112 protein-coding genes and 1 other RNA gene (2 of these 113 running past the window's edge) are annotated in these 111,120 nt (G+C 62.7%); 77 read left to right on the forward strand and 36 right to left on the reverse strand.

Annotation, left to right across the window (positions count from 1 at the left end):
* The 6 genes from dxs to LSO07_RS05270 all read left to right on the forward strand — a co-directional run.
* Positions 1-588 carry the final stretch of a 1-deoxy-D-xylulose-5-phosphate synthase gene (dxs, locus tag LSO07_RS05245; RefSeq protein ID WP_034784823.1) on the forward strand. It extends 1,284 nt beyond the left edge of the window, so 588 of the gene's 1,872 nt are visible here — the last part of the coding sequence; the start codon falls outside the window, past its left edge; it ends in the stop codon at positions 586-588.
* A 123-nt stretch (positions 589-711) separates the two neighbouring features.
* Positions 712-2,829: an FUSC family protein gene (locus tag LSO07_RS05250; protein ID WP_318526550.1), complete on the forward strand. Its 2,118-nt coding sequence runs from the start codon at positions 712-714 to the stop codon at positions 2,827-2,829.
* 301 nt (positions 2,830-3,130) lie between these two features.
* Positions 3,131-3,316 carry a hypothetical protein gene (locus tag LSO07_RS05255; protein ID WP_034784824.1) on the forward strand — a complete coding sequence of 62 codons (186 nt, stop codon included), beginning with the start codon at positions 3,131-3,133 and terminating at the stop codon, positions 3,314-3,316.
* Positions 3,317-3,397: 81 nt separating this feature from the next.
* The gene (locus LSO07_RS05260) at positions 3,398-3,778 is read left to right on the forward strand and encodes a glutaredoxin family protein (RefSeq protein WP_034784825.1); all 381 of its coding nucleotides are present in this window, start codon (positions 3,398-3,400) and stop codon (positions 3,776-3,778) included.
* 31 nt (positions 3,779-3,809) lie between these two features.
* Entirely contained in the window at positions 3,810-4,001 is a 192-nt protein-coding gene (locus LSO07_RS05265) for a hypothetical protein (protein ID WP_070278226.1), read from the forward strand.
* Between the two features lie 86 nt (positions 4,002-4,087).
* Positions 4,088-4,276, forward strand: coding sequence for a hypothetical protein (locus tag LSO07_RS05270; RefSeq protein ID WP_034749095.1), 189 nt, complete (start codon positions 4,088-4,090; stop codon positions 4,274-4,276).
* A 63-nt stretch (positions 4,277-4,339) separates the two neighbouring features.
* Here the strand turns inward: LSO07_RS05270 and LSO07_RS05275 are convergent, their stop codons facing one another.
* Positions 4,340-4,894, reverse strand: a complete 555-nt coding sequence (locus LSO07_RS05275) for a cob(I)yrinic acid a,c-diamide adenosyltransferase (RefSeq protein ID WP_034784827.1) — start codon at positions 4,892-4,894, stop codon at positions 4,340-4,342.
* Positions 4,895-5,045: 151 nt separating this feature from the next.
* Between LSO07_RS05275 and LSO07_RS05280 the strand changes: the two genes are divergently transcribed.
* Genes LSO07_RS05280 through glcF form a run of 3 tightly spaced genes read left to right on the forward strand, consistent with a single transcriptional unit; the run spans position 5,046 to position 8,868 of the window.
* Entirely contained in the window at positions 5,046-6,536 is a 1,491-nt protein-coding gene (locus tag LSO07_RS05280) for an FAD-linked oxidase C-terminal domain-containing protein (RefSeq protein WP_151092672.1), read from the forward strand.
* 16 nt (positions 6,537-6,552) lie between these two features.
* Positions 6,553-7,623: a glycolate oxidase subunit GlcE gene (gene glcE / locus LSO07_RS05285; RefSeq protein WP_151092674.1), complete on the forward strand. Its 1,071-nt coding sequence runs from the start codon at positions 6,553-6,555 to the stop codon at positions 7,621-7,623.
* 6 nt (positions 7,624-7,629) lie between these two features.
* Complete coding sequence (gene glcF / locus LSO07_RS05290) at positions 7,630-8,868, forward strand: glycolate oxidase subunit GlcF (RefSeq protein ID WP_151092676.1); 1,239 nt, start codon at positions 7,630-7,632, stop codon at positions 8,866-8,868.
* On the opposite strand, the gene LSO07_RS05295 is transcribed toward glcF, so the two are convergent.
* From LSO07_RS05295 to LSO07_RS05310, 4 genes are all read right to left on the reverse strand, one after another.
* Positions 8,861-10,972: a putative bifunctional diguanylate cyclase/phosphodiesterase gene (locus LSO07_RS05295; RefSeq protein WP_092612856.1), complete on the reverse strand. Its 2,112-nt coding sequence runs from the start codon at positions 10,970-10,972 to the stop codon at positions 8,861-8,863. The genes glcF and LSO07_RS05295 overlap by 8 nt on opposite strands.
* A 186-nt stretch (positions 10,973-11,158) precedes the next feature.
* On the reverse strand, positions 11,159-11,644 hold the full coding sequence (locus tag LSO07_RS05300) for a glutathione peroxidase (protein ID WP_151092678.1): 486 nt from the start codon (positions 11,642-11,644) through the stop codon (positions 11,159-11,161).
* 1 nt (position 11,645) lies between these two features.
* Positions 11,646-12,785 (reverse strand): PilT/PilU family type 4a pilus ATPase, encoded by a 1,140-nt coding sequence (locus tag LSO07_RS05305; protein ID WP_191909587.1) that lies wholly within the window; start codon positions 12,783-12,785, stop codon positions 11,646-11,648.
* Positions 12,786-12,788: 3 nt separating this feature from the next.
* Entirely contained in the window at positions 12,789-13,832 is a 1,044-nt protein-coding gene (locus LSO07_RS05310; RefSeq protein ID WP_070258779.1) for a type IV pilus twitching motility protein PilT, read from the reverse strand.
* A gap of 70 nt (positions 13,833-13,902) precedes the next feature.
* Here LSO07_RS05310 and LSO07_RS05315 point away from each other — a divergent pair, with 70 nt between their 5' ends.
* On the forward strand, positions 13,903-14,604 hold the full coding sequence (locus LSO07_RS05315; RefSeq protein ID WP_151092680.1) for a YggS family pyridoxal phosphate-dependent enzyme: 702 nt from the start codon (positions 13,903-13,905) through the stop codon (positions 14,602-14,604).
* 22 nt (positions 14,605-14,626) lie between these two features.
* Positions 14,627-15,457, forward strand: coding sequence for a pyrroline-5-carboxylate reductase (proC, locus tag LSO07_RS05320; protein WP_151092682.1), 831 nt, complete (start codon positions 14,627-14,629; stop codon positions 15,455-15,457).
* Here the strand turns inward: proC and LSO07_RS05325 are convergent, their stop codons facing one another.
* The 8 genes from LSO07_RS05325 to LSO07_RS05360 form a co-directional block, all read right to left on the reverse strand.
* On the reverse strand, positions 15,458-16,174 hold the full coding sequence (locus LSO07_RS05325; RefSeq protein ID WP_151092684.1) for an anti-sigma factor: 717 nt from the start codon (positions 16,172-16,174) through the stop codon (positions 15,458-15,460).
* Positions 16,171-16,728 carry a sigma-70 family RNA polymerase sigma factor gene (locus tag LSO07_RS05330; protein WP_034785367.1) on the reverse strand — a complete coding sequence of 186 codons (558 nt, stop codon included), beginning with the start codon at positions 16,726-16,728 and terminating at the stop codon, positions 16,171-16,173. Before LSO07_RS05330 ends, LSO07_RS05325 begins: the two co-directional genes overlap by 4 nt.
* A gap of 216 nt (positions 16,729-16,944) precedes the next feature.
* The gene (locus LSO07_RS05335) at positions 16,945-17,502 is read right to left on the reverse strand and encodes a DUF3455 domain-containing protein (RefSeq protein WP_034784851.1); all 558 of its coding nucleotides are present in this window, start codon (positions 17,500-17,502) and stop codon (positions 16,945-16,947) included.
* Positions 17,503-17,716: 214 nt separating this feature from the next.
* Positions 17,717-18,064, reverse strand: a complete 348-nt coding sequence (locus tag LSO07_RS05340) for a hypothetical protein (RefSeq protein WP_151092686.1) — start codon at positions 18,062-18,064, stop codon at positions 17,717-17,719.
* The gene (locus tag LSO07_RS05345) at positions 18,061-18,447 is read right to left on the reverse strand and encodes a phage holin family protein (RefSeq protein ID WP_034784855.1); all 387 of its coding nucleotides are present in this window, start codon (positions 18,445-18,447) and stop codon (positions 18,061-18,063) included. The genes LSO07_RS05340 and LSO07_RS05345 overlap by 4 nt, the downstream gene beginning before the upstream one ends.
* A 67-nt stretch (positions 18,448-18,514) precedes the next feature.
* Positions 18,515-18,871: a DUF883 family protein gene (locus LSO07_RS05350; RefSeq protein WP_034784857.1), complete on the reverse strand. Its 357-nt coding sequence runs from the start codon at positions 18,869-18,871 to the stop codon at positions 18,515-18,517.
* Positions 18,872-18,979: 108 nt separating this feature from the next.
* Positions 18,980-19,834: a 4-hydroxybenzoate octaprenyltransferase gene (gene ubiA, locus LSO07_RS05355; RefSeq protein WP_034784859.1), complete on the reverse strand. Its 855-nt coding sequence runs from the start codon at positions 19,832-19,834 to the stop codon at positions 18,980-18,982.
* 77 nt (positions 19,835-19,911) lie between these two features.
* Positions 19,912-20,850 (reverse strand): hydrogen peroxide-inducible genes activator, encoded by a 939-nt coding sequence (locus tag LSO07_RS05360; protein WP_034784860.1) that lies wholly within the window; start codon positions 20,848-20,850, stop codon positions 19,912-19,914.
* Between the two features lie 134 nt (positions 20,851-20,984).
* On the opposite strand from LSO07_RS05360, the gene LSO07_RS05365 reads away from it, so the two are divergent.
* The 8 genes from LSO07_RS05365 (at position 20,985) to LSO07_RS05400 (ending at position 31,105) form a co-directional block, all read left to right on the forward strand.
* Entirely contained in the window at positions 20,985-21,224 is a 240-nt protein-coding gene (locus LSO07_RS05365; RefSeq protein WP_034785368.1) for a DUF3717 domain-containing protein, read from the forward strand.
* A gap of 44 nt (positions 21,225-21,268) precedes the next feature.
* The gene (locus LSO07_RS05370; protein WP_034784861.1) at positions 21,269-21,751 is read left to right on the forward strand and encodes an adenylyltransferase/cytidyltransferase family protein; all 483 of its coding nucleotides are present in this window, start codon (positions 21,269-21,271) and stop codon (positions 21,749-21,751) included.
* A 126-nt stretch (positions 21,752-21,877) separates the two neighbouring features.
* Complete coding sequence (locus LSO07_RS05375) at positions 21,878-23,362, forward strand: hypothetical protein (RefSeq protein WP_143450426.1); 1,485 nt, start codon at positions 21,878-21,880, stop codon at positions 23,360-23,362.
* The gene (locus LSO07_RS05380; RefSeq protein ID WP_151092688.1) at positions 23,359-24,840 is read left to right on the forward strand and encodes a hypothetical protein; all 1,482 of its coding nucleotides are present in this window, start codon (positions 23,359-23,361) and stop codon (positions 24,838-24,840) included. Before LSO07_RS05375 ends, LSO07_RS05380 begins: the two co-directional genes overlap by 4 nt.
* Before the next feature lie 47 nt (positions 24,841-24,887).
* Positions 24,888-25,340, forward strand: a complete 453-nt coding sequence (locus tag LSO07_RS05385) for a hypothetical protein (RefSeq protein WP_092612888.1) — start codon at positions 24,888-24,890, stop codon at positions 25,338-25,340.
* A 36-nt stretch (positions 25,341-25,376) separates the two neighbouring features.
* Positions 25,377-29,072: a tubulin-like doman-containing protein gene (locus LSO07_RS05390; RefSeq protein WP_151092690.1), complete on the forward strand. Its 3,696-nt coding sequence runs from the start codon at positions 25,377-25,379 to the stop codon at positions 29,070-29,072.
* 33 nt (positions 29,073-29,105) lie between these two features.
* Positions 29,106-30,338 (forward strand): hypothetical protein, encoded by a 1,233-nt coding sequence (locus tag LSO07_RS05395; RefSeq protein WP_191909588.1) that lies wholly within the window; start codon positions 29,106-29,108, stop codon positions 30,336-30,338.
* A gap of 17 nt (positions 30,339-30,355) precedes the next feature.
* Positions 30,356-31,105 carry a hypothetical protein gene (locus tag LSO07_RS05400; protein ID WP_052140369.1) on the forward strand — a complete coding sequence of 250 codons (750 nt, stop codon included), beginning with the start codon at positions 30,356-30,358 and terminating at the stop codon, positions 31,103-31,105.
* A gap of 113 nt (positions 31,106-31,218) precedes the next feature.
* Here LSO07_RS05400 and trmL read toward each other — a convergent pair whose 3' ends face one another.
* The gene (trmL, locus tag LSO07_RS05405; protein ID WP_034784868.1) at positions 31,219-31,689 is read right to left on the reverse strand and encodes a tRNA (uridine(34)/cytosine(34)/5-carboxymethylaminomethyluridine(34)-2'-O)-methyltransferase TrmL; all 471 of its coding nucleotides are present in this window, start codon (positions 31,687-31,689) and stop codon (positions 31,219-31,221) included.
* A gap of 42 nt (positions 31,690-31,731) precedes the next feature.
* Positions 31,732-32,481: a ComF family protein gene (locus tag LSO07_RS05410; RefSeq protein ID WP_151092694.1), complete on the reverse strand. Its 750-nt coding sequence runs from the start codon at positions 32,479-32,481 to the stop codon at positions 31,732-31,734.
* A gap of 84 nt (positions 32,482-32,565) precedes the next feature.
* On the opposite strand from LSO07_RS05410, the gene LSO07_RS05415 reads away from it, so the two are divergent.
* The 7 genes from LSO07_RS05415 (at position 32,566) to LSO07_RS05445 (ending at position 38,600) form a co-directional block, all read left to right on the forward strand.
* Positions 32,566-33,462, forward strand: coding sequence for a methyltransferase domain-containing protein (locus tag LSO07_RS05415; RefSeq protein ID WP_052140371.1), 897 nt, complete (start codon positions 32,566-32,568; stop codon positions 33,460-33,462).
* A 464-nt stretch (positions 33,463-33,926) separates the two neighbouring features.
* A complete protein-coding gene (gene coxB / locus LSO07_RS05420; protein WP_034784872.1) occupies positions 33,927-35,135 on the forward strand; it encodes a cytochrome c oxidase subunit II in 1,209 nt (402 codons plus the stop codon).
* A 13-nt stretch (positions 35,136-35,148) separates the two neighbouring features.
* Positions 35,149-36,753 carry a cytochrome c oxidase subunit I gene (gene ctaD / locus LSO07_RS05425; RefSeq protein ID WP_034784874.1) on the forward strand — a complete coding sequence of 535 codons (1,605 nt, stop codon included), beginning with the start codon at positions 35,149-35,151 and terminating at the stop codon, positions 36,751-36,753.
* A 51-nt stretch (positions 36,754-36,804) separates the two neighbouring features.
* Complete coding sequence (locus LSO07_RS05430; RefSeq protein ID WP_211551746.1) at positions 36,805-36,909, forward strand: cytochrome oxidase small assembly protein; 105 nt, start codon at positions 36,805-36,807, stop codon at positions 36,907-36,909.
* 46 nt (positions 36,910-36,955) lie between these two features.
* Positions 36,956-37,483 (forward strand): cytochrome c oxidase assembly protein, encoded by a 528-nt coding sequence (locus LSO07_RS05435; protein WP_051959653.1) that lies wholly within the window; start codon positions 36,956-36,958, stop codon positions 37,481-37,483.
* 9 nt (positions 37,484-37,492) lie between these two features.
* Positions 37,493-37,699, forward strand: a complete 207-nt coding sequence (locus LSO07_RS05440; protein ID WP_034749002.1) for a DUF2970 domain-containing protein — start codon at positions 37,493-37,495, stop codon at positions 37,697-37,699.
* A gap of 40 nt (positions 37,700-37,739) precedes the next feature.
* Positions 37,740-38,600, forward strand: a complete 861-nt coding sequence (locus LSO07_RS05445) for a cytochrome c oxidase subunit 3 (RefSeq protein ID WP_034784877.1) — start codon at positions 37,740-37,742, stop codon at positions 38,598-38,600.
* A 119-nt stretch (positions 38,601-38,719) separates the two neighbouring features.
* On the opposite strand, the gene LSO07_RS05450 is transcribed toward LSO07_RS05445, so the two are convergent.
* Positions 38,720-38,920: a twin transmembrane helix small protein gene (locus LSO07_RS05450; protein WP_034748996.1), complete on the reverse strand. Its 201-nt coding sequence runs from the start codon at positions 38,918-38,920 to the stop codon at positions 38,720-38,722.
* 36 nt (positions 38,921-38,956) lie between these two features.
* Here LSO07_RS05450 and LSO07_RS05455 point away from each other — a divergent pair, with 36 nt between their 5' ends.
* The 6 genes from LSO07_RS05455 to LSO07_RS05480 are packed head-to-tail and all read left to right on the forward strand — an operon-like array spanning position 38,957 to position 44,122.
* Positions 38,957-39,715, forward strand: a complete 759-nt coding sequence (locus LSO07_RS05455; RefSeq protein WP_151092696.1) for an SURF1 family protein — start codon at positions 38,957-38,959, stop codon at positions 39,713-39,715.
* Complete coding sequence (locus tag LSO07_RS05460; RefSeq protein WP_070258801.1) at positions 39,696-40,325, forward strand: SCO family protein; 630 nt, start codon at positions 39,696-39,698, stop codon at positions 40,323-40,325. Before LSO07_RS05455 ends, LSO07_RS05460 begins: the two co-directional genes overlap by 20 nt.
* 18 nt (positions 40,326-40,343) lie before the next feature.
* Positions 40,344-41,513: a COX15/CtaA family protein gene (locus tag LSO07_RS05465; protein ID WP_070258803.1), complete on the forward strand. Its 1,170-nt coding sequence runs from the start codon at positions 40,344-40,346 to the stop codon at positions 41,511-41,513.
* A complete protein-coding gene (cyoE, locus tag LSO07_RS05470; RefSeq protein WP_070258805.1) occupies positions 41,514-42,413 on the forward strand; it encodes a heme o synthase in 900 nt (299 codons plus the stop codon).
* Positions 42,410-43,003 carry an SCO family protein gene (locus LSO07_RS05475; RefSeq protein WP_034784885.1) on the forward strand — a complete coding sequence of 198 codons (594 nt, stop codon included), beginning with the start codon at positions 42,410-42,412 and terminating at the stop codon, positions 43,001-43,003. The genes cyoE and LSO07_RS05475 overlap by 4 nt, the downstream gene beginning before the upstream one ends.
* A gap of 42 nt (positions 43,004-43,045) precedes the next feature.
* Positions 43,046-44,122 (forward strand): AI-2E family transporter, encoded by a 1,077-nt coding sequence (locus LSO07_RS05480; protein ID WP_034784887.1) that lies wholly within the window; start codon positions 43,046-43,048, stop codon positions 44,120-44,122.
* On the opposite strand, the gene LSO07_RS05485 is transcribed toward LSO07_RS05480, so the two are convergent.
* Both LSO07_RS05485 and LSO07_RS05490 read right to left on the reverse strand, forming a co-directional pair.
* Positions 44,123-45,463 carry a hemolysin family protein gene (locus tag LSO07_RS05485; RefSeq protein ID WP_034785374.1) on the reverse strand — a complete coding sequence of 447 codons (1,341 nt, stop codon included), beginning with the start codon at positions 45,461-45,463 and terminating at the stop codon, positions 44,123-44,125. It abuts the gene before it with no gap.
* A gap of 120 nt (positions 45,464-45,583) precedes the next feature.
* Positions 45,584-46,918: an MFS transporter gene (locus tag LSO07_RS05490; RefSeq protein ID WP_151092698.1), complete on the reverse strand. Its 1,335-nt coding sequence runs from the start codon at positions 46,916-46,918 to the stop codon at positions 45,584-45,586.
* A gap of 181 nt (positions 46,919-47,099) precedes the next feature.
* Here LSO07_RS05490 and LSO07_RS05495 point away from each other — a divergent pair, with 181 nt between their 5' ends.
* Positions 47,100-48,119 carry a serine hydrolase domain-containing protein gene (locus LSO07_RS05495; RefSeq protein WP_151092700.1) on the forward strand — a complete coding sequence of 340 codons (1,020 nt, stop codon included), beginning with the start codon at positions 47,100-47,102 and terminating at the stop codon, positions 48,117-48,119.
* An 11-nt stretch (positions 48,120-48,130) separates the two neighbouring features.
* On the opposite strand, the gene nhaR is transcribed toward LSO07_RS05495, so the two are convergent.
* On the reverse strand, positions 48,131-49,033 hold the full coding sequence (gene nhaR, locus LSO07_RS05500; protein WP_151092702.1) for a transcriptional activator NhaR: 903 nt from the start codon (positions 49,031-49,033) through the stop codon (positions 48,131-48,133).
* A 115-nt stretch (positions 49,034-49,148) separates the two neighbouring features.
* Here nhaR and LSO07_RS05505 point away from each other — a divergent pair, with 115 nt between their 5' ends.
* The 5 genes from LSO07_RS05505 (at position 49,149) to LSO07_RS05525 (ending at position 52,735) form a co-directional block, all read left to right on the forward strand.
* A complete protein-coding gene (locus LSO07_RS05505) occupies positions 49,149-50,228 on the forward strand; it encodes a DUF475 domain-containing protein (RefSeq protein WP_070278187.1) in 1,080 nt (359 codons plus the stop codon).
* A gap of 131 nt (positions 50,229-50,359) precedes the next feature.
* Positions 50,360-50,935 (forward strand): TerD family protein, encoded by a 576-nt coding sequence (locus LSO07_RS05510; protein WP_034784897.1) that lies wholly within the window; start codon positions 50,360-50,362, stop codon positions 50,933-50,935.
* A 185-nt stretch (positions 50,936-51,120) separates the two neighbouring features.
* Positions 51,121-51,816, forward strand: a complete 696-nt coding sequence (locus LSO07_RS05515) for a TIGR00266 family protein (protein ID WP_070258816.1) — start codon at positions 51,121-51,123, stop codon at positions 51,814-51,816.
* 38 nt (positions 51,817-51,854) lie between these two features.
* Positions 51,855-52,436 (forward strand): TerD family protein, encoded by a 582-nt coding sequence (locus LSO07_RS05520; RefSeq protein WP_034784902.1) that lies wholly within the window; start codon positions 51,855-51,857, stop codon positions 52,434-52,436.
* 80 nt (positions 52,437-52,516) lie between these two features.
* Entirely contained in the window at positions 52,517-52,735 is a 219-nt protein-coding gene (locus tag LSO07_RS05525) for a YqaE/Pmp3 family membrane protein (protein WP_151094033.1), read from the forward strand.
* 70 nt (positions 52,736-52,805) lie between these two features.
* On the opposite strand, the gene LSO07_RS05530 is transcribed toward LSO07_RS05525, so the two are convergent.
* The 5 genes from LSO07_RS05530 to LSO07_RS05550 form a co-directional block, all read right to left on the reverse strand.
* Entirely contained in the window at positions 52,806-54,458 is a 1,653-nt protein-coding gene (locus LSO07_RS05530) for a patatin-like phospholipase family protein (RefSeq protein WP_191909589.1), read from the reverse strand.
* 72 nt (positions 54,459-54,530) lie between these two features.
* Complete coding sequence (locus LSO07_RS05535) at positions 54,531-56,852, reverse strand: type II CAAX endopeptidase family protein (protein ID WP_151092706.1); 2,322 nt, start codon at positions 56,850-56,852, stop codon at positions 54,531-54,533.
* On the reverse strand, positions 56,849-57,580 hold the full coding sequence (locus tag LSO07_RS05540) for an ABC transporter ATP-binding protein (RefSeq protein WP_151092708.1): 732 nt from the start codon (positions 57,578-57,580) through the stop codon (positions 56,849-56,851). Before LSO07_RS05540 ends, LSO07_RS05535 begins: the two co-directional genes overlap by 4 nt.
* 76 nt (positions 57,581-57,656) lie before the next feature.
* Entirely contained in the window at positions 57,657-58,511 is an 855-nt protein-coding gene (locus LSO07_RS05545) for a DUF3667 domain-containing protein (protein ID WP_225317264.1), read from the reverse strand.
* 140 nt (positions 58,512-58,651) lie between these two features.
* A complete protein-coding gene (locus tag LSO07_RS05550) occupies positions 58,652-59,350 on the reverse strand; it encodes an ArsR/SmtB family transcription factor (protein WP_151092710.1) in 699 nt (232 codons plus the stop codon).
* Between the two features lie 76 nt (positions 59,351-59,426).
* Here LSO07_RS05550 and LSO07_RS05555 point away from each other — a divergent pair, with 76 nt between their 5' ends.
* Both LSO07_RS05555 and LSO07_RS05560 read left to right on the forward strand, forming a co-directional pair.
* Entirely contained in the window at positions 59,427-60,554 is a 1,128-nt protein-coding gene (locus LSO07_RS05555) for a cytochrome P450 (protein ID WP_151092712.1), read from the forward strand.
* Positions 60,551-60,898, forward strand: a complete 348-nt coding sequence (locus tag LSO07_RS05560; protein ID WP_151092714.1) for an antibiotic biosynthesis monooxygenase family protein — start codon at positions 60,551-60,553, stop codon at positions 60,896-60,898. Before LSO07_RS05555 ends, LSO07_RS05560 begins: the two co-directional genes overlap by 4 nt.
* On the opposite strand, the gene LSO07_RS05565 is transcribed toward LSO07_RS05560, so the two are convergent.
* The gene (locus LSO07_RS05565) at positions 60,895-61,347 is read right to left on the reverse strand and encodes a hypothetical protein (RefSeq protein WP_092612939.1); all 453 of its coding nucleotides are present in this window, start codon (positions 61,345-61,347) and stop codon (positions 60,895-60,897) included. The two genes, LSO07_RS05560 and LSO07_RS05565, sit on opposite strands and share 4 nt — an antisense overlap.
* Before the next feature lie 179 nt (positions 61,348-61,526).
* On the opposite strand from LSO07_RS05565, the gene LSO07_RS05570 reads away from it, so the two are divergent.
* Positions 61,527-61,793, forward strand: coding sequence for a hypothetical protein (locus LSO07_RS05570; protein ID WP_034784922.1), 267 nt, complete (start codon positions 61,527-61,529; stop codon positions 61,791-61,793).
* Positions 61,794-61,883: 90 nt separating this feature from the next.
* On the opposite strand, the gene rpoH is transcribed toward LSO07_RS05570, so the two are convergent.
* From rpoH to LSO07_RS05595, 5 genes are all read right to left on the reverse strand, one after another.
* A complete protein-coding gene (gene rpoH / locus LSO07_RS05575) occupies positions 61,884-62,777 on the reverse strand; it encodes an RNA polymerase sigma factor RpoH (protein WP_034784924.1) in 894 nt (297 codons plus the stop codon).
* A gap of 421 nt (positions 62,778-63,198) precedes the next feature.
* Positions 63,199-64,119 carry a permease-like cell division protein FtsX gene (gene ftsX, locus LSO07_RS05580; RefSeq protein ID WP_092612941.1) on the reverse strand — a complete coding sequence of 307 codons (921 nt, stop codon included), beginning with the start codon at positions 64,117-64,119 and terminating at the stop codon, positions 63,199-63,201.
* Entirely contained in the window at positions 64,116-64,859 is a 744-nt protein-coding gene (locus tag LSO07_RS05585; protein WP_151092716.1) for a cell division ATP-binding protein FtsE, read from the reverse strand. Before LSO07_RS05585 ends, ftsX begins: the two co-directional genes overlap by 4 nt.
* 8 nt (positions 64,860-64,867) lie before the next feature.
* Positions 64,868-65,926 (reverse strand): signal recognition particle-docking protein FtsY, encoded by a 1,059-nt coding sequence (gene ftsY, locus LSO07_RS05590; RefSeq protein ID WP_034784937.1) that lies wholly within the window; start codon positions 65,924-65,926, stop codon positions 64,868-64,870.
* Positions 65,927-66,090: 164 nt separating this feature from the next.
* Positions 66,091-67,032: a MerR family transcriptional regulator gene (locus LSO07_RS05595; RefSeq protein WP_070278163.1), complete on the reverse strand. Its 942-nt coding sequence runs from the start codon at positions 67,030-67,032 to the stop codon at positions 66,091-66,093.
* A 204-nt stretch (positions 67,033-67,236) separates the two neighbouring features.
* On the opposite strand from LSO07_RS05595, the gene LSO07_RS05600 reads away from it, so the two are divergent.
* The 10 genes from LSO07_RS05600 (at position 67,237) to LSO07_RS05645 (ending at position 76,900) form a co-directional block, all read left to right on the forward strand.
* A complete protein-coding gene (locus LSO07_RS05600) occupies positions 67,237-68,547 on the forward strand; it encodes an NAD(P)/FAD-dependent oxidoreductase (protein WP_151092718.1) in 1,311 nt (436 codons plus the stop codon).
* Positions 68,537-69,334: a DUF1365 domain-containing protein gene (locus tag LSO07_RS05605; RefSeq protein WP_151092720.1), complete on the forward strand. Its 798-nt coding sequence runs from the start codon at positions 68,537-68,539 to the stop codon at positions 69,332-69,334. The genes LSO07_RS05600 and LSO07_RS05605 overlap by 11 nt, the downstream gene beginning before the upstream one ends.
* The gene (locus tag LSO07_RS05610; RefSeq protein ID WP_404811477.1) at positions 69,331-70,572 is read left to right on the forward strand and encodes a class I SAM-dependent methyltransferase; all 1,242 of its coding nucleotides are present in this window, start codon (positions 69,331-69,333) and stop codon (positions 70,570-70,572) included. The genes LSO07_RS05605 and LSO07_RS05610 overlap by 4 nt, the downstream gene beginning before the upstream one ends.
* Positions 70,573-70,574: 2 nt before the next feature.
* Positions 70,575-71,123, forward strand: coding sequence for a chalcone isomerase family protein (locus LSO07_RS05615; protein ID WP_151092722.1), 549 nt, complete (start codon positions 70,575-70,577; stop codon positions 71,121-71,123).
* A complete protein-coding gene (locus LSO07_RS05620; RefSeq protein ID WP_151092724.1) occupies positions 71,120-72,400 on the forward strand; it encodes an MFS transporter in 1,281 nt (426 codons plus the stop codon). The genes LSO07_RS05615 and LSO07_RS05620 overlap by 4 nt, the downstream gene beginning before the upstream one ends.
* Entirely contained in the window at positions 72,388-72,948 is a 561-nt protein-coding gene (locus tag LSO07_RS05625) for a DUF3833 domain-containing protein (RefSeq protein ID WP_318526551.1), read from the forward strand. The genes LSO07_RS05620 and LSO07_RS05625 overlap by 13 nt, the downstream gene beginning before the upstream one ends.
* On the forward strand, positions 72,945-73,712 hold the full coding sequence (locus LSO07_RS05630) for an SDR family NAD(P)-dependent oxidoreductase (RefSeq protein ID WP_151092726.1): 768 nt from the start codon (positions 72,945-72,947) through the stop codon (positions 73,710-73,712). Before LSO07_RS05625 ends, LSO07_RS05630 begins: the two co-directional genes overlap by 4 nt.
* Positions 73,709-74,164, forward strand: coding sequence for a nuclear transport factor 2 family protein (locus tag LSO07_RS05635; RefSeq protein WP_151092728.1), 456 nt, complete (start codon positions 73,709-73,711; stop codon positions 74,162-74,164). The genes LSO07_RS05630 and LSO07_RS05635 overlap by 4 nt, the downstream gene beginning before the upstream one ends.
* Positions 74,165-75,140: 976 nt before the next feature.
* Positions 75,141-76,205, forward strand: coding sequence for a porin (locus LSO07_RS05640; protein ID WP_034784960.1), 1,065 nt, complete (start codon positions 75,141-75,143; stop codon positions 76,203-76,205).
* A gap of 152 nt (positions 76,206-76,357) precedes the next feature.
* On the forward strand, positions 76,358-76,900 hold the full coding sequence (locus tag LSO07_RS05645; RefSeq protein WP_070278148.1) for a hypothetical protein: 543 nt from the start codon (positions 76,358-76,360) through the stop codon (positions 76,898-76,900).
* Positions 76,901-76,973: 73 nt separating this feature from the next.
* Here the strand turns inward: LSO07_RS05645 and LSO07_RS05650 are convergent, their stop codons facing one another.
* On the reverse strand, positions 76,974-78,677 hold the full coding sequence (locus LSO07_RS05650) for a thiamine pyrophosphate-binding protein (protein WP_151092730.1): 1,704 nt from the start codon (positions 78,675-78,677) through the stop codon (positions 76,974-76,976).
* A gap of 235 nt (positions 78,678-78,912) precedes the next feature.
* Here LSO07_RS05650 and rnpB point away from each other — a divergent pair.
* The 17 genes from rnpB to LSO07_RS05735 all read left to right on the forward strand — a co-directional run bounded on the left by rnpB (position 78,913) and on the right by LSO07_RS05735 (position 98,037).
* An RNA gene (rnpB, locus tag LSO07_RS05655) (RNase P RNA component class A) lies at positions 78,913-79,252 on the forward strand.
* Positions 79,253-79,913: 661 nt separating this feature from the next.
* Positions 79,914-80,342, forward strand: a complete 429-nt coding sequence (gene mraZ, locus LSO07_RS05660; protein ID WP_034748899.1) for a division/cell wall cluster transcriptional repressor MraZ — start codon at positions 79,914-79,916, stop codon at positions 80,340-80,342.
* 9 nt (positions 80,343-80,351) lie between these two features.
* Positions 80,352-81,323 (forward strand): 16S rRNA (cytosine(1402)-N(4))-methyltransferase RsmH, encoded by a 972-nt coding sequence (rsmH, locus tag LSO07_RS05665; RefSeq protein WP_070258850.1) that lies wholly within the window; start codon positions 80,352-80,354, stop codon positions 81,321-81,323.
* Positions 81,320-81,589 carry a cell division protein FtsL gene (gene ftsL, locus LSO07_RS05670; RefSeq protein WP_034748894.1) on the forward strand — a complete coding sequence of 90 codons (270 nt, stop codon included), beginning with the start codon at positions 81,320-81,322 and terminating at the stop codon, positions 81,587-81,589. Before rsmH ends, ftsL begins: the two co-directional genes overlap by 4 nt.
* On the forward strand, positions 81,589-83,367 hold the full coding sequence (locus LSO07_RS05675; protein WP_034748891.1) for a peptidoglycan D,D-transpeptidase FtsI family protein: 1,779 nt from the start codon (positions 81,589-81,591) through the stop codon (positions 83,365-83,367). The genes ftsL and LSO07_RS05675 overlap by 1 nt, the downstream gene beginning before the upstream one ends.
* A gap of 8 nt (positions 83,368-83,375) precedes the next feature.
* Entirely contained in the window at positions 83,376-84,884 is a 1,509-nt protein-coding gene (locus LSO07_RS05680; protein WP_151092732.1) for a UDP-N-acetylmuramoyl-L-alanyl-D-glutamate--2,6-diaminopimelate ligase, read from the forward strand.
* Positions 84,885-84,895: 11 nt separating this feature from the next.
* A complete protein-coding gene (locus LSO07_RS05685; protein WP_151094039.1) occupies positions 84,896-86,326 on the forward strand; it encodes a UDP-N-acetylmuramoyl-tripeptide--D-alanyl-D-alanine ligase in 1,431 nt (476 codons plus the stop codon).
* Between the two features lie 2 nt (positions 86,327-86,328).
* Positions 86,329-87,504 carry a phospho-N-acetylmuramoyl-pentapeptide-transferase gene (gene mraY, locus LSO07_RS05690; RefSeq protein ID WP_034784967.1) on the forward strand — a complete coding sequence of 392 codons (1,176 nt, stop codon included), beginning with the start codon at positions 86,329-86,331 and terminating at the stop codon, positions 87,502-87,504.
* Entirely contained in the window at positions 87,504-89,060 is a 1,557-nt protein-coding gene (gene murD, locus LSO07_RS05695; protein ID WP_151092734.1) for a UDP-N-acetylmuramoyl-L-alanine--D-glutamate ligase, read from the forward strand. The genes mraY and murD overlap by 1 nt, the downstream gene beginning before the upstream one ends.
* A complete protein-coding gene (gene ftsW / locus LSO07_RS05700) occupies positions 89,060-90,271 on the forward strand; it encodes a putative lipid II flippase FtsW (RefSeq protein WP_034784970.1) in 1,212 nt (403 codons plus the stop codon). The genes murD and ftsW overlap by 1 nt, the downstream gene beginning before the upstream one ends.
* Complete coding sequence (gene murG, locus LSO07_RS05705) at positions 90,268-91,362, forward strand: undecaprenyldiphospho-muramoylpentapeptide beta-N-acetylglucosaminyltransferase (RefSeq protein WP_071653277.1); 1,095 nt, start codon at positions 90,268-90,270, stop codon at positions 91,360-91,362. The genes ftsW and murG overlap by 4 nt, the downstream gene beginning before the upstream one ends.
* Positions 91,363-91,372: 10 nt before the next feature.
* Positions 91,373-92,776, forward strand: a complete 1,404-nt coding sequence (gene murC / locus LSO07_RS05710; protein WP_034784971.1) for a UDP-N-acetylmuramate--L-alanine ligase — start codon at positions 91,373-91,375, stop codon at positions 92,774-92,776.
* Between the two features lies 1 nt (position 92,777).
* Entirely contained in the window at positions 92,778-93,746 is a 969-nt protein-coding gene (locus tag LSO07_RS05715) for a D-alanine--D-alanine ligase (RefSeq protein WP_052140373.1), read from the forward strand.
* 1 nt (position 93,747) lies between these two features.
* Positions 93,748-94,560 carry a cell division protein FtsQ/DivIB gene (locus tag LSO07_RS05720; protein WP_034784973.1) on the forward strand — a complete coding sequence of 271 codons (813 nt, stop codon included), beginning with the start codon at positions 93,748-93,750 and terminating at the stop codon, positions 94,558-94,560.
* Between the two features lie 42 nt (positions 94,561-94,602).
* The gene (gene ftsA / locus LSO07_RS05725) at positions 94,603-95,835 is read left to right on the forward strand and encodes a cell division protein FtsA (protein WP_010394955.1); all 1,233 of its coding nucleotides are present in this window, start codon (positions 94,603-94,605) and stop codon (positions 95,833-95,835) included.
* A gap of 154 nt (positions 95,836-95,989) precedes the next feature.
* Entirely contained in the window at positions 95,990-97,198 is a 1,209-nt protein-coding gene (gene ftsZ / locus LSO07_RS05730; protein WP_034784974.1) for a cell division protein FtsZ, read from the forward strand.
* Positions 97,199-97,530: 332 nt separating this feature from the next.
* A complete protein-coding gene (locus tag LSO07_RS05735) occupies positions 97,531-98,037 on the forward strand; it encodes a peroxiredoxin (RefSeq protein WP_034784976.1) in 507 nt (168 codons plus the stop codon).
* Between the two features lie 48 nt (positions 98,038-98,085).
* On the opposite strand, the gene LSO07_RS05740 is transcribed toward LSO07_RS05735, so the two are convergent.
* Positions 98,086-98,853, reverse strand: coding sequence for a class I SAM-dependent methyltransferase (locus tag LSO07_RS05740; RefSeq protein ID WP_151092736.1), 768 nt, complete (start codon positions 98,851-98,853; stop codon positions 98,086-98,088).
* A 104-nt stretch (positions 98,854-98,957) separates the two neighbouring features.
* Between LSO07_RS05740 and LSO07_RS05745 the strand changes: the two genes are divergently transcribed.
* From LSO07_RS05745 to lpxC, 3 genes are all read left to right on the forward strand, one after another.
* Positions 98,958-99,731: a helix-turn-helix transcriptional regulator gene (locus LSO07_RS05745; protein WP_151092738.1), complete on the forward strand. Its 774-nt coding sequence runs from the start codon at positions 98,958-98,960 to the stop codon at positions 99,729-99,731.
* A gap of 160 nt (positions 99,732-99,891) precedes the next feature.
* Positions 99,892-100,734, forward strand: a complete 843-nt coding sequence (locus LSO07_RS05750) for a DMT family transporter (protein WP_070258932.1) — start codon at positions 99,892-99,894, stop codon at positions 100,732-100,734.
* Positions 100,735-100,809: 75 nt separating this feature from the next.
* Positions 100,810-101,745, forward strand: coding sequence for a UDP-3-O-acyl-N-acetylglucosamine deacetylase (gene lpxC, locus LSO07_RS05755; protein WP_070258868.1), 936 nt, complete (start codon positions 100,810-100,812; stop codon positions 101,743-101,745).
* Positions 101,746-101,891: 146 nt separating this feature from the next.
* Here the strand turns inward: lpxC and LSO07_RS05760 are convergent, their stop codons facing one another.
* Entirely contained in the window at positions 101,892-102,401 is a 510-nt protein-coding gene (locus LSO07_RS05760; protein ID WP_034784985.1) for a DciA family protein, read from the reverse strand.
* 279 nt (positions 102,402-102,680) lie between these two features.
* Between LSO07_RS05760 and secA the strand changes: the two genes are divergently transcribed.
* Complete coding sequence (gene secA / locus LSO07_RS05765) at positions 102,681-105,449, forward strand: preprotein translocase subunit SecA (protein WP_151092740.1); 2,769 nt, start codon at positions 102,681-102,683, stop codon at positions 105,447-105,449.
* 80 nt (positions 105,450-105,529) lie between these two features.
* Here secA and LSO07_RS05770 read toward each other — a convergent pair whose 3' ends face one another.
* A complete protein-coding gene (locus tag LSO07_RS05770; protein WP_191909590.1) occupies positions 105,530-106,609 on the reverse strand; it encodes an alpha/beta hydrolase in 1,080 nt (359 codons plus the stop codon).
* A 505-nt stretch (positions 106,610-107,114) separates the two neighbouring features.
* On the opposite strand from LSO07_RS05770, the gene argJ reads away from it, so the two are divergent.
* The 5 genes from argJ to LSO07_RS05795 all read left to right on the forward strand — a co-directional run bounded on the left by argJ (position 107,115) and on the right by LSO07_RS05795 (position 110,400).
* Positions 107,115-108,353, forward strand: a complete 1,239-nt coding sequence (gene argJ / locus LSO07_RS05775; RefSeq protein ID WP_034784989.1) for a bifunctional glutamate N-acetyltransferase/amino-acid acetyltransferase ArgJ — start codon at positions 107,115-107,117, stop codon at positions 108,351-108,353.
* Positions 108,350-109,231 (forward strand): ATP-binding protein, encoded by an 882-nt coding sequence (locus tag LSO07_RS05780; RefSeq protein WP_151092744.1) that lies wholly within the window; start codon positions 108,350-108,352, stop codon positions 109,229-109,231. Before argJ ends, LSO07_RS05780 begins: the two co-directional genes overlap by 4 nt.
* Positions 109,228-109,650, forward strand: a complete 423-nt coding sequence (locus LSO07_RS05785) for an NUDIX domain-containing protein (protein WP_070258873.1) — start codon at positions 109,228-109,230, stop codon at positions 109,648-109,650. The genes LSO07_RS05780 and LSO07_RS05785 overlap by 4 nt, the downstream gene beginning before the upstream one ends.
* 120 nt (positions 109,651-109,770) lie before the next feature.
* A complete protein-coding gene (locus tag LSO07_RS05790; RefSeq protein ID WP_151092746.1) occupies positions 109,771-109,980 on the forward strand; it encodes a FitA-like ribbon-helix-helix domain-containing protein in 210 nt (69 codons plus the stop codon).
* Positions 109,981-109,983: 3 nt separating this feature from the next.
* Positions 109,984-110,400, forward strand: coding sequence for a type II toxin-antitoxin system VapC family toxin (locus LSO07_RS05795; protein WP_151092748.1), 417 nt, complete (start codon positions 109,984-109,986; stop codon positions 110,398-110,400).
* A gap of 3 nt (positions 110,401-110,403) precedes the next feature.
* Here the strand turns inward: LSO07_RS05795 and yacG are convergent, their stop codons facing one another.
* Both yacG and zapD read right to left on the reverse strand, forming a co-directional pair.
* The gene (gene yacG, locus LSO07_RS05800) at positions 110,404-110,595 is read right to left on the reverse strand and encodes a DNA gyrase inhibitor YacG (RefSeq protein ID WP_034785391.1); all 192 of its coding nucleotides are present in this window, start codon (positions 110,593-110,595) and stop codon (positions 110,404-110,406) included.
* Positions 110,596-110,613: 18 nt separating this feature from the next.
* Positions 110,614-111,120 carry the 3' portion of a cell division protein ZapD gene (zapD, locus tag LSO07_RS05805; RefSeq protein WP_034748811.1) on the reverse strand. 249 nt of this gene lie beyond the right edge of the window, so only the last 507 of its 756 coding nucleotides appear in the window; the start codon falls outside the window, past its right edge; its stop codon occupies positions 110,614-110,616.

The raw sequence follows: 111,120 nt of genomic DNA on the forward strand, positions 1-111,120 counted from the left end.
ATGGCATTCCTGCGCTGCATCCCGAACATGGTCATCATGGCCGCGTCCGACGAAAACGAATGCCGGCAAATGCTGACGACGGGCTACCATTATCCTGGCCCGGCCGCGATCCGCTATCCGCGCGGCGCCGGCGCCGGCGTGGCCATCGTGCCGGAACTGACGAGCATTGAAATTGGCAAGGGCGAGATCAAGCGCCAAGGCAAGCGCATCGCCATCCTGGCCTTCGGTTCCATGGTGGCGCCTAGCGTGGCGGCGGGCGAGAAGCTCGACGCGACGGTGGCGAACATGCGCTTCGTCAAGCCGCTCGACGTGGCATTGGTGAAACAGCTTGCCGCCGAGCACGATTACCTGGTGACGGTGGAAGAGGGCTGCATCATGGGCGGCGCCGGTTCGGCCGTGGCCGAGGCGCTGGCAGCGGAAGGCATCGTCAAGCCGATCCTGATGCTGGGCCTGCCCGACACCTTCATCGACCATGGCGACCCCGTGCAGCTGCTGAAAAGCGTGGGCCTGGACGCCACCGGCATTGCCGCCTCGATCGAGCAGCGCTTTGGCGGCACGCAGCCGCCGCGCCTGGCAGCTGTCAGCTAAGCTGGCTTGCATACGGGAAAGCGACATCGCGGTGTCGCTTCGTCTGCTGTCATTTACGTTGCACTGCAACATTTTTCGCTTGAGAATGCTACGATGACGCTTTGATACCTTTCAAAGCCGATCTTGCATTTCAGGAAACTTCACCGCCGTTCGCGCGCGCTGGCCAGCCGCTGGCTGACGGGCATGCACGCCTATACCGATACCCTGGCGCAGCGCCGCCCCCTGTGGATGGTCAGCCTGGCCATCGACGAAACGAACCTGTCCGAGGGCTTGCGGGCCGCCTGCGCTTCGAGCGCCATGCTGCTGCTGGGCCTGCTGTTCGACCACCCCGATTTTTCCTGGGCCGCCATCGGCGCCTTCTGGACTTGCCTGGCAGACGCGGCGGGCACGCGGCGCATGCGCTTCGTCTCGATGGTGGGCTTCGGCTTGCTGTCGACCGTGGCCGGCGGCCTGACGGCGCTGGCGGCCGGCCATGGCGTGGCGGCGGCGGCCGTTGCCGTGCTGCTGTTTTCCTGGGCCGGCGCGCTGGCGCGCATCTGGGGCGCGGCCACGGCGCAGGTGGCCATCCTGGCCGCCACGGCGTGCGTGGTGATGGTCACGCATCCGCTGGAATCGATGACGCAGACGGCGCCTTTCCTGGGCCTGTACATGTTCGGCTGCCTGTTCGCCACCGTGCTCAGTTTTACCATCTGGCGCATCCACCCGTTCAGCCCTGCCAGGCGCGCCATTCGCGCCGCGTATTCGCGCCTGGCCGGCATCGCGCGCGACAATGCGCGCTTTCTCGCACATGATGCCGCGCAGGCGGACGCGGCCGCGCATGGCGCCAGCTACCGTTCGCAGGCGCGCGCCGCGCTGGAAGCGGCGCGGGTGGCGCTGGCTGCCGTGCCGCCCGCGCGCGCGGGCCGCAGCGCCCTGTACGACAACCTGCTGCTGGCGCTCAGCGACGCCGAGCGCATCTTCGCCTATCTGATCGCCGTCACGCATACGTGCGAGCGCGAGCAGCAGCGCCTGCGCCAGGACCCGCGCGCGCGGCGCAGCCTGGAAGTGATGGCCGTGCTGCTGCGCCGCCTGGGGCAAGCCGTGCAGCGCCAGCCGGAAACGCCGCCGCTGGCCTTGCAGCGCCGCCTGGCCGGCTGCGGACGGCGCCTGGAAGCGGCGCTGGGCGCCTTGCTGCCGCTGCGCCTGAACGTGGACTTCATGGAGCTGGGCTTGCCGCGCGCGGCGCAGCTGCCGTGGCGCGAGGCGGCCTTCCTAGCGCTGGGGCAGGCGTGGCAGACGGCAAAAGTCAACGCCACGCCGCAGTCGCTGAGCTGGCGCCATGCGGCGCGCGTGTCGCTGGCGACGACGGCCGGCTTCCTGCTGGTCGAGGCCTTGCATATTCCGTTCGGCTACTGGGCCACCATGGCGACCTTGCTGATACTGCAGCCGTCCGTGTCGACCACCTGGCCGCGCGGCATCGAGCGGGTCGCGGGCAGCGTGCTGGGCGCCGTGCTGGCCGTGCTGATCGGTCTGGTCATTTACACGCCGCTGGGCATCTCGCTGGTGGTGTTTCCCCTGATCGTCGCCACCATGGCCTTGCGCCGCGTCAGCTACAGCCTGCACGTGCTGTTCATGACGCCGGCCTTCGTGCTGGTGGCCGATTATGCGGCGCCAGCCAGCGAGATGGTGTATGCGATGAGCCGCCTGGGCAACAATGTGCTGGGCTGCGTGCTGGCCCTGCTGGCCACATTTTTCCTGTGGCCGGACCGCGAGGCGGACGACCTGGACCAGCGCCTGGCGAAAGCCGTGTCGGCCAACCTGAAATACCTGCTGGCCGTGCTGGCGGCGGGTGGACGCTGGGATAGCGCCATCGCGCGCCTGCGCCGCGAGGCGGGACTGGCCAGCAATAACGCGGAACAGGTCTTGCAGCGCTTGCGCATCGAGCGCCGCCTGGACCGCAGCAGCGGCGTGGGTCTGGCGGCGCTGCGCACCCTGCCGCTGCTGCGCCGCGTGGCGGGCAGCACGGCGCGCATCAGTCTGAGTCCCCAGGCCGAGCCTGCGCCGCCCGAATTGCAACGGTGGATTGCCGCCGTCAGCGGGGAAATCGATGCCTTGCTGCGTGGTGAAGCCGATGCCGGCGCGCCTGCTCCGTGCATTGCCGAGGGATTGACGGCCCTGCAGGCCGATGCCGTGGCCCAGGTGCAGCTGCTGCGCGGCTTGCTGCGCGAGCATGTGCAGGCGCTGGCTGGCGGCGCGCGGTGACGCCATCGTGCTGACGCGTTTTTTCGGCGTCGTGTAGCCGCTCGGCCGGCTGCGCCCGCAACCGGCCTTTACTGATTGCGGCGCCAATATTGTATAGACGTTTGGCGCCTTCCAATCTCTCCAAATTCCACATTTCATGGGCTGTCCCGATATATTTTCCAAACTGGAAATTTATCGAAAGGAAACGTTGACTCTAAAATAAGTGCGGTCTATATTCGATTTTGTAGCAAGCAAAGATGAAATTTCTTACGACTGGTCTGACGCGATTGCCTGGTGCAATAGCTCACATGGAGAGTAGTAAATGAAAAAGATTGCCGCATTTATTTTTACCGTGGGATTGAGTGCTTCCTATGCCATTGCTTCGGATATCGGCTGCTCCAGCTGCGAAGAGGAATTGCGGGAATGCACGATGATGAACGGCGACAGATCCCCCTTTTGCATAGGCAGTTACAAAGCCTGCCTGAAAGTCTGCCAAATCGGCGCCTGATATCCATGTTGCATTGCGAGGCGGCCGGCAAGCGCACGCTGCGCCAGCCGCCCTCGATCATTGACGCCTCTGACAATACTTATGATGCAGAAAAAAATTAAAACCATCGCCATGTATGGCTTGATCCTGGCCGCCGGCCTGGGCAGCGGGTATGGCCTGTCCTTGTTGCCCGGTTTGCTCAAGCCGAATTACACCGAGGGTAATTACGCCGCATATTTCCCGAATGCCCAGGCGAAGGTGGTGTTGTACGGTACGGATTGGTGCGGCTATTGCGCCAAGACGCGCGCGTATTTCAAGGAAAACAAGATCGAATTCGTCGATCTCGATATCGAGAAATCACCGGAAGCGAGAAAAGCCCATGAAGAACTCGGCGGCGGCGGCGTACCCGTGGTCTTGATCGGCAACCGCAAGATCCAGGGTTTCAATACTGGCGCGCTGGAAGCGGCGCTGAAGAAAATCTGACGTTTCAACTTGTTAACCTGAAAGGCTCCCCATGTTCAAAAAGATTGCCGCTTTCCTGTTTGCCGCCGGTGCTGCGCTGTCCTTCAGTGTCCATGCCGGTGGCCCTGACTGCACCTTTGTCTGCGAACGCAACCTGCTCGATTGCGTGGAATTCGGCCAGCCGGCCTGCATGGAAAATTATCAGGCTTGCCAGAAGGAATGCCTGCGCCCGCCGCATAACTGACGCGCGGAGGCACTTATGGATGACGCGTAAGGGACGGCGCGCCATGGATGTTGCTCATCGTCTGACATTTCCACAAAGGAGTACCAATGTTTAAAAAACTGGGTTTCTTTTTGTTTGCCATGGGCGTGAGCGCCTCGTATGCGATGGCCAGTAGTACCGCCGACATTTCCGAATGCCAGTCCGAGTGCTATATGGCGCTCGATGCCTGTGTCATGGAGTTCAGTGTTCCTTCATGCGTCCGCGCCAATAAAGTGTGTCTTCAGGCCTGCGGCTGAGTAACAACCTGGCAGCTGGTAAAGCACGGCGATGCGGTTTGACAGGCATCGCCGTTTTTTATGTCATCCCCGCGTGCGGTCATGCCGCCACAGCACATCGCTGCCGCCGGCAAAGCGGTTGAGTACGCGCGACAGCACGAACAGCAGGTCCGACAGACGGTTCACGTACTGGCGCGGATGCTCGTGGAGGGGTTCCGCATTGGCCAGCGCGACGATGCTGCGCTCGGCGCGGCGGCACACGGTACGGCACACATGCGCCAGCGAAGCGGCGCGCGAGCCGGCCGGCAGGATGAATTCACTCAAGGCCGGCAAGTCCGCATTGTATTTCGCCAGCAGGTCGTCGAGGCGCAGCACGTGCTCTTCCTTGATCAACTGGTAGCCGGGGATGCAGATTTCTCCGCCCAGGTCGAACAGATCGTGCTGGATGGCCACCAGCTCGTCGCGCAAGGCGTCGGGCATGGCTTCGCACAGCAGCAGTCCCAGATTCGAATTGAGTTCGTCCACGTCGCCCATGGCGTGGATGCGGGCGCTGTCCTTGCTGGTGCGGCTGCCGTCGCCCAGGCCGGTGCTGCCATTGTCGCCCGTGCGCGTGGCGATTTTCGAAAGTCGGTTGCCCATGATGTCGATCCTGTAAAGAAGAATGGGGGCAGCATACGACACCGCGCGCCGCCTGGCCCCGGATTTGCGGGCAAATCGGACAAAAAATGCGGCGCGCGCCACTTTTGTGCTTACAATCGTTGCACGCCCATGCCCATTTGCCCTCCATCTTATGCTCAATGCTGCCCCTGAATCCGGATTGACCGCCGCGCGCCAGCAAGCCGTCGTCGCGGCCCTGCTGGCCGTGCTGCCGGCCCGCTGCGTGCTGTCCGACGCGGAAGATACGCGCCCGTATGAATGCGATGGCCTGGCCGCCTACCGCCAGCTGCCGATGGTGGTGACCTTGCCGGACACGGAAGAACAGGTCATCGCCATCCTCGGCATCTGCCGTGCATTGAAAGTGCCGATCGTGCCGCGCGGCGCCGGCACGGGCTTGTCGGGCGGCGCCTTGCCGATCGCCGATGGCGTGGTGCTGTCGACGGCGCGTTTGAACCGCATCGTGCGCGTCGATGCGTATGCGCGCACGGCCGTGGTGCAGCCGGGCGTGCGCAATCTGGCCATTTCCGAAGCGGCGGCGCCCCACGCGCTGTATTACGCGCCCGATCCTTCCTCGCAGATCGCCTGCAGCATCGGCGGCAACGTGGCGGAAAACTCGGGCGGCGTGCATTGCCTCAAATACGGCTTGACCGTGCACAATGTGCTGCGCGTACGCATCGTCACCATCGATGGCGACGTGCTGGAACTGGGCGGCGAATGCCTGGACGCTCCGGGCCTCGATCTGCTGGCCGTCTTCATCGGTTCCGAAGGCATGCTGGGCATCGTCACGGAAGTGACCGTGAAACTGATACCGAAACCGGCCACGGCCAGGGTCATCATGGCATCGTTCGACGACGTCGTCACGGGCGGCAATGCGGTTGCCAACGTGATCGCGGCCGGCATTATCCCGGCCGGGCTGGAAATGATGGACCGGACCTCCTCGCGCATGGTCGAACCATTCGTCAAGGCCGGCTATGACATCGACGCGGCCGCCATTTTGCTGTGCGAAGCGGACGGCACGCACGAGGAAGTGGAAGAGGAAATCGCCCGCATGACGGCCGTGCTGGAAGGGGCGGGCGCCAGCGCCATCGCCGTCTCGCAGTCGGAAGCGGAGCGCATGAAATTCTGGTCCGGCCGCAAGAACGCCTTTCCCGCCGCCGGGCGCATCTCGCCCGACTACTATTGCATGGACGGCACCATCCCGCGCAAGCGCCTGGCGGAAGTGCTGACGGGTATCGCCGGCATGGAAACGACGCATGGCTTGCGCTGCGCGAACGTGTTCCACGCGGGCGACGGCAATCTGCATCCCCTGATCCTGTTCGACGCCAACATGCCCGGCGAATTCGAGCGCGCCGAAGCGTTTGGCGCGGACATCCTGGCCCTGTGCGTGGCCGTGGGCGGTACCATCACGGGCGAACATGGCGTGGGCATGGAAAAGATCAATTCCATGTGCGTGCAGTTTACGCGCGCCGAACTCGATGCCTTCTTTGCCGTCAAGCGCGCCTTCGATCCCCATACCTTGCTGAACCCGGACAAGGCGATTCCCACCTTGAACCGCTGCGCCGAATTCGGCAAGATGCATGTGACGGCGGGGCGGCTGCCGTTCGCCAACCTGCCCCGTTTTTAATTTTCCGGAGACACCTTTGCAAGCGATAGCGGAACAATTCAGGCAGCGGATACTGGCGGCCAGCGCGGCGGGCAGTCCCTTGCGCCTGCGCGGCGGCGGCACGAAAGACTGGTATGGCCAGCAGTTCGAAGGCGAGGTGCTCGATACGCGCGCGTATGCGGGCATCATCGACTATGAACCGACGGAGCTGGTGATCACGGCCCGCTGCGGCACGCCGCTGGCGGAAATCGAGGCGGCGCTGGCCGCGCGCAACCAGATGCTGGCATTCGAGCCGCCGCACTTCGGCCAGGACGCCACGGTGGGCGGCGTCGTCGCCAGCGCCTTGTCCGGCCCGCGCCGGGCCAGCGCAGGAGCCTTGCGTGACTTTGTGCTGGGCGCCATGCTGATGGATGGCCATGGCGAGCGCCTGGCGTTTGGCGGGCAAGTCATGAAGAACGTGGCCGGCTACGATGTCTCGCGTCTGCTGGCGGGGTCCCTGGGCACCCTGGGCCTGATCCTGGAAGTGTCGCTGAAAGTGCTGCCCTTGCCGCTGCGCGAAGCGACGTTTCGCGTCGCCTGTGCGGAAATCGCCGCCTTGCGCATGCTCAATGAATGGGCTGGCAAACCGCTGCCGATATCGGCCAGCTGCTGGCATGACGGCGTGTTGACGGTGCGCCTGTCCGGTGCCGAGGCGGCCGTGTCTGCGGCCCTGCAATCCTTGAAAGGCGAGCTGCTGGCAGCCGATGACGCGGCCGCCTTCTGGCTGTCCGTGCGCGAGCAAACGCACGATTTCTTTACTGGCGCGGGCAGCCTGTGGCGCTTGTCGTTGCCGCCGCACGCCAGCGCCATGATTCTAAAGGGGCGCCAGCTGATCGAGTGGGGCGGGGCGCAGCGCTGGCTGAAGCTCGATGGCGATGCCGATGCCGACGGCGCCCGGCACATCCGCCAGGCCGTGGCGGCCGCCGGCGGCCACGCCACCCTGTTCCGCGGCGGCGACAAGGCCGTGGGCGTGTTCCACCCGCTGGCGCCGGCCGTGGCCACCATCCACCAGCGCCTGCGGCAGGCTTTCGACCCGGCCGGCATCTTCAACCCGCACAGAATGTATTGAGCGCGCATGCAAACCAATCTCGCCGATTTCATCAAGAATACGCCGGCAGGCGACGAAGCCGAAGCCATTTTGCGCGCCTGCGTGCATTGCGGCTTTTGCACGGCCACCTGTCCCACCTACCAGCTGCTGGGCGACGAACTCGATGGCCCGCGCGGGCGCATCTATCTGATCAAGCAAGTGCTCGAAGGCGCGCCCGTCACCGCCAAGACGCAGACGCACCTGGACCGCTGCCTGACCTGCCGCAACTGCGAGTCCACCTGTCCGTCCGGGGTGCAGTACGGTCGCCTGGTCGACATCGGGCGCAGCGTCGTCGAGCAGCGCGTGCAGCGGCCCTTGCGCGAACGGGCCTTGCGCTTCGCCCTGAGGGAAGCCTTGCCGCGCCGCTGGCTGTTTACGCCCGTGTACAAGGCGGGGCAGGCGCTGCGGCCGCTGCTGTCGAAAAGCTTGCAGGATAAATTGCGACCCGGCGCCGCCGCTGGCGCATGGCCGGCGCGCCGGCACGCGCGCACCATGCTGCTGCTCGACGGCTGCGTGCAGCCGGCCATGTCGCCCAACATCAACGCGGCCACGGCGCGCGTGCTCGACGCGCTCGGCGTGCAGCTGATCGTCGCGCCGAAGGCGGGCTGCTGCGGCGCGCTGCGCCATCACCTGAACGACCAGGAAGCGGCGCTGGACGACATGCGCCGCAATATCGACGCCTGGTGGCCCTACGTAGACTGCGCGGACAGCGCGGAAGCCATCGTCATGACGGCGTCCGGCTGCGGCGCCACGGTGAAGGAATATGGCCACCTGCTGGCGCACGATGCGCAGTATGCGGAGAAGGCGCGGCGCATCGCCGCACTGACGCGCGATTTGTCCGAGATCATGCCGGCCTTCGAAGCGGAACTGGCGGCGCTGCTGAAAGGACGCATCGGGAAACGCGTGGCGTACCACCCGCCATGCACCCTGCAGCATGGCCAGCAGGTGCGCGGCAAGGTGGAGCAGGTCTTGCGCGCCGTCGGCGTCGACGTGCACCTGTGCGCGGATAGCCATCTGTGCTGCGGTTCGGCGGGCACGTATTCGATCCTGCAGCCGGCACTGTCGCAGCAGCTGCGCGACAACAAGGTGGCGAACCTGGAAGCGTGCGAGCCGGAGATGATCGTGTCGGCGAATATCGGCTGCCTGAGCCACCTGCAGTCGGGCACGGAGACCCCCGTGCGGCACTGGATCGAATTGATCGACTCCGCCTTGACCCCGGTCAAATAGGCACTTCGTTGTATTGCGCGATGCGCCATTGCGGCGCAGGGATGAAATTGTTGGCCCACTCCAGCACGGCGTCGGCCGGCATGGGGCGGGCGATGCCGTAGCCTTGCGCCAGGTCGCAGCCCAGCTGGATCAGGCGCGCGCCATGCTCGACGCTTTCCACGCCTTCGGCGATCACCGTCAAGCTGAAGGAACGGGCCAGGCCGATGACGGCGCGCACCAGGTGCAGGTCGTCGCGGTCGTTGAGCATGTTGCGCACGAAGCTCTGGTCGATCTTGACGATATTCGCCGGCAGGCGTTTCAGATACGACATCGACGAGTAGCCGGTGCCGAAATCGTCGAGCGCGAACGTGATGCCCAGCGCCTGGCAGGCGCGGATGATGCGGCGCACGTCTTCGATGTCGTGCAGGGCCGACGATTCGAGGATTTCCAGTTCCAGCATGCTGGCGCGTACGCCGGGAAATTCGCCGAGAATGGTTTCCAGGCGCGAGACGAAGTCCGGTTGCTGGAAGTGGCGCGCCGCGATATTCACGCTGACCACCCAGTGCTTGCCGCAAGCGACCCAGCGCTGCATTTGCCACAGGGCCTGGCGCAGCACCCATTCGCCGATGTCGATGATCAAATCCGTCTGTTCCACCAGCGGCAGGAACTGCGCGGGCGCCAGCACGCCGCGGCGCGGATGCTGCCAGCGCAGCAGCGCTTCCATGCCCACCACCGTGCCGGCCCGCATATTCACCTTGGGCTGGTAGTACAGCCGCAGTTCGCCATTGATCAGGGCCTGGCGCACTTCCGTGCGCTGGTTGTGGTGGGTACGCACTTCCTCATCGAGATTGGTATCGAAGAAGTGATACTGGTTGCGCCCCGTCAGCTTGGCCTGGTAGACGGCGTGGTCGGCATGGCGCAGCAGGCTTTCCGTATTCAGGTCCTTGCCCGCGTAGACGGCGATGCCGACGCTGGCCGTCATGTGCAGCGCCTGCTGGTCGCAATGATAGGGGCGGCTCAGTTCCTGCATCAATTGGGTGATGTTCTGTTCGATGCTGGCGATGCTGGCCTGGCCGCACAGCAGCAGGACGAATTCATCACCGCCCAGGCGCGCCGCGTAATGGATCTGGCCCGTAAAGGCGTGCAGGCGCCCGGCCACCTGCTTGAGGATTTCATCGCCCGCTTCTGCGCCGTAGCGGTCATTGATGGCCTGGAAATGGTCGAGGTCGAACAGGCAGACGGCCAGCAGGCGCTGGCGTTCGCGCGCCAGGAACAGTTCCTGCTCGAAGCGGGCGGCCAGCGCGGCACGGTTGGGTAGACCCGTCAGCACATCATTGTAGTTTTGCCAGGACAGCTTTTGCAGCGCCTGCTGCATGTGCACGGTTTCGTTCAGTTGTTCGCCCAGCTGGCGCTGGCTGGTTTTCAGCGAGGTCAGCAGTTCTTCGATATCGCCGGCCATGCCGTTGAACGACTGCGACACGGCTTGCGCCTCGGGCGTGGCGCCAGCCGCCAGGCGCACGGCGAAGTTGCCATCGCGAAAGCGGTCCGTCGCTTGCACGAGCCGCGCCAGCAGCTTGCGGTGCGACGCCAGGATCAAGCCCAGCAGGAGGAAGACGAGGACGATATTGATGGTGCTGAGCACGGCCTGCTCGCGCACCCTTTGCCACACCTGGGCCAGGGGCCGGCCGGGCGTGTAGTGCAGGTCGAGGATGCCGTCGCCGCCGTCCGGCAGCGCCACCGTCAGGCGGCTGCGGATGGCCGCCATGCCCGCCAGGCGCGCAAACCACGCCGGCACGCCGTCGGCCAGCGCATCGCTCAGCTTGTTGTCAGCCAGCACTTCGACATGCCCGCCAGCCGTATCCCAGCGCACGGAGGCGAGGCTGCGGTTCAGTGGCAGGGCGCTGCGCAGCGCTTGCTGCACGCTGTCGTGCATCGCATGCCGGTCCGTATGCACGGCCAGCGGCAGCACGCTATTGGCCAGGAACAGGTCGAGTTGCCGGGCGTCGCTCTGGTAGCGCGCATTGGCCAGCGCCGTTTCCGTACCCAGCAGGGCGTGATAGCGTACAGCGGAAACGGCGAGTATCAGGAAGGTAATAGGGATGAAGAGGCGGGAATAACTACCCATCCGCATCCATGAAGATAATATTTTCCCAAAGACTGGCATCGTTTTTTGATCGATATCTGCGAATAATTATGTAAACATTATCACCGATATTTGCTATTTGAAACACAATATTGATATCAGGCATGAAATAAATACGGTTTTATAGATTTCGCATGATTGTTGTCTTAAATCAAAGTATTGCATTTTTCACTCCTGTAGCAATTGCCGTATGTCGGCTGCCAGACTGGCCGGTTTGCTGGCCGTCGCATAGCGGCGAAAGACGCTGCCATCCTTGCGCACCAAAAACTTGGTGAAATTCCATTTGATCGACTGCGTGCCCAATATGCCGGGCGCCGCCTGTTTTAATTGCGCAAACAGGGGATGGGTATGCGGGCCATTCACGTCGACCTTGCCAAACAGGGGGAAGGTGACGCCGAAGTTTTTCTCGCAAAAGGCGCCGATCTCCGCATTCGACCCCGGTTCCTGCTGGCGGAATTGATTGCAGGGAAAACCCAGCACGACCAGGCCCTGGTCGTGAAATTCGCGGTACAGCGTTTCGAGCCCCTGGTACTGCGGCGTGAAGCCGCAGGCGCTGGCCGTATTGACGATCAGCAGCACCTTGCCCTTGTATTGCGCCAGGTCGATCGGCGTGCCGTCCAGCGCCTCGGCCTGGAAATCGTGGATGCTGGTCATGTCAGAGGAGTCCCAGTTTGGTGGCGCCCGTTTGCGGGGGCGGTTCCGGCGCCGTCGCGCCCTTGAGTTTGATCGTCAGGCGCAGGTCGTTGACGGAGTCCGCATTGCGCAGCGCGTCTTCATAGCTGATGGCGCCCCCTTCGTGCAGGTCGAACAGGGCCTGGTCGAAGGTTTGCATGCCATGCTCGCGCGATTTTTTCATCAGTTCCTTGATCTCGTGCACCTGGCCCTTGAAGATCAGGTCGCTCATCAGCGGTGAGTTGAGCAGGATTTCCAGCGCCGCCTTGCGCCCGCCGCCTTCCTTGCTGGGAATCAAGCGCTGCGAAATCATGCCCTTCAAATTCAGCGACAGGTCCATCAGCAATTGCTGGCGCCGCTCTTCGGGGAAAAAATTGATGATGCGGTCCAGCGCCTGGTTGGCGTTGTTCGCGTGCAAGGTCGCCAGGCACAGATGGCCCGTTTCGGCAAACGCGATGGCGTGGTCCATGGTGTCGCGGTCGCGTATTTCTCCGATCTGTATCACGTCGGGCGCCTGGCGCAGGGTGTTTTTCAGGGCCGTGGCCCAGTCATCCGTATCGACGCCCACTTCGCGTTGGGTGACGATGCAGTTGCCGTGCGGATGGATGAATTCCACGGGGTCTTCGATGGTGATGATGTGGCCGTGGCTGTGCGCGTTGCGGTGGCCCACCATGGCCGCCAGCGTGGTCGACTTGCCGCAGCCCGTGGCGCCCACCATGATGACGAGGCCCCGCTTGCTCATCACGATGTCTTGCAGGATGGAGGGCAAACCCAGCCCATCGAGTGTGGGAATGGCGGTATTGATCAAGCGCAAGACCATGCCTGCCTGGCCCATCTGCACGAAGGCGGATACGCGGAAACGTCCGAGCCCCTCCGGGCTGATGGCGAAATTGGCTTCGCGGCTGGACGCGAACTCGGCCGCCTGGCGTTCGTTCATGACGGCGCGCACGTAGCCGGCCGCCTGTGCCGCGTCAAGCGCGCCGCCAGCCAGCGGCGTCAGCTTGCCGTCGAGCTTGATGGCGGGCGGAAAGCCGGCCGTGATGAACAGGTCCGAGCCGCCCCGTGCGCGCATCTGCGCCAGCAGCGCGTGCATGGCGCCATAGTGTTCGTGCGTCGTCTGCATGGCTTATCCGGGGAAGTTTTCGGGGGCCTTGGCGGCCGAGCGGGCTGTTTCCGCCGAGATCGTGCCGCGCCGCACCAGGTCGGTGAGGCACTGGTCCAGGGTCTGCATGCCCACATTGCTGCCCGTCTGGATGGCCGAATACATTTGCGCCACTTTCGCTTCGCGGATCAGGTTGCGCACGGCCGGCGTGGCCAGCATGATTTCATGCGCGGCCACGCGGCCCGCGCCATCCTTGGTTTTCAGCAAGTTCTGCGAAATGACGGCTTGCAAGGATTCGGACAGCATGGCACGCACCATTTCCTTTTCCTCGGCCGGGAAGACGTCGATGATGCGGTCGATCGATTTCGCCGCCGACGAGGTGTGCAGCGTGCCGAACACGAGGTGGCCCGTCTCGGCCGCCGTCAGCGCCAGGCGGATGGTTTCCAGGTCGCGCAATTCGCCCACTAAAATCACGTCGGGGTCTTCGCGCAGGGCCGAGCGCAGGGCATTGCTGAACGAATGCGTGTGCGAGCCCACTTCGCGCTGGTTGATCAGGCATTTCTTCGGTTCATGCACGAATTCGATCGGGTCTTCGATGGTCAATATATGGTGGTTCAGGCGCTCGTTGACGTGGTTCACCATGGCCGCCAGGGTGGTCGACTTGCCGGAGCCCGTCGGTCCCGTCACCAGCACGAGGCCCCGCGGACGCATGGCCAGTTCGCCGAAGATGCGCGGGGCGTTGAGTTCTTCCAGGGTCAGCACCTTCGACGGAATCGTGCGCAGCACGGCAGAGGCGCCCCGTTCCTGGTTGTAGGCGTTGACGCGGAAGCGGGCCAGGCCGGGAATCTCGAACGAGAAATCGCATTCCAGCGCTTCTTCATACGCCTTGCGCTGGCTGTCGTTCATGATGTCGTAGATCATGCTGTGCACTTCCTTGTGCTCGAGCGGCGCCACGTTCAGGCGGCGCACGTCGCCGTTGACCCGTATCATCGGCGGCAGGCCGGAAGACAGGTGCAAGTCGGAAGCCTTGTTGCTGACGGAGAAAGCGAGTAGTTCGGAGATGTCCATTTATAATCCCTGTGCCTGCATTGATGGGCTGGCGCACTGTGCCGCCGCCCCTATACACTAGAAAATGATTATGTCCACAATCGAACAGAACTTGCAAGCCGTGCGCGACAGTATTGCGCAGGCCGCCGCTGACGCGCAGCGCGCGCCGGCCGACGTGACCCTGCTGGCCGTCTCGAAGACCTTCGGCGCGGATGCCGTGCTGGCAGCCATGCGCGCGGGCCAGGCGGCGTTTGGCGAAAACTATCTGCAGGAAGCGCTCGACAAGATTGCCTTTGTGAAGGAAGCCGCACCGCAGCAAGCCCCGGCCTGGCATTTCATCGGCCCCATCCAGAGCAACAAGACGCGCCCCATCGCCGAGCATTTCGACTGGGTGCACACGGTGGAACGGGAAAAGATCGCCGCGCGCCTGTCCGAACAGCGCCCGGCCGGCTTGCCGGACCTGAATATCTGCCTGCAAGTCAATATCAGCGGCGAGGCCAGCAAGAGCGGCGTGACGCCGGCCGAATTGCCGGCCCTGGCGTGCGCCGTGGCGCAGCTGCCGCGCTTGCGTTTGCGCGGCCTGATGACCATCCCCGAGCCGGAAACGGAGCTCCAGCTTCAGCGCGCTGCCTTTGCGCAATTGCGCGCGCTGTACGAACAATTGAATGCCGAAGGGCTGGCGCTCGATACCCTGTCGATGGGCATGTCGGCCGACTTGCGCGCCGCCGTGCTCGAGGGTGCCACCATCGTGCGCGTGGGCAGCGCCATCTTCGGCTCCCGCAACTATTCCTAACTGATTGACAGAAAGCATAACCATGACGACAGAATTGAATATCGCCTTTGTAGGCGGCGGCAACATGGCGGCCGCCCTGATCGCGGGCCTGGCGGGCAAATTGACCCTGGGCGGCAATATCCACGTGATCGATCCGCACGCGCCGGCGCTGGAAAAACTGCAGGCGCAATTCGGCGTCACGACGGCGGCTTCCGCGGGCGAGGCATTGCGCGGCGTGGATGTGATCGTGCTGGCCGTGAAACCGCAAAGCATGCGCGAAGTGGCGGCCCAGTTGCTGCCTTTCCTCGACGGGGATAGGGCGCCGTTGATCCTGTCGATCGCGGCCGGCATCCGCGCGGCCGACCTGTCGCGCTGGCTCGGCGACTACTCCGCCATCGTGCGCTGCATGCCGAACACGCCGGCCCTGATCGGCATGGGCATCACGGGCATGGTGGCCAGCAGCGGCGTGAGCGAGGAACAGAAGAAGATGGCGGACGCCATCCTGCGCGCCGTCGGCCAGACCGTCTGGCTCGATGACGAAGCCAAGATCGACCCGGTCACGGCCGTGTCGGGCAGCGGTCCCGCCTATGTGTTTTACTTTATCGAAGCGATGCAGCAGGCGGCCGCCGAACTGGGCTTGACGCCGGAGCAGGGCACGCAGCTGGCGATTGCCACCTTTACGGGCGCCGCGCAACTGGCGGCGAACTCCAGCGAGCCCGTGTCCTTGCTGCGCGAGCGGGTCACGTCGAAGGGCGGCACGACGTATGCGGCACTCACCAGCATGGAAGAGAGCGGCGTGAAAGCGGCCATCGTCAAGGGCATCAAGGCGGCCGCGCAACGGGGGCGCGAGATGGGTGACGAGCTGTCGAAGTAATTAGATCACCTTGACGGCGCGGCCTATGTATAAAATCGGTCCTGTCGGCCGCCCCGTTGGCGAGCCCGCTTCCGGCTCCAGGGTGATTTCAAAAAGTTGATCGGCTTGCAGCGGCGGCAGCTTGTCCAGGGTCAGCTTGAGGCTTTGCCCCGGCTTGACGAGGCCCAGCGAGACAGGCGCGCCCCAATCCTTGCCCTTGGTCCAGAATTGCAGGGCTTTTTGCTGCGGCACGTTTGTCGGGCCCAGCGGGATCAGGTTCAGGTCGCGGTTCTTGCCGCCGCGTCCGCCCGCCTGCACGATCCAGCCCGGCGATTTATCCTGCGGCGCCACCAGCACCACCAGATAACCGGGTCCGCCCGGCGCTTGCAGTTGCACGCTGACCAGCACGGCCAGCATAGCTGTCGCCACCAGGCCGCCGCCAGCCAGCAGTCTCCAGAAGGCCAGGCTGTTCCACCACGCTTGCCAGCCGCCCGCCTGCCGCACGGCTTTCGGCGTGAACAGGCTGGCGCTGATGCGCGGCCACAGTTGCGCCGAGGGCGTTTCGGGCGGCGCCAGGGTGGTCAATGGCAGCAAGCGCTGTTCCCAGGCATCGACGGCGTTGCGCAAGGCGGCATCGCGCGGCAAGCGCTGTTCCACTTCCGCGCGTTCGGCCAGTTCCAGGGTGCCCAGCACATATTCGCTGGCCAGCCTGTGCAATTCCTCGTCGCTGTTGATCATCCCATGCACTCCCGCAAGGCGGCCAGGCCCCGCTTGACCCAGGCTTTGACGGTCCCCAGCGGCGCTTGCAGGCGCTGCGCGATTTCGCTGTGGGAACAGCCATCGACGTAGGCGTACAGGATGCTATTGCGCTTGGCTTCATCCAGGTGGCCGAGGCAATCGTGCAGCTTGCCCAGATCCGCCTGGTCGGCATAGGCCTCGCCCGCGTCGTGGCCTTGGCGTTGGTGCAGCAGGGTTTCCACGGTATCCTCGTCGGCTGACAGTTCATGGGCGCGGGCGCGCGCCATGTCCAGCGCCTGGTGCCGCACCACCACATAGATCCAGCCCTTGCCGCTGCCGCGCGTGGCGTCGAAACTGCCGGCGCGGCGCCAGATATTCAGGAAGGCGTCGTGCAGCACGTCTTCGGCCAGGGACCGCTGGCGCACGATGCGCAGGGCCACGCCCAGAAGGTAGCGGCTTTCCTGCTGGTACAGACCGTGCAATGCCTGCTGCTCGCCTCTGGCGCAGGCGCGCAGGGCGGCATCGTAATCGTAAGGGGCGGCTAGCGTTGGCAAGGTTGGCGCAATCGTCAAGAGTAAACGGTTAGCAAGTTTTTAATGCCGAGTATAGGCCAGAAACCCGCTTTTCTACCGTTGTTTTCCTGTTTCACAACGCCTAACAAAACCGTCGCGAGCGGAAGGGAGAGGTGGCTAAGAAGCGCAACCGTACTCTAGTACGGTGAGCATCGCAGGCCGCCTATCCCGACGCGCAGCAGGTTTTGATAGGTGTCGTTACGCGGCTTTCCAGAAGATATAGTCGGCTTGATAGGGCACCCATTGTTTGGCGCCGATGCTTTCCATGCCGCAGGGGCTGCTTGGCGCCACGCCACCGCTGGTGGCCACGCGCTGGATGTAGCTGACGCCCTGCATGGCGCCGCTGCCCGTGGCCGGGTTGGCTTTCACCAACTGATACGGGATGTTGCCGGCGCCGGCCGGCGCCACGGCCACTTGCGTCGCCGTCACTTTCGAGCCATCCAGGTTGGCCCAGGTGGCGGGTGGGCCGACATACGTGCCGACCTGCATCCCGCTGCGGTCGTTCAGGGCCGCGTCCGGGCCCACGAAAACCCATTCATGGCCCGTCATGTCTTTCTTGGCCTTGCATTCGTAGGCGATCTTGCCCACGCCCACGGTTTGCATGGCTACCTGGTGGCCATCGGGTACCTTGACGGCATTCGGTAATTGTTCCTGCGAATAGCGGGCACTCATGGGGGCACAGGCGGCCACGAGCAGGGCGGCGCACAGCACGGTGAGCGAAGGGGCGGTATGGCGTGGGGCGATGGTGGCAAGCATGGCGAACTCCTGGTAGTTGGCTCAACCGGCTGGTTGATACCATTACTACGCATGGGCTGGCCATTTGGATGCAGCCAGGAAAAAATATTCTAGAACGCCTATCAAAACCTACTGCGCGTCGTAATTTGCGGCCTGCGATGCTCACTGTACCTTCGTACAGTTGCGCTTCTCGACCACAACTTCCTTCCGCTCGCTACGGTTTTGTTAGGCGTTGTTAGTCTGGCGTGTCTTTCTTGCTGAACCGCCGCGCCAGCGCCAGCACGACGGGCATGGCGGTGGTGGCGTGCTTGAGCAGCGCGCCGCTGGCCCGTAGCAGCGGCAGGAAACGGCGCGGGCGCACGAGCAGCAAACCCAGCACGGCGCCCCCTATCATCAGGGGAATTTTAAAGCGCGTGGCCAGGGTGTGGCGCAGATTGCCGCCCGTTAAAGGCTCCAGTAATTGGCGCGTCTGCACGTCCAGGGCCAGGCGCTGCAGCGCGCATTCGGCCAGCAGCGCGTCGCGCCGCTGCGCCAGGCTGGCGGCCGTGTGCACATGCGATAACTTGGTGGGATGCGTGGTCATGGCCGCTCCGATCCCCGGCGCGCCAGCAGTTGCAGCTCGTCCAGGTCTTTGTTCAGTTCGGAAAGTGTAAAAGAAAGCAGTTTCGGCTTGCTGCGGAAACTGGCGCGCACGCCCAGCAGGGTGGCGATGGCGGCGCCGATGAAGACGGCGGCCGTGATGGCGATGGCGGCGATGCGGTGCGTATCCCAGAACAGCACGATGACGAGGAACACGATCAAGACCAGGCCTACAAACAGGCACAGCAGTGCCAGCATGGCCAGCGCCAGATAGGACAGGAAGCGCAGCGACTCTTCTTCCATTTCCACGGCCGCCAGGGCCAGACGGGTCTGGACGATGGCGGCGAGGGTCGCTGCGACTTGGGCGACATGGTGCAAGATAGCCATATGCTGCCTTTCGCGTCAGGAGACGGCCTGCGCCGTCGGTGCTGCGTCGGTACTGCGTCGTTACTATCTAGCGGCGTGACGAGGAGAGCAACAGGCCGAACAGCACGCCGATGACGGCGCCCGCGCCCACGGCTTTCCATGGATTGTCCTGCACGTATTCATCGGTGGCCTTGGCCGCCTGCTTGGTACGTTCGAGCAAATCTTCTTCCAGCTTGATCAAGTCTTTCTTGGCCGTTTCCAGGGTGGCGATGAACTTGTCCTTGACGGCTTTGACATTCTCGCCCGTCTGATCCTTGGCGCCATCGAGCCAGCCTTCCGCTTCATTGATGACGGTTTTCAGGTCGCCGACCAGTTTGTCGCGGGCTTTGTCGGCGTCGGCGAGGATGCTGTCGCTGCTGGATTTTCCGGTATGTATCGAGCTCATGTATTACCTCATGGAAGTGAAACTGCACAGTGAAATACCAGTGTAGGCAGCTGCGGCCAGGCCTGTCTTGCGCCGCCTCAAGGGCTGCCGCGGCGCAAGGGTTTTTGCTTAGCGGAAAGCAAAGTCCAGTACCACGCCCGCAAACACCGCCGCTCCTAGCCAGTTATTATGCCGGAATGCCGCAAAACACGGCATACGCTCGCGTGCACGTATCAGGGTGTAGTGGTAAACGGCGCAGCCGGCCGCCACCAGCAAGCCCGCCACGAACCAGTAACGCAAGCCCAGGTACCAGCCGCATGCCAGCCACAGCAGCAGGAAAACGGCATAGCAGGCCATGACGATGGCCACGTCGTAGCGGCCAAAGGTGATGGCCGAGGTCTTGATGCCGATCTTCAGATCGTCGTCGCGGTCGACCATCGCGTATTCCGTATCGTAGGCCACGGCCCAGAAGACATTACCCAGCAGCAGCAGCCAGGCGACGGCGGGCACGGCATCCGTGATGGCGGCAAAGCCCATGGGGATGCCGAAGCCGAAGGCGATGCCCAGATACGCTTGCGGGATGGCAAAGAAACGCTTGAAGTAGGGGTAGGTGCCGGCGATGATGACGGCGGCCACCGACAACTGCTTGGTCAGCGCGTTGAGGGGCAGGATCAGGCAAAAGGCCAGCACGGTGAGCACGCCAGCCACGGCCAGCGCTTCCTTGCCGCTGATGCGTCCGCTGGTGATGGGACGCTCGGCCGTGCGCTTGACGAATTTGTCGATATCCTGGTCGGCGTAGTCATTGATGGCGCAGCCTGCCGAGCGCATCAGGAAAGTGCCGAGGGTAAAGATGAGCAGCAGCCGCCAGTCCGGCACGCCCTGCTGCGCCAGCCACAGCGCGCACAGGGTAGGCCACAGCAGCAATACGGTACCGATAGGCTTGTCCAGCCGTATCAGGCGGAAATACAGCGCCAGCTTGTTCATGGAAGACTCGATCTTGTTGAAGAGAAAGGTCGATTATCGCAAATAGTATGTAAATGTACTATTTTGCGCCTGGGGCGCTAGTCTTCGTCCTCGCAGAGCGGCGTAATGCCTGGCAAGTTGCAGCTGGCGATGGCTGCGCACAGGGCGTCGATGGCGGCCTTGCGCGTAAAGCTCTTGCGCCACAGCATCACCACCCGGCGCGATGGCACGGGGGCGGCGAAGGGCCGGTATTCGAGCATGCCGTCGGTGGCGTGCATATTCGCAACGGAGGCGCGCGGCAAGACCGTCAGGCCGATGCCGCTGGCCACCATGTGGCGGATGGTTTCCAGCGAGGAACCCTCAAACGTGCGCTGCATGCCATTGCCGGGCGAGGAAAAACGCGCCATTTCGGGGCACACTTCCAGTACCTGGTCGCGGAAACAGTGGCCATTGCCCAGCAGCAGCATGGTTTCCGATTTCAAGTCTTGCGCGGCGATTTTGTCGCGCGCCGTCCATGGATGCTGGCGCGGCATGGCGACGACGAACGGTTCGTCATACAGTTCCTGCATGGCCATGCCGTGGTCGGGCAGGGGCAGGGCCATGATGGCCACGTCCAGTTCGCCCTGGCGCAGCAATTCGAGCAGGCGAACCGTGAAGTTTTCCTGCAAGATCAAGGGCATCTGCGGTACCTGGTCTATCATGGCCTTGACCAGCGGCGGCAGCAGGTAGGGGCCGATCGTGTAGATCACGCCCAGGCGCAGGGGGCCGGCCAGCGGGTCCTTGTTTTGCTTGGCGAGTTCCTTGATGGCGGCCGTCTGTTCCAGCACGCGCTCGGCTTGCGCAATGATCTGCGCGCCCAGTGGCGTGACGGAGATTTCCGCGCCGCCCCGTTCGAACAGGACCACGCCCAATTCGTCTTCGAGTTTTTTGATGGCCACTGACAGGGTGGGCTGGGCAACGAAGCAAGCTTCGGCGGCATGGCCGAAGTGCTTCGCTCGCGCGACTGCAACGATATATTTCAGTTCAGTCAGTGTCATAGGTTGATTGAAACACAGGAAGTGCTTACTTGCAATGAATGAAAGGTGGCGCAAACGTGAAACTGTGGCGCCGATGGCGTATTGTAGCGGATCGCCCCCTATAATGCGGGACCGGGCAGCGAAGGGAGATGGCGATGGAATTGCACCTGCAGGCGCTGGAAGCGGCAATCAATTACTGGCGTGCCAGGCAACCGGCGCGCGGCAATGAATATGCGCTGTCGCCGTCCGTCAGCCGCCTGGCCGGCGTGTATGCGCTGATGATTTACTACCGGCAAGATCGCATCGCCGAAGAAGGGCTGGACCCGGCAGTCGTGGCCTTGATCGATGCCTGGCGCCGGGATGCCGGCGGCATCCAAGGCGATAGTCACGCCTGAGCGTGACCGTATCGTCACCCTATTTAACCCAACAAGAGATATCCATGCCTGATTTTGAAAACAAACTGTGCGGCCGTGACGAACTGCGCGCCCGCGCCGCGGCCTTGCCGAAACCGGTGGTGGTGACGAACGGCGTGTTCGACATTTTGCACCGTGGCCACGTAACGTATCTGGCACAGGCGCGTGCGCTGGGCGCCTCGCTGATCGTTGCCGTGAATACCGATGCTTCAGTGAAACGCCTGGGCAAGGGCGATGACCGTCCCCTGAATAGCTGCGAAGACCGCATGGCCGTGCTGGCTGCGCTGGAAGCGGTGAGCCTGGTCGTGCCGTTCTCTGAAGACAGCGCCCTGGAAGTGGTGCTGGACATCGAACCGGAAATCTATGCCAAGGGCGGCGACTACGACATGGCGGCCATTCCGGAAGGCAAGGCCGTGCTGGCGTATGGCGGCCAGGCCGTGGCCATCGATTTCGAGCACGACCGTTCGACCACCAAGCTGTTGACGAAAGTGCGGACGCAGCAGGGCTGAGGAAGCTCGTCAATGTTTCCATACAGATAAAAAGACGTTACTATGAGAACTGCCAGGGCTGCGACCTCGTTTCGTCAGCCCCAGCACGTTACACCGTCTGAATGCATTGCTTGTCATAGAAAATAAATGGATCATAAAACTTCTGGGGATTGGCCACTGCCCTCCGGCGCCTGGCACGTGGATGACGATGGCGCGTGGAGCATGCAGCGCAGCGCGGACGGCCAGAACGTCTCGCCCTTGGTGAGCCATGCCGATATCGGCAAGCTGATGCTCGCGCGGCGCCTGCCCGCAGCCGCCGGCGCGCCCGTGCGGCAATTTCCGCCCGAATTTTCGTTCGACCCCGCCTCGGGCGCGGCCTTGCAAGTGCCGCCCGACACGGCCGCCACGCCGCCCTGGGTGCCGCCCTACGGCGCATATCCCGTCAGCGACGTGCCGCCAGCGGGCCCGGCCGGCTTGCGCCAGGCCAGCGTGCCCCTGAAACTGGCCGACCAGCGCGCCCGCGAAGAGCATGCGCAAGCCGATGCCTCGCTGCCCATGCCGCCGCCCGGCGAATACGAATTCTTTTCCGCGCAGTTCGGTACCAGCGCGCCTGCGCTGCTGGCGCTCGACCCGCGCAAGGCCGTCTTGCACGCCTGGCTGCCCGCCTCGAAACGCTGGCTGGCGCTGGACCCTGACTATGGCAGCTTGCTGGCCGAATCGGACCTGGCCCACGGCGCCTGGCGCGCCGAGCTGGTACCTGAGTTCAACAGCGTGCTGGTCTTGCCGACCAGCCATGGCCTCGCCTGCATCCGCCCCGACGTGCCTTCGCTCACCTACGTGGTCGAGCATGTGGGCGGCGCGCCGTGCGCGGCCGCGCCCGTCTGGTTCCAGAACCGTTTGTGGGCGCCGCTGCGCGACGACGATGGCCGTATCCGCTTTGTCAACCTTGATGCGGCGCAAAAGCCGGGCAGCGATGTGCTGCTCGACGGCGTGGTCGAGCTGGGTACCGTCAGCGCGCCCGTGGCCTACAACCGCATGGCCGTGTGGCCCTGCGCCAACGGCCAGCTGCGCCTGCAATTGCAGCCGGACGGCAACGTGGCCGCTTCGTTTACGCCTTGGCCCGAAGGGCTGGTGCCGCATTTCGAATTTGGCAGCCCGTACGTGTCGCGCGACGGCGGCCTGTGGCAGCTGTGCTTCGAGCGTGGCCGCGGCACCTATGTCTACGTGAAACTGGGCGCGCAGTCCGAACGGGCCGATGCGCTGGCGCCGCGCCTGTGTTCGGGCAGCTTCAATTACCGCTTCGCCACCAAGCTGAAAACGGCGCCGTGGGAAGAGCCGGAACATGGCGACGATGGCGGCAAGAACCAGGCTGTCATGCCCTTGCTTGAGTCGGGGGCCGGCAGCAGCGTCTTTGGCGTGAAGTTTGCCACCAGCGCCGGCCTGTCGAGCGTGCTGCGTTCGAACGAGCGCCTGGCGGCCCAGCTGGTACAGGACGACGAGTTGCGCGAAACCGTGTTTCATACCTTTGCCGTCAGCGAGCCGTGGCGCGTGCGCCTGTTTGTCCATGAAGGCACCTTGTGGGCGTACCACCCGCTGCTGTCGCGCATCGATGGCTGGGCCTTGCAGGCATGAAAGCGCGCGTCCTGATCGCGGCCGGCGCCGCCTTCCTCTCCTTCGCCGTCGCCACCGCCAGCGTGCAGGCGGCCGGCATCCAGCAAGCGTTTCTCGTGCAAAACTCGGGCTGGATGGAGCCCTTTTACACGGATGAGCATTCGCAACTGAAAGCCCTGGTGGGCGCCGTGGCGCAGGCCGCGACGAGCCCGTCCGACAAGGTCTATACGCTGGCCTTCAGCCAGAGCAGCGGCGCGCACGTGTCGCCGTCGCTGCTGGGGCAAGGGCAGGGCGGCGCCGGCGTGGCGGGCCAGCTGGCCAATCTCGGCCTGGCGCGCAAGAGCGCCGGCGGCGCGCTGGCCGACACGGATTTCCAGGAAGCCGTGACAAAAACCATCACAGGGCCGTTCCAGTCCGCGTCCGGCATCGTGTGGATCTTTACGAATAACAAGAACAGCCCGAACAACGATAGCCAGACGGCCGAGCGCAACCGCGACTTTTACCGTTTGCTGCATCTGGAGCCGTCGATCACCAAGACGGTGGTGTTTCCACTGCGCATGCCCGTACAGGGCAAGCTGTACAGCGCCAAGGGCTTGATGGTGTATGCGCTGGCGTATGGCCAGCCGGCATCCGAGGCTTTGAACCGCATCCTGGCCGAAGGGCGGCTGTCGCAAGTGCTGACGCGCCCGCCCGCGCGCCTGAAACCGGTGGACCAGGATGCCGTGCGCATCGTGCCCCAGTCCGTCAAGAACAGTGCCAACGTACACGCCAGCCTGGGCCGCGACGGCCGCACCATCGTGCTCGACGTCGATGCGGCGAACCTGGTGCCGCAAGTGGTGCTGCAGGCGTCCTTGCAAAACATGTTTTTCCCGTACGTGATCGACAGCGCCAGGGTGCACGCCAGCCTGGCCGGGCAGAACGCGCCCTTGCACGTTGCGCCAGATCAAATCCGCCAGCTGCAGCCGGGCGCCAGCCAGTCCGTGCAGGTACAGTTCGCGTTGCCGATGGCGCAAATTCCGTCGCCGTGGTCGGCGCAGGCGATCGCCGCCATGGGCAAGCAGGTGATGCTGCCCATGCAGGCCCAGGTGGGCCTGTCGGAACAGCGGCTGGCGCTGGCGTCCAGCTTTGGCAAGGATTTGCAGGAATTGTTCCCGGGCGACCCGATATCCAGCATGTTTACGCCGCCCGACAGCGTGCGCGCGTCGCAGGCAACGATACCGTTGCTGGTGCGCATACAGTATCCGCTGCTGCCCGTGCTGGTGATACTGGGCGGCGTGCTGGCGCTCGTTCTGGGCTTGCTGGCGCTGGGCCTGGTCGGTACGCGCGCCACGCGCTACAAGGTGCTGGCCGACGGCGTGCAGCGGCAAGTGTTATTAAAACCGTTCAAGAGCGTGCAGATCCGCGATGATGACGGCCGCGACATTGGCGAACTCAAACGGGGCCTCGGCAAGCCGGCTGTCGTGCGCGTGGCCGAAGGCCATACCTTGACCCTGGCCTGAACACAGATTCCTTAAAAATTCCTTCCATTTTTTAACAGAGGCATACCATGGCGCAAGACACTCCAAAAGACAACGCAGGTTTTACCTTGCCGGCCCCGGTAACGGCTCCGGCGTCGGCGCCGCCGGCCACGGACGCACCTGCGGCCAGCGCAGCTACCACCACGGCCACCACGGAACCGGCGCCCGCGTTCGATGCGGCCGGGACGACCGATACCTCGTCGCGCGACACCCTGGTCGGCGGCGTGGTGCTGTTGCTGCTGTTTATCGCCTTTTTCTTTGCCAAGAATGCCTATGCGAATGGCCTGGTGGCCAAGCGCGTGCCGCCGAACAAGGCCAATGCCTCGGGCTGGTGGCTGTTCATCTTCCTGGCCAGCCTGGCGACCGGTGTCGTGCTGGCCGCCGTGAACGCGCATAAATTCCTTGCGCCTCTGTTCATGGGACCGCTGGTGCTGGTGGGCCTGGTTGCCCTGTTGCTGACATTTACCTCCAGCCGCCGCTAAGAACACGCCGTTGCACGCATCATCGAAGGAATCACCATGGCAGAGAACCTGAACCAAACCATCACCGGCGGCGCCAGCGAGCGCAAGCAGGACAAGATCATCGAACTGCGCCCGACCCTGTTCATCGGTATCGGCGGCACGGGCATGCAGGTGCTGATGCGCGTGCGCCGGCGCATCCTCAACACCTTGTGGGGCGGCGCGGGCAACCGCACGCGCATCGAGGGGCTGGCCGACTTTCCCATCGCGCAATTTATCCATTTCGACCTCGACAATGGCGCCGTGATCGAAAGCGGCGAGTCGCAGGCGAAGGACTTGCAGTTCGACCAGGTGAAGTTCACGGACGACGACAAGGTGGTCGAATCGTTCGACATGGACAAGTACAGCCGCGATGAAGACTCCCTGGAGAAGTATCCGCACATCAAGGAATGGCTGCCGCTGACGCCGCAGCGCATCCGCGAACTGCGTTTCGACATGAGCAGCGGCGCCGGCCAGATCCGCGCCGTCTCGCGCCTGTATTTCTTCGACAAGTATGCCAAGATCCGCGACAAGATCCGTTTGAAACTGAAAGCCCTGAAAGCGGGCCTGTCGCACGAGCGCCAGCTGGCCGAACTGGGTTTGCGCATGGAAACGAACCGTTTCCGTATCGTCATCGTCGGCTCCGTGGCGGGCGGCACGGGTTCCGGTTCCTTCCTCGACATGGGCTTGCTGGCGCGCTGGCTGGCGCGCAGCGAAGTGGGCGCGGCCGACGTCGAGCTGATGCTGTTCTTGCCGACCGGCTACACCAAGGCCAACAAGGACCGGGTCGAAGCCAACGGCTACGCGGCGCTGATGGAACTGGAATCGGCCATGATGGGCAACAAGGGCTATGTGGGCCGCTGGGATGCGTATGACCGCCCGGAACTGACGCGCGAGCCGTACAGCGAGGTTTACCTGATCGATTCGGGCAACCTGGCGCAGCAGCACACCAAGGATGTCAGCGACGTCTACCATATGGTGGCCGATTCGCTGTTCGAGGATTTCGCCTCGGCCGACTTCGCGCGCGCCAAGCGTTCGATCGCCGTCAACCAGGCGCAGCACAAGAACTCGCTGTACAACGCTCCCGTGCCGCAAGACCGTTTCGGCGACATGCGCCTGTATTTCTCGAAGCGCTTTTCCTCGTTCGGCATGGCCGTGCTCGATACGCGCCAGGAAGCGGCGCGCGACGAGCGGGCCCACCGCTGGGCCGGCGCCATGCTGCAGGCATTCTTTGGTGTGGGCGGCACGGATGCGGGCGCCAACCGGGCCACGGATACGCAACGCGATAATTTCCTCGCCGCTAATATGTTCCTGAAGGGCACGCCGTTCAGCGATTTCCCCGAGTTTTCCGACAAGAGCATCGAACTGAAGCGCTCCAGCGGCGACTTCATCGATTTCCGCGTCGTCGACGAATTGCTGGAAGACCGCCATGGCCACTTGCTGGCCGGCGTGGAAAACCGCGTCAATACGCGCATCAACGATATCCGCACGGGTTTCGACCGCAGCGAATGGCCGGCGCAGGTGCGCGACGCCATGAAGCACCTGGAACGCGACGCCGTGCGCGACCAGGATTCCACGGCCGACACGACGGAAGACCGCATCAGCAAGCGCCGCCGCGAAGTGCTGGAAGATGTCAAGAAAGTCGTGCGCGACCAGCTGTATGGCTACCTGGACAACAAGGAATTTGGCGGCCTCGAATACGTGCTGTCGCTGGTGGAACAGATCAAGGACCGTATCGAGGCGCCGGGCAGCGGCTTGACGGCGCAGATCGGCAACAATGCCGAGCGTTACCGTGAAATCAAGGAAGCCGTGCGCTCGCGCGAATACGAGCGCCTGCTGAACAACCTGGAGCAGACGCGCAGCACCTTCGGCTTCCTCAGCAATGGCGAAAAGCAGGCGGGCGTGGTGATGGACCATCTGCGCACGGAAATGGCGAATGCCCTGAAATTCCATTTGCGCGCCAAGGCGGCGGACGAGTCCGTGCTGCTGCTGGGCGAACTGTCGCGCTGGCTGGGCAACCGGGTCGGCGTCGATGCGCAAGGCCGCGCGCAGTGGAATGGCCTTGTGGGCGAGCTGCAAACGGGCCGCGAAGGCGTGCTGGCCATGCTGGCGGAATTGAAGACGGCCAATACCATCCTGCAAAAGGACCTGGACAAGGAACACGCGACCCTGATCGTCATTCCCGTCACGGAAAAAGACATCGCGCTGCCATCGGCGGCCACCTTGCGCCAGTGGGCCGATGAAGCGTTCAAGGACATGGGCGGCTCGAAAGCGCTGTTCCCCATGCTGGGCGAACCGGCGCAGCGGGGCTTGATCCTGGCCAAGGTCACGCGCATGGCCGAGAACATGATTGCCACGGCTGGCCTGGCCGAAGGGGCGACGAGTACGCCCGACCCGCTGTTCGACGCGCTGGAACAGATGGATGTGTCCGAACGCCTGGACCGTTTCCGCAAGCTGCTGGCCTGCTCCATGCCGTGGATCGACGCCAACATGGCGGGCGACTTCACGGTCGTGTCGGACCAGTTCAAGTGCGTGATCGGCGTGGCCAACGCGGCCGCCTTCAAGGCGAAGTTCGGCGCCGAGCTCGAATCGTGCGTGCCGACCCAGGTGGGCATCACGGTGAGCCAGCTGGAAATCGTCGAGACGGGCATCCGCGGGCGCGCCGTCTGCTATTGCGAACTGGCCGGCGTGCCGATGACGGTGCTGCGCGGCCTGGAAGGCTGGCGCACCAGTTACCGCAAGGAAGGCGACAACGACAAGGCGCCGACCCACACGCACATCGATCCGACGCAATTCACGCACCCGATCGCGCCGAACACGGACGAGATGAAGCGTCTGGCGGAAGACTTCGGCGAATTCCTGCAAGCGATCATGCTGGGCGTGCTGACACGCCACACGGGCCGGGTCGTGCCGCCGGGCCAGTACCAGTTTGCCGTCGAACCGGGCGATTTGCGCCGCATCGGCAATGAACGGGCCATCCGCCAGAACGGCATGCCTGCCTCGTACGAGAAAAATATCGCCCTGCGCATCGAAGAAAAATTGACGGCGCTTGATGCCGTGCAGACGGCGGCCATGGCCGCGCTGGCAAAATACTACGAGCGGGGCGTGTATGCGCCCAAGTTGGTGGCGCAAGCCGATGGCTCGCAGCTGCCGTACATCGGCTTTGGCAGCGCCATTTCCGCCGAAGTGGGCGCGCGCCTGCGCGAGTCGGCGCGCCGCAAGGGCATGTCCAGCGACGAGCTCGACCACACGGTGCAAGCCTTGCTGGGACGCCTGAAGGAGTGGGCGAACGTCATCGGCGACTCCGACAGCGATGCCTACGACTGGGAAGTGCGCGAGCCGGAAGCGGACGGCCAGCCCCGCCTGAAATATGCGATCAAGGCGGAAATGCTGGAAGCGGGGCGCCTCGAGCAATTGCTGCGCCCGGCAGGTGCGGCCGCTGCCCCTGCGGCAACCGCGTTCGGCATGCCGCCACCGCTGGGCGGCATGCCGCCGCCGCTGGTGGAATACCAGTATTTCCTGGGTATAAACGGCCAGCAGCAGGGACCGTTCACGGCCCAGCAGATCGTGCAGTACGTGCAGGCAGGGCAAGTCGCACCAAGCACCACCAAGGTGTGGCGCGCCGGCTTGCCGGCCTGGGTCGACCTGGCCCAGTTCCCCGAACTGGCGCCTTTGTTCCTCGGCGCGCCGCCACCGTTGATGCCGCCGCCTCTGTGAACGCTGGAATGACGTTGGAATGAAGGATTAGTTTTGGATATCTGCAACAAATGCAAGACGGGCCTGTGGACCGTTGTCAGCCATTGCCCGTACTGTGGTCACGCGGTGGCTGGCGCTGTCCGGGCAGCTGCGGCCGTGCCGCCGCCGCTGCCTGGGCCAGCGCCGGTACCAGCGCCCCCGCCGGTAGCGCCCAAGCCGCCGCCCGTGCCCGTGCCTGTGGCGCCTGTGCCGACGCCGAAACCGCCGCCGGTGCCGGTGTCCGCGCCGGCTGCCGTACCGCCGCCAGCGCAGCCGAAGCCGGCCCAGCCGAAAGCCGTGCCAAAGCCCGTGCCGGCAGCTCCACCTGCGTCAACCGAAGCACCGCCACCGCCACGCAAGTGGCTGCGCTGGCTGGGCGGTATTGCCGTGCTGGCAGCCGTCATCGTCTACATGAATGGCAAGCCGGGCGGAAAGAATGAGTCGGCCTGCAATGACGCCATCGACAGTGGCTTGCAACTGGTGGCGAATGGCAGCCTGGACGGCGCCCGCCAGAAGCTGGCGACGGCGAAGAATGTGTGTACGGGCAAGTCCAGCGCCAAGGCGGACGACTTGCAGGTGGCCATCGGCAAGGCGGGCGCCGCATCGGGCAGCTGCCAGCGGGGCGTGCGCGGCATTGAGCGCAACATTGATGGCCATCAATTGCAAAGCGCGGCCAGGGGCATTGCCGCGCTCGACGCCGATTGCGCGGGCGCTGCCAGCGTGGATTCCCTGCGCAAACAGCTGGCGCGCCAGCAGGCGGCAGCCGCGTCCGTGCTGGTGGGAGTGCGCCAGGCGCTGGACGGCAAGGATGCGACGGCGGCAAGGAATGGCATCGCCAGGCTGGAAGCGATCGACCGCGAAGCGCTGGAATTGCCGCAGTTGAAGGCCGACGTGCAGGCGCTGTCGGCGCCCGCGGAGCCTGCCCCGGCGCCGGTGGAAACGGCACCGGCCCGCGCCGTGCCAGCGGAACCTGCGCCCGCGCGCGCGGTCGAACGTTCAGCGGTGGCCGAACGCCGTCCGCCGGAAACGTCGCCCGTCGATAGCGGCGCGGCCATGCGCAACGAGATGGCGCAATCGTTCTTGCGCGATGCCGAGCGTTCTTTGCTGGAAGGGAAGTTCGATGCGGCCAAGACGTATCTGGAAAGCGCGCGCCGCGTCGATCCGGGCAATGCGCGCATCGACAATCTGTCGCGCCGCATCCGCGAGCGCGAACGGCAAGTGTTGCAGACGGAAACAACGATCAATTAGCTATCTGGGGAATCACCATGCTGAACCACACCACCTTGCGCGCAGCCGCTGCGCTGACCATTGCGGCCATGCTGACCGGCTGCGCCACGGCGCCGATGAACCCGAACGGCGTGCGCCAGGACAGTTCCTATCCGCAGGGTGGAAGCCAGGCGGCCACGGATGAGGACCCGTGCAGCATGGGCGCGACGGCGGCTGCTGGCGCGGCCGTGGGAGCGCTGCTGGGCGCGCTGGCGGGCGGCAAGAATAGCGCGCTGAAGGGCGCGGCCATCGGCGGCGGCCTGGCGGCGGCCGGTTGCCTGGCCATCAATGTCAATTCGCGCCAGACCAAGACGGCGGCGCAGGCGGACCGCGACTACATCCGCACGCGCGGCGCGCTGCCGCGCGAACCGCAAGTGGTGTCGTACACGCCGCAGCTGAGCGCATCGACAGTCAAGCGCGGCCAGCCGTTCAAGGTTAATTCGGTGGTGGAGTTGGTCAACGGCAGCGCGCAAAGCGTCAACGACGTGCGCGAAGAGCTGGTGGTGCTCGACCCGCAAGGCCAGCCATTCAAGTCCGGCTCGAAAGCCCTGGCCAGCAACAACAAGTCGGGCGGGCGCTTTGAAAACTCGTTCGAGCTGACCTTGCCGGCCGGCGTGTCGCAGGGCGTGTATGGCGTCAAGACGAATCTGTACGTGAACGGCAAGCTGGCCGCCACGCGCGACCTGCGCACGCAGCTGGTAATGCTGGATGTGGATACGGGCGTTGACGCGCAGCTGGCGCTGCGCTGATTGCCGTATGCAAACGCGTAGGTCGGATTAGCGGGGTAAAGCCCCGCGTAGTCCGACAACGCCACTAACGCCAACAATGTTGTCGGATTACGGCCCCTTGGGCCTAATCCGGCCTACGCGCCGCCCTGGTAGCCATGCTGGCGCCAGGCTTCGTAGACGACGACGGCCACCGTATTCGACAGATTCAAGCTGCGGTTGTCCGGGCGCATCGGCAGGCGGATACGTTGTTCGGCCGGAAAGCCGTCGCGCAGGGCCGGGTCCAGGCCTTTCGTCTCGGAACCAAACACGAACACGTCGCCCGGCAAGAAGGCCACGTCGCCGAACGGGCGCGAGCCGCGCGTCGTCATGGCGAACATGCGGGCCGGGTCGGGCTGGGTGTCGGCCAGGAACGCTGCCCAGTTCTTGTGCACCTTCATCTTGGCGTAATCGTGGTAATCGAGGCCGGCGCGTTTCATCTTGGCATCGTCGAGCGGAAAGCCCAGCGGTTCGACCAGGTGCAGCTGCGCGCCCGTGTTCGCGCACAGGCGGATGACGTTGCCCGTATTGGGCGGGATTTCAGGTTCTACCAAAACAACGTGAAACAAAATGCTCTCCTTGGGTCTGTCTGTATCTAATATATAGCGAATTCAATGCGGCGGTGTGCGCGCCACCACCAGTATGCTGACCCTGGCCGCGCCTTCGCTCTTGCAGGCGGCGGCCAGCGCGTTGACGGTGTGGCCGCTGCTCATCACGTCGTCGACGATGCCCACATGGCATCCTTGCAATAATGGCGCGTGTTCCGGCGCGATGGCGAACGCGTGCGCCAGGTTGGCTTGCCGTTCCTGCGGCGCCACGCCGCTTTGCGCCCGGGTTTCGCGCACCCGCAGCGCCAGGCGGGGCTGTAAATGCACGTGCAGCAGGCGCGCCAGCGGGCGGGCAATTTCCAGCGCCTGGTTAAAGCCCCGTTCGGCCAGTCGGGCCGGGCCCAGCGGCACCGGGCACAGCAACTGCGGCGCCTCCCAATTCGGATGTTGCTGAATGGCAACACGCAGCAATTCTGCCAACAGGGGCGCCAGCGCCAGGCGCGCGCCGAATTTCAGCTGCAGCAGCAACTGGTCGACGGGCGCCGCATAATCAAACGCCGTGACGGTGGCGTCATACGCGGGCCGCTGGCGCAAACAGCGTCCGCACAGCGTTGCCACATCGTCGAGCGGATTGGCGCACTGGCGGCAGCGGTGCCGCAGCAGTCCCAGGTACTGTGCGCGGCAGGGGGGGCACAGCACTTCCGGGCAGCCGATGCCGCACAGCGCGCACTGGGCCGGCAGCAAGGTGGCGCCCAGCCACAGCCGCAGCGCCTGCCACGCGGCATCAAGGCGGTGCTGGGTGGCGGTCCGCATCGCGATGGCGTCGTTCCATGTACACTGCCGACATTATCTCACCTCACCCGATTCAACATGCCAGTTCCCACCAGTCCGCCCAAAATGAGTGCGCCCATCGATGCGGTGCAAGTACGCGATTTCTTTTCCCGTCCGGCGCGCATCGCGCCATCGGACTTCCTGCGCCGCGAAGTGTCGGCACGCATGCACGAGCGCCTGGAGCTGGTGAAAATCACGCCGCACCGTGTGCTTGACGCCGGCTGCGGCCCCGGTGCGGACCTAGCGCAGTTGCAAAAGGATTATCCCGCAGCGCAGATTATCGGTCTCGATGCAGCGCAAGCGATGATGCAGGCGGCGCGCGCGCCCGCGTCGAAACTGGCCAGCCTGAACCAGTTCCTCAGCAAACTGCTGCCGGCCAAGGCGGGCGTGGATCTGCTGTGCGGCGACCTCGGCGACTTGCCGCTGGCGCAGGGCAGCATCGACCTCGTGTGGTCCAACCTGGCGCTGCACTGGCATGCCCAGCCCGACCGCGTGTTTGCCGAATGGCGGCGCGCGCTGCGCCTCGATGGCTTGCTGATGTTTTCCTGTTTCGGTCCCGACACCTTCCGCGAAGTGCGCGACGCCTTTGCCGAGGCCGATTTATATCCGCACGCCTTGCCCTTTGTCGACATGCACGACTTTGGCGACATGCTGGTCGAGACGGGTTTTTCCACGCCCGTGCTGGACATGGAGATCATCACCGTTACCTACGATACGGCGGAAAAACTGCTGGCGGACGTGCGCGCCTTCGGCGGCAATCCGCTGACCACGCGCCGGCGCGGCCTGATGGGCAAGGCGGCCTGGCAGCGCATGCTGGCCGCGCTGGAAAAGATGCGCCGTCCCGACGGCAAGCTGGGCCTGAGTTTCGAGGTGATCTATGGCCACGCCTTCCGTCCCGCGCCGCGCGTGACGCGCAATGGCGAGGCGATCATCCGCTTTGATTTGCCGAGAAAGCCCAAATAAAAGGCTAAAGAAACCGACACTTGGTCGCATTCGCGCATGGATGCAGCAGCAAGCGTTGCAAAGCGCGCGGCGGCCAGGAGAAGGGCGCGCACAAAGCCGATTATTGCTTGATGGATTCAAGTTTACTTGATTATAATCGTTGATTGTTTGTCAGCTTGCTAAGTAGAAAAAACAAGGGCTGCATACAAAATAAAAAAAACAAAGCAAGACTAATTCGAAGTTACTGCATTAGTATAGTAACCATCTTCCACACAAGGCCATTTCAGTGTGGAGAAGAAAAACAGGGTTCCAGCATGGTTGCGCGCCGCCGTTTTTGCTGCGGCAGCCAGCATGGAATTCGCTGGTGCTTGACGCACATGGCCGTATTCTGGCCGTGTTGCTTTCATGGAGGAGCGGCAGCGGTCCAGTACGGAGAAGTCCGCAGCCGTTTAAAATATCATTATTTTTGGGTGGTTGGGGAAAACATGACACATGCAAAGCGACTTCAATCGTTGCTGCTCGGGCTGTCTTTGACAGCGTTTGGCATCGGGCGATGGGCCACGGCGGCACCGGCTGCCGGCACCTATCCCGGCACCGGCGGTCCCGTGCCGTTCGAAATGAATCTGCAACCGCCGGCGACACAGATCGCCCATGAAATCTACGATTTGCACACCCTGATGATGATCATCTGCCTGGTGATCTTCGTAGCCGTGTTCGGCGTCATGTTTTATTCCATCTTCAAGCACCGCAAGTCCCTGGGCCACAAGCCGGCCACTTTCCACGAAAGCACCACCGTCGAGATCGCCTGGACCGTCGTGCCTTTCCTGATCGTCATCGGCATGGCCCTGCCTGCCACGCGCACCGTCGTCGGCATGAAGGACACTTCGAACGCCGACATCACCATCAAGGCCACCGGGATGCAGTGGAAATGGGGCTATGACTACCTGAAAGGCGAGGGCGAAGGCATTTCCTTCCTCTCCAACCTGGCCACGCCGCGCTCGCAAGTAGGCGCGCCAGGCGTGCCGCCGACGGAAAAGCGGGGCGAAAACTACCTGATCGAGGTCGATAACGAAGTTGTCGTGCCGGTCAACAAGAAGATCCGCGTGGTGCTGACGGCCAACGACGTCATCCACGCCTGGTCCGTACCCGCCTTCGGCGTCAAGCAGGATGCGATTCCCGGCTTCGTGCGCGACACCTGGTTCAAGGCCGACCATATCGGCACCTTCCGCGGCAATTGCGCCGAACTGTGCGGCAAGGAACATGCATTCATGCCCATCGTCGTCAAGGTCGTCTCGGCCGATGACTACAAGGCCTGGGTTGATGTAAAACAAAAGGAAATGGCGGCATTGGCTGATGATCCAAGCAAGGTGTGGACCATCGACGAGTTGAAGGTCAAGGGCGAGAAAGTGTATGCGGCCAACTGCGTGGTCTGCCACCAGGCGACAGGCAAGGGCGTGCCAGGTGCATTTGCGCCGCTGGACGGCTCGGCCGTGGTGAACGGTCCGAAAGCGGAACAGATCCATGTCTTGCTGAACGGGCAAAAGAGCGGCAAGTATCCGGCGGAAATGCCAGCCTGGAAACAGCTGTCCGACACGGAAATTGCCGCAGTGATCACTTACACGCGCAATACCTGGTCGAACAAGGCCGAAGAGAACATCGTTCAACCAGCCGAAATCGTGGCTGCACGCAAGTAATTAGGAGTCGCATATGAGTACTAGCACGAGCACTAGCACCTTGGACCACGCCGGTCACGATCACGACCATGCCCACGATCATCCCACTGGCTACCGCCGCTGGCTGTTTGCCACCAACCACAAGGATATCGGTACTTTGTACCTGTGGTTCTCGTTCATCATGCTGCTGTCGGGCGGCGTGCTGGCCCTGATGATCAGGACGGAACTGTTTCACCCAGGCTTGCAATTCTTTCACCCGGAATTTTTCAATCAACTGACCACCATGCACGGCCTGGTGATGGTGTTTGGCGCCATCATGCCGGCCTTCGTCGGCTACGCCAACTGGATGATCCCGCTGCAAGTGGGCGCGTCCGACATGGCCTTTGCCCGCATGAACAACTTCTCGTTCTGGCTGCTGCCGCCGGCCGCCATCCTGCTGGCCACGTCCTTCCTCGTGCCGGGCGGCGCCACGGCTGCCGGCTGGACCCTGTATGCGCCGCTGTCGACGCAGATGGGCCCCGGCATGGACATGGCCATTTTTGCCATGCACCTGATGGGCGCCTCGTCCATCATGGGTTCGATCAACATCATCGTCACCATCCTGAACATGCGCGCACCGGGCATGACCCTGATGAAAATGCCGATGTTCTGCTGGACCTGGCTGATTACCGCCTATCTGTTGATCGCCGTCATGCCCGTGCTGGCCGGCGCCATCACCATGACCCTGACGGACCGCCATTTCGGCACCTCCTTCTTTAACGCGGCAGGCGGCGGCGATCCCGTCATGTACCAGCACATCTTCTGGTTCTTCGGCCATCCCGAGGTCTACATCATGATTCTGCCGGCCTTCGGCATCGTCTCGCAGATCCTGCCCGCGTTTGCCCGCAAGCCCCTGTTCGGCTACGCATCGATGGTCTACGCTACCGCTTCCATCGCGATTCTGTCGTTTATCGTCTGGGCGCACCACATGTTTACCACCGGCATGCCGGTGACCAGCCAGCTGTTCTTCATGTACGCGACCATGCTGATCGCCGTGCCGACGGGCGTGAAAGTGTTCAACTGGATCGCCACGATGTGGAAAGGTTCCATGACGTTCGAAACGCCGATGCTGTTCTCGGTCGGCTTCATCTTCGTCTTCACCATGGGTGGCTTCACGGGCCTGATCCTGGCCGTCACGCCGATCGACATCCAGCTGCAGGATACCTATTATGTGGTGGCGCATTTCCACTACGTGCTGGTGGCCGGTTCGCTGTTTGCCCTGTTTGCCGGCTTCTACTACTGGTCGCCGAAATGGACGGGCCACATGTACAACGAGACGCGCGGCAAGATCCACTTCTGGCTGTCCCTGATCACGTTCAACGTGACCTTCTTCCCGATGCACTTCCTGGGCCTGGCCGGCATGCCGCGCCGCTACGCCGACTATCCGGCGCAGTTCACCGACTTCAACATGATCGCCTCGATCGGCGGCTTCGGTTTTGGCCTGATGCAGGTGTACTTCCTGTTCTTCGTGGTCTTGCCGACCATCCGCGGCGGCAAGGCTGCGCCAGCGAAACCATGGGAAGGCGCGGAAGGCCTGGAATGGACCGTGCCGAGCCCGGCGCCTTTCCACACGTTTGAAACGCCGCCGACAGTGAAATAAGGTATCCCGGGCCGGCGTGTTCCGCGGCCCGTCTTGAATAAAGTGCCTGTCATGACCGAACGTAAAAAACCGAACAACCTGCGTACCGGGCTGATACTGGGGGCCCTGGCGGCCTTCTTCTTCCTGTCCGTATTCGTCAAGCGCATGTGGCTCTGACGTGACGACGCCCGACCAACAGGAAACACGCGGCCTGAACCGCAAGATGCTGGGCAAGCTGCTCGTCATTGCCGTGCTGATGTTCGGCTTTGGCTATGCCCTGATTCCCGTCTACAAGCAGATTTGCGAAGTGATGGGCATCAACGTGCTGACGCAAAAAGATGGCACGGTAGCCTACGACAACAATACGCAGGTCGACACGACGCGCAGCATCACCGTCGAGTTCGACGGCAATGCGCAGGGGCCATGGCGCTTCCGCCCGACGGTGTCGAGCATGCAGGTGCATCCGGGCGAACTGGTGACCGTCATGTATGAAGTGGTCAACACGCAAAACCGCGTCGTCAACGCGCAAGCCATCCCCAGTTACGCGCCGCAGAGCGCCACGCCGCATTTCAAGAAGGTCGAGTGCTTCTGTTTCAAGCAGCAGACCTTGAAACCGAAGGAAGCGCGGCAGATGCCGGTGGTGTTCTTCCTCGATCCGGCCCTGCCGAAAGAGGTGAAAACCATCACCCTGTCGTACACGTTTTTCGAGATAGCCGGTCTGAGCCAGGCTCAGACGCCGGCCGTCCAATAGGAGAGTGGCATGGGCGAATCCAAGCAGCCTGAAAAAGCGTCGTTCCTGTATTCGCTGCGGGCCGTCGTGTGGTCATTCACGGGACTGCGCCGCAAGAGCGATTTCGACACGGATTCGGCCAAGCTCAACCCCGTGCACATCGTTATCGCCGGTTTCCTGGTGGTGGCTTGCCTGATCGGCATATTGATTTCGATTGTCAAATTCGTCGTTTTATAAATTATAAAAAACCACCCTATAAGTTTTTGAGGAGATGATGATGAGTTCCAACCACGCCGCCGTACCTTATTATTTTGTGCCCGGCCCGTCGCGCTGGCCCATGCTGGGCGGCGCCAGCCTGCTGCTGACCATGATCGGCGCCTCGGCCTGGGTCAACGACGTTTCCTGGGGCCCGTACCTGAATTACCTGGGCCTGGCCGGCATCCTGCTGGTGCTGTATTTCTGGTTCGGCGACGCCATCAGCGAATCGGAACAGGGCCTGTACAGCGAGCGCATCGACCACTCCTTCCGCTGGAGCATGAGCTGGTTCATCTTTTCGGAAGTCATGTTCTTCGCCGCCTTCTTCGGCGCCCTGTTCTACGCGCGCAGCATCTCCATGCCGTGGCTGGCCGACCTTGACCACAAGGTGATCTGGCCCGATTTCGCCGCCCACTGGGGCAATACGGGGCCAGCCGGCACGGTGCAGGAATTCACCACCATGACGCCGTTCTGGATTCCGACCATCAACACGGCCTTGCTGCTGCTGTCGGGCGTGACCCTGACCATTTCGCACCATGCGCTGCGCGCCGGCCATCGCGGCATGACGGCCCTGTTCCTGTTTGCCACGATCTTGCTGGGCGCCATCTTCATGGGCTTCCAGGTGTATGAATACATCCACGCTTACAGCGAACTGAACTTGAAATTGACGTCGGGCATCTACGGCGCCACCTTCTTCATGCTGACGGGTTTCCACGGCTTCCACGTGACCCTGGGCGCCATCATGCTGTCCGTCATCCTGTACCGCGTGCTGAAAGGCCACTTCACGCCCGAGCACCACTTCGGCTTCGAAGGCGCCGCCTGGTATTGGCACTTTGTCGACGTCGTCTGGCTGGGCCTGTACGTGGTCGTGTATTGGTTATAATGGCGGGGCAGGGCGCGCGTTGTTGAGGGGCGCGCCGGCACCATAAAAAAAGCCGTACCGGGACATCCTGGGTACGGCTTTTTTCTTAGTCTGAAGAATTTGCCAATCAGGCAAGAAGCTTAGTGTATGCCCGTCGGCTGGATATAGCCGAGCTTGTGCGCCAGCAGGATCAGCAAAAACAGGGTGATCGACAAGCCCACGCGCAGGGCCAGCGCTTGTACGGTGCGGTTGCTCTTGCCCTTGTCGCGCATGAGGAAGAACAGGGCCGAGCCCAGGCTGCCCAGAATCAGGATGAAGGCAATGGCAACGAGGATTTTCATGGATGGTAGCGCCTGGCTTGAGGAGGTTTCATTGTAATGCGTATCCGCTTCCATTTTAGATGGATTCCATTTGTTGTAATGCTGCTACTGGTGGCCCTGGGGTGCTCTTTGGCGCAATGGCAGCAGCGCCGTGGCGACGAGAAAGTCGGCCGCGCCGCCCGGCTCGAGGCGGGCAACCAGGCCGCACCGCTGGCATTGACGGCCGCGCCCCTGCTGCCGGCCGATGCGCAAGCGATCGAATACCGCCGGATCACCGTCACGGGCCATTTCGTGCCCGCCTGGACCGTGTACCTGGACAACCGCCCCTACAAGGGCCAGGCCGGTTTTCACGTGCTCACGCCATTCCAGATCGACGGTTCTGCCATGCACGTGCTGGTGGCGCAGGGCTGGTTGCCGCGCAACAATGCCGAGCGCACGCGCATTCCTGATTACGCCACGCCGGCCGGCACGGTGACGATTTCCGGCATCGCGCGGCTGAACGCGGGCCATGTGATGGAACTGGGCACGGCACCGGCCCTGGCGCCGCACGCCATCGTGCAAAATGCCGATATCGCCCAGCTGGCCCAGGCGAGCGGCCTGGCCTTGCAGCCATTTATTCTCGAACAAACGGCTGATTCAGTGGATCCTTCAGCGACGGCGCCAGCATCCGGCCAGCTTCCCGTGCGCGACTGGCCGGCGCCCGACCTGGGCGCCGACAAGCACCGCGGCTATGCATTCCAGTGGTATGCACTGGCACTGATGGCCTTTCTATTTTTTGTCTTTACAGGATTTCGACGTGCAAACAAACAGCCCTGACACAACGCAAGACAGCACCAATAAACAGGCACAAAATACGGGACGGTGGAAATTGCTGGCTGTCGTTGCCGTGTGCGCGTTTCCCATCATCGCCTCGTATTTCACGTATTACATCATCAAGCCCACGGGCCGCAACAATTACGGCGCCCTCATCGACCCGCGTTTGCATCCGATACCGGAAGCGCAATTGCAGGTGACGGAACTGGACGGCAAGGCGGCCCCGCTGGCGCAATTCAAGGGCAAGTGGGTGCTGCTGCAAACGGGACCATCCGATTGCCAGGAAGCATGCAAGAAGCAATTGTTTGACATGCAACAACTGCGCCTCATGCAGGGCAAGGAACGCGAACGCCTGGAACGGGTCTGGCTGGTGACGGATGCCCAGCCGCTCGACACCCTGGTGATGCGCGAATTCGACGGCACCAGCATGCTGCGCGTCAATAGCGACGCCTTGAAAGCGTGGCTGCCCGTGGAGCCGGGCGGCAAGACCAGCGACCATTTTTATTTGATCGATCCGCTGGGTAATCTGATGATGCGCTTCCCGAAAGACGCGGACCCGAACAAGATCAAGAAAGACATCGCCAAGCTGCTCAAAGCTTCGGCGATCGGTTGAGGAGTCTGCATGCCGACGATGCATCTCTCCGCGCTGGCACAGCTGGGCTTGACGGGTCTGCTGGTGGCGCTGCTGCCGCTGACCATGGTCTGGGTGTCCGCGGACGCCAATAAATACCGCAAGCTCGTATGGATCGCCGTCTTCCTGACGGTCGACCTGATCATGTTTGGCGGTTTTACGCGCCTGTCCGATTCCGGCCTGGGCTGCCCGGACTGGCCAGGCTGCTATGGCTCGGCCAATCCTTTCCTCGCGCACGAGCACATCGTGGCGGCGGAAACCCTGATGCCGACGGGGCCCGTCACGGTGGTCAAGGCATGGATTGAAATGACGCACCGCTACCTGGCCATGGCCATCGGCGTCTTGATCGTGGCGATGATGGTGCAGGCGTGGCGCCAGTGGAAGAAAAGCAAACGCGAGGAATTCGCCCCCGCGCTGCCGACGGCGCTGTTTTTGTTCGTCTGCCTGCAGGGCGCGTTCGGCGCCTGGACCGTCACACTGAAGCTGCAACCGGTGATCGTCACCATCCACTTGCTGCTGGGCATGGGCTTGCTGGCCATGCTGACGTGGCTGGGCGGACGCCAGGATCATGCCGTCAAACCTGTGCTGCGCGCCGATGCGGACGCTGCCGTGCTGCGCCCCGTGCGCGCGCTGGCGATTTTTTCGCTGGTGCTGTTGACCGTGCAGATCGCGCTGGGCGGCTGGGTGAGCACCAACTACGCCACGCTGGCCTGCACGGATTTCCCCCTGTGCGGCGGCAAGGTGATTCCGGAGATGGATTTCGAGCATGGTTTTCATCTGTGGCGCGAGCTGGGCAAGACGGCCGCCGGTCATTATCTGCCGTTTTCCGCACTGACGGCCATCCACTGGGTGCACCGCAATTTCGCCTTCATCGTGCTCGCTGGCATCGGCTACACGGTGTTTCGCGCGTGGAAGCTGCCGTCCTTGCGCGGCACGGCCCGCTGGGTGGCGCTGGTGCTGGCACTGCAGGCGGCCACGGGCCTGGCGACCATCTACCTGAGCTGGCCATTGTCGATTGCCGTCATGCATAACGGCGGGGCGGCGCTGCTCGTCTTATTGCTGACCATGTTAAACTACAAGGCTAAATTCCAACTCGATGTAGCGCGGAAATCTGCTTCCGCCGCCGCGCCAGTGCCCTCGGCACCAGCCAGTCCTTCCCGTATCGCATAAATGACTACTCAGACCATCAGCCGTAAACCATCCCCCCGCATCGCCCAGTATTGGGCGCTGACCAAGCCCCGCGTGACGCAACTGGCCGTGTTTTGCGCCGTCATCGGCATGTTCCTGGCCAGCGAGGAGTTGCCTGATTGGCATGCGGTGGTGTTCGGCACCATCGGCATCTGGCTGCTGGCGGGCGCCGCGTTTGCCGTCAATTGCCTGGCCGAGCGCGAAATCGACGCGCGCATGGCCCGCACGGCGCGCCGCCCGATGGCCATGGGCGACATCACGGTGAAACAGACGGTGGTATTCGCGCTGGTGATCGGCGGCCTGGGCATGGCGATCCTGTATCACCTGGTCAATCCGCTGACCATGTGGCTGACCTTTGTCACCTTTGTCGGCTACGCCCTGATCTACACCATGGTGCTCAAACCCGCGACGCCGCAAAACATCGTTATCGGCGGCCTGTCCGGCGCCATGCCGCCCGCGCTGGGCTGGGCCGCCGTCGCCAACGACGTGCCGATGCAGGCCTGGCTGCTGGTCCTGATCATCTTTGTGTGGACGCCGCCGCATTTCTGGGCCCTGGCCATGTACCGCCGCGACGATTACGCGCGCTCGGGCTTGCCCATGCTGCCCGTCACGCACGGCTTGAAATTCACGCAATTCCACGTCTGGCTGTACTCGATCGCGCTGGCCGCCACCACCTTGCTGCCGTATGCCGTGCGCATGAGCGGCCTGATCTACCTGGCTTCGGCCGTGGTGCTGAACGCCGGCTTCCTGTACTACGCGTGGAAGATGTACCGCCACTACACGGACTTGATCGCGCGCAAGGCCTTTACGTTTTCCATCATCTACCTGGCCTTGCTGTTCGCGGCTTTGCTGGTTGACCACTACATTCCTCTCGGCACATGAAAAAATACCTGACTCTGTTGCTGGCGGCCGCGCTGGTCGCCGTCCTGGCCGGCTGCGGCAAGCCTGCCGCGCCGAAGCTGGCCTTCAAGAACACGGACGTGACGGGCCTCGGCTACGCGCGCGAGTTTGCGCTGACGGACCATACGGGCCATCCGCGCACCCTGGCCGACTACAAGGGCAAGCTGGTGCTGATGTTCTTCGGCTACACGCAATGCCCGGACGTGTGTCCCACCACCATGGCCGACATGGCGCAGGTGATGCAGGAAATGGGCCCGCAGGCGGACCAGGTGCAAGTGCTGTTCGTCACCGTCGACCCCGAGCGCGACACGCAAGCCTTGCTGGCCGAATACGTGCCGGCCTTCGACAAGCGCTTCGTGGGACTGTATGGCGATGCGGCCGCGACGGCCAAGGTAGCCAAGGAATTCAAGGTGTATTACGCCAAGGTCGAGGGCGAGACGGACGAGAGCTACACGGTCGACCACACGGCCGGCACCTATGTCTTCGACCGCGAAGGCAAGATCCGCCTGTTCGTGCGCCACGGCGAAAAGCCTGCCGCCATCGCGCACGATCTTAAACTTCTGCTATCCTGACCTGATCGCGCCCCCGGGCGCCATCTTCAGGATACGCAGTACATGGATAAACGTTTCGAGCCGCACGCCCGCCTGGCAGCCATCATCTTCCTGTTGATCGGCTGCTTTTTCGTCTTGCGGCCCTTCCTCGCCGCCATGCTGTTTGCCGCCTGCGTTGGCATTTCCAGCTGGCCCCTGTATCTGCTGCTGCTCGAACGCCTGAAAGGCCGGCGCAATTGGGCGGCCGCCATCATGACCCTGTCCTTGATCCTGGTCATCGTGCTGCCGCTGGCCCTCGTCACCTACAACCTGGCCGACAATGTGTCGCGCATCTATGAACAGTTGCGCACGGCGCTGGAGTCGGGCGGCCTGCATCCGCCGGCCTGGCTGGCCAGCATTCCCGTGGTGGGCGAAACCATCGCTGGCTACGTGGAGCGCCTGCTCGCCGACCGCGAGGAATTACTGAATTTGGGCAAGACGATGCTGGAACCGGCGCGCCATTTCCTCGCTTCCGGCGGCATCCTGTTGGGCACTGGCCTGGCGCAGACCAGCCTGGCCGTGTTCGTCAGCTTCTTCCTCTACCGCGATGGCCAGCAGCTGAGCCGTGCCCTGATGACGGGCGCCGGCCGCATCATCGGTGACAGCGCGCCGGGCGTGGGCCTGACCATCAGCCGCACCGTGCGCGGCGTCATGTACGGCTTGCTGGGCACGGCGCTGGCGCAAGCCCTGGTGGCCGTGGTGGGTTTCCTGATTGCCGGCGTGCCGGCCGTGGCGCTGCTGGGCGTGGCCACCTTCATCTTTTCGCTGATTCCCGTGGGGCCGCCACTGATCTGGGGCGGCGCCGCCATCTGGCTGTTCAATGACGGCCAGACGGGCTGGGGCATCTTCATGCTGGTGTGGGGCGGTTTGCTGATCAGCGGCGTGGACAATGTGGTCAAGCCCATGCTGATCAGCCGCGGCAGCAGCCTGCCCTTCCTGCTGGTGCTGCTCGGCGTGCTGGGCGGCGTGCTGGCCTTCGGCTTCGTCGGCATTTTCATCGGCCCGACCCTGCTGGCGGTACTATACAGCTTGCTGCAAACGTGGACGGTGGGCGAGACCACCGTGCCGCAGGGAAAAGATACCCTGACGAGCAAGAAATAGTCAGTCGCGCAAGTCTGCGTCGAGGTCGCGTTCCTGCTTCGGGATCACCTTGATCAGCACGATGCGGGGTCCGTTCATCTTCTTGACGACGATGTCGAAGTCGACAAAGGTGATGCGCTGGCCCTGCTTCGGAATGTCGCCCAGCTTGACCATGATCAAGCCGCCCACCGATTCCACGTCGTCCAGCCCCAGCTCCTCGTTTTCGATATCGATGCCGAGGATGCGTTCGAGCGAGAAGATGGGCAGGCTGGCCTTGCCGATCAGGGTACCGTCGCTTTGCTTGAGCCAGTCGTTTTCATTGCGGCGGAATTCATCGCGGATTTCGCCGACCATGGCGCCGAGCAAGTTATCCAGGGTGATGAAACCCAGCGGGCGCTTGCCCTTTTCGCCGATCAGGGCGAAGTGGGGCGCGCCGTCGCGGAAGCGGCGGAACAGTTCCAGCGCCGGCGTGCGCGCGGAAATGATGTCGACGGGACGCAGAAACGGCGTGAGCGAGGTGATCGGTTTGCCTGCCTGCTGGGCAAAGAACAGGTCTTTCAAGTGCACCACGCCCAGCACGTCGTCTTCATTCATGTCGAAATACGGGTAGCGGCTGAAGCGGTTGCGCAGCACCGTGTCGAGGTTTTCTTCCAGGGTGTTTGAAGCGTGCAGGGCGATCACTTCATTGATCGGACGCATCAGGTCCGATACCGTCATCTGTTCGAAATCAAGCGATTGCGCCAGGATGTTGCGCTCGTCGCGCGTGAATTTCTCGCCCGGCTGGCTGGTGCGCAGGATCAGTTTCAGTTCTTCGGACGAATAATGGGCGTCGTGGCCGCCCTTGCCGGACAGGCCCGCCATGCGCAGCACCCAGTTGGCGCTGGCGTTGAGCAGGTAGATGGCCGGATACATGGCCCAGTAAAAACCGTACAGGGGAATCGCGCTCCACAGGCCGACGGCTTCCGGGTTGCGGATGGCCATCGATTTGGGCGCCAGTTCGCCCACGACGATATGCAGGAAGGAAATCACGCTGAAGGCAACGACAAACGAGACGCCGTGGATCAGCTCTTGCGAGGTGACGCCGATGGCGCCGAACAGCGGTTCGAGCAAGCCGGCAAACGCCGGTTCGCCGACCCAGCCCAGGCCCAGCGACGCGAGGGTGATGCCCAGCTGGCAGGCGGACAGGTAGGCGTCCAGCTGGCCATGCACCTTGGCCAGGATGCGGCCCCGCAATCCCTGTGTCTTGGCGATGGCGCGGATGCGTGTGCGCCGCAAGGTGACGATGCCAAATTCGGCGGCAACAAAAAAACCGTTCAGCGCGACCAGGAAGAGGGCGAGCAGGACTAGCAAGACATTGTGCATGGGGGCGCTGAAGATGGGCTGTAAAAACGACATCTTAAACGACGAAGGGCGCCATAGCCTAATTTAGCCGCGCTCGCCGCCCGTGCAGGCGGGCGGGCGCGGCAGGTTTTTCACGCTTGTTCAGCCTTTGGTCGCCGTTTGCGGCCCGCCGCGCATGGCAAAGACCATGACGGCCGAGACGATGGCGGGAATGGCGACGACCAGGAAAATCGTGCTGTTGGGCCAGTTCAGGCGGATCAGCTCGCCACCGAGCACGGGGCCGATGATGGAGCCGATGCGCCCGATGCCTAGGCTCCAGCCGATGCCCGTCGAACGCAGGGTGGTCGGATAGTAGCTGGCCGCCAGGGCGTTGACGGCCGGCTGGCCGCCCACCACGCAAAAACCGGCGATGAAGATCGTGATGAACAGGAAGGCGAGCGAGACGTCCGGACGGCCGATCAGGGCAATCGCCACGGCGGCGACGAGGAAGCATGGCAGCAGGATGCGGCGGAAGCTGGAGCGGTCGATCAGCTGGCCCATGACCAGGGTGCCGATGGTGCCGCCTACTTGCAGGGCCGTGCCGGCCAGCACGGCGTTGGCCGTGGACAAGCCCGCTTCCTTGGCAATCGTCGGCAACCAGTTGGACAGAAAATACAAGTTCAGCAAGTTCATGAAGTTGATGACCCACAGCAGGATCGTCATCTTTGCGCGGCCGCCCGTAAACAATTGCAGCACGGGCGCACCCTTGTGCTCTTTCTCGTGCACGAGGTATTGCGTGTCAGCCGTGATGGTGACCGTCGGGTCGATGCGTTTCAGCCACTTGGCGACTTTATCGAGCTTGCGTTTCTTGAGCACCAGGAATTGCATCGATTCCGGCAGCAGGAAGAACATCAGCACGCCGATGGCGAGCGGCACCACGCCGCCCACGTAAAACACGGATTGCCAGCCGAATGCGGGAATCAGCGCGGCGGACAATAAACCGCCCAGCACGGCGCCCAGGGTAAAGCCGCACGAGACCAGCATCATCAGGGTGACTTTCTTGCGCAGGGGGCTGTATTCGCCGGCCAGCGCCATGGCGTTCGGCATCACGGCGCCCAGGCCGAGGCCCGTGATGAAACGGATCAGTTGCAATTGCTCGATGGTGGTGGCCAGCGGCGTGACCAGCATGCACAGCGAAAAGAAGATGGTCGAGCCGATCAGCACGGGGCGGCGGCCGAACTTGTCGGCCGTGATGCTGAAGACGAGCGAGCCCACCAGCATGCCCAGGAGACCCGCGCCGAACACGGGGCCCAGGTTGGCCTTGCTCACATGCCAGTCGGCAATGATGGCGGGCGCCACATAGCCCATGGCCTGCACGTCGAAGCCATCCATGATGACGCACAGCCCGCACAGGATCAGCATGCCGATCTGGAAGGAGCCGATCTTGTTGTTATTGATGAGATCGGGAATATCGATCGTCGTGCCTGCCGTAGACATGGTGCCGCTCCTGTTTTTATGGTGATCGCACCCAGCCGGCGAGGGACGGGCGCGTGTTTGTCTCAGGCTTTATTACAATCGCTTTTGATTGATTATTCAAACGTTATTTTCGAATGGATTTATCGGATTAACTAATGAATATGGCGCAAAAGTAATCTTGCCTGCATGCTAAGATCGCGCCATGAAAAATCTGCTCAGCCACTTTCTTGCCTTGCAAGCCAGCCTGCCGGCGCACGGTCCCGGTTTCAGCGCGCTGATCCAGCGCGACGGCGAGACCTTATTGGAACTGCATCATGGCCTGGCGTGTCTGGAACTGGGCGTGCCCCTGACGGCGCAGTCGCGCTACTACCTGGCGTCGGAATCGAAGCAATTCACGGCCGCCTGCGTGCTCGACCTGGTGCGCGAGGGCGCCATCGGCCTCGACGACGACGTGGCGCCCCATCTGCCCGAAGTGCGCCAGTTCGGCGCCGTCATCACGGTGCGTCAATTGTTGAATCACACCAGCGGCATTCCCGATTATTTCGACTACCTGGCATGCCAGCTGGGCCGCCACGACAGCGATTATTTTGACAATGCGCTGCTGCTGCGCCTGATCGCGCGGATGGAGGATCTGACATTTCCGCCCGGTAGCGCGCATGCCTACAGCAATTGCAATTACATCTTGCTGGCCAAACTGGTGGAAGCGCTCGCCGGCCAGCCGCTGGCGGCGCAGGCGCGCGAACGCCTGTTCGCGCCGCTTGGCATGCACGCCACGGCCTTCGATGTCGACCGGCAAGCTGTCATGCCCCAGCGCGTGCGCAGCTATAGCGTTGATCCCGCGCAGGCGGGCGGCTATCGCCAGCATTTGGGCAATGCGAATACGGTCGGTGACGGCGGCGTGTATGCCTCGCTGCACGACCTGGCCCTGTGGGAGCGCGACTGGCAGCGCCAGTACCGCGATTCGTCCAGCCTGGTGCGCGCGCAGCTGGCGGAAACGCCGGGCCCCGATGGCCTGAGCTGGTCCTATCGCTACGGGCTGGAGCAAATCGGGCATGGCGGACGCACGGTGGTGTTCCACGACGGCGGACTGTGGGGTTTCCGGGCCTTGCTGCTGCGCGTGCCCGAGGCGGGCCTGTCCGTGATCCAGCTGGCGAATGTGGACAGTTGCGAGCCGGACCAGGCGGCCTGGCTGGCGGCCATCGCTGTCGACCTGGGCGACTGATCAGTGCCGGCTCAGTGCACGGCGCGGCCGGGCACGGCTGCCAGGATGACATCGAGCGCCGGGTGCATGATCTTGCGCTCGTTCGAGATGACGTAAAACTGCTCGCGCAGGGACGAGGCGTCGCCGACCAGCACGGCGCCAAATTGCTCCTCGATGTCGGCGGCCAGGCTGGCGGACGCGAAGAACAGGCCCAGGCCCTTGCGGCCAAACGCGTTGAGCATGGCGTTATCCTCGAATTCGCCGACCACATCGGGGCGCACGCCTTGCTGCACCATCCATTCGTCGATGCGCCCGCGCAGGGCGTTATTGCGCGCCGGCAGCAGGAAGGGGGCGCCGCTCAGGCGGTGCGGGAAATCCTCGCGGTAGCGCTCGGCCAGCGCGGGGATGGCGAACAGCTTCATGGCGCTCTCGCCCCACAAATGGCTCGAGACGCGCAGGCTGGCGCCGGCCGGCACGGCACGGTCCGTCAAGACCAGGTCCAGCTTGTGCAGGGCCAGGTCGGCCAGCAGGGATTCGAATTCGTCTTCCAGGCACACCAGCTTGACGGGCTTGTCCAGGCTGCGCGTGGCGTCGAGCATGCGATACGCCATCAGTTTCGGCAGCGAGTCGGAAATGCCTACCGTCAGGCGCATCTTTTCCGCGTCGGTGTCGGCCAGCGCTTCCTGCATCTGTTCGCCCAGCAGGAAAATCTGGTCCGCGTAGCCGAGCGCCAGGCGGCCCGCTTCCGTCGGCACCAGGCGCCGTCCCTGCGGCTGCAGCAGCGACTTGCCCAGTTCCTTTTCCAGCAAGGCCAGCTGCGTGCTGATGGTTTGCACGGCCAGTCCCAGCCGTTCGGCCGCGCGCGTCACGCCGCCTTCCTTGGCGACCACCCAAAAGAAGTACAAATGGCGGTAATTGAAGCCCGTGGTTTTCATCGTGTGGTCCTATCTTCTGTTTTTACGAAGTAATGCTTCTATTATCTTCTATTTTTAAATGTGTCACACGTCCCTATACTACGTTCCATTGAATTTGGATAAAGGGGAACTATCGATGAAACATTTCAGAGTGTCATTTCTAGTGACATTTATCTGTCTGGGCATTTCCGCCTGGTGGGGTTACACGCACGGCGGCGTGCAGACGATGCTGGCGGCGCTCGGTATCGCGGTGATCCTGGGCGTGATGGAAGTCTCGCTGTCGTTCGACAACGCGGTGGTCAATGCTTCGGTGCTGAAGAACTGGGACAAGTTCTGGCAGGGCCTGTTCCTGGGCGTCGGTATCATCATCGCCGTCTTCGGCATGCGTCTGGTATTCCCGCTGGTTATCGTGGCGCAAGCGGCGGACCTGGGTTTGATGGAAGTATGGAATCTGGCACTGAGCAATCCTGAACAGTACTCGATGCACTTGACGAATCACCATGCGGAAGTGGCGGCCTTCGGCGGCATCTTCCTGCTGCTGGTGTTCCTGAACTTCCTGCTGGACTCGGAAAAAGAAACGCACTGGCTGGGCCGTATTGAAGAAAAACTGGGCGCGCTGGGCAAGATCTCCTCGATTTCCGTGATGATCGCGCTGGGCACCCTGATGGCCAGCCTGTCGATGATCGAAGAAGGGCAGAAACTGGTGGTGCTGACGGCCGGCCTGTGGGGTATCTTGACCTACGTGGGCGTCGATGTGGTCAGCGGCTTGCTGGAAGGCGATAACGGCGACGGCAACGTGGGCGACATCGTCAAGCGCGGCGGTATTGGCGGCTTCCTGTACCTGGAAGTGCTCGATGCTTCGTTCAGCTTTGACGGCGTGATCGGCGCGTTTGCCATCACCAAGGATGTCGTGATCATCATGCTGGGCCTGGCGATTGGCGCGATGTTCGTGCGCTCGATGACGGTGTTCCTGGTCCGCAAGGGCACGCTCGACGAGTTCGTTTATCTGGAGCACGGCGCGCACTATGCGATCGGTATCCTGGCCGTGATCATGTTGGTCAGCATGAAGTTCCATATTCCCGAGATTTTCACGGGTCTGATCGGGGTGGCCTTCATTCTCGCCTCGCTGTGGTCGTCGATCCGCTACAAGCGCAGGATGGCGCTTGAAGAAGGCCAGGCGGAAGCGCTGGAACCGGCCAAGACAGCAGCAGTGTAAAGAATGCGCGGCAAACGACTACACCGGTTTGTCGGCAAGTTGTAGCAAGCGTCGCCGCCGGCCTGGGGAGTCAGGCCGGTGGAGGACGCCAGGTGTTTGGTCATATACAACCCACATAGGAGAAATACATCATGGCAATCAGTCTGCAAAAAGGCGGCAACGTCAACCTGAGCAAGGAAGCCCCTGGCATTTCGAAGATGATCATCGGCCTGGGCTGGGATGCCCGCGCCACCGATGGCGCCGCGTTCGACATCGACGGTTCCGTATTCCTGTTGAAGGCCGACGGCAAGGTTCGCGCCGACGTCGACATGATTTTCTACAACAACCTGAAATCGAGCGACGGTTCCGTCACCCACTCGGGCGACAACACCACCGGCGCCGGCGATGGCGATGATGAAACCGTCATCGTCGACCTGGCCACGGTGCCAGCCGAGATCGACAAGATCGCCGTCTGCGTCACGATTCACGATGCCGAAGCGCGCAAGCAAAACTTTGGTATGGTATCGAAGGCGTATGTACGCTGCGTGAATGCCAATGGCAACACGGAAATCGCCCGCTTCGACCTGTCGGAAGACGGTTCGGCGGAAACGGCCATGGTCTTCGGCGAAATCTACCGCAATGGCGCCGATTGGAAATTCAAGGCCATCGGCCAGGGCTACAAGGGCGGTCTGGGTCCACTCGCAGCATCGTTCGGCGTCGGCGTGTAAGGTAACCACACCAAACCTACTGCGCGGTGCGCTTTGCGGCCGGCGATGCTCACCGTACTAAAGTACGGTTGCGCTTCTCGGCCACAAATCACATCCGCTCGCTACGGTTTTGTGCGGCACCGTTATTCTGTAGTAAGGGCGGTTTAGCCCGACACCATCATCATCGTTGAGGAAGGAACAGTCAGATGCCAGTTTTTAGTATTACCGGGGACGTCGATCCGTTCCTGCATGTGTCGCTTGCCAAGGGCGAGAAGATTTATTGCGAATCCAACGCGATGGTGATGATGGAAACCAATCTTGAGCTGAAAGGCAAGATGACCGGCGGCATAGGCGCCGCGCTGATGCGCACCTTTGCCAACGGGGAATCGTTCTTTCAGCAGCATATCGAGGCCATGCGGGGTGACGGCGATTGCTTGCTGTCGCCCACCTTGCCTGGCGCGATGCGGGTGCTCGAGGTTGGCGCCCAACAATACATGATCAGCGACGGCGCTTTCGTGGCGGCCACGTCTGGCGTGGAATTGAAGGTGCGCACGCAAAGCCTTGGCAATGCGCTGTTTGCCCAGAGCGGTGGTTTTTTCATCACCGAGACGGCAGGCAGCGGCCAGTTGGCGGTATCCGGTTTTGGCGCGATGTCGATACTGGAAGTGACGCCTGGCAAGGACGTGGTGATCGATAACTCGCACGTCGTGTGCTGGGACAACCGCCTGCAATACGAAATTTCCATGACGACCGGCAGCAGCGGCGGCTTTCTGGGTAACCTGATCAATAGCCAGACCAGCGGCGAGGGCATGGTACTGAAGTTTTCAGGCACGGGAAAAATACTCGTGTGCTCGCGCAACCGCGCGGCCTTCCTCGCCTGGACCCAAAGCAAGCCGGCGTAAGAGCAGTTGATGCAACCAACCAAACAGGAGCAATGCGTATGTCTGTCAATTTGAGCAAAGGCCAGAAGATTTCTCTGGATAAAGAAGCTGGTACCACCCTGACCCGTATCACCATGGGCCTGGGCTGGGATGCGGCCAAGACCAAGGGTTTCCTCGGTTTCGGTTCGAAGACGGAAGCCGTCGACCTGGACGCGTCGTGCGTCATGTTCGATGAGAACAAGAGCACGTCCGACATCGTCTGGTTCCGCCAGCTGAAAAGCAAGGACGGCAGCATCGTCCACACGGGCGACAACCGCACGGGCGCGGGCGATGGCGACGACGAACAGATCAATGTCGATCTGTCGAAAGTGCCGGCGAACGTGAAAAGCCTGGTCTTCACCGTCAACAGCTTTACTGGCCAGAACTTCTCGCAGGTGGAAAACGCTTATTGCCGCATCTTGAATGCCAGCAATAACCAGGAAGTCGCGCGTTTCAACCTGTCTGTGCAAGGTTCCCACACGGCGCAGATCATGGCCAAGCTGTACCGCCATAACGGCGAATGGAAGATGCACGCCATCGGAGAAAACGGCAACGGTCGCACGTTTGACGACTTGATGCCCCAGATATCCGTGCATCTATAAGGAGCAGTACGCAGCGGGCGGGGGACGGACCGGATACCGGCCCTTGTCCGCTGCTCTATATTGAAGGAGAGTATGTCGTGATGCGATTGCTGATAGCCTTGCTACTTCCGTGTCTCACGTTTTTCATGCTGGGGCGCCCGCTGGCCGGTGCCGTCGCCTTGATCTTGCAGTGCACTGTGATCGGCTGGGCGCCGGCGGCCCTGTGGGCCCTGTACACGGTGAACCAGCATAAAACGGAGCAGGAACTGGAAGGTGCGTTAAGCCGCAGCTACATGCGCAGGCGTAGTCGGTTGATCTAGATCAGCCGGGCGCTTGGAATCCTTGCGCTAAAGCCCGCACGAGCGATCGTGCGGGCTTTTTTGTGGGCGCTCACTTCTTGCAGCGTATCGGCACGTTCACGGAATTGCCGTCCGAACTCAGGTTGCGGTACTGCAAATCTTCGCTTTCGATGGCAAAGCGGGGCACGGCGTGCACATAGCGCTGCTTGCAGATGGTGTCGTCATTGATCAGCTGGCCCGCCAGCATGTAGTCGCACAGGGCAAAGCGCGATTCTTCGTCGTCGAGGATCAGCACGCGCGCGGCGCTGTACAGGGCCGATTGCAGTACTTCCGGGCTGCAATTTTCCGGACCTGTCAGCTTCAGATGGGTTTTCGTTTGCGTTGCCAGGCGTTGCAGCTTGACGAGGGCGGCGCGCTCTTCCTTGCGCGCACCGTCGACGTGCACGTCTTCGCTGGCCAGGCGCAGCGCCAATGAGGCGATCTGGTCGATGGAAATATGCCAGGCAAAGCCTTCCAGCCGCGTGCGGATCTGGCCGGGCAAGGGATCGGCCGCATCGACTTCGCAGCGGTACTGGCCTAGATGGGGGCGGCACAGCACGGGAATGGCAAAGGCCGAGGTGCGCTTGCCCTTCACGAATTTCTGGCTCAGGTCGCCAAAGTTTTCATGCGTGATGGTATCGAAGCGGGCTTGGCCAAAGCCCATCTTGACGAGGTTTTCCTTGCGCTGGCGCGAAAACAGGGCGTCGACGGCATCGTAAATATTCTTGTTGAAGATGCGGTCCAGCGGCTGGCGCTCGTCCGACATCTTTTCAAACACGGCGCTGGAATTGGGCGCGTTGGCATCGATGGAAATGAGGATGAAGGGCTTGCTGTTCAGGCGCGGCGGCACGACGGCCATGTCGTTGCCGTACAGCTGCGTCAGGGCCACGTCCCACAGGGTTTCCACACCCAGGTTGTCGGCCGCGCCGCCGTCGAACAAATGCACGTACGACGGCGATTCGCGCGATTCGGAACCGAGTTCCGGCACGAAACTGTTTTTCGGGCGGAAGCGCTCGAAGGTGACGGAATCGAACACGCCGGGAAACGCGGCCGAGGTGGCTACGGCTGTTGCCAGGCGGATATCCTGGATCGGCGAATGCAGGGTGCTGTAAAAATACTCGTAGGAAAACACCACGCGCTTGCCGCCATCGGTGGCGTCCGTTGCGTTGGCCAGGAAGATGGGGCCGTCGTGCGGCAAGTCCTGGTAGGTTTTCTTGTCGTACAGCACATCGTCGAGCACGTCGGACAGGAACGAGGTGCGCGTCTTGTTCGTCAACAACATCGTCGTCAGGTTGGCGGGTTTCAAGATGGTCTGGCCGAAGAAATCCGTTTTCAGCTTGCTGCGCAGTAAGGGCCAGTCCGTCTGCTTGCCATGCAGCGCATAGTAGCCGCCCGCGATGGCGCCGCCCGACACGCCGGAAATGGCCGAGGCGCCGCTGACGAGGCCGAACTGTTCCAGCTGTTCCAGCGAGGCGGCCGAGAAATTGGCTGCGCGGCTGCCCCCGCCGGACAGGGCGATGCCGATGAAATGGTCATTCGGCATGGGATTCTGGATGCGCGCCTTGGGCGCGTCGATGCGCAGGCGCGGGGTTTCCTGCACGGTAAACGTGCGGTTTTCGACGCCGCGGTTGGGGCGCAGGGCGAGTACCGTGCAGCCGCTCAGCAGCGCAACGAGGATAAATGGGACGAACAAGCGTGGATTCATGCGTGATCTGTGCGTAGTCATTGGTTGGGATACGGACGGAAACGTGTGGGATTCTAGCAAACCCGGCAACAATCAGCTATTCATCTGATAGCCGAGCATGGCGGCATTGTAGAGCGCGTGCACGAGCATGGGCGCCAGCAGCGCGCCGCTGCGCTCGTATGCGATGCCCGTGCACAGGCCCAGCACGAAGACGGGCAGCATGGCGGCCGGTGGATGCACGATGGCAAACAGCGCGGCGGCGATGCCGATCGCTTGCCAGGCGGGCAGAGAACGGCGCAAGCCGCCCTGCAGCAAGCCGCGGAAGATGAATTCCTCGCACAGGGGCGCGGCCAGCACGCCCACGGCCAGCAGCCACAGTCCGTCGCTATTGATCTGCATCAATGGTGAAGCGGGCGGCGGCAACAGGGCCGCGCAGCCGATGCCGAACAGCGCCGCGGCACAGGCGCCCGCGACTCCCCGGCGCCACGGCTGGCGGCCCTGTCCGATGCGCGGCACGCCGGCCGTCCTGGCGCGCCAGTAGACGAGGCGCAGCAGCGCATACGTGAGCGTACCGGCCGCGCCGAAGGCGATGGCCAGCTGCGCCAGCGGCGTCGCACTGCTCCCTTTGAGCAAGATCAAGGAAAGTGTCTGCAAGATGAAAAACAGCATGGCGGCGATCAGGCCATCGGCCGCCGCTACCGTGGCTGGCGGCGAAGCGGCCGGATCGAGCAGGCAGGGCAGCGCGTCGCGCGCCTTTTGCCACAGGGCCACGGCCAGCGCGCCCGTGAACACGACAAACACCAGTTGCTGCACCAGGCTGCCGGCGGCCAGCGCGGCGATGTACAGGCCGGTGAGCAGCAAATACAGGTACATATACGTGGGGCGCACCTTTGCCGTGGTTTCCGTGGCCAGCGGGTCGCTGGCAAACACGCCCAGCGCCACGGCGATCAGCGCATACAAGGGGATGCCGGCCAGGGCCAGCAGCATCAGGCCCGCCGTTTGCCACGACCACGCGGGCAGCCAGGCCAGCGCCGCACCGAACAGTATCAATGGATACAGCAGGGCCAGCAGGGCCCACAGCTGCGCCTTTTGCCGCAGCGCCTGTTCGATGGAGACGGGAAACGTGTACAGCAGCCACAGCGCGCCGCCTTCCTTGTTCAGCGTCTGGAAGGCCGACATCAGCAGCACATACGTGCCGAGGAAAAAGCCGGTGGAGGCCAGCAAGACGGGGCTGGCCAGCAGCGCGTGCACGTCGCGCACCTGGCCCGTAAACAGGGCCTGCCCGCCGAGGATCAGCAAGGGCATCAGCAGGGCTTGTACGAGAAAATTGCGGTCGCGCAAGAGCAACGTCAGCTCGCGCCGCTGGATCGCCGTGCCGATGCGCGGGCGCCACCGCTGCGTGGGCGATGGCGCAGCTGCCGGCTTGCGCGCGGCTTCGCGCTGGCCCGCGCCCACGACGCCATGGTGCAACTGGCGGCGCAGGATGGCCATGCCCAGCAGCATCAAGCACAGGCATTGCGCCAGCAGCACGATGGCGGGCAGCAAGGCGGCCACGCCATCGGCATTGAGCAGGCGCAGCAGCAGGCCCGGCGGCGTCCAGCTGCTCCAGGCGGGCATGGCCGCCGCCCAGGCATACGCGAAGCCGCCCGTGCCCATGCCGAAGGACATGCCCATATACATGGGCAACAGCCCGGCCAGCGAAATCACTGCCTGTAGGTTGCCCAGCCGGGATGGCGTGAGCGACAGGCGCAAGCCCGTGTCGACCAGAGTGCGCAGCATGGCGGCCAGGACCAGCAGGACGAGGCTGGCGAGCAGGCCGGACAGTGGCGAAAACCAGCCCTGGCCCGAATACCAGGCGATGACGGTCGTGCTGGGCCACAGGGCCAGCAAGCCGGCCGGATTGACGAGCGTGCGTTCGAGCACGCGCGCCCATAGCAGGGTGCTTTTCCTGACGGGCAGGGTGACCAGCCATTCCAGGTCCCAGTCCGGCTTCGATAGTTCCCCCATGCCCAGCGGCAGCAGGACGCTGACCAGCCACAACAGCGTTAGTTGCAGGGTCAGCCCGCCGATCAGCGTCGCGCTGAACGGCGTGGCCATCAGTTGCGTGATGACGGGGTCGAGCAGGCCGCTGTCCGTGTGCAGGCTGCCGCGCGCCTGGCAGGCGGCGACCTGGTCCAGCAAGCAATGCATGTTCAGCACGCTGTGGCGGGCGATGCTGCCAAAGGAAAACAGCATGGGCAGCAATAGCAGCGCGCCCAGCAGCCAGCGTCCGCCGCGCTTGCCCGGCGTGGCGGGGCGGCTTTTACTGTTTTTCTTGAAGGAAAGCCCCCGGCCGCTGATGTTGAGCAGGCGCTGCAGGCGCAAGCGGGTCAGCAGCCAGACGGCGCGCCAGGCGGTGGGCGGCGCCGCTGTCATGCTGTCGACGTTTCATCGGTGAGTTGCAAGAAGAGCTCTTCCAGGCTGCCATCGCTGGACAATTGCTGGCGGATATCGCCCAGGCTGCCCGTGGCGACCAGGGCGCCACGGTGGATGATGGCGACCCGGCTGCACAGCTTTTGCGCCATATCGAGCAAATGCGTGGAAACGAAGATGGTGGCGCCGGCGGCGGCGCGGCGCAGCAGGCGTTCCTGCACGTCGCGCGAGGCACGCGGGTCGAGGCCGTTGATCGGTTCATCGAGGATCAGCACGGCCGGATCGTGGATCAGCGCGCAGGCCAGGCCCAGTTTTTTCTTCATGCCCAGCGAGTAATTGACGGCGAAATCCTCGCTCGCTTCGTCCAGGCCGAACTCCGTCAACAGGCGCGCCGAGCGGGCGGCCGCTTCCGTGCGCGAAAAACCATGCATTTCGGCCACGAATTGCAGGATTTCACGGCCGCGCAAATAATCGTAAAAGATGGGATTGTCGGGCAGGTAGCCCACCTTGCGCTTGACGGCGGCGCCATCGCGGTGGCAATCGAGGCCATCGACCAGCACGCGCCCGGCGCTGGGCACGAGGATGCCCATCAGCATGCGGATGGTGGTGGTTTTTCCCGCCCCGTTCGGGCCCAGGAAGCCGAAGACCTCTCCTTTTCCTACCTGCAAGGTCAGCGGCTTGACGGCCTCGAACGCGCCGTACTGTTTGGACAAACCTTCGAAGCTGATCATCGTGCATCCCAAAAAAGATAGCGTGCAGGATGATAGCCTGATACTGCGCCGCCAGAGCGTCCCTTAGTGGCGTAACTTAATGCCGCAGCATCACGCCGATGGCGATGCAGGCCAGGATCGCCAGGCTCATGGCGAGGCTGTAGGCGACCATCAATAACAGCCAGCGGCAGACGGTGGCGAGTTTGCCGCTTGGATACACGCGCCACATGGCCCAGGGCAGATAGGCCAGCAGCCAGGCGCCGAGCACGAGGCGGACAAGGTCGACGGGGATCAGGATCATCAGCGCCATCGTGATGAAGGCGAAGGCATTCGTATGCAAGGCGAACAGGAAATGCTCGCCATAGCGGCGTCCGCTGCCCAGGTAAAGGATTTTCAGGAACAGGGCGAACAGCGGCATCAGGCAAAACATGGCGTACGGCGCGTAATGGAAAAAGCTTTCCACCACGAGTTTTTGTTTCTCGGCCGTGGGCAGTTGCTCAAAGTCTTGCCATTGGCGCGGCAGCGTGGGCGTCTGGCCCAGAATGCTGACCTGCATGGTCGATGTCTTGTTTTCCGCAATGTGGCGGGGACCATGGGCGCCTACCTGGGCTTGCTGGTCGTGGACGGTGAGGAACACGCCGGGGCTGCTGAACTTGAGGATGGCAAAGAACAGGATGCTGAAGGTCAGGTAGACGCGCAGCGGCTCGACGTAGCGCACGCGGCGTCCCGCGAGGTATTCATTACTGAGTGCGCCTGGGTGGAACAGCAGCAGGGCCAGGGTACGCCAGAGCTTGCCTTCGAGCGCCACATAATGGGCGACGAATTCATGCAGGAATTCACGCGCGCTGGGCATGTGCAGGGTAGTCGTTTGGCCGCAGGCGCTGCAGAAGTTGCCTGGCGCATCGGTATTGCAGTTATGGCAGGTGCTGGCGGGACGCGTGCTGGATGACACTGTTTTCAAGATGGACTCTTTCCATGGCCGAAAGGTAAAGATGATCGCTCAAGGGCGCAGCATATGATGAATGAAAAGAATGATAAAAGCGCATTTTTTTTGCGTTCTAGTTGCTTCCGAGATACAAAATCCTGCGCCGGTCAAGCGCCACCGAAGGCGGCCAGCAGGCGCCGTTCACCGGCCGGCGTGAGGCGCAGGGCGCGGCTGTCGAGTTCGCGTTCGGCCCAGCGCTGGCGCAGGGCCAGCTGCAGGATGGCCGCCCCCAGCGCGCCGCCCAGGTGGGCGCGCCGTTCGCTCCAGTCCAGGCAGGCGCACGCGAAGCGGCGGCGCTGGCGCTGCAATTGCGGCACGTCGATGCCCAGGGCCGCCATGCCGGTCGCGCCCGATGCCGACAGCCGATACTCGCCTTCGCCGCCATCGTCCAGCAGCCAGCCTTGCGCTTGCAACTGGTCATGCAGGGCGACGGCCACCGTGCCGGCCATGTGGTCGTAGCAGGTGCGCGCATGGCGCAAGCGGTCCGGCGTGGTGGGCGTAAATGGCGTTGCCGCCACGCCGGCCACCACCAGCAGCGCTTCGAGGGCCTGGCCCACTTCCGCGCTGGCCAGGCGGTAGTAACGGTGCTTGCCCTGCGCCAACATCGACAGCAAGCCATCGTCGCGCAAGCGCGCCAGATGGGCGCTGGCCGTCGAGGCGCCCACCTCGGCCAGCGCCGCCAATTCCGTGGCCGTGCGCGCATGGCCGTCGAGCAGGCTGCACAGCATGCGCGCGCGGGCCGGTTCGGCGATGGCGCCGGCCAGTTGCGCCAGTCCCATGTCGGCCGAGGGAAGCTTGTCATCCATGATTCGTTCCAGGGCGAAGTGTGGTGGTGGAAGGAGCAGCATACTCGTGTCCCCACCTCACTGCAATGGAATGCGCATGCCGCTCGCCGACTTTGTTATCGACCCCGCCGACCCTTTTTCAGCCCTTACCCACGCGGCGCCGTATGACTACTATCGCCGCCTAGCGGACGGCCCGCCGCTGCGTTTCGATGCGCGGCTCGACTGCTGGCTGGCGACGGGCGCGGCCGGCGTGCGCGCCGTACTCGAGCATCCCGATTGCCGCGTGCGCCCGACCGGCCAGCCGGTGCCGGATACCCTGGCGGGCACGCCGTGCGGTGCGATTTTTGCGGAATTGGTGCGCATGAATGAAGGCGAACGGCATGCCGTGCCGAAGCAGGTGCTGGCGCGTTCGCTGGGACAGGTGGACCTGGCGCACCTGCAGGCGCGGACATTGCGCATGGCCAGCGACCGCGTGCCCGACAGCGCCGCGCAATTGAACGGCGCGCTGTTCGAACTGCCCCTGTTTGCCATGGCGGACTTGCTGGGTTTTGCTCCAGCGCAATGGCCGGCGCTGGCCGCCTGGACGCGCGATTTCGTCGCCTGCCTGTCGCCGCTGAGTAATGGAGAACAACTGGCCGGTGCGCAAGTGGCAGCCGCCGCCTTGCTGCAAGGTTTTATCGCGTTGCTGCGCGAGGCGGATGCATTGCCCGGCAGCTTGCTGGCCAAGGTCGTGGCCGAGGCGGATGCCCGGGGCTGGCGAGCTTCGGGCGGCGTGCTGGCCAACCTCGTGGGTCTGCTGTCGCAGACCTGCGACGCCACGGCCGGCTTGCTGGGCAATGCCATAGTTGCCTTGCGCACGCAACCGCAGTGGTCCACGCAAGTGGGTGCCGCACCCCGGCTGTGGCCAGCCCTGCTGCGCGAGGTCAGCCGGCATGACCCCTCCATCCACAACACGCGCCGCTACACGGCGCAAGACGTGGAGTTCGATGGCGTGCGCGTGCCGGCCGGGCAGATGATCGTCGTCGTGCTGGCCAGCGCCGGCCATGCGGAGTGCGGCTTTGGCCATGGCCGCCACATTTGTCCGGGCCAGTCCATCGCGCAGGCCATTGGCACGGCTTGCCTGCAGGCGTGGGCCGACGGGCTGGAGCGCATGCCGCTGGCGTGGCGTTATCTGCCGTCGCTGAACGCGCGCATCCCTGTTTTTAGCCTGGGAGAAATGAAATAATTGCCGTGATTTTCGAAGTCTGGCCCGGCGCGGAAGGGCGCGAGCAGTATCTGGACCTGGCCGCCGCGCTGCGTCCCTTGCTCGATGAAGTGGACGGTTTCATTTCCATCGAGCGCTTCAGCAGCCTGAGCGAGCCAGGAAAATTGCTCTCGCTATCCTTCTTTCGCGACGAGGCGGCGCTGGCGCAATGGCGGCAGCTGGAAGCGCACCGCGCGGCGCAAACGGCCGGCCGGCAGGGCGTGTTTGACGACTACCGGCTGCGCATTGCCGCCGTCGTGCGCGATTACGGCATGCTGGACCGGCAGCAGGCGCCGGCCGACAGCCAGCGGCGCCACAGCGTTTAGCGGGGCAGTGCGCCCTGCGTGATTTTCACTTTGACCCGGTAAGTGGGTTCGGCCGCATTCAGGGCGGGCGGCGTGGCCGGATCGACGTCGAGCAGGGTAAACGTCAGGTGGTTGACGGTGACGGAACTGGCGGCGCCGGGCATGGAGTCGGACAAGACGATGTCCGTGGCGCCTGCGCTATTGAGCAAACTGAAACTGTAGCTGACGTAGCCTTTCCACACGCACACGGCGCCCTTGCGGCAGCGGCTGTCGTTGACACGTTCGAGTTTCAGGGTGTCGGTGGCCGTGATGGCCACCTGTTCGCCCGGCGACAGCACGTGGGTGACGCTGCGCGGCGTGTTTTCCGCGTCGCCGGCGCTGCCGGCCGCGCCGCAGCCAGCCAGCACGGCCAGGCAGGCGAAGAACAGGGGAAGCAGCACGGTGCGGTAAGAGCGGGTCAGATAATGCATGTTTTTCCTTTCAGGTGGAGCGTCCCCGGCGTGCTTGTTCACGCGTGGGATGAAAATGATAGTAACAAAATGATATTTTTACGGCGCACTATTGGCGTGCTGCCGGTGAATTGATGCGCCAGCCACGCGGCGCGCCGATTACTGCGTAGAATGGCTGTTTTGAAAATCAGGAAACAACCATGAAAAAAACCGACCTGGCCAAAAGCGATGCCAAGAAACTGATGGGAAAGATGAATGTTCCCGGCGCCGGTGCATTCGGTAAGGAAGCGGTGGTCATCGACCGCCGCGAGCAGCGCAAGCGCGATCAGGCCCTGGGCCTGGTGCCATTCGCCGTCAAGCTGAACAGCGATCTGGTCTTGCAATTGCAGACCCTGGCCAAGGAACGCGGCGCGGATCTGAATGAATTGGTCGCCGAGCTGATCACCAAGGGCTTGGCTGCAGCGTAAGGGCTGACAATGTTTATCTGTTGATAAATATCAAGTTATAAAACTAAAAGGCGCCTTGCGGCGCCTTTTGCATTGCGGCATTGCTTGCGATTACACGTAGGCTGCCAGGGCGCCCTTCATTTTTTTCAGTGCCGCCACTTCGATCTGGCGGATGCGTTCGGCCGATACGCCGAACTCTTCTGCCAGCGCGTGCAGGGTGGCGCCGGAGCCGTCGTCGTTGGCCAGCCAGCGCGCTTCGATGATGCGGCGCGAACGGGCGTCCAGCTTCGACAGTGCCGTTTCCAGGCCTTCCGACTGCAGACGCGTCACTTGTTCCGCTTCCAGTACCTTGGTCGGCTCGCTTTGCTCCGACGACAGATAGGCTATCGGCGAAAACTTGTCGTCTTCATCGTCGGTCGGCGATTCCAGCGCGATGTCGCGGCCGCTCAAGCGGGTTTCCATCTCGATCACTTCTTCGCGCTTCACGTCGAGCAGCTTGGCCAGCGCATCGATCTGCTTTGGCGTCATCGCATCCAGGCCCGTCTTGTGGCTGCGCAGGTTGAAGAACAGCTTGCGCTGCGCCTTCGTCGTCGCGACCTTGACCAGGCGCCAGTTTTTCAGGATGTACTCATGCATCTCGGCTTTCACCCAGTGCATGGCGTACGACACCAGGCGCACGCCCTGGTCCGGATCGAAACGCTTCACGGCTTTCATCAAGCCGATATTGCCTTCCTGAATCAGGTCGGCGTGCGGCAAGCCATAGCCCAGGTAGCCGCGGGCAATCGAGACCACCAGGCGCAGGTGCGACAGCACCAGTTCTTGCGCGGCGGCCAGGTCATTTTTTTCACGCAGGCGTGTCGCCAGCGAAATTTCTTCGTCATGGGTCAACATGGGCAGGCGGTTCACGGCCGAAATATAGGCGTCGATATTGCCCAGATTGCCAGTGAACCCGAGGCCCAGCGCATTACTTTTGGTCGGAACCAATGCGGACGTTGCGGACATCATAGTCATGTTTTCTCCCTCGTAGTCTTGCTTTGTTCCAGTTGGCCACGTCACGCGACGTGGCAGCTCGTATCTTCGTTTTTGCGTATTCGGTCTTGCACTTTGCAGATCGCGGCACCATCTTGATCTGGCGTCCATGGCGGTTCTGCTATTGGTATGTCCCTATATTAGCACTCTCTGCTTGAGAGTGCCAATCAGCACATTTAATCGACCTGATAGCCTAAATGCTATGGCGAATGAATGCTTGATATACATCTTTAAAAAGCGATTTGAACAGCGCTGCAGGCCGCTTTACGACAACATGGCCAGTCTACGGCCTCTGGCTGAAGCGAGCCTTAAGAATACTTGCTTAATATCAATATAACAGCAATATGGGGATGGCGAGACGCATGGCGGCGCGGGAGCGCCGCCATGGAAAGGAAGGTCAGTTCAGGCGCGCCAGGTGGCGCTGCACGCACAGGAAGGCGCCGATCAGGCCCAGGCCGGCGCTGACGGCCAGCAAGCCGGCCATCGGCAGCGGCGCCAGCGGCACCAGCTGGAATTCGGACGCATACAGGCGGGCAAACTCGGCAATCGCCGTATTCAGCGGCTGCAAGGCCAGCGCCACGGCGCCCAGGGCCAGCGCACCGGCGCACAGGCCCAGCAGGGCGCCCGTGTAATAGAAGGGGCGGTGGATGAAGGTATCGGTGGCGCCGATCAATTTCGAGATGCTGATTTCATCGCGCTGCTGCATCACCTGCAAGCGGATGGTATTGAATACCACGGCGATCACGGCCACGCCCAGCGTGATCGCCAGCAGCAGCAGCACCAGACGCAGCACGCCCAGCAGGGCCGCCAGGCGCTTGACCCAGGCCGAATCGACTTGCGCCGATTCCACGAATGGCAGCTGGCGCAACTGTTCCGCCACCGCATCGACATCCTGCGCTTCGCTGGCGCTGCTGAAGGCATCGAGTTTCAGCACATAGCTGTCGGGCAGGGGATTGTCGCCCAGGGTGCTGAGCACATCGGCCAAGCCGCTCTTGTTTTTCAGCGAGTCCAGCGCCTGTTCGCGCGGGATGAAGACGATCTTCGCCTTTTGCGGGCCCACGATCTTGCGCATGGCGCTCGCCAGGGCCACGGCTTGCTCGCGCGGCGTGTCGATCTTCAGGAAGACGCTGATTTCCGGGTCGACCGACATCTGTTCCGACATGGGGCGCACGTTGTCGAGCATGGTCAAGCCGGCGAACGGCAGCGACAGGGCGATGGCGACGACGAGCACGTTCAATAGAAAGCCGCCCGGCGACTTGCGCAAGTGAATCAGTGCCGAACCGAGGGCGAAGCGGTGTTGACGGAACCAGCCTCTCATGCCTGTTCTCCCTGCGCGTCGTCCTGGTCGGGAGAGGGCGCAAAATCGGGATCGGGCGGCGCGAAGACGGGCGCCTGCGTGGCCTTGTCGATGGCGACCAGCTGGCCGTTTTTCAGGTGGATCACGCGGGCGGCGGCGTCGAGCATCTGTTCGTCATGGCTGGAAATGAGGCAGGTCACGCCCACGGAGTGGAATGCTTTCAGGGCGTCGAGCACCTTGTTGGCGCTGGCGCGGTCCAGGTTGGCCGTCGGTTCGTCGGCCAGGATGATCTGCGGCCGGTTGACGATGGCGCGCGCGATCGATACGCGCTGCTGTTCTCCGCCCGACAGCGACAGCGGTCGCGCCATGGCGCGGTCCAGCAGTCCCACCTTGTCGAGCGCGGCGCGCGCGCGCTGTTCGGCGGCCGCCTTGTGGGCGCCGACGACGAGCAGCGGCAGCATGACGTTGGCCAGGATGGAGCGGTCGTTGAGCAATTTTTGCTGCTGGAAGATCAGGCCCATGTTGCGGCGCAGGAAGGGAACGCCGGCCGGCTTGATCTTCGCCATGTCCTGGCCATTGACGATCAGCTTGCCCGACGTGGGGCGTTCCATGGCGGCGATCATTTTCAGCAAGGTGGATTTGCCGGCGCCGGACGGGCCCGCTAAAAACACCAGCTCGCCTTTGGCAATATTGAGGGAAATGTCGCTGAGCGCCACGGCATCGGGGGAGTATTGCTTGGAGACGTGCTGAAATTCAATCATGTATGGGCTTATCCGAGCAGCGCTTCGACAAATTCGGCAGCCACGAAAGGCTGCAAGTCTTCAATTTTCTCACCGATGCCGATGAAATACACGGGCACGGGACGTACGCGGGCAATTGCCGCCAGCACGCCGCCCTTGGCGGTGCCGTCCAGCTTGGTGATCACCAGGCCGCTCAACTGCAGGGCATCGTCGAAGGCCTTCACTTGCGTGAGGGCGTTCTGGCCCGTGTTGCCGTCGATGACGAGCAAGGTTTCATGCGGTGCGCCATCCATGCCCTTGCCGATCACGCGCTTGATTTTCTTCAATTCTTCCATCAGGTGCAACTGCGTCGGCAAGCGGCCTGCCGTGTCGACCATGACCACGTCGATGCCGCGCGCCTTCGCCGATTGCACGGAGTCGTAGGCCACGGCGGCCGGGTCGCCCGATTCCTGCGAAATCACGGTCACGTTGTTGCGCTCGCCCCAGACCATCAACTGCTCGCGCGCGGCGGCACGGAAGGTGTCGCCCGCGGCCAGCAGCACGGACTGGTTGTTCGACTGCATGTGCTTGGCCAGCTTGCCGATGGTGGTGGTCTTGCCGGCGCCATTTACGCCGGAAATCATCATCACCAGCGGCTTGTGGCGGCCCAGCTCGAAGCGCTTTTCCAGCGGCGAGAGCAGGTCGATCAGCAGCACTTTCAGGGCGGCCTTGACGGCGGCCGCGTCGAGCAGCTTGTCTTCCTTGACCCTCTTCTTCAGTTCCGTCAGCAGGAATTCCGTGGCGTCGATGCCGGCGTCGGACATCAGCAGCGCCGCTTCCAGCTCTTCGTACAGGGCGTCGTCGATCTTCGCGCCGACAAACAGCACGGACAGGGTGTTCGAGGTTTTCGACAGGCCTGCCTTGAGGCGCGTCATCCACGATTTTTTCTCGGGTTCGGCGGCCACGATCACGGGTACGAGCTCGGCCGGCGCACCGCTCAGGGGCGTAGCGGCAGGCTGCGGGGCAGGCGGCGTGGCGGCGGGAAGGACGAGAGGCTCGGCTGGTGCAGCCTCGGGAGCGATGGGTTTTTTCTTGAAGAAACTAAACATGGATGTGTGGTGGCGGGTGCTGACCTAAGGCCCGGCGGCGCCGGACACTGTGTTACGGGCTATTCTACCAGAGCGCGCCCGGCCCTTCATGCTTTACTGTTCGATTGGCAACATTGCGCCGCTATCCACGGAGATCGCCGCAGTTGCCGCGCTTTTCAGCCGGTTCAGTGGGTTTGCAGGGCCAGTGCCTGGTGGCGGCGGCGCCAGTCGGCGATGCTTTCGTCGACTTGCCGCAGGTCCAGCACATGCAAAAAGTGTGGCGGCTGCCTGGTCAGCACAGGACTGCGTCCGCCGGCCCACAATTCCATGTTGGGCGGCAAGCTTGCATGCAGCTGCTGCAGGCTGTCGCGCGTCTGCCGTTGCTTGCTGGCGCTGGAAAACGACAGCGCCACGATGTCCGCCCGTTGCGCGCGGGCGGCCGCGACGATGTCCGTCAGCGGCGTTTCCACGCCCAGCGACATGCAATGGGCGCCGGCCGCCGCGCACAGCGCCTCGGCCATCAGCAGCCCCAGGCCATGACGCTCCTGCGGCAAGGTACTGAGGACGATGCGTGGGGAGCGCGTGGACGGGCTGCTTGCTTGTGGCAGGGAAAAGATGGCGTGGCGCATCACCGTTTGCAAGGTTTCGCTATACAGATGCTCCTCATATACGGCCAGTTCGCCGCAAGCCCACGCTTCGCCCACCATGCCGGTGAGGGGGGCGATGACGTCGATGGTGAACGCTTTCAGGCCCAGCACGGCCAGCGCCTGGCGCAGGGCGTCGCCCAGTTCGGCCATCTGGTGGCCACGGCACAGGGACAGGTAGTGTTCGAGCTGGGGGGCTGGCGTTGACGGCGCCGCGCTGCTGGCGCTGGCCAACTGCTGCAATTGCACGGTGCTGTGCTGCATGATTTTGCCCGGGCGGAATCCAAGGTCCAGCAAACGCTTGACCATGCGCAACTTCTGCACTTGCTCGGCCGGGTAGCTGCGCTCGCCAAAGGCGTCGCGCTGGGGCTGGGGAAAGGCGTAGCGGCGCTCCCACACACGCAAGGTTTCCTTGGCCAGTCCGGTATCGCGTTCGACATCGCTGATGCTGAAGGCGGAAGTAGGTTGCAGGTCAGTATCCATACCAGAGTGGCTTTGCTCGCATGCGGAAGAACGTGGCATGCATTTTACGCCTTCCGCCGCCCCATACCAAATAGCTGAATCCGATTGGAAATCGCGGGCGTATGAGTTTTGGAGCGGCTCGCACATTCATTGACATGAATCAATATTTCATCGATTATCCATGAAGCTGATTTTGTCCAGGACAAACTTAATGCAGGTGTACTCATGAAAATTGCCGTCGTCGGAGCAGGAATCGCAGGTTTGTCGTGTGCCTATCGCCTGGCGCAATCGGGCCAGGACGTCACTTTGTACGAGGCGGGCGACTATTTTGGCGGCCACAGCCATACGGTGGATGTCACGCTCGATGGCGTCACGCATGGCGTCGACACGGGTTTTCTCGTGTTTAACCACGCCACGTATCCGAATCTGGTGCAACTATTCCAGGAACTGGGCGTCGAAGCGGCCGACAGCGACATGTCGTTTTCCGTGAAGATGCCGCTGGGCGCGACGCCGGACGCCCGCGTGCTGGAATGGGCGGGCGCCAATCTGGACACCGTGTTTGCCCAGCGCAGCAATCTGCTGCGCCCCGCCTTTCTGCGCATGTTGCGCGACATTCTGCGTTTCAACCGCCAGGCCAGCGCCCTGGCCACGGCCGCCTTGCCGGCGCCGGCCCTGTCGCTGGGAGAATTCCTCGACCTGCACGGCTATGGCGACGAGTTCCGCCACTGGTATCTGCTGCCGATGGCCGCCAGCATCTGGTCGTGTCCGGCGCGCCAGATGCTGGCCTTTCCCTTGGCCATCTTCATCCGTTTCTGCCACAACCATGGCTTGCTGCAAGTGAGCGACCGGCCGCAATGGCGCACGGTGCGAGGCGGCTCGCGCGTGTACGTGGAAAAATTGCTGGCAGGCATCCCACAGCAGCGCCTGGCTTGCCCCGTGCTGGCCGTGCGCCGCCAGCCGCACGGTGGCGCGCGCATGGTCGAGCTGCAGACGGCCGCCGGCATCGACCACGTCGACCACGTCGTGCTCGCTTGCCATAGCGACCAGTCGCTGGCCCTGCTGGGAGATATCCGCGACGACGAACGCTCCGTGCTCGCCGCCGTGCGCTACCAGCCCAACCGGGCTGTGCTGCATACGGATGCGTCCTGCCTGCCGCAGCGCCGCCGTGCCTGGTCGGCCTGGAATTACCAGGGCCGGCCGGCCGCGCACGGGGATGCGCCGCAAGTGTGCGTGCATTATTTGCTGAACCAGTTGCAGCCTTTGCCCTTCACCACGCCTGTCATCGTTTCGCTCAATCCGCTCGACGAGCCCGATCCGGCGAGCATCATCGACGAATTTTCGTATGCCCATCCCGTGTTCGATGGCGCGGCCATTGCGGCCCAGGCGCGCCTGGCCAGCTTCCAGGGCGCGCAGCACACGTGGTTCGCGGGCGCCTGGACGGGCTACGGCTTCCATGAAGACGGCTTGAAGTCGGGCCTGGCCGTGGCGGAAGCACTCAATGGCCTGGCGTCGGCGGAGCTTGGCCATGCCGCGTGATCCCACGCAGCCGCTCCGGCCGCAGCCCCAGCTGTGCCTGGGACGGGTGCGCCATGCGCGGCTGCGTCCGCGCGCGCATGCCTTTGCTTACGGCATATTTTATTTGCGTTTGCCCTTGCGCAGCCTGGGCGCGCACGATTTTGCTGCCCGTTTGATTTCGCGCAACGGCGCCAATGTGCTGTCCTTCCGCGACAGCGACCACGGCGATGGCACGACGCCGCTGCTGGACTGGATCGACGGCTTGCTGCGCCAGCATGGTGTATTGGACGCGGGCGGCGAAATCTGGCTGCAAACCATGCCGCGCATGTTCGGCTATGTCTTCAATCCCGTCAGTTTCTGGTTTTGCCACCGCCTGGACGGCGGCCTGCGGGCCGTGGTCTGCGATGTGCGCAATACCTTTGGCGAGCGCCATTTGTACTTGCTCGAGCAGGGCGGCGCCATCGCCTATGGCAGCGAACTGGTCGCCCAGAAAATTTTCCACGTGTCGCCGTTTTGCAAGGTGGAAGGCCAGTACCGCTTCCGTTTCCTGCGCAATCACGCTCAGGGCGGCGAGCGCCACCTGGCCAGGGTCGATTACGACGACCTCGACGGCCCGCTGCTGCAGACGAGCTTGTCCGGCACGGCGCAGCCGCTGCGCGATGGCGCCATCGCCTGGGCCTTGCTGCGCTACCCCCTGATGACGTTTGGCGTGATGGCGCGCATCCATTGGCAGGCATTGCGCCTGTGGCTGCGCCGCGTGCCGTTTTTCAGCAAACCCCACCCTCCACAAGAAAAGGTGTCCCGATGAGCTCAGATTCCCTGCCGACCGGCCTGCATGCGCGCAGCAGTTCCACTCCCGTGCATGTGCATGACCATCGTGACATGCCCGCTGCCGGGCGCATGATTGTGCGCTTGCTGGAAAAATTGCAATATGGCGCTTTGCGCCTGCGCACGCCTGATGGCAGCATCTTGCTGTACGGCGATGGCAGCCACCCCGTCACGCTGGACTTGCACAACTGGCGCCTGTGTGCGGCCGTCCTGCGCTCGGGCGACATCGGCTTTGCCGAAACGTTTATCGCGGGGGACTGGCGCACGGACAATTTGCCGGGCTTGATCGAATTGATGATACGCAACCGTGCGCACATCGAATCCCTGATCTACGGCAACTGGTGGGGCAACCTGATCTATAAGGTGCGCCATCTGCTGCACCGCAATTCGCGTGCCGGCAGCAAGAAGAATATCCACGCCCATTACGACATCGGCAACGCCTTTTACCAGTTGTGGCTGGACCCGTCGATGACGTATTCGAGCGCGCTGTTTTCCGAAGGCGCCAGCCTGGAGCAGGCGCAAGGTGCCAAATACCGGCGCATCGCCGATCAACTGCAACTGCAGCCGGGCCAGCGCGTGCTGGAAATCGGCTGCGGCTGGGGCGGCTTTGCGGAAACGGCGGCGCGCAGCTACGGCGCTCACGTGACGGGCCTGACCTTGTCGACCGAACAGCTCGCGTATGCGCACCAGCGCCTGCACGATGCGGGGCTGGCAGGGCAGGCCGACCTGCAGCTGTGCGATTACCGCGACAGCCATGGCCAGTACGACGCCATCGCCTCGATCGAGATGTTCGAAGCCGTGGGACAAAGCTACTGGCCCGGCTATTTCGAGTGTGTGGCGCGCAACCTGAAGCCGGGCGGACGCGCCTGCATTCAGACCATCGTCATCGCCGACGAACTGTTCGAGCGCTACAGCAAGAGCACGGATTTCATTCAACAGTACATTTTCCCGGGCGGCATGCTGCCTTCGCCGGCCGGGTTTCGCCGCGCCGCCGAGGCGCAGGGCTTGCGCGTGGAAGACGCCTTCAGCTTTGGCCTCGATTACGCGGAAACCTTGCGCCAGTGGCGCGCCAGCTTCCTGGCCCAGCGCGCGGCGCTGGAAAAGCAGGGTTTCGATGGCCGTTTCCTGCTGACCTGGGAGTTTTACCTCGCGTATTGCGAGGCCGCCTTCCAGGCGCACAACACGGATGTGATGCAATTTACCCTGATCAAGGACTGACCATGCGCCGCCTGCTTGCCACTGTTGTGCTGTCATTGACCATGTTGGGCGCCGTTGCCGCGCCGCCAGCCTTCATCGCTGCCGACGTACCCGAGGCCCGCCTGGCGGGCGCGGGCGAATACACGTGGTTCGGCATGCGTATTTACCGCGCGCAACTGTGGGTGGGGCCGCAAGGCTACCAGGGCGCGGCATCCGAAACGGCGCCGTTTGTACTGGAACTGCGCTACGCGCGCGCGCTCGACGGCAAGAAAATCGCCGAAGCCAGCTACGAACAGATGCAGAAAATCGGCGCGGGCACGCCGGAGCAGCGCCTGGCCTGGCTGACCACCATGCAGCGCATCTTTCCTGACGTCAAGGAAGACCAGCGCATCGCGGGCGCCTACCGGGCGGGCATCGCGCCCGGTGTGCGTTTTTATCTCGATGGCAAGGTGCTGGCCGACGTGACGGATGGCGACTTCGCGCGCGCCTTCTTTGCCATCTGGCTCTCGCCGTCGACCACGGCACCGAAGCTGCGCGCGGCCTTGCTGCAGAGTGCGACGCCGCTGCCATGAACGCCGGGGCCAGCGCCTTGACCTTGCCTGCCTTGTTCAGTTATGGCCTGTTCGGCCTGCCGCTGGCCATGCTGGCGCTGCCCATCTATATATATGTGGCGCCGTTTTATGCGCAGCGCAGCAGTCTTGACCTGGCGCAAATCGGTGCCGTGCTGCTGGCGGCACGCATCGCCGCCGCCTTCATCGATCCTGCCCTCGGTGTCTGGATGGCGCGTGGCGGGCGCGGCTATGCAATATATGTTGGCGCCTCGCTGCCCTTGCTGCTGCTGGGCTTTGCTGCCCTGTTCCATCCGCCGGCCATGCGGGAAGCTGCCACCCTGGCCTGGTTCCTGGCCGCCTTGCTGCTCGTGTATGCCGCCTATGGCCTGGCCGGCATCGCGCACCAGAGCTGGGGCGCGGCCCTGAGCCAGCTGCGCGCGCAGCGGGCGCGGGTGACGGCCGTGCGCGAAGGCTGCGGCTTGCTCGGCGTGATCCTGGCAGCGGGGCTCACTTCCGTGCTCGGCTATGACGGCTTGTCGCTGGCCTTCGCCGTCTGCCTGCTGGCGGCGGGTGCGCTGCTGCTGGCGCGCGCGCCGCGTCCGGTGTTGCGCCAAGGCCCGCAGGCGCTGCCCGCTGGCGCCTGGCGCCTGCCGTTTCGCCAGCGCGCCTTTCGCTGGCTGTTTGCCGTCTTGCTCGTCAATGGCGTGGCGGCCGCCATTCCCGCCACCCTGTTCCTGTTCTTTGCCACTGACTACTTGCGCCTGGGCCATTACGCAGGGCCCTTCCTGATCGTCTACTTTTGCGCGGCGGCCGCCTCGATGCCCGTGTGGGTGGCCCTGGCGCGACGCTTTGGCGAAGCCCGTGCCTGGTGTGGTGCCATGCTGTTGGCCGCAACCGTGTTTGTCTGGGCGTATGGCCTGGGCGCGGGCGCCGCCTGGGGCTTTGCCGCCATCTGTCTGCTGTCGGGCCTGGCGCTGGGCGCCGACCTGGCCTTGCCGCCGGCCCTGCTGGCAGGGCTGATCGGCGCGGCCGGTCATGCCGGGCGGCACGAAGCGGCATATTTCGGCTGGTGGAACTGGGGCGTGCAGATGAGCCTGGCGTTGGCGGCCGGTATCGCCTTGCCCCTGCTGGCCTGGCTCGGCTATGTGCCGGGCAGCAGCAAAGGCTTGCCGGCCCTGGCTGCCGCCTACGCCTTGCTGCCCTGCGCCTTGAAACTGCTGGCGGCGTTACTGTTGTGGCGTGCACCCTTGCAACATATATATAGTGACCACCTGGAGAATCGCGCATGCGCTTCATGAGTTATTGCCAACGCCGTTTGCCGCTGGCGGTCCTGATGCTGGCGCTGGCCGCCTGCTCCACGCCGCCCACGCCGGCCACGTATGCGCAGGAATTGCCCATACTGGATTTGCAACAGTATTTCAATGGCACGCTCGATGCCCACGGCATCTTCCAGGACCGCTCCGGCAAGGTGGTCAAGCGCTTCACCGTGGTGATGCGGGCCAGCTGGGTGGGCGAGACGGGCACCCTGGATGAAGACTTCACGTATTCGGACGGCAGCCGCCAACGGCGCGTGTGGACCTTGCGCAAGACGGCGCCCGGGCGCTTCATCGGCACGGCGCCCGACGTGATCGGGGAGGCTGTCGGCGAAGTGGCCGGCAATGCGCTGCGCTGGCAATACGTGCCGGCGTTGCCCGTCGATGGCACGGTTTACCACGTCGACTTCGAGGACTGGATGTTCCTGATGGATGACAAGGTCATGCTGAACCGGGCCGCCATGAGCAAGTTCGGCTTCAGCCTGGGCGCCGTCACTTTATCGTTCAGCAAGCGTCCGCAGGCGGCCCCATGAATCGCAAGGTTACCAGCTGGGCCGGCAAGCGCGTATGGATCATCGGCGCTTCCAGCGGCATCGGTGCCGCGTGCGCCACCTTGTTGCTGGAGCAGGGCGCCAGCGTGGCCTTGTCAGCCCGCCATCGCGCCAGCCTCGAGCGGCTGTGCGAGGGACAGGCGCTGGCGCAGGCATTGCCGCTCGATATCACTCAGCACGCGCAGCTGCGGGCCGTCTGCGTAGAATTGCAGCAGCAGTGGACGCATATCGACCTGATACTGGTGGTCGCCGGCGGCTATCAGGCCATGCGCGCCGATAGCTTCGACCTCGAGGCGGCCCAGGGCTTGCTGGTCCTGAATGTGGGCGGCGTTTTCAATTGCCTGGAGCAGGCCTTGCCGTGGCTATTGCGCCAGGGCAGTGGCGGCATCGGCATCGTCGCTTCGGTGGCCGGTTATGGCGGCTTGCCCAAGGCGCTCGCGTACGGCGCCAGCAAGGCGGCGCTGATCAACCTGACGGAGTCGCTGTACCTGGACTTGCATCCGCGCGGTATCGGCGTGTATCAGATCAATCCTGGCTTTGTCGCCACGCCCCTGACCGCGGACAACGATTTCACCATGCCGGCCCTGATGACGGCGCGTGACGCGGCCGCCGCCATGCTCGGCGGCATCGAGCGGGGCCAGTTCCACATCCACTTTCCCAAGCGCTTTACCAATGTCATGCGCCTGGCGCGGCTGTTGCCCTACCGCGCCTATTTTTGGCTGATCCGCAAGGTGACGGGCGTATGACTACAAGGATGCTGGACACGGAAGGCATGGAAGAGGCGCTGGTGCGCCTGGTGGCGTTTTACGAACACCTGAGCCTGGAGGGCCTGGCCCAGCTGGGCGCCGTGTATGCGCCAGACGCCCATTTCAAGGACCCGTTCAACGAGGTGGTGGGGCATGCCGCCATCCTGGCCATCTTCGAGCACATGTTTGTGCAAGTCGATGCGCCACGGTTTGTCGTGCTGGAAAGCCTGGGGCAGGGGCAGCAAGCGTTCCTGACGTGGGAGTTTCGCTTCCGCATGAAACGCCTGGTATCTGGCGAACAGTGCATTCGTGGCGCAACCCATGTGCGTTTCGATGCGCAGGGACGGGTGGTATTGCACCGCGATTATTGGGATGCGGCGGAAGAATTGTATGAAAAACTGCCGGTGCTGGGCCCTTTCATGCGCATGCTCCGCCGCGCAAGCCAGCGTTAAGGCTGATTCTTGATGCTTATAAGCAAAAAATGCGAAAAAGAAAAAGTAAATTGTGTGGTATCGGGGCGGCGAAAACTTGATTTAGGTCAATGTGTCGTTTTTTAGACACAAATATATCGAAATATTGAGAAGGCAACATTGTAAGAATTTGTTTCAACTGATGCGCAATTTGCAAGCAAGAGTCGTCCTCATCGGTTCTAGGCGGGTGGCTGAAGAGTTAGCCGGAAAACATGGAAAACATTTCTATGTGAGCAATTTAAATTACCGGAAAGTCAGTAATTGTGTTGATACTCTGCCTATTTTCCTGAAGCGCGCGCCGACGTCAAAAATGGCGTCTACGCCCCTGAATAATGCGGCAACGCACCAAAACAGAGCGTGATATTTCCCGTTTTTGGGCATCCGGCAGCAAACATTGGCGATGCCGTGTATGCTTCGTTCCGTTTATCCATTATCGCCTGACAAATTGTGCGCTTTGTCGCGTAAGTCATGAAGGGTAAATGATGGGTAAAGCATGTTGATGTTTTAATCACGCGCCTGATACTGTTGCACTAATACAACGGGTGTCGACAAGGCATGCGCTATGATGGAATGGTCAATCAGGCCAATGCATTGGTTGGCAAGGGGCACTGGCTCTGTCGCGTAGTACGGTTGGCGATGGCCGGGATGCCTGAAAAAGCACTCGGCCTGGTACCGGAAGTAACATGTTGGAACTTGATGGAATGTGAAACGGTCGTTATAGTGCCGCTTCCGGTGCCCTTTGAGCACCGAACCGGCGCATGAAAATACGGTCGCTCTGCAGCCTTCAAGCTTATCGGTGCAATAGCGTGCCGATACCGATGTGAATTGTTCCCCTGACCGGAACAGCAATGTGGCAGGTGGAGACCTTGCCCTCACTCATAAAAAGCGCTCTGTTAGAGCGCAGCTCGAGATGCATAGGCTGTATTACTTTTTGCTTCAAAAATTAAAGGAAATCGCAATGAAAAAAACTCTGATCACCCTGGCAGTTCTGGCAGCAGCCACTGGCGTAGCCCAAGCTCAATCGAGCGTTGTTATCTACGGTACCGTTGACGCTGGTTTCGTCAGCGAGCGCGGCGGTGTTAACGGCAACGTTAACAAACTGGACAGCGGCATTGCTTCGGCTTCCCGTATCGGCTTCAAAGGCACCGAAGATCTGGGCAGCGGCCTGTCGGCACTGTTCGTTCTGGAATCGGGCTTCGGCGTTGACAACGGTCAACAAGACGTTGCAGGTACCTTGTTCAATCGTCAAGCTTACGTTGGTCTGAGCAGCAAAACGACCGGTACCTTGACCCTGGGTCGTCAATACACCCCTTGGTACAACACCCTGTCGAAAGTTGCTGATCCATTCGCAGCTGGCTACGCTGGTTCCGCTAAAAACTTGTTCCCAGCGAACACCCGCACCAGCAACACCGTGCTGTACACCTCGCCAAACTTCAACGGCTTTGACGCTGACGTGGCTTACACCTTCGGCGAAAACGCGGAGTCGAACAAAATCGGCCGCAAAATCGGCGCGTCGGCTGGCTACTCGAACGGTCCTTTGAACGCTCGTATCGCTTACAACAACACCGCTAACGACACCGCGCTGACCGAAACCGGTAGCGGCCGTAACTACCTGGCTGCTGTTAACTACGATTTCGCAGTTGCAAAAGCTTACGTCGCTTACGGCGTGAACAAAGGCCAAAACAGCGCCATCCGCAACAACGGCAACGTTAACGCGTTTAACTACACTTCGGCTGGCTTCAGCACCGACAGCAACAACATCCTGGTCGGCGCAACCGTACCTGTTGGCCCAGCTGGCACCGTGATGGCTTCGTACATCAAGACCAACGACAAAGGCATCGCTAACGCTGATGCTGATCAATGGGCACTGGGTTACTCCTACGCTCTGTCGAAGCGCACGAGCACCTACGCTTCGTACGCCAAGATCAAAAACAAAAACGGCGCAGGCTACACCGTTGGTAACAACAGCAATGTTGGTACGGGCGACAAAGCCTTCAACGTTGGCGTTCGTCACTCGTTCTAATATTCGCGCAAGCGAAGCTTAGTACCGCTGCCAGCATCCCTTCGGGGATGCTGATAAGCAAGGAAACGCGCTGTCTGGCTTCGGCCTGGCAGCGCGTTTTTGCATGTGCGGCGCCAGTTATAATGGCGCCGTTACTCAAGTAAAGGAATGCCATGTATTCATTCACCTCGCCGCGCCTGGCCGCCTTGCTGGCCGCGCTGCTGCTCGCTGGCGCCACGGGCGCCGCTGTCGCTGCCGTCAAGGGCAAGAAGCCGGCCGGACTGGAGCGCTACGGCGTGGCCGTCTACTCCGACCTGTGCCTGCAAAAGGATAGCGGCGAAATCGGCGGCCAGCGCGTGACGCTGCACCGCTTTGCCGAAGCCGATTCCGTCATCTATGAATTCACGGCAGGCGCCCTGAGCTGGCCCATCGTGGCTAACGACGTCAATCTGGACGCCGCCACGGGCGCCTTCGACTTCACCATCGCCGGCGCCGACAGCGAAGAGCGCACCATCGTCGGCAAGTTTTCCAAAGATGGCCAGACCCTGACCCTGGAAGGCGATTACTGCGGCGGCAACGTGCGCATGCCGATGAAACTGAGCCGCGTGCGCGATTTCGGCCGTCCCCTGAAGCATTGCACGCCATGCCCGCCGGTGCCGCAAGCGCCCGCCGAGGCAGTGCCTGCCGAGGAAAGCGCGCCAGTGCCCGCCGCCTGAGCGATAGCTGCTGTTAAAAAGAAAAAGGCCCGGTATCGACCGGGCCTTTGTTATTTCTCGCCTTGCAGGAGGCTTATTTGGCGGCCTGCGCCTTTTCCGCCGTGGCGCGGATAGTGGCCAGCGTCGCGTTCGGCGTGATCAGGTTGCCGTCGTAGCGCAGTTCGATCAAGGCCGGCAAGTTGTTGGCCTTGGCGTGCGCCAGCGCCCGTTGCAGGGCGGGGGCGAACGCTTCTGTCGTATTCACCACTTCGCCATGCGCGCCATACGCTTGCGCCAGCGCCGCAAAATCCGGGTTGTGCAGGGTCGTGCCCGACACGCGGCCCGGGTAGTCGCGCTCCTGGTGCATGCGGATGGTGCCGAACATCTGGTTATTGAAGACGATGATGACCACGCCCGCCTGGTATTGCACGGCCGTGGCCAGCTCCTGGCCATTCATCATGTATTCGCCATCGCCGGCGAACGTGATCACGGTGCGCTCCGGGTGCACGATCTTCGCCGCCACGCCGGACGGCACGCCGTAGCCCATGGCGCCGTTGGTTGGCGCCAGCTGGGTGCGCATGCCGCCGTAGCGATAGAAGCGGTGCGCCCACGAGGCGTAATTGCCGGCGCCGTTCGTCAGGATGGTGTCAGCGGGGGCCTGCGCCATGATCTCTTGCGTGACTTGCCACAGGTCCAGCGGCGCCTGGCCATCCTGGAAGATGGGTGGGCGCTCCTGGTAGGCGGCCAGCTCGGCCTTGGCTTCGGCTGGCGTATGCTGCCAGGCGGATGCATCGACGGGCGCCATGGCGGCCAGCATGGCGCAGACTTGCGGCATGCCGCTGTTGATCATCAGCTCGGCCTGGTAAACGCTGCCCAGTTCCTCGGCATCCGTATGGATGTGCACCAGGCGTTGGCGCGGCACGGGCGAGTCGAACAGGGTGTAACCGCCTGTCGTCATTTCGCCCAGGCGCGGGCCGATGGCGATGACCAGGTCGGCGTTTTTCACGCGCGCGGCCAGTTTCGGGTTGATGCCGATGCCGACGTCGCCGATGTAGTTCGGGTGGGCATTGTCGAGCAAGTCCTGGAAACGGAAGGCGCAGGCGACGGGCAGGTGGTTGGCTTCAGCGAACTGCTGCAGGTCGGCGCACGCTTGCGGCGTCCAGGTGGTACCGCCCAGCAAGACCAGCGGCTGCTTCGCGGTCGCCAGCATGCCGCGCAACTGCTGCAGCTGGGCGTCCGATGGCGCCGCCTGCACGGGCTGGTAGGCGCGCGTGTCGGCCACCGTGGCCAGCGCAATGAGCATGTCTTCCGGCAGGGCCAGCACGACGGGGCCGGGACGGCCGCTGGTGGCAACCTGGAAGGCGCGCGCCAGGTATTCGGGAATGCGCTCAGCGCGGTCGATCTGCGCCACCCACTTGGCCATCTGGCCGTACATGCGGCGGTAGTCGATTTCCTGGAATGCTTCGCGGTCGACGAAATCATTGCCCACCTGGCCGATGAACAGGATCATCGGCGTGGAATCCTGGTAGGCCGTGTGCACGCCGATCGAGGCGTTGGTGGCGCCCGGTCCCCGCGTGACGAAGCAGATACCCGGCTTGCCCGTCAGCTTGCCGTAGGCTTCGGCCATGAAGGCGGCGCCGCCTTCCTGGCGGTTGATGATGAAGCGGATGCCCGAATCGTGCAGGGCGTCGAGCACGTCGAGGTAGCTTTCGCCAGGCACGCCAAAGGCGGTGTCGACACCGTGGATCTGCAGGGCATCGACCAGGATCTGGCCGCCGGTACGGGGTTGTTGCGTCATGTTCGGCTCTTTATATTCTAGTGGGTGGCAAAGAAATGGGGCAAGCGGTGCGCATGCGCCTGCATGCAAGCAGCTTGCCTCATTCTATGTGAGCCGATTTGGCCCGGCTTTTGAAATGGCGACACCGAATTACACAATCCCCCGGGCCGGGACCCGACGAGGGGCCCGGCGAGCGGTGTCGCGCGTGCACAGGCCTTTTTGCAGAAACATGCTGCGGCGCGGTACAATGGCGGGTGAAGCAGGCCAGACAGTCGCTGGCCGGCGCAGCAATGCGCTGGCGGGAGGAAGGTCCGGACTCCATAGAGCGGGGTGACGGTTAACGGCCGTCCGTCGAAAGCCGCAAGGTATAAGGCGAGGAATAGGGCCACAGAGACGAGCGTATTAAGTTACGGTGAAACGCGGTAACCTCCACCTGGTGCAATTTCAAATAGGCACGCGATGATGCTGCTCGCGGAGCGTGCGGGTAGAAAGCTTGAGCGCCCGAGTAATCTGGCGCCTAGAGGAATGACTGTCATAGCGCCAACCTGCAAGGGAAGGCGCCGTAACAAAATCCGGCCTACCGGCCTGCTTCACTTGAATTCCTGTTTCCTGGCTTGCCAGGGAGCGTATCGCCCACAGCGTTTTTCATGCTGTGGGCCGTCCAAAAGGCCCCCGCAACGGGGCTTTTTTTGTTTCTAAAAATATAGCATCCACGATAAAGTTGTATAGACAACTAAAAATGAACAATTGGTTAAAGTTTCCTGTTTACAATTAATTGCTGCGTTGCAAAAATAGTTTTCCTGCGACAGGCTAGGCCCGGAAAACAGGGGCGATACGCGCCAAGGATGATTTTCTTTTGCTTTAAACCAAGTCTTTTCCGATGCTTGATTGCTGTTGTGTCCGGATGACGAAACTATTGTCATGTGTCAACTAACTGTAAAAAATTCAATTTTTTGATTTCGTTTTTTTCGATGTTTACGGTAGGAAAACACATGTGTGCAGATGAGGTAGCACATTCACTATCTTTCATAAGTATCTAATTTATCGATATATTTTTATTTGAGACTCCTTCAACGATATGCGCTAAGTCCTTAATTTCATTAATAAAATTCCTGTTTTGCCAATCGGAAACCGCTTGACCACTATCTTTGCTTCCTCTAAAGTGGGCAACTGTGTGAAAAAGTGTGTTTTTGTGGGAAATTTTCCCTTTTCATCGCGATGCGCAAGCGTCGCAACCCAAGCTCAAAAAGGTCTTCCGTGTTTCAAGGCGCGTCCGCAATCAATCTCGATGCCAAAGGCAGGATGTCTATCCCTGCCAAGCACCGTGACGCGCTGGCGATTCAATGCGAAGGCCGCTTGACACTCACCAAACACCCCGATGGCTGCCTGCTGTTTTTCCCCCGTCCCGTGTGGGAAAGCCACCGCCAGCAAATCGCCGCCTGGCCCATGTCGGCGCGCGCCTGGCAGCGCATCTTCCTCGGCAACGCCGTCGACGTCGAGCTGGACTCGGCGGGCCGCGTGCTGATCTCGCCCGAATTGCGCAACGCCGTCGGACTGGCGCGCGAAGTCATGATGATCGGCATGGGCAGCCACTTTGAAATATGGGATGCCGCCAAGTTGGCCGACAAAGAACAGCAGGCGATCGATGCCGGCACCCCCGATGTACTTTCCAATTTTTCTTTCTAAGGCTCCGTAATGACACAACTCACGGTGCCGGAATTTCAGCATCGCACGGTGCTGCTCGATGAAGCGGTCGATGCGCTCGACCTGTCGGGCGACCGCGCGCACGGCATTTATGTCGATGGCACGTTTGGCCGCGGCGGCCATAGCCGATTGATCTTGTCGCGCCTGGCGCCCGACGCGCGCCTGATCGGCTTCGACAAGGATTTGCAAGCCATCGCCACGGCCGAACAGATCGGCGACCCCCGCTTTGAAATCGTCCACGACAGTTTTGCCACCATGACGGCCAGCTTGGCCGAACGCGGCGTGCAGCAGGTCGATGGCATCCTGCTTGACCTGGGCATCTCGTCGCCGCAAGTCGACGACGCGGCGCGCGGTTTCAGCTTCCGCAACGACGGACCGCTGGACATGCGCATGGATACCACGCGCGGCATCTCCGCGGCCGAATGGCTGGCGGTGGAAACCGAGCAGAATTTAGAGAAAGTGATACGCGATTATGGGGAAGAACGGTTTGCTTTTCAGATTGCAAAGGCGATTGTTGCTGGCCGGGCAGTCCAGCCAATTTCAAGCACACGACAGCTTGCCGGCATCGTGGCAGGCGCCGTCAAGACCCGCGAGAAGGGTAAGGACCCCGCTACCCGCACCTTTCAGGCCATACGCATTTTCATTAACAAAGAGCTCGAGGATCTCGAGATCGGTCTGAGCCAGGCGTATGCCTGCCTGGCGCCCGGCGCGCGCATGGCCGTGATCAGTTTTCACTCGCTGGAAGACCGCATGGTCAAGCGCTTCTTCGCCTCGAAGGCGAACGTGGAGCAGCCTGACCGCCGCCTGCCGATCCGCGCGGTCGACTTGCCGCAGCCGGAAATGAAGCTGATTTCGAAGATGAAGCCGTCCGACGCCGAGATCGAGGGCAATCCGCGCTCGCGTTCGGCCGTGATGCGCGTGGCGCAGCGTTTGCCCATTCCAGTTCGTGGCGGCGCCCGATGACTGGCAAGCTGTGTGTCGTGCTGTCGGCCCTGCTGGTGTGCTGCGGCCTGTCGCTGGTGAATGCGCAGTATCAGTCGCGCCACTTGCTGATCGACCTGGAGCGCGCGCAAGCGCTGTCGCGCCAGCTCGACATCGACTGGGCGCAACTGCAGCTGGACCAGTCCACTTTGGGCAAGCATGAACGCATCGAATCGATCGCGCGGCGCGACCTGAGCATGACGCCGCTGACGGCGGCGCGTACGCAATACCTGACGGAGGGCGAATAATGAAGTTGGGCGGTAATAGCAACGGCCGGGTGGCGGCATCGAAAGGCGTGCCATTCTCGAAGAACCCCGTACTGGCGGTGCGTCTGCCCGTCTGGCGTTCGCGCGTCGTGCTGTTCCTGCTGTTCTTCGCTTTCGCCGGCCTGGGTGCGCGCGCGCTGTGGCTGCAGGGCGTATCGACGCAGTTCCTGCAAAAGCAGGGCAAGGCGCGCTATGAGCGCACCCTGGAATTGCCGGCCACGCGCGGCAAGATCACCGACCGCAATGGCCAGGTGCTCGCCTCGTCCGTCCCCGTGAAAGCCATCTGGGCCATTCCCGACGACGTGCTGCAGGCATCGCCCGAAAAAATCAATGCGCTGGCCGGCCTGCTGGAAATGAATGTCAACGAATTGCGCAAGAAACTCGATTCGGACCGCAGCTTCGTTTACCTGAAACGCCAGGTCGAGATGGACGTGGCCGACAAGATTTCCAAGCTGGGCATCGACGGCATCGACGAGCGCAAGGAATACAAGCGCTTCTATCCACAGGGTGAAGTGATGACCCACGTGGTGGGCTTTACCAACGTGGAAGACGTGGGCCAGGAAAGCATGGAACTGGCGCAGCAGAAAACCCTCGTCGGCACCACCGGCAGCCGCCGCGTGATCAAGGACCGCCTGGGCCACATCGTCGAAGACATCGGCTTCATCCACGAACCGCATGACGGCAAGGACCTGACCCTGTCCGTCGACAGCAAGATCCAGTACATCGCCTTCACGCAGCTGAAGGAAGCGGTGGAGAAATTCAACGCCAAGGCTGGCGGCGCCGTGGTGCTTGACGTGCACACGGGCGAAGTGCTGGCCCTCGCCAATTACCCGAGCTACGACCCGAACGACCGCCGCAAGCTGACGGGCCAGCAGCTGCGCAACCGCGTCATGACCGATACTTTTGAGCCCGGTTCGACCCTGAAGCCGATCACGGTGTCACTGGCGCTCGATACGGGCCGCGTCAAGCCGGGCACCCTGATCGACACGGGCCCGGGCCGCTACACCATCGCCGACCGCACGATCACGGACACCAAGCCGCACGGCGTGATCAATGTCTCGGAAATCATCGAGATGTCGTCGAACATCGGCACTTCGAAAATCGCGCTGGGCATGCCGTCGCAGGAAATGTGGGAAATGTTTACCAAGGTCGGCTTCGGTCAGCAGCCGAAATGGGGCTTCCCTGGCGCCGTGGCCGGCCGCGTGCGTCCGTATAAATCGTGGCGTCCGGTGGAGCAGGCCACCATGAGCTACGGTAACGGCATTTCCGTGTCGCTGATCCAGCTGGCGCGCTCTTATATGATGTTCGCGCGTGATGGCGACACGATTCCCCTGTCATTCCAGAAAGTCAATGAACTGCCCGTGGGCCAGCAAGTGATCAAGCCGAAGACGGCCGCCGAAATGCGCGCCATGCTGGAACTCGTGGTCTCCGGCGCGCACGGCTCGGCCAAGCGCGCCCAGGTTGCCGGCTACCGCGTGGGCGGCAAGACGGGTACCGCCTATAAAGTGGAAAACGGCCGCTACGCGATGCCGCGCAAATACATCGGCTCGTTCGTGGGAATGGTGCCGATGTCGGCGCCGCGCTTCATCATTGCCGTGATGATCGATGAACCGACCGGCCCCGCCCACTATGGCGGCCAGGTTGCCGCTCCCGCTTTCGCGGCGATTGCGACCAACGCGCTGCGCGCGATGAACGTACCGCCCGATTCCTCCGTTACCGAAATCGTGGTCCCGGCCAATGCCGGCCCGGAGGCCATGTGAAGTCACTCATGACCATACAAGACATCAGTTTGTGGATCAAAGCGGCTGCCCCGTCCGGGCAGCTGACGTCCGATTCGCGCCGTGTGCAGCGCGGCGACGTGTTTTTCGCCTACGCGGGCGCCACCCATTTCATCGACGCCGCCATCGAGCAGGGCGCCGCCGCCATCGTGCATGATGCCGTCGAGTGGAACGCCGCATGGGCCGTGCCGCACCTGCTGGTCAGCGACCTGAAACGCCAGGCCGGTCCCGTGGCGCATGCTTTCTACGACATGCCCGACAGCGCCATGTTCAGCGCCGGCGTGACGGGCACGAATGGCAAGACTTCGTGCGCGCTGTGGCTGGCGCAAGCCATGGCGCGCCTGGGCGAAACCTCGTCCGTCATCGGGACCCTGGGCGTGGGCTTGTGCAAGCCGCGCGGCGCCATCGAATTCGACGTCACCGGCTACACCACGCCGGATGCCGTGCTGCTGGCGCGCAAACTGGCCGCCATGCGCGACGCTGGCGCCAAGGCCGTTGCCATTGAAGTGTCGTCGATCGGTCTGGACCAGGACCGCGCGGCCGGCATGCATTTTGATGTCGCCATGTTTACCAATCTGACGCGCGACCACCTCGACTACCATGGCGATATGGCGGCCTACGAGGCGGCCAAGGTCAAGCTGTTCGACTGGCCCGGCCTGAAAACAGCCGTCATCAACCTGGACGACCCCATGGGCCTGCGCCTGGCGCGCCACGTGGACGGCAAGCTGGCGGGCGAGTACCCGGTCATCGGCTATACCTTGCAGGATGCGGCAGCCTTGCCCGACCTGCCTGGTGTGCTGATGCTGCGCGCCAGCCAGTTCCGCAGCCGCAATGCCGGCACCGACTTCCACCTCGAATGCGCGCTGGGCGTGGCGCTGGTCAAGACGCAGCTGGTGGGCCACTTCAATATCAGCAACGCGCTGGCCGTGCTGGGCGCCTTGCTGGCGCACGGCACCGGCCTGCGCGCCGCCATCGACGGCATCGAATCCCTGCAGCCGGCCCCGGGCCGCATGCAGCAGGTGGGCGGCCAGGAAGCGCCGATGGTCGTCATCGATTACGCGCATACGCCGGACGCGCTGGAAAAGACCCTGGCTGCCTTGCGCCAGGTGGCGCAGGAGCGGGGCGGCCAGTTGTGGTGCGTGTTCGGTTGCGGCGGCGACCGCGATCCGGGCAAGCGTCCGCAGATGGGCGCCATCGCGCAGCTGGCCGATCACGTGCTGGTCACCAGCGACAATCCGCGCAGCGAAGATCCGCACGCCATCATCGCGCAGATCGTCGCCGGCATGCGTGCCGACGGTCCGCAGCCGCAAGCCATCGAAGACCGTGCCGGCGCCATTTTGTCGGCCATCAAGCACGCGGCCAAGCCGGACGTGATCCTGTTGGCGGGCAAGGGGCATGAGCCGTACCAGGAAATCAAGGGCAAGAAACTGCCGTTCTCCGATGCCGACCATGCGCAGCTGGCCTTGTCCGCGCGCCTGACGATGATGAGGACGAACTGATGGATAGCCTGATGCACGCAAGCCTGCTCGAACTGATGCCGTCGCTGGATGGCGCGCAGCTGACGGGCGACGCATCCTTTGATGGCGTCTCCACCGACAGCCGCAGCGCCCAGGCCGGCTCGCTCTTCGTTGCCCTGCGCGGCGAGAGTTTTGATGCCCACGATTTCCTCGACCAGGTGGCTGCGCGCGGCGTCGCCGCCGTGGTGGTCGAGCGCCTGCCCGAAGGCTGGGACAGCGCCAAGGTACCCGCCATCGTGGTGGCCGATACCCTGGTGGCGCTGGGCCGCATCGCCAACCATTGGCGCGGTCGCTTCAATTTACCCGTCATCGGCGTCACCGGCAGCAATGGCAAGACCACTGTCAAGGAAATGATTGCGGCCATCCTGGCGGCGGCCTTTGGCGAAGAAAGCCGTTTGGCCACGCGCGGCAACCTGAATAATGAAATCGGCGTGCCATTGACGCTGTTCCGCCTGAGCGCCGCGCACAAGGCGGCAGTCATCGAGATGGGCATGAACCATCCGGGAGAAATCGCCCGCCTGGCCGCGATTGCCGCGCCTACCCTGGCGATGGTCAACAACGCGCAGCGCGAGCACCAGGAATTCATGCATACGGTGGAAGCGGTGGCGCGCGAGAACGGCGCCGCGCTGGCGGCCCTGGCGCATGACGGCGTGGCCGTCTTCCCGCATGGAGATGAATTCACGCCCGTGTGGCGCGAATTGGCAGGCGCACGCGCCGTCATCACCTTCGGCCTGTCGAAAGAGGCGGACGTGAGTTGCACGCACCGCGCGGCCGAGGATTTTGGCAGCGACCTGTTCGTCAGCGTGCGGGCACAGGATGGCAGCTTGCGTCAGTTTTTTGTCGGCTTGCAGGCGGCGGGCGAACACAATGTGCGCAATGCGCTGGCGGCCGTGGCATGCGCGATTGGCGCCGGCATCGCGCCAGAACATATCAAGCAGGGCCTGGAGGCGTTTTCTCCCGTGAATGGCCGGCTGCAGAAAAAACGGGCCGCCAATGGCGCCACCATCATCGACGACACGTATAACGCCAATCCTGATTCGGCGCGCGCGGCCATCGATGTGCTGGCGCAGGCCGCGGCACCGCGCATCCTGGTGCTGGGCGAGATGGGCGAAGTCGGCACGCAGGGGCAGCAGTTCCACGAAGAGATCGGCGCCTACGCCGCCGCCAAAGGCATCGAACACGTGCTGGCGACGGGCGGACTGGCGCGCCATCTGGCGAATCCGGCGCAGGAATCCGCCAGCCAGGAATCAGGCACGGTCGTGGAGTATTTCGAACAGTTCGACGGTTTGCTGGCGGCGCTCGATGCGCATTTGTCCGGCCGTTCGGATGCAACAGTATTGATCAAGGGCTCCCGTTTCATGAAGATGGAACGGGCCGTGCAGCATTTGATTGGTTCAAACAACAATAACAAGGAAGCTCACTAATCATGCTGCTCTGGCTCGCTCATTATTTCCAGGACGACATTGGCCCACTGCGGGTCTTTAACTTCATCACGTTCCGCGCCGTCTTCGCCACCCTGACGGCGATCTTGATCGGCCTGTGCGCCGGTCCCGCCGTGATCCGCATGCTTACGCGCATGAAGGTCGGCCAGGCCGTGCGTACGGACGGCCCGCAAACGCACCTGAAAAAACACGGCACCCCCACCATGGGCGGTGTGCTGATCCTCATCGCCATCGGCATTTCCACCTTGCTGTGGGCGGACCTGTCGAACCGCTTCATCTGGCCCGTGCTGATCGTCACCTTGGGCTTTGGCGCAGTCGGCTGGGCCGACGACTACCGCAAGGTGGTGCACCAGGATCCGGAAGGCATGCGCTCGCGCGAGAAATACTTCTGGCAATCGCTGATCGGCATCGCCGCCGCGTTTTACCTGGCGTTTTCCGTCTCCATCTCCGAGCCCAATGCTGGCCAGGTATGGAATCTGATCTACGCCTGGGTGCAATCGGGCTTCGCCATGGACTTGCCGCCGAAGGCCGACCTGATCGTCCCGTTCTTCAAGACCATCAGCTATCCGCTGGGCGTATGGGGCTTTATCGCGCTGACCTATTGCGTCATCGTCGGCACCAGCAACGCCGTCAATTTCACCGATGGCCTTGACGGCCTGGCCATCATGCCGACCGTGATGGTGGGCACGGCCCTGGGCCTGTTCGCCTACCTGACGGGTAACGCCACGTATGCGCGCTACCTGTTCATCCCGCACATCCCGGGCGCTGGCGAACTGGTGATCTTCTGCGGCGCGCTGGCCGGTTCCGGCCTGGCCTTCCTCTGGTATAACACGCACCCCGCGAAAGTGTTCATGGGCGACGTGGGCGCGCTGGCACTGGGCGGCGCACTGGGCACCATCGCCGTCATCGTGCGCCAGGAAATCGTCCTGTTCATCATGGGCGGCATCTTCGTCGTCGAAACGCTGTCCGTGATCATCCAGGTCGTCTGGTTCAAGTACACCAAGAAGCGCTATGGCGCGGGCCGCCGCGTCTTCCTGATGGCGCCGTTGCATCACCATTTTGAACAAAAAGGCTGGAAGGAGACGCAGGTTGTCGTGCGTTTCTGGATCATCACCATGATGCTGGTGCTGCTCGGCCTGACCACCTTGAAGCTGCGCTGATGATGTACGACGCTAAAACCGCACTGGTACTGGGCCTTGGCGAGTCGGGGCTGGCCATGGCCCTGTGGCTGGCCCGAAGCGGTGCCTGCGTGCGCGTGGCCGATACGCGCCAGGCTCCCGAGCGCCTTGCAGCGTTACAGGCCGCCGTGCCGCAGGCGCAGTTCATCGCCGGCGCCTTCACGGCCGAATTGCTCGATGGCGTCGATTTCGTCGCCGTCAGCCCTGGCCTGGCGCCGGGCCGCGAACTGGCGCAGATTGCGCCTGCCGCACTTGAGAAAAATATCCCCGTGTGGGGCGAGATCGAACTGTTCGCGCAGGCCCTGGCCGCGCTCAAGGCGGAACGCGGCTATGCGCCGAAAGTCATCGCCATCACGGGCACGAATGGCAAGACGACCGTCACCAGCCTGGTAGGCTTGCTGTGCGAACGCGCGGGCCTGGCCACGCGCGTGGCTGGCAATATCAGTCCCGCTGCGCTGGACGTGCTGCGCGAAGTGCTCGATGCGGAGCCTGCGCCGCAGCCTGTGGATGCGGAAGCTGAAGTGGCGGAACCCGTCGCCAGCACCTTGCCGCAGGCGTGGATCCTGGAATTGTCCAGCTTCCAGCTGCACACGACGTTCAGCCTGCAGGCCGACGCGGCCACGGTCCTGAATCTGTCGCAGGATCACCTGGACTGGCATGGCAACATGGCTGCCTACGCTGCCGACAAGGCGCGCATCTTCGGCGAGCAGACCGTGCGCATATTGAACCGCGACGACGCGGCCGTGATGCACATGGCCGACCCGCTGACCGAAACGATCACCTTCGGCACGGGCGAACCCGTGGAAGTGGACAGCTTTGGCCTGGTGAATGAACGGGGCATCTTCTGGCTGGCGCAAGCCGTGCCCAGCGAAGAAGTGGTCGAGAAAAAACGCAGGAAGAATGATCCGGCGCCGGAACCGGTGCCGACGATGGCCAAGAAACTGATGCCGGCCGACGCGCTGAAAATCCGCGGCCAGCACAATGCCTCGAATGCGCTGGCGGCGCTGGCCCTGTGCCGCGCCATCGGCTTGCCGTTCGCGCCGTTGCTGCATGGCTTGCGCGAATACCAGGGCGAGCCGCACCGCGTGGAACTGATCACGGCCGTGAATGAAGTCGAGTACTACGACGACAGCAAGGGCACGAATGTGGGTGCGACGGTAGCCGCCCTGTTCGGCCTGGGCAAGGCGTTTGGCGGCGCGGAACAGCGCCTGGTGCTGATCGCCGGCGGCGACGGCAAGGGGCAGGATTTCTCGCCGCTGGCTGAACCCGTGTCGCGCTATGTGCGCGCCGTGGTGCTGATCGGCCGCGATGCGCCGGCCTTGCGCGCGGCGCTCGAACCGGCCGGCGTGGACATCATCGACTGCGCCACCTTGCCGGAGGCCGTCAAGCGCGCCAGCGGCCTGGCGCTGGCCGGCGATGCCGTGCTGCTGTCGCCCGCCTGCGCCAGCCTGGACATGTTCAAGAACTATGCGCACCGCGCGCAGGTGTTTGTCGGCGCCGTGCGCGACATCGCCCTGGAAAACGGACAGGATATCTGATGGCCTTCCAACTGCCCTTCAGCTTTGGTTCCGGCTCGGCTGCCAAGCCGCTGGATAGCCGCGCGCGGCAGTCGAAGATGATGGACTATGACAAGCCGCTGGTGTGGGTCGTCCTGCTGCTCATGTTGCTGGGCATGGTGATGGTGTATTCGGCGTCGATCTCGCTGTCGGATGCGCGCAAGTTCGCCGCCTACACGAACAATTATTTTGTCGTGCGCCAGGCGCTGTTCATCGGTATTTCGATCGTCGTTGGCGCGCTGGTATTTCGCATCCCCGTCGCCACCTGGCAAAAGATGGCGCCGTGGCTGTTCATCGGCACCCTGGTGCTGCTGGTGATGGTCTTGATACCGGGCCTGGGCGTGTCGGTCAATGGCGGCCGCCGCTGGCTGAACCTGCCGGGCCTGCGGCCGCAGCCGTCCGAGCTGATGAAGGTGGTGATGGTGCTGTACGCGGCCGATTACACGGTGCGCAAGCAGGAGTATATGCACAAGCTGACCAAGGGCTTCATGCCGATGGCGCTGGCTGTCAGCTTCGTCGGCTTGCTGCTGCTGATGGAGCCCGATCTTGGCGCCTTCGGCGTGATCGTCTGCATCGCCATGGGCATCCTGTTTTTGGGCGGCGTGAACGCCATCTGGTTCGGCGGCATCGGCGCCATGCTGACGGCGATCTTCGTCACCATCATCGCCTTGTCGAAATTCCGCCGCGAGCGGTTTTTTGCGTATCTCGATCCGTGGCAGGAAGACAATGCGCTGAACAAGGCTTACCAGCTGACGCATTCGCTGATCGCCTTCGGACGCGGTGAATTGTTTGGCGTGGGACTGGGCGGCAGCGTGGAAAAACTGCATTATCTGCCCGAAGCGCATACGGACTTTTTGCTGGCCGTGATCGGCGAGGAGCTGGGCCTGGTGGGCGTGCTGATCGTGATCGGCATGTTCTACTGGATTATCAAGCGGGCATTTGACATCGGCCGCCAGGCGATCGCCATCGACCAGACCTTTGCCGGCCTGACGGCGAAAGGCATCGCCATCTGGATCGGCGTGCAGACCTTCATCAACATGGGCGTGAACCTGGGCCTGCTGCCGACCAAGGGCCTGACCTTGCCCTTGATGAGTTATGGCGGCACGGGCGTACTGATTAACTGTATCGGCCTGGCGATTTTGCTGCGCATCGATTATGAAAACCGGATCCTGATGCGGGGAGGCCGGCTATGAACAGCGTGACGAACTTGAAAACGACGAAAAGACTGATGATCATGGCGGCCGGCACCGGCGGCCATATTTTCCCGGGCCTGGCGATTGCGCAGACCATGCGCGCGCGCGGCTGGGAAGTGAGCTGGCTGGGCACGACCCACGGCATGGAGCAGGAACTGGTGCCGAAAAGCGGCATTCCCATGGATGCCATCGCGTTCTCCGGCATGCGCGGCAAGGGCCTGGCGCACACGGTCAAAGGCGGCTTCAAGATGCTGGCCAGCTTTTTTGCCATCCGCCGCTTCATCGCCAGCCGCAAGCCGGACGTGGTGATGGGCATGGGCGGCTACGTCACCGTGCCGGGCGGCCTGATGGCGCGCCTGAAGGGCGTGCCGCTGGTGCTGGTCAATGCCGACGCGGCGCTGCTGCTGTCGAACAAGACCCTGGTGCCGCTGGCGCAGCAGGTGTGCTTCGGCTTTCCCGCCGATTTCGGCAGCGCCGCCGGCAAGGCCGTCGTCACCGGCAATCCCGTGCGCGCCGAGATCCTCGCCATGGCGCCGCCGGCCACGCGTTTCGCTGGCCGCAGCGGACCGTTGCGCATCCTGGTGGTGGGCGGCAGCCTGGGAGCGAAAGCGCTGAACGACAATCTGCCCGCCGCGCTGGCGCTGATGCCGGAGGGCGAACGCCCGCTGGTGACGCACCAGTCGGGCAAGAAGAATATCGACGCCCTGCATGCCGCATATGCGCAGGCGGGCGTGCAAGCCAATGTGGTCGACTTCATCGACGACATGGCCAGGGCGTATACCGAGGCCGATCTGGTGATTTGCCGTGCGGGCGCCATCACCCTGTCGGAATTGACGGCGGCCGGCGTGGCCAGCGTGCTCGTGCCGCTGGTGGCGTCGACCACCAGCCATCAGCGCGACAACGCGCAATGGATGGCAAAACAAGGCGCGGCGATTCATCTGCCGCAGACGGAAATGAGTGCGGCGTCGCTGAGCACCCTGCTGGCATCGCTGAGCCGCGATACCTGCCAGCATATGGCGCAAGCGGCACTGGCAGCAGGCAAGCGCGACGCCAATGAGGCGATCGCACACGTATTGGAAAAACTGGCATGAGGTTAGCTCTGTGAAGCATAAAGTAAACAATATCCACTTTGTCGGCATTGGCGGCAGCGGCATGAGCGGCATCGCCGAAGTGCTGGTCAACCTCGGCTACAAGGTGTCGGGCTCCGACCTGGGCAGCAATGCGGCGACGCAGCGCCTGGCGAGCCTGGGCGCGACCGTCATGCTGGGTCACGCGGCCGAGAACATCGGCGACGCCGATGCGGTAGTGACGTCGGGCGCCGTCCCGCAAGACAATCCTGAAGTGGCGGCCGCGCGCGCGCGCAAGATTCCGCTGGTGCCGCGTGCCGTGATGCTCGGTGAATTGATGCGCCTGAAGCGCGGTATCGCCATCGCCGGCACGCACGGCAAGACGACAACCACCAGCCTGGTCGCTTCCGTGCTGGCGCAGGGCGGTCTCGACCCGACTTTCGTTATCGGCGGCCGCCTGACCAGCGCCGGCGCGAACGCCAAGCTGGGCTCGGGCGACTACCTGGTAGCCGAAGCCGATGAATCGGATGCCTCGTTCCTGAACCTGACGCCGATGATCGAAGTGATCACGAATATCGACGCCGATCACATGGACACCTACGAGCACGATTTTGAAAAGCTCAAGCAGGCTTTCGTGCAGTTCACGCACCGCTTGCCTTTCTATGGCCGCGCCATGCTGTGCATCGACGATCCGCACGTGCGCGCCATCATCCCGTCCGTCACCAAGCCCGTCACCACCTACGGTTTCGCGGAAGACGCGCAAGTGCGCGCCATCAACGCGCGCGCCGTGGGCCTGGAAATGCATTTCACCGTGCTGCAGGAAGGCTATCCGGACCTCGACGTGGTGCTGAACCAGCCCGGCATGCACAATGTGCAGAATGCCTGCTCGGCGATTGCCATCGCGCGCGAAATCGGCATCGCCGACAGCGCCACGCAGCAGGGCCTGGCCGAGTTTTCCGGCGTGGGCCGGCGCTTCACGCGTTACGGCGACGTGGCGCTGCCGAACGGCGGCACTTTTGCGCTGGTCGACGATTTCGGCCACCATCCGGTGGAAACGGAAGTGACCCTGGCCGCCGCGCGCGCCGCCTATCCTGGCCGCCGCCTGGTGCTCGCATTCCAGCCGCACCGCTACAGCCGCACGCGCGATCTGTTCGAGGATTTCGTGAAAGTGCTGGGCGCGCCCGACGTGCTGCTGCTGTCCGAAGTGTATGCGGCGGGCGAAGCGCCCATCGTCGCCGCCGACGGCCGCGCACTGGCGCATGCGCTGCGCGCGCGCGGCAAGATCGAACCGATTTTCGTCGAATCCATGAAAGACATGGCCGACACCATCATGAGCGTGGCGCGCGACGGCGATGTCGTGCTGACCATGGGTGCCGGCTCGATCAGCGGCATCCCGCAACAACTGACAACGTATCCATCCAACACTGTAAAGGCCTGATGTGAACCAAGCTTCAGCTATCGACGTAAAACAATTGGGCAAGGTCGGCGTCCTGTTCGGCGGCAGCTCGGCCGAGCGCGAAGTGTCGCTGATGTCCGGCACGGGCGTGCTGGCCGCTTTGACAAGCCGCGGCGTGGACGCGCACGCGTTCGACACGGGCGAACGCAGCCTGGCCGAACTGGCCGCTGAACAATTCGACCGCGTCTTCATCGCGCTGCACGGCCGCTTCGGCGAAGACGGCAGCCTGCAGGGCGCGCTGGAGCAGCTGGGCATTCCCTACACGGGCAGCGGCGTGATGGCCTGTGCGGTGGGCATGGACAAGGTTTACACCAAGATGATCTGGCTGATGCACCAGCTGCCAACGCCAAAGTACGCGGTGCTCGATGACAGCTCCGACCTGGCCAAGGTCGCCGCGGAACTGGGCTTGCCGCTGATCGTCAAGCCGCCGCATGAAGGTTCGAGCATCGGCATCACGACGGTCAACCAAGCATCGGCCTTCCAGGCGGCCTACGACATCGCCGCCGGCCTCGATGATTCGGTGCTGGCCGAGGAGTTCATCAAGGGCCGCGAGTTCACCGTCGCGATCCTGGGCAAGGGCGCCACTGCGCGCGCGCTGCCGCCGATTGAAATCGTCGCGCCGCAAGGCAATTACGATTACCAGAACAAGTACTTCACGGACGATACGCAGTATTTCTGCCCGCCGCAGCTGGACCCGGCGATCGTGGCGGAGATGGAGCGCATCGCCGTGGCAGCCTACCGCGCCCTCGGCTGCGAAGGCTGGGGACGTGTGGACGTGCTGATGCGCGCGGCCGACAGCAAGCTGTTTTTGCTGGAAGTGAATACCTCGCCCGGCATGACGGGCCACTCGCTCGTGCCGATGGCGGCGCGCGCGGTGGGCATCAGCTATGAAGACCTGTGCCTGGAAATCGTCGCTGGCGCGCGTCTGAAAATGCACAAGGGACAGCGCTGATATGTGGCATGACGCTAAAAGCCTCAATACGACTGCCAACGGCTTGCTGGCCGCGGTTCTGGTCGTGTGCGTGGCCGCCGGCGTCTGGTGGGTGTCGCAGCGTCCCATGTTCGACCTGCGCACGATCAAGGTGGAAAGCGCGGACGACAAGGGCCTGCGCCACGTGAATTACCTGACCCTGCGCAGCGGCACTTTGGGCCGCATCAAGGGCAATTTCTTCACGACCAACCTGGAAAGCGTGCGCGGCGTCTTCGAATCGGTACCCTGGGTACGCCGTGCCAGCGTGCGGCGCGAGTGGCCGAACCAGCTGATCGTGGCGCTGGAAGAACACGAAGCGCTGGGCACCTGGGGCGAGGATGGACGCCTGCTGTCGGTCAAGGGCGACGTGTTTACGGCGAATGTGGCCGAAGCCGAAGACGACCATGAGTTGCCTGCGTTTGCCGGCCCCGATGGCAGCGAAAAGGAAGTACTGGCTACCTACGTGCAGCTGGCAAAGTGGTTTGCGCCGCTGAAGATGGTGCCGGAAACCCTGTCGCTGTCGAGCCGCTATGCGTGGACGGTGAAACTGGATAACGGCATGAGCGTGGCACTGGGACGCGAGCAAAATCACACGACGCTGAAAGCGCGGGTCGACCGGCTGGTGGGCATTTACCCGCAGCTGGCGAGCCGGCTGGAAAATATCGACACGATCGATATGCGCTACCAGAATGGCCTGGCGCTCAGTTCCGCCGGCCTGGTGATACCGGCCGAAGGCAAGGATGGAAAGCCAGTCATGAAGAAGAAAAACAGCAGTCCGATTAAAAAACCGACTTAACCCAATAATTTTAATTTATAGCCCATACAGTAGGCGACAGAAATGACAAAAGACGCGAAAAACCTGATCGTCGGCCTCGACATCGGCACCTCGAAAGTGGTGGCGGTGGTAGCCGAAGTGATGTCCGACGGGCGCCACGAAGTGATCGGGCTGGGCCAGCACGAATCGAAGGGCCTGAAAAAAGGCGTGGTGGTCAATATCGAGGCCACGGTGGAGTCCATCCAGCGCGCGCTGGAAGAGGCCGAGCTGATGGCCGACTGCAAGATCCGCAATGTGTACGCGGGCATTGCGGGCAGCCATATCCGCAGCTTCAATTCCAGCGGCATGGTGGCCATCAAGGACAAGGAAGTGACGGCGACCGACGTGGCGCGCGTCATCGAGACGGCAAAAGCGGTTAACATTCCGACCGATCAGCAATTGCTGCACACGGTGCCGCAAGAGTTCATCGTCGACAGCCAGGAAGATGTGCGCGAGCCTATCGGCATGAGCGGCATCCGCCTGGAGGTGAAGGTGCATATCGTCACCGGCGCCGTGTCGGCGGTGCAGAACATCGTCAAGTGCGTGCGCCGCTGCGGCCTGGAAGTGTCGGACCTGATCCTGCAGCCGATGGCGTCCGCCGATGCGGTGCTTACGCCCGACGAGAAGGAACTGGGCGTGGTACTGATCGACATCGGTGGCGGCACGACCGATGTGGCGGTATTTTCCGATGGCGCGATCCGCCATACGGCAGTCATCCCCATCGCCGGCGACCAGATCACCAACGACATCGCCATGGCCTTGCGCACCCCGACCGCGGAAGCGGAAGAAATCAAGATCCGCTATGGCGTGGCCAAGCAGGTCCTGGCCGACCCCGGCGAATCGCTGGAAGTGCCTGGCCTGGGAGACCGCGGCCCGCGCAACCTGTCGCGCCAGGCGCTGGCGGCAGTGATCGAGCCGCGCGTCGAGGAGCTGTTCGCCATGGTGCACCAGGTGGTGCGCGAATCCGGTTATGAAGGCGTGCTGTCGTCGGGCATCGTGCTCACGGGCGGCACCTCCATCATGCCCGGCATGGTGGAAATGGCGGAAGATATTTTCCTGAAACCGGCGCGCCTGGGCACGCCCGAGTATCGGGGACAGCTGGCCGACGTGGTGCGCAGTCCGCGCTATGCCACGGTATTGGGCCTGCTGCTGGAAGCGAAGAAGCAATACCTGCGCGGCCACATCGTGACGCGTCAGGACGGCTCGGTGAAGGCAGTCTGGCAGCGCATGAAGGAATGGTTTTTAGGGAATTTTTAAGGGCATGATTTTCGCCCGGCAGGACAGGTTTTTTGGCAGCATCGCAGGTACACACACATAACTTTATTTTATATTTAACCGCAGTTTTCAATCTCCAGTTCTCCTACCAATATGAGGCCTGGCGCTTGGAAACCGCATCTGATAGGAGCACATCATGGAGTTCGATATGGTCGATAACACAGCTTTAGGTACCGTCATCAAGGTCGTCGGCGTCGGCGGTGCGGGTGGCAATGCAGTCCAACACATGATCAACAAAGGCATGTCGGGCGTGGAGTTCATTGCCGCCAACACCGACGCACAAGCCCTGTCGACATCGAAGGCCCACAACATCATCCAGATCGGCGATACCGGTCTGGGCGCCGGCATGAAGCCTGCCGTCGGCCGCCAGCTGGCGGAAGAATCGCGCGCGCGCATCGCCGATTCGCTGCGCGGCGCGCACATGGTCTTCATCGCTGCCGGCATGGGTGGCGGTACGGGCACGGGCGCCGCTCCTATCGTGGCCGAAGTGGCCAAGGAACTGGGCGCGCTGACGGTGGCCGTGGTCTCCAAGCCATTCTCGTACGAAGGCCAGAAGTGCATGGACATCGCCGACGAAGGCCTGGAGCAGCTGTCCCTGCACGTCGATTCGCTGATCATCATCCTGAACGAAAAGCTGGAAGAGATCTACGAAGATGAAAGCATGCTGGAATGGATGCAGCACGCCGATGATGTGCTCAACAACGCAGTGGCCGGCATTGCCGAGATCATCAACGTACCTGGCCATATCAACGTCGACTTCAACGACGTGAAAACCATCATGGGCGAGCAGGGCAAGGCCATGATGGGCACGGCGACGGCTTCCGGCGTCGACCGCGCGCGCATCGCCGCCGAACAGGCTGTCGCTTCGCCGCTGTTGGATGGTATCGACCTGTCCGGCGCGCGCGGCGTGCTGGTCAACGTCACGGCCAGCCGTGGCTTGAAAGGCAAGGAGATCAAGGAAGTCATGGCTGCCGTGCGCGCGTTTGCCGCGCCGGACGCGTCGATCGCGCAAGGTATCGCCTACGACGACGCCATGGGCGACGACATCCGCGTTACCGTGGTGGCCACGGGCCTGGGCCGTGCCAAGAAAAACATCCAGCTGGTACCGCAGCAAGTGCTGCGCACCGGTACCCACAACAGCCCGCTGACCCCGTCGGCTGCCATGGGTAGCGCGCAAGCGGCGACGACGACGGTTGGCGTGGCCACGCCGGCAGCCGGTTTCGACGGCATGAAGGCGCCGGCGGTATGGCGTCGCGAATCGGCTTCCGAGCAAGTGCGCGCGATGGAAAAGAATGGCATGGAGACGTATGACATCCCTGCCTTCCTGCGCAAACAGGCCGACTAATCACAGTGAAAAAAGCCCATGGCGGTGTTGCGTAGCCTTGCCGTACAGTCGTACTGTCTTCGGCCATGCGCCTTGCCCTGCGCATTTTTCATGTGATTAGGTGAGCGGAGGTGATCTGATGTCAGCAAACATGACGGCGGCCTGAGGGCCGCCGTTTTTTTTGCCGGTTTTTGATTTTTGACTTTGCCTTTCCGGCCATTTTCTGCACAAATACGGCAAGTCAGGCATACTATCGCGCTGAGCCAGCATCATGCTAGCCGAACCAGAATACACGCGTTTTCCGCCCGGCCGGGCGGCGAGCGTTTTCCACCGACAGCACACAAGGAGTCAACATGACCATCAAGATCGGCGACACCCTGCCAGAAGGCACCCTGGCCGAATTCATCGAAAGCGAAACCGAAGGTTGCGCACTGGGCCCGAACACGTTCAACGTGCAAGACTTGGTCAAGGGCAAGAAGATCGCCATCTTCGGCCTGCCAGGCGCGTACACCCCGACCTGCTCCGCACAGCACGTGCCAGGCTACGTCAAGCACGCTGCCGACCTGAAAGCCAAGGGCGTCGATGAAATCTGGTGCATCTCCGTCAACGACGCGTTCGTGATGGGTGCCTGGGGCCGTGACCAGAAAGCCACCGGCGTGGTGCGCATGATGGCTGACGGCAACGCCGCCTACAGCAAGGCCCTGGGCCTGGACGCCGATTTTTCCAAGCATGGCATGGGTACGCGCTCGCAGCGCTACTCGCTGCTGGTCGACAATGGCGTCGTGACGCAATTGAACATCGAGCAGGGCGGCAAGTTTGAAGTGTCGAATGCCGAGACGCTGCTGGGCCAGCTGGCTTAAGCGCTTCCTGTTCGCATGAAAACGGCGCCATCGGCGCCGTTTTTACGTTTACTGTACTGAGGGTTTCGTCGCCTCAAACATGGCCGCATCGATGCTGAACGAATAATCCTCCTGCAGCGCGAAATACCGGCGCGCTTCCTCGGGCGCGCCATCGAACAGGTTGCGGATGGCCGCCACTCTTTCGATCGGCGTGCGCATGCGCGCCACCCACTCGTCGAACTGCATCGTCAGTTTCCACACGCTGCGCAAGCTGTGCGTAAAGCCCGCGTTATCGAACTTGGCGCCCCATTCGCAGGTGCGGTAGTCGCGCACGTGCGAAGCGTCGCGCAGCATTTCCACCGCCTGCAGCGTGCTGTCGTACAGGGCCGTTTTCGGCGCGACGATGTCGACCACTAATAAGGTGCCGTTCGGGCGCAGCACGCGCCACGCTTCGGCCAGGGCTCCCGCCACATCGTTCCAGTGATGCGCGGAAAAGCGCGTGACGACCATGTCGAAGCTGGCGTCGGCAAACGGCAGGCGGGCCACATCGCCCTGCTGCGTGCTGATGTTGTGCAAGCCGCGCTGCGCCCTGGCGTGGTCGACCACGTCGAGCATGGGCTGCGCCAGATCGTAGGCGACGACGGAAGCTGCCACGGGGGCGACGGCAAAGCTGGCATGGCCTGCGCCGCAGCCCAGGTCCAGGACGACGGGCTTGCCGTGGCGGCGCGCGCATTCCTGCATCAGCACCAGGTCGGCGCCTTGCGCATGTACGGCGCTGCTCAGGTAGGCATTCGCCGTCTTGCCAAACTGTTCGGTAACGACATCGTGCTGCTGCATGGTTTTCTCCTGTGGATGGGTGAGTTCCTGCAGAATAGGGATAAAATTATCATGTAACAAGACCATAAGTTATACTGGTATATCTACTACCATGCACCGCTGTCATGTCGAACAAACTTGCTGAATTCATCCGCGCCCGGCGCGAAGCCGTCACCCCCGCCATGGCTGGCTTGCCCGGCGGCGGGCGCCGGCGCACGCCGGGCTTGCGGCGCGAAGAGCTGGCACAGCTGTGCGATGTCAGTCCCACCTGGCTGACGTGGCTGGAGCAGGGGCGGCCCGTGTCGGCATCGGCCAGGATGCTGGCCCGCCTGGCGCAGGTGCTGCAGCTGAGCACGGCCGAGCGCGCCTATCTGTTCGAGGTGGCCGACAAGCATGACCCCAGCCACGGGACAGGCGAGGGCAGTGGTCCTGCGGCCGCCGAGCTGGCGGCCATCGTTGCCGCCATCGACGCGCCCGCGTACATCCTCGACCGCGCATGGAATGCCGTGGCGTGGAACGGGGCGGCATCCACCTTGTTTGCCGGCTGGCTGCATGACGATGCATCCGCACCGAACCAGTTGCGCTTCATGTTCCTGGACGCGGGGGCGCGCGACCTGGTCATCGGCTGGCCCGAACGGGCGCAGCGCCTGGTGGCGGAGTTCCGCGCCGATATCGGCCGGCAGGCGGACCAGGCGCCGCTGGCCGGCCTGATCGCGGAACTGGCTGACGCCAGCTTTGAATTTCGCCTATGGTGGGGCGCGCAGCAGGTGCAGGGCCGCGATGGCGGCTTGCGCCAGTTCCAGCATGCGCAACAGGGACTGCTTGCGTTCAATCAGGTGACCCTGCACCTGGCGCGCCAGCATGAACTGAAACTGGTGATGCTGTTGCCTGTGTCATAAGGTAAAACGGCCGCGCTTGTTATAATCTGGCTGACCGCCTGGCCCTGCCTTTCCAGACCATGCTGTCCTGGCTCCGGCCGTCGCCATGATGACGGTCCCGCTCTTTTGCCAGGAGTCTGTCCTGATACCCCGCAATCAAAACCTGCGCAGCATCTATGTGATGCTGATCGCCGTCGCCATGTTTTCCCTGATGGACACGGCTATGAAGCTGTTGTCCGCCCATTATCCTCCCATGCAGGTGACGGCCTTGCGCGCCCTGTCGTCGTTGCCGCTCGTCTGTCTGTACCTGCTGTACCGCGGCGCCTTCAAGAACGTGCTGAAGGTGCGCTGGCCGCTGCACTTGCTGCGCGGCGCCCTGGGCGTGCTGATGATCACCCTGTTCGCCTACGGCTTGAAGCGCATGTCGCTGGCCGAGACATATGCGCTGTTCTTTGTTGCCCCCTTGTTCATCACCGTCCTGTCGGTGTTTATCCTCAAGGAAAAAGTCGACTTCGCGCGCTGGTGCGCCATCGCCGTGGGCCTGCTGGGCGTGCTGGTGGCGCTGCGCCCCGACGGTTCGGGATTCTTTTCGCTGGCCGGGCTGGCCGTGCTGGGCTCGGCCGCCTGTTACGCTATTTCCGCTGTGACGGGACGCATCCTGAGCCGCACGGACGCCAGCGAAAGCATGGTCTTCTGGCTGATGGTGATGATGGCCCTCGGCGGCGTGGCCCTGTCGGCGCATGAGTGGGTGAGTATCCGCCGCGAAGACTGGTGGCTGCTGGCAGGCTTGTCACTGAGTGGCTTCCTGGGCCAGCTGGCCATCACGGAAGCATTTCGCCATGGCAAGGCGTCCAGCGTGGCGCCGTTCGAATACTCGGCCCTGGCATGGGGCATGGCCCTGGATTGGATGCTGTGGCGTGCCTTGCCCGACGAATACACCCTGATCGGCGCGGCCATCATCATCGGCAGCGGCATTTATCTGGTGCGCCGCGAAGCCGTGCATGCGGAAAGCGAACATCCGTGATGAGCCGTTGTGGTATTTCTGGCGTGGGCCATGCCGCGCCGCAACGAAAATCCGGCAAATAGATATAATCGACAGATGTTAAAACAACGCACTATCAAACAACAGGTCCGCACCATCGGTGTCGGTTTGCACTCTGGCACCAAGGTCGAGCTGATCTTGCGTCCTGCCGCGATCGATACGGGCATCGTGTTTCGCCGCATCGACCTCGATCCCATCGTCGAGTTTCCCGCCAGCGCCATGGCCGTGGGCGATACGCGCATGGCTTCCGTGCTGATCAAGGATGGCGCCAGGGTTTCCACCGTGGAACATCTGATGTCGGCGGCGGCCGGCTTGGGTGTCGACAATATGTACATCGACGTGAATGCGGAAGAAATTCCCATCATGGACGGTTCCGCCTCGTCCTTCGTCTACCTGCTGCAGCAGGCGGGCGTGGAAGAGCAGCAGGCGCCAAAGAAATTCATCAAGGTCATCAAGCCGGTGGAAGTGCGTCACGGCAAGGGCGACGCCGAGAAATGGGCGCGCTTGTCGCCGTACGATGGCTTCAAGCTCGATTTCTTCATCGAATTCAACCATCCTGCCGTCGATGGCACGATGCAGCGCGCTTCCGTGGATTTTGGCGACGTGTCGTATGTGCACGACGTGGCGCGCGCGCGCACCTTCGGTTTCATGCAGGACGTGGAAAGCTTGCGCGGCATGGGCCTGGCCCGTGGCGGTTCGCTGGAAAACGCCATCGTCATGGACGAGTACCGCATCCTCAACGCCGATGGCTTGCGCTATGAAGACGAGTTCGTGCGCCACAAGATCCTCGACGCCATCGGCGACCTGTACCTGGTGGGCCATCCCCTGCTCGCGTACTACACGGCGCACAAGTCGGGCCACGCGCTGAACAACCAGCTGCTGCTGGCGCTGCTGGAACAGCCGGAATCCTATGAAATCGTGTCGTTCGCTACGAACGAGGCGGCGCCGCAATCCTACCTGCGCCAGATGGAACGCGAGTGGTCCTTGACCTGATCTGAGCGACACCTCATTAAACCTACTGCGCGTCGGTATAGGCGGCCTGCGATGCTCACCGTACTTTCGTACGGTTGCGCTTCTTAGCCACCTCTCCCTTCCGCTCGCTACGGTTTTCTGAGGTGTCAAAATGTCGTCGGACAGTCTTAATCTTTAGGTTCGCGGTGGTGGCGCACTAAACTGCGCAGCGCCGCGATCAATTGCTCGTTCTGTTTCGACGCGGGCAGGGCCGTGCTCAGCTCTTCCAGGGCCGACATGGCTTTTTCCGGCAAGACCAGCGCCCGCGTATGCACGATGGGCGCGATGCTCTTGATGACTTGCACTTTCAGCTTGATGCCTGAAATCTGCCAGCCCTTTCTTTCCAGTTCCCCTTGCAGTTTCGGCAATTGCTGCTTGAGCTTGGCCGCCAGCGCCGCGTTCGGCGTGGCCAGCACGAGCTGACCGCCCTCGAATTGCAGGATGTCGCAATGCTCGAACATGGCCGGCAAGGCCTTGGCGCAATCTTTTTGCAGGGCGGCCAGGCGCGTGACGGTGGGCATCAGGGAGGCCATCGTCGCGTTGCCGCGCAGAAAATCGGTTGCGCCCGTGACGGCCGGGCCCGAACGGGCAAAGCCGTAGCCGCGGCGCGGTGCCGGAGAATAAGTGGGAGTTCGCATGGCCGAAACATAGCACACTCGCCCGCGCATGACGAGTGCGGCGGCGGGTGCGGCGCAGGCGAGCGGGCCGTATTGCCTTACAGTATGGAAAATGTCCGCAATTTCTGCCATTTGTTTGTCATTAAGCTATTGTTATATGGCGCATTACCCCAACCATGTCGGGAACGCATGATAAAATCATCGTCTTTTGCCATAGTCGAACTCCGTGCGGTGACGCGATTACTACCTCGTTGTTCCCTACCGAGCTTTTTTTAACGGCGTTTTTTCAAGAATTCAAGCATGTCATTACTGACCCAGATTTTCGGTAGCCGCAACCAGCGGCTGCTCAAGCAATACCAAAAAACGGTACGCGAGATCAATGCGCTCGAGCCGGCCATCGAAAAGCTGTCGGATGCCGAGCTGCAAGCGAAGACGCCTGCCTTCAAGGAACGCATCGCCGCTGGCGAATCGCTCGATGCCTTGTTGCCGGAAGCATTTGCCGTCTGCCGCGAGGCCAGCAAGCGCGTCCTGCGCATGCGCCATTTCGATGTGCAGATGATCGGCGGCATGGTCTTGCATTTCGGTAAGATCGCGGAGATGGGCACGGGCGAGGGCAAGACCCTGATGGCAACCTTGCCAGCCTACCTGAATGCCTTGTCGGGCAAGGGCGTGCATATCGTCACCGTCAATGATTACCTGGCGCAGCGCGATGCCGAGACCATGGGCCGCCTGTATGCCTGGCTGGGCCTGTCGACGGGCGTGAACATGTCGCAGATGGAGCACAGCGCCAAGCAGCAGGCGTACAACTCCGACATCACGTATGGCACCAACAATGAATTCGGTTTCGACTTCTTGCGCGACAACATGGTCTACGAAGCGCGCGAGCGCGTGCAGCGCAGCCTGAACTTCGGCATCGTCGATGAAGTCGACTCGATCCTGATCGATGAAGCGCGTACGCCGCTGATCATTTCGGGCCAGGCCGAGAACCATACGGACCTGTATCACAAGATCAATGAAGTGCCTGCGCGCCTGACTTTGCAGATCGGCGAAGAAACGCCGGACGGCAAGGGCAAGGTTGACGTGCCGGGCGACTATACCAAGGATGAAAAAGCGCACCAGGTGCTGCTGACGGAAGCCGGCCACGAAAAGGCGGAAGGCATCCTGATGGAGATGGGCCTGCTGCCGGAAGGCGCTTCGCTGTACGATTCGGCCAACATCACCCTCGTGCACCACCTGTATGCGGCCCTGCGCGCGCATGCGCTGTACTTCAAGGATCAGCACTATGTGGTGCAGAACAATGAAGTGGTGATCGTCGATGAATTCACGGGCCGTCTGATGACGGGCCGCCGCTGGTCCGATGGCTTGCACCAGGCCGTCGAAGCGAAAGAAGGCGTCAAGATCCAGAACGAGAACCAGACCCTGGCCTCGATCACCTTCCAGAACTACTTCCGCATGTACGCCAAGCTGGCCGGCATGACCGGCACGGCCGATACCGAAGCATACGAATTCCAGGAAATCTACGGCCTGGAAACAGTCGTGATCCCGCAAAACCGTCCGCTGCAGCGCAAGGACCGCCAGGATCAGGTCTACAAATCGTCGGCGGAAAAATACAACGCGATGTTGAACGACATCCGCGACTGCTATGAGCGCGGCCAGCCCGTGCTGGTGGGTACCACCTCGATCGAGAACTCGGAACTGCTGTCGGGCATCCTGACCAAGGCCGGTTTGCCGCACAACGTGCTGAACGCGAAGCAGCATGCCCGCGAAGCGGAAATCATCGCCCAGGCAGGCCGTCCGAAAGCCATCACCATCGCCACCAACATGGCCGGTCGCGGTACCGATATCGTGTTGGGCGGTAACGTCGAAAACCAGATCAAGTTCATCGAAGCCAATGCTGAACTGAGCGACGCCGACAAGGCAGCCCAGTCGCAGACCTTGCGCGATGAATGGCAGTCACTGCACGACCACGTGGTCAATGCGGGCGGCTTGCACATCATCGGCACCGAACGCCACGAATCGCGCCGCGTCGACAATCAGCTGCGTGGCCGTGCCGGCCGCCAGGGCGATCCGGGTTCGTCGCGCTTCTACCTGTCGCTCGACGACGCGCTGCTGCGCATCTTCGCCGGCGACCGCGTGCGCGCCGTGATGGACCGTTTGAAAATGCCGGAAGGCGAACCGATCGAGGCAGGCATCGTCTCGCGTTCGATCGAATCGGCCCAGCGCAAGGTGGAAGCGCGCAACTTCGACATCCGCAAGCAATTGCTGGAATACGATGACGTCGCCAACGACCAGCGCAAGGTCATCTACCAGCAGCGTAACGAGCTGCTGGAAACGACCGATATTTCCGACATGATCGCTTCCTTGCGTCACGGCGTGTTCACCGACCTCGTGCACGAGTACGTGCCGCACGAATCGGTGGAAGAGCAGTGGGATATCAAGGGCCTGGAAAACACCCTGGCCGGCGAATGGCAGCTCGACCTGCCGCTGCAGCAGATGCTGGAAGCCGATTCGACACTGACGGACGACGAGATCCTGGAAAAAGTGCTGGCCGCGGCCGATGCCGTGTACCAGTCGAAGATCGATATCGTCGGCAAGGAATCGTTTGGCGGCTTCGAACGCAATGTCATGCTGCAAAGCGTGGACAGCCACTGGCGCGAACACCTGGCGGCGCTCGATCACCTGCGCCAGGGTATTCACCTGCGCGGTTATGCGCAGAAGAACCCGAAACAGGAATACAAGCGCGAAGCGTTTGAACTGTTTGGCCAGATGCTCGACATGATCAAGAACGACGTCACGAAACACGTGATGACGGTACGCATCCAGTCGCGCGAAGAAGTCGATGCAGCCGAACAGGCAATGCAGCAGTCGCACGTGGAAAACGTGCACTACCAGCACGCTGAATTCGACCCGAACGCTGCGCCGGAAGAGCTGCTGGCGCCTGTGGCCGGCGGCAACATGGACAACGTCGACGACATGAGCGTGAGCATGGGCGTCAAGGTTGGCCGTAACGACCCATGCCCTTGCGGCAGCGGCAAGAAGTACAAGGCTTGCCACGGCAAGCTGGCGTAAAGCCGGTTTGACAGCTTGAACAAGAACGGAGACCACGGTCTCCGTTTTTTTATGTCCGGAATGTCTTGCGCGGTTCCGGCTCAGGGAAAGGCCCAGTATTGCGGCGCCTGCGAGGGAATGCCCTTCAAGCCGCCGCGATTTTTTGCCCGTTGCCCCGTCTTGATCATGGTGGCGATATCGGTCAGCAGGACGCGGTTGCTGGCGAAGTAGTCGTGCCCCATGAAGTTCATGATGACGGCCGAGGCATCGACGAGCTCCATGCCGGGGATGCTGACGACGGGGCCGCGGATGTCGCCTATCCTGTCCCAGTCGGCAAAATTGTAGGAAGCGCGGATGGCCTTGTCGTTCGCGGAAGCGTACAGGGTGGCGGAGAGCTTGAGGCTGGCAAAACGGGGGGCGATCTGGTCGCGGAAGACATCGGCATTGATGTCAGGCGCTGCCAGCACCACCTGCTTGAACAGGGGCAGCAGTTCGGGGCGTTTTTCCAGCAGGTTGGCCAGGGCCACGGTCATCGGGCGGTTGCCCATGCTGTGGGCGATGAGGTAGATATCGGTGGCCGAGGAGTATTCCGCGAAATCGGCCAGGAATGCCTGCAGGTGCGCCTGCGTCCATTCGGCGGAATTCTGGTCGAATTCATAGCCGGCCAGGGTGCCTTTCGATGGCCAGCTGTAGAACACGGGCAGGGCGCCTATATCGAGGTCGACCGCCATCTGCGCCGTGCGCCGCGCGGCGTCGTCAAAGGAGTTGCTGTAGCCATGGATGTAGATGAAGGCGGCGTGCCGTTCCGGGGCGGCCTGTATCCTGGTCTTGACGGTGGCGAGAAAATCCGCGCGCGACAGGCGCGTGGCTTCCTTGATCAGCACATATTTTTGCGCATTGTCGCTGGCCAGGATGGCGTACCAGGGCGGCAACGGCAGTTCGCCCGGCGCTCTTTTTTCCGGGATGCTGACGAGGACGCTGCCGTAGCTCAGGTGGGGCGCGGCGCGGTTGGGCTGCCAGCCATAGCTGCGGCTGCTGGCCTGGTATTGCCTGTCGGTGGCGTAGTACACGGTGACGTGCACGGCGCCGGCCGGCGGTGGATCGTTGCCAGGCTTGGCCATGCCGCTACTGCCCGTGAGCATGCCGCTGCTGCCGGCCAGGTTACCCAGGTTGCCGACCAAGCCGCCGATGCCTGACCATGAGCTGCTCCATGGAAAGGTTGGCGGTGGCCGTCGCACCCCGGTCGTGGGTGGAAATTCTGCGGCTGGCGGCGTTTCAGCGGCCGGCGGCGCTGTGGATGCCAGATCGGTGGCGCGGCCGATGGCATGATCGGCCGCTTCACCTGGCAGCGTACAGGCCGTCAACGAGGCCAGCAGGCAAAACAGGAAGCATAAACACCATAGACGTAACGGGCGTGCCGAGCCTGAATCGCTGCGATGCATGCGGTAGGGTTTTCCGTGCGCCATGACATCCCCTCCCCGGGCGCTTGTGCGAGACGCGTGATCGTCGGTTCTTACACCTTAGCGCCGCCAGGCGCCGGCGTTCTGATAAATCGCAAGCCTGGTCATGTTGCCGACCTGCTTCGCGACTGCCCTGGCCGGCGCGACGATTCCCTTGCCGCATGTTCACCCGAGCCGCGAAGGCGCTACAATAGCGCTTCCATTTTCCCTCGCAGAAGAAATCACCATGGCCGTCAATTCTCCCAAGCCCGTCGCCGCCGACTTGAAAGCCGTCGCCGGCATTGAAATCGGTGTTGCCGAAGCCGGCATCAAGAAACCCAACCGCAAGGATTTGCTGGTATTGAAACTGGCGCCGACGGCCACCGTGGCTGGCGTGTTCACCTTGAACCGCTTCTGCGCCGCGCCCGTGCAAATCTCGAAAGCCAACCTGGCCGCCGTGACGGCTGGCGCCGCGCCGATCCGCGCGCTGCTGGTCAACACGGGCAACGCGAATGCGGGCACGGGCGAATCGGGCCTGGCCGACGCGCAGGCCAGCTGCGCCGCACTGGCCGAGCTGCTGGGCTGCACGCCGCAGCAAATCCTGCCGTTTTCCACCGGCGTGATCCTCGAACCCTTGCCTGTACAGCGCCTGGTCGCCGGCTTGCCGCAAGCCGTGGCCGCGCTGACATCGGACAATTGGTTCTCGGCCGCCGAAGCCATCATGACGACCGACACGCAGCCGAAAGCCGGTTCGCGCACGGTCACCATCGGTGGCCACGCGGTCACCCTGACGGGCATCAGCAAGGGCGCCGGCATGATCAAGCCGAACATGGCCACCATGCTGGGTTTTCTCGCGTTTGACGCCACCGTGGCGCAACCGGTGCTGGACCAGCTGGTGAAACAGGCGGCCGACAAATCGTTCAACTGCATCACCATTGACGGCGACACGTCCACCAATGACTCGTTCATGCTGGTCGCCACGGGCGCCGGCAGCCTGGTGATCGATTCGATCGATTCGCCGCACTATGCTGAACTGGCCGCTGCCGTGACCGAACTGTCTACTTTTCTCGCGCAAGCCATCGTGCGCGACGGCGAAGGCGCCACCAAGTTCATGACCGTGACCGTGGAAGACGGCCGCAACGTGGAAGAATGCCGCAAGATCGCCTATTCCATCGCCCATTCGCCGCTGGTGAAAACGGCCTTCTTCGCCTCCGATCCGAACCTGGGCCGCATCCTGGCCGCCATCGGCTACGCGGGCGTGGACGACTTGGACGTGGGCCAATTGAACCTGTACCTGGACGACGTGTGGGTGGCCAAGAATGGCGGCCGCAACCCGGACTACCAGGAGCAGGATGGCCAGCGCGTGATGCAGCAAAGTGAAATCACCATCCGCGTCAAGCTGGCGCGCGGCGACGCCACGGCCACCCTGTGGACGTGCGACCTGTCGCATGATTACGTGTCGATCAACGCCGACTACCGCTCATGACCAGCCTCGATCAATTCCTGATCCGCGCCGAGCGGGTGCTGGCGCGCCTCGAGTCGATCTTGCCGCCGGCCTTGCCGGCCACCGACTGGAACAGCTTTGCCTTCCGCTGGCGCCGGCGCCAGGGCGCGGCCAGCCATCTGCAGGCCGTGGCCCATGTGTCGAACATTGCTCTGGATGACTTGCACAATATCGGCACGCAAAAGGCGCAGATCGAGCAGAACACGCGCCAGTTCGTGGCCAGCCGTCCGGCCAACAACGTGCTGCTGACGGGCGCGCGCGGCACGGGCAAGTCCTCGCTGATCAAAGCTTGTCTGAACCAGTTCGCCGAGCAGGGCCTGCGCCTGATCGAAGTGGACAAGGCGGACCTGGCCGACCTGCCCGACATCGTCGACCTGGTGGCGGCGCGCCCCGAGCGCTTCATCATCTTTTGCGACGACCTGTCGTTCGAAGAGGGCGAGAGCGGCTACAAGGCGCTGAAAGTGGCGCTCGACGGCAGCATCGCCGCGCAATCGGACAATGTGCTGATCTACGCCACCTCGAACCGCCGTCACCTGATGCCGGAACGGATGTCGGACAACACCAGCTACAAGACGGACGACGATGGCGACCTGCATCCGGGCGAGACGGTGGAAGAGAAAATCTCGCTGTCCGAGCGTTTCGGCCTGTGGCTGTCGTTCTACCCGTTCAAGCAGGACGATTACCTCGATATCACGGCGCACTGGCTCGCTTCGTTCGGCTGCACGCCGGAACAGATCGCCGCGGCGCGCGGCGACGCCCTGCGCTGGGCATTGCAGCGCGGTTCCCGTTCAGGCCGGGTGGCGTGGCAATTCGCGCGCGACTATGCTGGGAAACTACCTGCGGGAAAGTTGCAGCAATGAGTGATATGAAAGTGACACCGGTGGACGTCGCCGTCGGTATCCTGATGAAGCCGAATGGCGACGTGCTGCTGGGCCAACGCCCGGCCGGCAAGCCGTATGACGGCTATTGGGAGTTTCCTGGCGGTAAAGTGGAACCGGGCGAAGCCATTTTTGACGCCTTGAAACGCGAGTTTGTCGAAGAATTGGGCTTGCATATCGATACTGCCGAAGCCTGGTGCGGCGTCGAATATGTGTATCCGCACGCCCATGTGCGCCTGCATTTCTATATCAGCCGTGAGTGGCGGGGCGAGCCGCAAAGCCTGGAAGGACAGGCGTTCGCCTGGCAAGGCACGGTCGGCGTGGAACCCTTGCTGCCGGCCACCATTCCCCTGCTGGAATGGCTCGATGAGGTACGCCGCGAATCCCTGGCGCCTGCCTGATCCCAACTTGTGCCAGCAGGCAGCAGCATGCTGCGTGCTGGCGCAAGCTTTCCTGTTACTTTCCTTGTATCGCGCGCGCTTTGCGCTACAGTGCTTTCATCACGCATTGGGGAGTCTCGCATGCCGCTGACACTGACCTTTACCGATACCGATGAATTGCTGATTGCCGCCTTGCACAAGCGTGCCCGCGCGCATGGACGCAGCATCGAGGACGAGCATCGCGACATCCTGCGCAGCGCCTTGCGGCCGCTGCCGAAGCGCCCGCTCGACGATATTCTGCGCGGCATGCCCGACGTGGGGCACGATGCGGACTTCGAGCGCCGCTCTTGAGCCATGCCCGCCTACCTGGTCGATACGGATGTGATTGTTGCAGGGCGCAAGGGCGGCGCTGCGCCGGCGGGCGTGCTCGATTTTTTTGAACAGGTGGCGCCGGAAATGCGCTATGTACCGGTGCAGGTGATTGCGCAACTGCGCGCAGGCATACAGCGCAGCTGGCGGCGCGAGGCGGCGCTGGAAGCACTGGCGCTGGAAGGCTGGCTGGAAGCCGTGCTGTCAGAATATGCGCCGCGGCTGCTGGAATTCGACCTTGATTGCGCGCTCGTGTGCGCGCGCCTGCATGCGCGCGGCCACGCGCACGGCGTCGATGGGCAGATCGCGGCGATGGGCATCGCCTATGGATTGACGGTGGTCAGTGGCAGACTCGACAGTTTCGCGGCGCAGGGACTGCGCCTGGAAAATCCGTTTAGTTGAGGCTTATTGCGGCTTGTTGTCTTCGTCCGCGAGGGGATCTTCGAACGGATCGGCGGCGGGGATCGTGTATTTTTCTTCGGCCCAGGCGCCCAGGTCGATCTGCTTGCAGCGTTCCGAGCAGAACGGGCGGTATTTGTTGGCTTCAGTCCATTCGACTTTGGCGGCACAGGTAGGGCAATTAACGACGGTCATGATGGGGCAAATAAGTAACAATTAAAAATTGCAGAGCGTGAGCTCGAACGGAACATCTTCTTCCAGCGGTTTGGGTTTCAAATCGCCACCCTGGGTGGTAAAGCGCACCCACAGCATATATTTGTTGGCGGAAATTTCTGGGATGGCGCCGCTGTTTTCATCCAGGCTCAGGCGCAGCATCTGGTACACCTTGCCTTGCAGCATTTGCTGGTAGCTGCCGCCATTGGCGATCAGTTTAACGGGTCCGCCGGAATCGCGCAGCAGGCGCAATACGAGGGCCAGCGCATCGAACAGGGGCGCCAGCGGGGCAAACCACGCGTGGATATCGGTAAGGCGCTGCTCGGAGCTGCGTTTTTGCCAGGCAAAGTAGGACGGCAAGTCGAATTCGCAGGCGCCGCCCGGAATGATGGTGCGGCCGCGGATACTCATCAGCCATTCATTGTCGCGGATATTCTGGCCCGTCTTGCCTTGCGCCGCCACCAGGGCGCCGCTGACGCTGTCGAGTTCGCCCAAGATGGCATCGAGGGT

Origin of the sequence: Janthinobacterium sp. PLB04 (assembly GCF_021165895.1) — a bacterium.
GTDB classification, from domain to species: domain Bacteria; phylum Pseudomonadota; class Gammaproteobacteria; order Burkholderiales; family Burkholderiaceae_D; genus Janthinobacterium; species Janthinobacterium lividum.

What these genes read in the sequence shown, in the direction of transcription:
- LSO07_RS05255 (WP_034784824.1), top strand. Translation starts at nt 3,131, where the DNA reads ATGAAAAAGATTGCCGCATTTATTTTTACCGTGGGATTGAGTGCTTCC.
- LSO07_RS05260 (WP_034784825.1), top strand. Translation starts at nt 3,398, where the DNA reads ATGATGCAGAAAAAAATTAAAACCATCGCCATGTATGGCTTGATCCTG.
- LSO07_RS05265 (WP_070278226.1), top strand. Translation starts at nt 3,810, where the DNA reads ATGTTCAAAAAGATTGCCGCTTTCCTGTTTGCCGCCGGTGCTGCGCTG.
- LSO07_RS05270 (WP_034749095.1), top strand. Translation starts at nt 4,088, where the DNA reads ATGTTTAAAAAACTGGGTTTCTTTTTGTTTGCCATGGGCGTGAGCGCC.
- LSO07_RS05275 (WP_034784827.1), bottom strand. Translation starts at nt 4,894, where the DNA reads ATGGGCAACCGACTTTCGAAAATCGCCACGCGCACGGGCGACAATGGC.
- LSO07_RS05280 (WP_151092672.1), top strand. Translation starts at nt 5,046, where the DNA reads ATGCTCAATGCTGCCCCTGAATCCGGATTGACCGCCGCGCGCCAGCAA.
- glcF (WP_151092676.1), top strand. Translation starts at nt 7,630, where the DNA reads ATGCAAACCAATCTCGCCGATTTCATCAAGAATACGCCGGCAGGCGAC.
- LSO07_RS05295 (WP_092612856.1), bottom strand. Translation starts at nt 10,972, where the DNA reads ATGGGTAGTTATTCCCGCCTCTTCATCCCTATTACCTTCCTGATACTC.
- LSO07_RS05300 (WP_151092678.1), bottom strand. Translation starts at nt 11,644, where the DNA reads ATGACCAGCATCCACGATTTCCAGGCCGAGGCGCTGGACGGCACGCCG.
- LSO07_RS05305 (WP_191909587.1), bottom strand. Translation starts at nt 12,785, where the DNA reads ATGCAGACGACGCACGAACACTATGGCGCCATGCACGCGCTGCTGGCG.
- LSO07_RS05310 (WP_070258779.1), bottom strand. Translation starts at nt 13,832, where the DNA reads ATGGACATCTCCGAACTACTCGCTTTCTCCGTCAGCAACAAGGCTTCC.
- LSO07_RS05315 (WP_151092680.1), top strand. Translation starts at nt 13,903, where the DNA reads ATGTCCACAATCGAACAGAACTTGCAAGCCGTGCGCGACAGTATTGCG.
- proC (WP_151092682.1), top strand. Translation starts at nt 14,627, where the DNA reads ATGACGACAGAATTGAATATCGCCTTTGTAGGCGGCGGCAACATGGCG.
- LSO07_RS05325 (WP_151092684.1), bottom strand. Translation starts at nt 16,174, where the DNA reads ATGATCAACAGCGACGAGGAATTGCACAGGCTGGCCAGCGAATATGTG.
- LSO07_RS05335 (WP_034784851.1), bottom strand. Translation starts at nt 17,502, where the DNA reads ATGCTTGCCACCATCGCCCCACGCCATACCGCCCCTTCGCTCACCGTG.
- LSO07_RS05340 (WP_151092686.1), bottom strand. Translation starts at nt 18,064, where the DNA reads ATGACCACGCATCCCACCAAGTTATCGCATGTGCACACGGCCGCCAGC.
- LSO07_RS05345 (WP_034784855.1), bottom strand. Translation starts at nt 18,447, where the DNA reads ATGGCTATCTTGCACCATGTCGCCCAAGTCGCAGCGACCCTCGCCGCC.
- LSO07_RS05350 (WP_034784857.1), bottom strand. Translation starts at nt 18,871, where the DNA reads ATGAGCTCGATACATACCGGAAAATCCAGCAGCGACAGCATCCTCGCC.
- ubiA (WP_034784859.1), bottom strand. Translation starts at nt 19,834, where the DNA reads ATGAACAAGCTGGCGCTGTATTTCCGCCTGATACGGCTGGACAAGCCT.
- LSO07_RS05360 (WP_034784860.1), bottom strand. Translation starts at nt 20,850, where the DNA reads ATGACACTGACTGAACTGAAATATATCGTTGCAGTCGCGCGAGCGAAG.
- LSO07_RS05365 (WP_034785368.1), top strand. Translation starts at nt 20,985, where the DNA reads ATGGAATTGCACCTGCAGGCGCTGGAAGCGGCAATCAATTACTGGCGT.
- LSO07_RS05370 (WP_034784861.1), top strand. Translation starts at nt 21,269, where the DNA reads ATGCCTGATTTTGAAAACAAACTGTGCGGCCGTGACGAACTGCGCGCC.
- LSO07_RS05375 (WP_143450426.1), top strand. Translation starts at nt 21,878, where the DNA reads ATGGATCATAAAACTTCTGGGGATTGGCCACTGCCCTCCGGCGCCTGG.
- LSO07_RS05380 (WP_151092688.1), top strand. Translation starts at nt 23,359, where the DNA reads ATGAAAGCGCGCGTCCTGATCGCGGCCGGCGCCGCCTTCCTCTCCTTC.
- LSO07_RS05385 (WP_092612888.1), top strand. Translation starts at nt 24,888, where the DNA reads ATGGCGCAAGACACTCCAAAAGACAACGCAGGTTTTACCTTGCCGGCC.
- LSO07_RS05390 (WP_151092690.1), top strand. Translation starts at nt 25,377, where the DNA reads ATGGCAGAGAACCTGAACCAAACCATCACCGGCGGCGCCAGCGAGCGC.
- LSO07_RS05400 (WP_052140369.1), top strand. Translation starts at nt 30,356, where the DNA reads ATGCTGAACCACACCACCTTGCGCGCAGCCGCTGCGCTGACCATTGCG.
- LSO07_RS05410 (WP_151092694.1), bottom strand. Translation starts at nt 32,481, where the DNA reads ATGCGGACCGCCACCCAGCACCGCCTTGATGCCGCGTGGCAGGCGCTG.
- LSO07_RS05415 (WP_052140371.1), top strand. Translation starts at nt 32,566, where the DNA reads ATGAGTGCGCCCATCGATGCGGTGCAAGTACGCGATTTCTTTTCCCGT.
- coxB (WP_034784872.1), top strand. Translation starts at nt 33,927, where the DNA reads ATGACACATGCAAAGCGACTTCAATCGTTGCTGCTCGGGCTGTCTTTG.
- ctaD (WP_034784874.1), top strand. Translation starts at nt 35,149, where the DNA reads ATGAGTACTAGCACGAGCACTAGCACCTTGGACCACGCCGGTCACGAT.
- LSO07_RS05430 (WP_211551746.1), top strand. Translation starts at nt 36,805, where the DNA reads ATGACCGAACGTAAAAAACCGAACAACCTGCGTACCGGGCTGATACTG.
- LSO07_RS05435 (WP_051959653.1), top strand. Translation starts at nt 36,956, where the DNA reads ATGCTGGGCAAGCTGCTCGTCATTGCCGTGCTGATGTTCGGCTTTGGC.
- LSO07_RS05440 (WP_034749002.1), top strand. Translation starts at nt 37,493, where the DNA reads ATGGGCGAATCCAAGCAGCCTGAAAAAGCGTCGTTCCTGTATTCGCTG.
- LSO07_RS05445 (WP_034784877.1), top strand. Translation starts at nt 37,740, where the DNA reads ATGAGTTCCAACCACGCCGCCGTACCTTATTATTTTGTGCCCGGCCCG.
- LSO07_RS05450 (WP_034748996.1), bottom strand. Translation starts at nt 38,920, where the DNA reads ATGAAAATCCTCGTTGCCATTGCCTTCATCCTGATTCTGGGCAGCCTG.
- LSO07_RS05455 (WP_151092696.1), top strand. Translation starts at nt 38,957, where the DNA reads ATGCGTATCCGCTTCCATTTTAGATGGATTCCATTTGTTGTAATGCTG.
- LSO07_RS05465 (WP_070258803.1), top strand. Translation starts at nt 40,344, where the DNA reads ATGCATCTCTCCGCGCTGGCACAGCTGGGCTTGACGGGTCTGCTGGTG.
- cyoE (WP_070258805.1), top strand. Translation starts at nt 41,514, where the DNA reads ATGACTACTCAGACCATCAGCCGTAAACCATCCCCCCGCATCGCCCAG.
- LSO07_RS05475 (WP_034784885.1), top strand. Translation starts at nt 42,410, where the DNA reads ATGAAAAAATACCTGACTCTGTTGCTGGCGGCCGCGCTGGTCGCCGTC.
- LSO07_RS05480 (WP_034784887.1), top strand. Translation starts at nt 43,046, where the DNA reads ATGGATAAACGTTTCGAGCCGCACGCCCGCCTGGCAGCCATCATCTTC.
- LSO07_RS05485 (WP_034785374.1), bottom strand. Translation starts at nt 45,463, where the DNA reads ATGCACAATGTCTTGCTAGTCCTGCTCGCCCTCTTCCTGGTCGCGCTG.
- LSO07_RS05490 (WP_151092698.1), bottom strand. Translation starts at nt 46,918, where the DNA reads ATGTCTACGGCAGGCACGACGATCGATATTCCCGATCTCATCAATAAC.
- LSO07_RS05495 (WP_151092700.1), top strand. Translation starts at nt 47,100, where the DNA reads ATGAAAAATCTGCTCAGCCACTTTCTTGCCTTGCAAGCCAGCCTGCCG.
- nhaR (WP_151092702.1), bottom strand. Translation starts at nt 49,033, where the DNA reads ATGAAAACCACGGGCTTCAATTACCGCCATTTGTACTTCTTTTGGGTG.
- LSO07_RS05505 (WP_070278187.1), top strand. Translation starts at nt 49,149, where the DNA reads ATGAAACATTTCAGAGTGTCATTTCTAGTGACATTTATCTGTCTGGGC.
- LSO07_RS05510 (WP_034784897.1), top strand. Translation starts at nt 50,360, where the DNA reads ATGGCAATCAGTCTGCAAAAAGGCGGCAACGTCAACCTGAGCAAGGAA.
- LSO07_RS05515 (WP_070258816.1), top strand. Translation starts at nt 51,121, where the DNA reads ATGCCAGTTTTTAGTATTACCGGGGACGTCGATCCGTTCCTGCATGTG.
- LSO07_RS05520 (WP_034784902.1), top strand. Translation starts at nt 51,855, where the DNA reads ATGTCTGTCAATTTGAGCAAAGGCCAGAAGATTTCTCTGGATAAAGAA.
- LSO07_RS05525 (WP_151094033.1), top strand. Translation starts at nt 52,517, where the DNA reads ATGCGATTGCTGATAGCCTTGCTACTTCCGTGTCTCACGTTTTTCATG.
- LSO07_RS05530 (WP_191909589.1), bottom strand. Translation starts at nt 54,458, where the DNA reads ATGAATCCACGCTTGTTCGTCCCATTTATCCTCGTTGCGCTGCTGAGC.
- LSO07_RS05535 (WP_151092706.1), bottom strand. Translation starts at nt 56,852, where the DNA reads ATGACAGCGGCGCCGCCCACCGCCTGGCGCGCCGTCTGGCTGCTGACC.
- LSO07_RS05540 (WP_151092708.1), bottom strand. Translation starts at nt 57,580, where the DNA reads ATGATCAGCTTCGAAGGTTTGTCCAAACAGTACGGCGCGTTCGAGGCC.
- LSO07_RS05550 (WP_151092710.1), bottom strand. Translation starts at nt 59,350, where the DNA reads ATGGATGACAAGCTTCCCTCGGCCGACATGGGACTGGCGCAACTGGCC.
- LSO07_RS05555 (WP_151092712.1), top strand. Translation starts at nt 59,427, where the DNA reads ATGCCGCTCGCCGACTTTGTTATCGACCCCGCCGACCCTTTTTCAGCC.
- LSO07_RS05565 (WP_092612939.1), bottom strand. Translation starts at nt 61,347, where the DNA reads ATGCATTATCTGACCCGCTCTTACCGCACCGTGCTGCTTCCCCTGTTC.
- LSO07_RS05570 (WP_034784922.1), top strand. Translation starts at nt 61,527, where the DNA reads ATGAAAAAAACCGACCTGGCCAAAAGCGATGCCAAGAAACTGATGGGA.
- rpoH (WP_034784924.1), bottom strand. Translation starts at nt 62,777, where the DNA reads ATGATGTCCGCAACGTCCGCATTGGTTCCGACCAAAAGTAATGCGCTG.
- ftsX (WP_092612941.1), bottom strand. Translation starts at nt 64,119, where the DNA reads ATGAGAGGCTGGTTCCGTCAACACCGCTTCGCCCTCGGTTCGGCACTG.
- LSO07_RS05585 (WP_151092716.1), bottom strand. Translation starts at nt 64,859, where the DNA reads ATGATTGAATTTCAGCACGTCTCCAAGCAATACTCCCCCGATGCCGTG.
- ftsY (WP_034784937.1), bottom strand. Translation starts at nt 65,926, where the DNA reads ATGTTTAGTTTCTTCAAGAAAAAACCCATCGCTCCCGAGGCTGCACCA.
- LSO07_RS05595 (WP_070278163.1), bottom strand. Translation starts at nt 67,032, where the DNA reads ATGGATACTGACCTGCAACCTACTTCCGCCTTCAGCATCAGCGATGTC.
- LSO07_RS05600 (WP_151092718.1), top strand. Translation starts at nt 67,237, where the DNA reads ATGAAAATTGCCGTCGTCGGAGCAGGAATCGCAGGTTTGTCGTGTGCC.
- LSO07_RS05605 (WP_151092720.1), top strand. Translation starts at nt 68,537, where the DNA reads ATGCCGCGTGATCCCACGCAGCCGCTCCGGCCGCAGCCCCAGCTGTGC.
- LSO07_RS05610 (WP_404811477.1), top strand. Translation starts at nt 69,331, where the DNA reads ATGAGCTCAGATTCCCTGCCGACCGGCCTGCATGCGCGCAGCAGTTCC.
- LSO07_RS05615 (WP_151092722.1), top strand. Translation starts at nt 70,575, where the DNA reads ATGCGCCGCCTGCTTGCCACTGTTGTGCTGTCATTGACCATGTTGGGC.
- LSO07_RS05620 (WP_151092724.1), top strand. Translation starts at nt 71,120, where the DNA reads ATGAACGCCGGGGCCAGCGCCTTGACCTTGCCTGCCTTGTTCAGTTAT.
- LSO07_RS05625 (WP_318526551.1), top strand. Translation starts at nt 72,388, where the DNA reads ATGCGCTTCATGAGTTATTGCCAACGCCGTTTGCCGCTGGCGGTCCTG.
- LSO07_RS05630 (WP_151092726.1), top strand. Translation starts at nt 72,945, where the DNA reads ATGAATCGCAAGGTTACCAGCTGGGCCGGCAAGCGCGTATGGATCATC.
- LSO07_RS05635 (WP_151092728.1), top strand. Translation starts at nt 73,709, where the DNA reads ATGACTACAAGGATGCTGGACACGGAAGGCATGGAAGAGGCGCTGGTG.
- LSO07_RS05640 (WP_034784960.1), top strand. Translation starts at nt 75,141, where the DNA reads ATGAAAAAAACTCTGATCACCCTGGCAGTTCTGGCAGCAGCCACTGGC.
- LSO07_RS05645 (WP_070278148.1), top strand. Translation starts at nt 76,358, where the DNA reads ATGTATTCATTCACCTCGCCGCGCCTGGCCGCCTTGCTGGCCGCGCTG.
- LSO07_RS05650 (WP_151092730.1), bottom strand. Translation starts at nt 78,677, where the DNA reads ATGACGCAACAACCCCGTACCGGCGGCCAGATCCTGGTCGATGCCCTG.
- rsmH (WP_070258850.1), top strand. Translation starts at nt 80,352, where the DNA reads ATGACACAACTCACGGTGCCGGAATTTCAGCATCGCACGGTGCTGCTC.
- ftsL (WP_034748894.1), top strand. Translation starts at nt 81,320, where the DNA reads ATGACTGGCAAGCTGTGTGTCGTGCTGTCGGCCCTGCTGGTGTGCTGC.
- LSO07_RS05675 (WP_034748891.1), top strand. Translation starts at nt 81,589, where the DNA reads ATGAAGTTGGGCGGTAATAGCAACGGCCGGGTGGCGGCATCGAAAGGC.
- LSO07_RS05680 (WP_151092732.1), top strand. Translation starts at nt 83,376, where the DNA reads ATGACCATACAAGACATCAGTTTGTGGATCAAAGCGGCTGCCCCGTCC.
- LSO07_RS05685 (WP_151094039.1), top strand. Translation starts at nt 84,896, where the DNA reads ATGCACGCAAGCCTGCTCGAACTGATGCCGTCGCTGGATGGCGCGCAG.
- mraY (WP_034784967.1), top strand. Translation starts at nt 86,329, where the DNA reads ATGCTGCTCTGGCTCGCTCATTATTTCCAGGACGACATTGGCCCACTG.
- murD (WP_151092734.1), top strand. Translation starts at nt 87,504, where the DNA reads ATGATGTACGACGCTAAAACCGCACTGGTACTGGGCCTTGGCGAGTCG.
- ftsW (WP_034784970.1), top strand. Translation starts at nt 89,060, where the DNA reads ATGGCCTTCCAACTGCCCTTCAGCTTTGGTTCCGGCTCGGCTGCCAAG.
- murG (WP_071653277.1), top strand. Translation starts at nt 90,268, where the DNA reads ATGAACAGCGTGACGAACTTGAAAACGACGAAAAGACTGATGATCATG.
- LSO07_RS05720 (WP_034784973.1), top strand. Translation starts at nt 93,748, where the DNA reads ATGTGGCATGACGCTAAAAGCCTCAATACGACTGCCAACGGCTTGCTG.
- ftsA (WP_010394955.1), top strand. Translation starts at nt 94,603, where the DNA reads ATGACAAAAGACGCGAAAAACCTGATCGTCGGCCTCGACATCGGCACC.
- ftsZ (WP_034784974.1), top strand. Translation starts at nt 95,990, where the DNA reads ATGGAGTTCGATATGGTCGATAACACAGCTTTAGGTACCGTCATCAAG.
- LSO07_RS05735 (WP_034784976.1), top strand. Translation starts at nt 97,531, where the DNA reads ATGACCATCAAGATCGGCGACACCCTGCCAGAAGGCACCCTGGCCGAA.
- LSO07_RS05740 (WP_151092736.1), bottom strand. Translation starts at nt 98,853, where the DNA reads ATGCAGCAGCACGATGTCGTTACCGAACAGTTTGGCAAGACGGCGAAT.
- LSO07_RS05745 (WP_151092738.1), top strand. Translation starts at nt 98,958, where the DNA reads ATGTCGAACAAACTTGCTGAATTCATCCGCGCCCGGCGCGAAGCCGTC.
- LSO07_RS05750 (WP_070258932.1), top strand. Translation starts at nt 99,892, where the DNA reads ATGCTGATCGCCGTCGCCATGTTTTCCCTGATGGACACGGCTATGAAG.
- lpxC (WP_070258868.1), top strand. Translation starts at nt 100,810, where the DNA reads ATGTTAAAACAACGCACTATCAAACAACAGGTCCGCACCATCGGTGTC.
- LSO07_RS05760 (WP_034784985.1), bottom strand. Translation starts at nt 102,401, where the DNA reads ATGCGAACTCCCACTTATTCTCCGGCACCGCGCCGCGGCTACGGCTTT.
- secA (WP_151092740.1), top strand. Translation starts at nt 102,681, where the DNA reads ATGTCATTACTGACCCAGATTTTCGGTAGCCGCAACCAGCGGCTGCTC.
- argJ (WP_034784989.1), top strand. Translation starts at nt 107,115, where the DNA reads ATGGCCGTCAATTCTCCCAAGCCCGTCGCCGCCGACTTGAAAGCCGTC.
- LSO07_RS05780 (WP_151092744.1), top strand. Translation starts at nt 108,350, where the DNA reads ATGACCAGCCTCGATCAATTCCTGATCCGCGCCGAGCGGGTGCTGGCG.
- LSO07_RS05785 (WP_070258873.1), top strand. Translation starts at nt 109,228, where the DNA reads ATGAGTGATATGAAAGTGACACCGGTGGACGTCGCCGTCGGTATCCTG.
- LSO07_RS05790 (WP_151092746.1), top strand. Translation starts at nt 109,771, where the DNA reads ATGCCGCTGACACTGACCTTTACCGATACCGATGAATTGCTGATTGCC.
- LSO07_RS05795 (WP_151092748.1), top strand. Translation starts at nt 109,984, where the DNA reads ATGCCCGCCTACCTGGTCGATACGGATGTGATTGTTGCAGGGCGCAAG.